The organism is Nonomuraea sp. IBHARD001, from assembly GCF_056106265.1.
Map to the genome: position 1 here is coordinate 7733741 of NZ_JBWBBW010000002.1, position 115343 is coordinate 7849083.

The 115343-nt window shown below is 69.4% G+C and carries 100 protein-coding genes (1 of these 100 cut by a window edge); 47 read left to right on the plus strand and 53 right to left on the minus strand.

Features of this window, described 5'->3' with window-relative positions; genetic code table 11:
- The 8 genes from ACTWNK_RS36760 to ACTWNK_RS36795 form a co-directional block, all read right to left on the minus strand.
- Positions 1-1935, minus strand: the 5' portion of a protein-coding gene (locus ACTWNK_RS36760; RefSeq protein WP_474309518.1) for a serine/threonine-protein kinase. The gene continues 492 nt to the left of window position 1, outside the view; only the first 1935 of its 2427 coding nucleotides appear in the window; its start codon is at positions 1933-1935; the stop codon falls past the left edge of the window.
- A gap of 130 nt (positions 1936-2065) precedes the next feature.
- On the minus strand, positions 2066-2578 hold the full coding sequence (locus ACTWNK_RS36765; RefSeq protein ID WP_474309519.1) for a YbaK/EbsC family protein: 513 nt from the start codon (positions 2576-2578) through the stop codon (positions 2066-2068).
- Between the two features lie 15 nt (positions 2579-2593).
- Positions 2594-4144: a flavin monoamine oxidase family protein gene (locus tag ACTWNK_RS36770; RefSeq protein ID WP_474309520.1), complete on the minus strand. Its 1551-nt coding sequence runs from the start codon at positions 4142-4144 to the stop codon at positions 2594-2596.
- Positions 4137-4979, minus strand: a complete 843-nt coding sequence (locus ACTWNK_RS36775) for a M55 family metallopeptidase (RefSeq protein WP_474309521.1) — start codon at positions 4977-4979, stop codon at positions 4137-4139. The genes ACTWNK_RS36770 and ACTWNK_RS36775 overlap by 8 nt, the downstream gene beginning before the upstream one ends.
- Positions 4976-6184, minus strand: coding sequence for a DUF6395 domain-containing protein (locus ACTWNK_RS36780; RefSeq protein WP_474309522.1), 1209 nt, complete (start codon positions 6182-6184; stop codon positions 4976-4978). The genes ACTWNK_RS36775 and ACTWNK_RS36780 overlap by 4 nt, the downstream gene beginning before the upstream one ends.
- A complete protein-coding gene (locus ACTWNK_RS36785; RefSeq protein ID WP_474309523.1) occupies positions 6181-6519 on the minus strand; it encodes a hypothetical protein in 339 nt (112 codons plus the stop codon). The genes ACTWNK_RS36780 and ACTWNK_RS36785 overlap by 4 nt, the downstream gene beginning before the upstream one ends.
- Positions 6520-6540: 21 nt before the next feature.
- Entirely contained in the window at positions 6541-7314 is a 774-nt protein-coding gene (locus ACTWNK_RS36790; protein ID WP_474309524.1) for an enoyl-CoA hydratase/isomerase family protein, read from the minus strand.
- A gap of 109 nt (positions 7315-7423) precedes the next feature.
- On the minus strand, positions 7424-9511 hold the full coding sequence (locus tag ACTWNK_RS36795) for a M14 family zinc carboxypeptidase (protein ID WP_474309525.1): 2088 nt from the start codon (positions 9509-9511) through the stop codon (positions 7424-7426).
- A 211-nt stretch (positions 9512-9722) separates the two neighbouring features.
- Between ACTWNK_RS36795 and ACTWNK_RS36800 the strand changes: the two genes are divergently transcribed.
- Positions 9723-11633 (plus strand): N-acetylmuramoyl-L-alanine amidase, encoded by a 1911-nt coding sequence (locus tag ACTWNK_RS36800; RefSeq protein ID WP_474309526.1) that lies wholly within the window; start codon positions 9723-9725, stop codon positions 11631-11633.
- A 43-nt stretch (positions 11634-11676) separates the two neighbouring features.
- On the opposite strand, the gene ACTWNK_RS36805 is transcribed toward ACTWNK_RS36800, so the two are convergent.
- The 3 genes from ACTWNK_RS36805 to glgP all read right to left on the minus strand — a co-directional run bounded on the left by ACTWNK_RS36805 (position 11677) and on the right by glgP (position 16734).
- A complete protein-coding gene (locus tag ACTWNK_RS36805; protein WP_474309527.1) occupies positions 11677-13185 on the minus strand; it encodes a glycoside hydrolase family 10-like protein in 1509 nt (502 codons plus the stop codon).
- A gap of 69 nt (positions 13186-13254) precedes the next feature.
- The gene (locus ACTWNK_RS36810) at positions 13255-14136 is read right to left on the minus strand and encodes a MurR/RpiR family transcriptional regulator (protein ID WP_474309528.1); all 882 of its coding nucleotides are present in this window, start codon (positions 14134-14136) and stop codon (positions 13255-13257) included.
- A gap of 15 nt (positions 14137-14151) precedes the next feature.
- Positions 14152-16734 carry an alpha-glucan family phosphorylase gene (gene glgP / locus ACTWNK_RS36815; RefSeq protein ID WP_474309529.1) on the minus strand — a complete coding sequence of 861 codons (2583 nt, stop codon included), beginning with the start codon at positions 16732-16734 and terminating at the stop codon, positions 14152-14154.
- A 158-nt stretch (positions 16735-16892) separates the two neighbouring features.
- Here glgP and ACTWNK_RS36820 point away from each other — a divergent pair, with 158 nt between their 5' ends.
- From ACTWNK_RS36820 to ACTWNK_RS36840, 5 genes are all read left to right on the plus strand, one after another.
- On the plus strand, positions 16893-18938 hold the full coding sequence (locus ACTWNK_RS36820; RefSeq protein WP_474309530.1) for an alpha-1,4-glucan--maltose-1-phosphate maltosyltransferase: 2046 nt from the start codon (positions 16893-16895) through the stop codon (positions 18936-18938).
- A gap of 31 nt (positions 18939-18969) precedes the next feature.
- Positions 18970-20667 carry a maltose alpha-D-glucosyltransferase gene (gene treS / locus ACTWNK_RS36825; RefSeq protein WP_474309531.1) on the plus strand — a complete coding sequence of 566 codons (1698 nt, stop codon included), beginning with the start codon at positions 18970-18972 and terminating at the stop codon, positions 20665-20667.
- A 3-nt stretch (positions 20668-20670) separates the two neighbouring features.
- A complete protein-coding gene (locus ACTWNK_RS36830; protein WP_474309532.1) occupies positions 20671-21996 on the plus strand; it encodes a maltokinase N-terminal cap-like domain-containing protein in 1326 nt (441 codons plus the stop codon).
- Between the two features lie 98 nt (positions 21997-22094).
- Positions 22095-22751 (plus strand): hypothetical protein, encoded by a 657-nt coding sequence (locus ACTWNK_RS36835; protein ID WP_474309533.1) that lies wholly within the window; start codon positions 22095-22097, stop codon positions 22749-22751.
- A gap of 1 nt (position 22752) precedes the next feature.
- Positions 22753-23919, plus strand: a complete 1167-nt coding sequence (locus tag ACTWNK_RS36840) for a copper amine oxidase (RefSeq protein ID WP_474309534.1) — start codon at positions 22753-22755, stop codon at positions 23917-23919.
- Positions 23920-23942: 23 nt separating this feature from the next.
- On the opposite strand, the gene ACTWNK_RS36845 is transcribed toward ACTWNK_RS36840, so the two are convergent.
- A complete protein-coding gene (locus tag ACTWNK_RS36845) occupies positions 23943-24629 on the minus strand; it encodes a DUF4328 domain-containing protein (protein WP_474309535.1) in 687 nt (228 codons plus the stop codon).
- Between the two features lie 171 nt (positions 24630-24800).
- Between ACTWNK_RS36845 and glgB the strand changes: the two genes are divergently transcribed.
- The 6 genes from glgB (at position 24801) to sppA (ending at position 35047) form a co-directional block, all read left to right on the plus strand.
- A complete protein-coding gene (gene glgB, locus ACTWNK_RS36850; RefSeq protein WP_474311102.1) occupies positions 24801-27065 on the plus strand; it encodes a 1,4-alpha-glucan branching protein GlgB in 2265 nt (754 codons plus the stop codon).
- 135 nt (positions 27066-27200) lie between these two features.
- Positions 27201-28493 carry a hypothetical protein gene (locus tag ACTWNK_RS36855; RefSeq protein ID WP_474309536.1) on the plus strand — a complete coding sequence of 431 codons (1293 nt, stop codon included), beginning with the start codon at positions 27201-27203 and terminating at the stop codon, positions 28491-28493.
- A 96-nt stretch (positions 28494-28589) separates the two neighbouring features.
- A complete protein-coding gene (locus tag ACTWNK_RS36860; RefSeq protein WP_474309537.1) occupies positions 28590-29561 on the plus strand; it encodes an FKBP-type peptidyl-prolyl cis-trans isomerase in 972 nt (323 codons plus the stop codon).
- Positions 29562-29694: 133 nt separating this feature from the next.
- Positions 29695-31338 carry a glycosyl hydrolase family 18 protein gene (locus tag ACTWNK_RS36865; RefSeq protein WP_474309538.1) on the plus strand — a complete coding sequence of 548 codons (1644 nt, stop codon included), beginning with the start codon at positions 29695-29697 and terminating at the stop codon, positions 31336-31338.
- A 177-nt stretch (positions 31339-31515) separates the two neighbouring features.
- Positions 31516-33306, plus strand: a complete 1791-nt coding sequence (locus tag ACTWNK_RS36870; protein WP_474309539.1) for a S8 family peptidase — start codon at positions 31516-31518, stop codon at positions 33304-33306.
- 43 nt (positions 33307-33349) lie between these two features.
- Entirely contained in the window at positions 33350-35047 is a 1698-nt protein-coding gene (gene sppA, locus ACTWNK_RS36875) for a signal peptide peptidase SppA (protein ID WP_474309540.1), read from the plus strand.
- A 227-nt stretch (positions 35048-35274) separates the two neighbouring features.
- Here sppA and ACTWNK_RS36880 read toward each other — a convergent pair whose 3' ends face one another.
- From ACTWNK_RS36880 to ACTWNK_RS36910, 7 genes are all read right to left on the minus strand, one after another.
- Positions 35275-36276, minus strand: coding sequence for an Ig-like domain-containing protein (locus ACTWNK_RS36880; protein WP_474309541.1), 1002 nt, complete (start codon positions 36274-36276; stop codon positions 35275-35277).
- A gap of 80 nt (positions 36277-36356) precedes the next feature.
- A complete protein-coding gene (locus ACTWNK_RS36885) occupies positions 36357-37745 on the minus strand; it encodes a sensor histidine kinase (protein WP_474309542.1) in 1389 nt (462 codons plus the stop codon).
- A 134-nt stretch (positions 37746-37879) separates the two neighbouring features.
- The gene (locus ACTWNK_RS36890; protein ID WP_474309543.1) at positions 37880-38359 is read right to left on the minus strand and encodes a flavin reductase family protein; all 480 of its coding nucleotides are present in this window, start codon (positions 38357-38359) and stop codon (positions 37880-37882) included.
- 116 nt (positions 38360-38475) lie between these two features.
- Complete coding sequence (locus ACTWNK_RS36895) at positions 38476-39396, minus strand: ABC transporter substrate-binding protein (RefSeq protein WP_474309544.1); 921 nt, start codon at positions 39394-39396, stop codon at positions 38476-38478.
- A 38-nt stretch (positions 39397-39434) separates the two neighbouring features.
- Positions 39435-40106 (minus strand): ABC transporter permease, encoded by a 672-nt coding sequence (locus tag ACTWNK_RS36900; RefSeq protein ID WP_474309545.1) that lies wholly within the window; start codon positions 40104-40106, stop codon positions 39435-39437.
- A complete protein-coding gene (locus ACTWNK_RS36905) occupies positions 40103-40777 on the minus strand; it encodes an ABC transporter permease (protein ID WP_474309546.1) in 675 nt (224 codons plus the stop codon). Before ACTWNK_RS36905 ends, ACTWNK_RS36900 begins: the two co-directional genes overlap by 4 nt.
- Entirely contained in the window at positions 40770-41843 is a 1074-nt protein-coding gene (locus ACTWNK_RS36910) for an ABC transporter ATP-binding protein (protein ID WP_474309547.1), read from the minus strand. The genes ACTWNK_RS36905 and ACTWNK_RS36910 overlap by 8 nt, the downstream gene beginning before the upstream one ends.
- A gap of 262 nt (positions 41844-42105) precedes the next feature.
- Here ACTWNK_RS36910 and ACTWNK_RS36915 point away from each other — a divergent pair, with 262 nt between their 5' ends.
- Entirely contained in the window at positions 42106-43761 is a 1656-nt protein-coding gene (locus tag ACTWNK_RS36915) for an RNA polymerase sigma factor (RefSeq protein WP_474309548.1), read from the plus strand.
- A 780-nt stretch (positions 43762-44541) separates the two neighbouring features.
- Here ACTWNK_RS36915 and ACTWNK_RS36920 read toward each other — a convergent pair.
- Positions 44542-44964, minus strand: a complete 423-nt coding sequence (locus tag ACTWNK_RS36920) for a hotdog family protein (protein WP_474309549.1) — start codon at positions 44962-44964, stop codon at positions 44542-44544.
- A gap of 1198 nt (positions 44965-46162) precedes the next feature.
- Here ACTWNK_RS36920 and ACTWNK_RS36925 point away from each other — a divergent pair.
- Together ACTWNK_RS36925 and ACTWNK_RS36930 are read left to right on the plus strand one after the other, a co-directional pair.
- Positions 46163-46756, plus strand: a complete 594-nt coding sequence (locus ACTWNK_RS36925; protein ID WP_474311104.1) for a TetR family transcriptional regulator — start codon at positions 46163-46165, stop codon at positions 46754-46756.
- Positions 46757-47311: 555 nt separating this feature from the next.
- On the plus strand, positions 47312-47992 hold the full coding sequence (locus ACTWNK_RS36930; protein ID WP_474309550.1) for a VOC family protein: 681 nt from the start codon (positions 47312-47314) through the stop codon (positions 47990-47992).
- An 846-nt stretch (positions 47993-48838) separates the two neighbouring features.
- On the opposite strand, the gene ACTWNK_RS36935 is transcribed toward ACTWNK_RS36930, so the two are convergent.
- Positions 48839-49732 (minus strand): IS982 family transposase, encoded by an 894-nt coding sequence (locus tag ACTWNK_RS36935; RefSeq protein ID WP_474309150.1) that lies wholly within the window; start codon positions 49730-49732, stop codon positions 48839-48841.
- Positions 49733-50191: 459 nt separating this feature from the next.
- Here ACTWNK_RS36935 and ACTWNK_RS36940 point away from each other — a divergent pair, with 459 nt between their 5' ends.
- On the plus strand, positions 50192-51160 hold the full coding sequence (locus ACTWNK_RS36940; protein WP_474309551.1) for an MBL fold metallo-hydrolase: 969 nt from the start codon (positions 50192-50194) through the stop codon (positions 51158-51160).
- Positions 51161-51169: 9 nt separating this feature from the next.
- On the plus strand, positions 51170-51841 hold the full coding sequence (locus ACTWNK_RS36945; protein WP_474309552.1) for a FadR/GntR family transcriptional regulator: 672 nt from the start codon (positions 51170-51172) through the stop codon (positions 51839-51841).
- A gap of 327 nt (positions 51842-52168) precedes the next feature.
- Here the strand turns inward: ACTWNK_RS36945 and ACTWNK_RS36950 are convergent, their stop codons facing one another.
- From ACTWNK_RS36950 to ACTWNK_RS36960, 3 genes are read right to left on the minus strand one after another with little or no spacing between them, the layout of a single operon-like run.
- The gene (locus ACTWNK_RS36950; protein ID WP_474309553.1) at positions 52169-52954 is read right to left on the minus strand and encodes a hypothetical protein; all 786 of its coding nucleotides are present in this window, start codon (positions 52952-52954) and stop codon (positions 52169-52171) included.
- Positions 52954-53316, minus strand: a complete 363-nt coding sequence (locus ACTWNK_RS36955; protein WP_474309554.1) for a PadR family transcriptional regulator — start codon at positions 53314-53316, stop codon at positions 52954-52956. The genes ACTWNK_RS36950 and ACTWNK_RS36955 overlap by 1 nt, the downstream gene beginning before the upstream one ends.
- 30 nt (positions 53317-53346) lie before the next feature.
- Positions 53347-54096 (minus strand): CPBP family intramembrane glutamic endopeptidase, encoded by a 750-nt coding sequence (locus tag ACTWNK_RS36960; protein ID WP_474309555.1) that lies wholly within the window; start codon positions 54094-54096, stop codon positions 53347-53349.
- 612 nt (positions 54097-54708) lie between these two features.
- On the opposite strand from ACTWNK_RS36960, the gene ACTWNK_RS36965 reads away from it, so the two are divergent.
- Positions 54709-55926 (plus strand): cytochrome P450, encoded by a 1218-nt coding sequence (locus ACTWNK_RS36965; RefSeq protein ID WP_474309556.1) that lies wholly within the window; start codon positions 54709-54711, stop codon positions 55924-55926.
- A 122-nt stretch (positions 55927-56048) separates the two neighbouring features.
- Here the strand turns inward: ACTWNK_RS36965 and ACTWNK_RS36970 are convergent, their stop codons facing one another.
- Together ACTWNK_RS36970 and ACTWNK_RS36975 are read right to left on the minus strand one after the other, a co-directional pair.
- Positions 56049-56696 (minus strand): DUF559 domain-containing protein, encoded by a 648-nt coding sequence (locus tag ACTWNK_RS36970; RefSeq protein ID WP_474309557.1) that lies wholly within the window; start codon positions 56694-56696, stop codon positions 56049-56051.
- A gap of 1940 nt (positions 56697-58636) precedes the next feature.
- Complete coding sequence (locus ACTWNK_RS36975; protein ID WP_474311105.1) at positions 58637-59665, minus strand: GDP-mannose 4,6-dehydratase; 1029 nt, start codon at positions 59663-59665, stop codon at positions 58637-58639.
- Positions 59666-59929: 264 nt separating this feature from the next.
- On the opposite strand from ACTWNK_RS36975, the gene ACTWNK_RS36980 reads away from it, so the two are divergent.
- From ACTWNK_RS36980 to ACTWNK_RS36995, 4 genes are all read left to right on the plus strand, one after another.
- Complete coding sequence (locus ACTWNK_RS36980) at positions 59930-61183, plus strand: glycosyltransferase family 4 protein (RefSeq protein ID WP_474309558.1); 1254 nt, start codon at positions 59930-59932, stop codon at positions 61181-61183.
- Entirely contained in the window at positions 61184-61900 is a 717-nt protein-coding gene (locus ACTWNK_RS36985) for a class I SAM-dependent methyltransferase (protein ID WP_474309559.1), read from the plus strand.
- Positions 61897-62931 (plus strand): prenyltransferase/squalene oxidase repeat-containing protein, encoded by a 1035-nt coding sequence (locus ACTWNK_RS36990; RefSeq protein ID WP_474309560.1) that lies wholly within the window; start codon positions 61897-61899, stop codon positions 62929-62931. Before ACTWNK_RS36985 ends, ACTWNK_RS36990 begins: the two co-directional genes overlap by 4 nt.
- A gap of 257 nt (positions 62932-63188) precedes the next feature.
- The gene (locus ACTWNK_RS36995) at positions 63189-64160 is read left to right on the plus strand and encodes a DUF1702 family protein (protein ID WP_474309561.1); all 972 of its coding nucleotides are present in this window, start codon (positions 63189-63191) and stop codon (positions 64158-64160) included.
- 2 nt (positions 64161-64162) lie between these two features.
- Here the strand turns inward: ACTWNK_RS36995 and ACTWNK_RS37000 are convergent, their stop codons facing one another.
- Positions 64163-64807, minus strand: coding sequence for a class I SAM-dependent methyltransferase (locus ACTWNK_RS37000; protein ID WP_474309562.1), 645 nt, complete (start codon positions 64805-64807; stop codon positions 64163-64165).
- A gap of 78 nt (positions 64808-64885) precedes the next feature.
- Between ACTWNK_RS37000 and ACTWNK_RS37005 the strand changes: the two genes are divergently transcribed.
- The 3 genes from ACTWNK_RS37005 to ACTWNK_RS37015 are packed head-to-tail and all read left to right on the plus strand — an operon-like array spanning position 64886 to position 66635.
- Positions 64886-65335, plus strand: a complete 450-nt coding sequence (locus ACTWNK_RS37005) for a pyridoxamine 5'-phosphate oxidase family protein (protein ID WP_474309563.1) — start codon at positions 64886-64888, stop codon at positions 65333-65335.
- Positions 65336-65351: 16 nt separating this feature from the next.
- A complete protein-coding gene (locus tag ACTWNK_RS37010) occupies positions 65352-65543 on the plus strand; it encodes a ferredoxin (protein ID WP_474309564.1) in 192 nt (63 codons plus the stop codon).
- Positions 65544-65549: 6 nt separating this feature from the next.
- On the plus strand, positions 65550-66635 hold the full coding sequence (locus ACTWNK_RS37015; RefSeq protein ID WP_474309565.1) for a Zn-dependent alcohol dehydrogenase: 1086 nt from the start codon (positions 65550-65552) through the stop codon (positions 66633-66635).
- A 97-nt stretch (positions 66636-66732) separates the two neighbouring features.
- Here the strand turns inward: ACTWNK_RS37015 and ACTWNK_RS37020 are convergent, their stop codons facing one another.
- Both ACTWNK_RS37020 and ACTWNK_RS37025 read right to left on the minus strand, forming a co-directional pair.
- Complete coding sequence (locus ACTWNK_RS37020; protein WP_474309566.1) at positions 66733-66933, minus strand: hypothetical protein; 201 nt, start codon at positions 66931-66933, stop codon at positions 66733-66735.
- Between the two features lie 28 nt (positions 66934-66961).
- Positions 66962-67972 carry a hypothetical protein gene (locus ACTWNK_RS37025; protein WP_474309567.1) on the minus strand — a complete coding sequence of 337 codons (1011 nt, stop codon included), beginning with the start codon at positions 67970-67972 and terminating at the stop codon, positions 66962-66964.
- Between the two features lie 217 nt (positions 67973-68189).
- Here ACTWNK_RS37025 and ACTWNK_RS37030 point away from each other — a divergent pair, with 217 nt between their 5' ends.
- Entirely contained in the window at positions 68190-68753 is a 564-nt protein-coding gene (locus ACTWNK_RS37030) for a hypothetical protein (protein ID WP_474309568.1), read from the plus strand.
- Here ACTWNK_RS37030 and ACTWNK_RS37035 read toward each other — a convergent pair.
- From ACTWNK_RS37035 to ACTWNK_RS37065, 7 genes are all read right to left on the minus strand, one after another.
- On the minus strand, positions 68742-69749 hold the full coding sequence (locus ACTWNK_RS37035) for a sugar phosphate isomerase/epimerase family protein (RefSeq protein ID WP_474309569.1): 1008 nt from the start codon (positions 69747-69749) through the stop codon (positions 68742-68744). The two genes, ACTWNK_RS37030 and ACTWNK_RS37035, sit on opposite strands and share 12 nt — an antisense overlap.
- Positions 69746-70888, minus strand: a complete 1143-nt coding sequence (locus ACTWNK_RS37040; protein ID WP_474309570.1) for a Gfo/Idh/MocA family protein — start codon at positions 70886-70888, stop codon at positions 69746-69748. The genes ACTWNK_RS37035 and ACTWNK_RS37040 overlap by 4 nt, the downstream gene beginning before the upstream one ends.
- Positions 70889-70899: 11 nt before the next feature.
- On the minus strand, positions 70900-71946 hold the full coding sequence (locus ACTWNK_RS37045) for a substrate-binding domain-containing protein (protein ID WP_474309571.1): 1047 nt from the start codon (positions 71944-71946) through the stop codon (positions 70900-70902).
- Complete coding sequence (locus ACTWNK_RS37050) at positions 71939-72874, minus strand: ABC transporter permease (RefSeq protein WP_474309572.1); 936 nt, start codon at positions 72872-72874, stop codon at positions 71939-71941. Before ACTWNK_RS37050 ends, ACTWNK_RS37045 begins: the two co-directional genes overlap by 8 nt.
- On the minus strand, positions 72871-74370 hold the full coding sequence (locus ACTWNK_RS37055) for a sugar ABC transporter ATP-binding protein (RefSeq protein WP_474309573.1): 1500 nt from the start codon (positions 74368-74370) through the stop codon (positions 72871-72873). The genes ACTWNK_RS37050 and ACTWNK_RS37055 overlap by 4 nt, the downstream gene beginning before the upstream one ends.
- 47 nt (positions 74371-74417) lie before the next feature.
- A complete protein-coding gene (locus ACTWNK_RS37060; protein WP_474309574.1) occupies positions 74418-75590 on the minus strand; it encodes an ROK family protein in 1173 nt (390 codons plus the stop codon).
- Positions 75591-75740: 150 nt separating this feature from the next.
- Entirely contained in the window at positions 75741-76613 is an 873-nt protein-coding gene (locus ACTWNK_RS37065) for an SDR family oxidoreductase (RefSeq protein ID WP_474309575.1), read from the minus strand.
- Positions 76614-76799: 186 nt separating this feature from the next.
- Between ACTWNK_RS37065 and ACTWNK_RS37070 the strand changes: the two genes are divergently transcribed.
- Positions 76800-77858: an NAD(P)H-dependent amine dehydrogenase family protein gene (locus tag ACTWNK_RS37070; protein ID WP_474309576.1), complete on the plus strand. Its 1059-nt coding sequence runs from the start codon at positions 76800-76802 to the stop codon at positions 77856-77858.
- A gap of 60 nt (positions 77859-77918) precedes the next feature.
- Here the strand turns inward: ACTWNK_RS37070 and ACTWNK_RS37075 are convergent, their stop codons facing one another.
- From ACTWNK_RS37075 to ACTWNK_RS37105, 7 genes are read right to left on the minus strand one after another with little or no spacing between them, the layout of a single operon-like run.
- Positions 77919-78422, minus strand: coding sequence for a flavin reductase family protein (locus ACTWNK_RS37075; protein WP_474309577.1), 504 nt, complete (start codon positions 78420-78422; stop codon positions 77919-77921).
- Complete coding sequence (locus ACTWNK_RS37080) at positions 78419-78946, minus strand: NADPH-dependent FMN reductase (protein WP_474309578.1); 528 nt, start codon at positions 78944-78946, stop codon at positions 78419-78421. Before ACTWNK_RS37080 ends, ACTWNK_RS37075 begins: the two co-directional genes overlap by 4 nt.
- Complete coding sequence (locus tag ACTWNK_RS37085; RefSeq protein ID WP_474309579.1) at positions 78939-79673, minus strand: ABC transporter ATP-binding protein; 735 nt, start codon at positions 79671-79673, stop codon at positions 78939-78941. The genes ACTWNK_RS37080 and ACTWNK_RS37085 overlap by 8 nt, the downstream gene beginning before the upstream one ends.
- A gap of 51 nt (positions 79674-79724) precedes the next feature.
- Positions 79725-80795 (minus strand): MBL fold metallo-hydrolase, encoded by a 1071-nt coding sequence (locus ACTWNK_RS37090; RefSeq protein WP_474309580.1) that lies wholly within the window; start codon positions 80793-80795, stop codon positions 79725-79727.
- A gap of 59 nt (positions 80796-80854) precedes the next feature.
- Complete coding sequence (locus ACTWNK_RS37095; protein WP_474309581.1) at positions 80855-82114, minus strand: MFS transporter; 1260 nt, start codon at positions 82112-82114, stop codon at positions 80855-80857.
- Positions 82111-82689 (minus strand): winged helix-turn-helix domain-containing protein, encoded by a 579-nt coding sequence (locus ACTWNK_RS37100; protein ID WP_474309582.1) that lies wholly within the window; start codon positions 82687-82689, stop codon positions 82111-82113. The genes ACTWNK_RS37095 and ACTWNK_RS37100 overlap by 4 nt, the downstream gene beginning before the upstream one ends.
- 49 nt (positions 82690-82738) lie before the next feature.
- Positions 82739-83152 carry a hypothetical protein gene (locus ACTWNK_RS37105; protein ID WP_474309583.1) on the minus strand — a complete coding sequence of 138 codons (414 nt, stop codon included), beginning with the start codon at positions 83150-83152 and terminating at the stop codon, positions 82739-82741.
- A gap of 59 nt (positions 83153-83211) precedes the next feature.
- Between ACTWNK_RS37105 and ACTWNK_RS37110 the strand changes: the two genes are divergently transcribed.
- Both ACTWNK_RS37110 and ACTWNK_RS37115 read left to right on the plus strand, forming a co-directional pair.
- Complete coding sequence (locus ACTWNK_RS37110; protein WP_474309584.1) at positions 83212-83862, plus strand: B3/B4 domain-containing protein; 651 nt, start codon at positions 83212-83214, stop codon at positions 83860-83862.
- Between the two features lie 205 nt (positions 83863-84067).
- Positions 84068-87730, plus strand: coding sequence for a multifunctional oxoglutarate decarboxylase/oxoglutarate dehydrogenase thiamine pyrophosphate-binding subunit/dihydrolipoyllysine-residue succinyltransferase subunit (locus ACTWNK_RS37115; protein WP_474309585.1), 3663 nt, complete (start codon positions 84068-84070; stop codon positions 87728-87730).
- 405 nt (positions 87731-88135) lie between these two features.
- Here the strand turns inward: ACTWNK_RS37115 and ACTWNK_RS37120 are convergent, their stop codons facing one another.
- Positions 88136-89017 carry a TIGR03620 family F420-dependent LLM class oxidoreductase gene (locus tag ACTWNK_RS37120; protein WP_474309586.1) on the minus strand — a complete coding sequence of 294 codons (882 nt, stop codon included), beginning with the start codon at positions 89015-89017 and terminating at the stop codon, positions 88136-88138.
- 32 nt (positions 89018-89049) lie between these two features.
- On the opposite strand from ACTWNK_RS37120, the gene ACTWNK_RS37125 reads away from it, so the two are divergent.
- The 3 genes from ACTWNK_RS37125 (at position 89050) to ACTWNK_RS37135 (ending at position 91217) form a co-directional block, all read left to right on the plus strand.
- Positions 89050-89418, plus strand: coding sequence for an ArsR/SmtB family transcription factor (locus ACTWNK_RS37125; protein WP_474309587.1), 369 nt, complete (start codon positions 89050-89052; stop codon positions 89416-89418).
- A 147-nt stretch (positions 89419-89565) separates the two neighbouring features.
- A complete protein-coding gene (locus ACTWNK_RS37130; RefSeq protein WP_474309588.1) occupies positions 89566-90669 on the plus strand; it encodes a helix-turn-helix domain-containing protein in 1104 nt (367 codons plus the stop codon).
- A complete protein-coding gene (locus tag ACTWNK_RS37135; RefSeq protein WP_474309589.1) occupies positions 90666-91217 on the plus strand; it encodes a PIN domain-containing protein in 552 nt (183 codons plus the stop codon). Before ACTWNK_RS37130 ends, ACTWNK_RS37135 begins: the two co-directional genes overlap by 4 nt.
- 104 nt (positions 91218-91321) lie before the next feature.
- On the opposite strand, the gene ACTWNK_RS37140 is transcribed toward ACTWNK_RS37135, so the two are convergent.
- Positions 91322-91501, minus strand: a complete 180-nt coding sequence (locus ACTWNK_RS37140) for a DUF6104 family protein (protein WP_474309590.1) — start codon at positions 91499-91501, stop codon at positions 91322-91324.
- 158 nt (positions 91502-91659) lie between these two features.
- Here ACTWNK_RS37140 and ACTWNK_RS37145 point away from each other — a divergent pair, with 158 nt between their 5' ends.
- From ACTWNK_RS37145 to ACTWNK_RS37155, 3 genes are read left to right on the plus strand one after another with little or no spacing between them, the layout of a single operon-like run.
- Positions 91660-92490, plus strand: coding sequence for a DUF4097 family beta strand repeat-containing protein (locus ACTWNK_RS37145; RefSeq protein ID WP_474309591.1), 831 nt, complete (start codon positions 91660-91662; stop codon positions 92488-92490).
- Positions 92487-93227 carry a PadR family transcriptional regulator gene (locus tag ACTWNK_RS37150; RefSeq protein ID WP_474309592.1) on the plus strand — a complete coding sequence of 247 codons (741 nt, stop codon included), beginning with the start codon at positions 92487-92489 and terminating at the stop codon, positions 93225-93227. Before ACTWNK_RS37145 ends, ACTWNK_RS37150 begins: the two co-directional genes overlap by 4 nt.
- Positions 93224-93355: a hypothetical protein gene (locus ACTWNK_RS37155; RefSeq protein WP_474309593.1), complete on the plus strand. Its 132-nt coding sequence runs from the start codon at positions 93224-93226 to the stop codon at positions 93353-93355. Before ACTWNK_RS37150 ends, ACTWNK_RS37155 begins: the two co-directional genes overlap by 4 nt.
- 9 nt (positions 93356-93364) lie before the next feature.
- On the opposite strand, the gene ACTWNK_RS37160 is transcribed toward ACTWNK_RS37155, so the two are convergent.
- Both ACTWNK_RS37160 and ACTWNK_RS37165 read right to left on the minus strand, forming a co-directional pair.
- On the minus strand, positions 93365-94321 hold the full coding sequence (locus tag ACTWNK_RS37160; RefSeq protein WP_474309594.1) for a zinc-binding dehydrogenase: 957 nt from the start codon (positions 94319-94321) through the stop codon (positions 93365-93367).
- 27 nt (positions 94322-94348) lie between these two features.
- On the minus strand, positions 94349-95248 hold the full coding sequence (locus ACTWNK_RS37165) for a hypothetical protein (protein ID WP_474309595.1): 900 nt from the start codon (positions 95246-95248) through the stop codon (positions 94349-94351).
- A 430-nt stretch (positions 95249-95678) separates the two neighbouring features.
- Between ACTWNK_RS37165 and ACTWNK_RS37170 the strand changes: the two genes are divergently transcribed.
- Positions 95679-96785: a trypsin-like serine peptidase gene (locus ACTWNK_RS37170; protein WP_474309596.1), complete on the plus strand. Its 1107-nt coding sequence runs from the start codon at positions 95679-95681 to the stop codon at positions 96783-96785.
- Between the two features lie 63 nt (positions 96786-96848).
- Here the strand turns inward: ACTWNK_RS37170 and ACTWNK_RS37175 are convergent, their stop codons facing one another.
- Positions 96849-97229 (minus strand): SSI family serine proteinase inhibitor, encoded by a 381-nt coding sequence (locus ACTWNK_RS37175; protein ID WP_474309597.1) that lies wholly within the window; start codon positions 97227-97229, stop codon positions 96849-96851.
- Between the two features lie 225 nt (positions 97230-97454).
- On the opposite strand from ACTWNK_RS37175, the gene ACTWNK_RS37180 reads away from it, so the two are divergent.
- From ACTWNK_RS37180 to ACTWNK_RS37200, 5 genes are all read left to right on the plus strand, one after another.
- Positions 97455-98543, plus strand: coding sequence for a trypsin-like serine peptidase (locus ACTWNK_RS37180; protein WP_474309598.1), 1089 nt, complete (start codon positions 97455-97457; stop codon positions 98541-98543).
- A 314-nt stretch (positions 98544-98857) separates the two neighbouring features.
- A complete protein-coding gene (locus ACTWNK_RS37185) occupies positions 98858-100012 on the plus strand; it encodes a trypsin-like serine peptidase (protein ID WP_474309599.1) in 1155 nt (384 codons plus the stop codon).
- Between the two features lie 404 nt (positions 100013-100416).
- The gene (locus ACTWNK_RS37190; RefSeq protein WP_474309600.1) at positions 100417-101976 is read left to right on the plus strand and encodes a trypsin-like serine peptidase; all 1560 of its coding nucleotides are present in this window, start codon (positions 100417-100419) and stop codon (positions 101974-101976) included.
- A gap of 423 nt (positions 101977-102399) precedes the next feature.
- A complete protein-coding gene (locus ACTWNK_RS37195; RefSeq protein WP_474309601.1) occupies positions 102400-103953 on the plus strand; it encodes a trypsin-like serine peptidase in 1554 nt (517 codons plus the stop codon).
- A gap of 469 nt (positions 103954-104422) precedes the next feature.
- On the plus strand, positions 104423-105979 hold the full coding sequence (locus ACTWNK_RS37200) for a trypsin-like serine peptidase (RefSeq protein WP_474309602.1): 1557 nt from the start codon (positions 104423-104425) through the stop codon (positions 105977-105979).
- Between the two features lie 98 nt (positions 105980-106077).
- Here the strand turns inward: ACTWNK_RS37200 and ACTWNK_RS37205 are convergent, their stop codons facing one another.
- Together ACTWNK_RS37205 and ACTWNK_RS37210 are read right to left on the minus strand one after the other, a co-directional pair.
- Entirely contained in the window at positions 106078-107436 is a 1359-nt protein-coding gene (locus tag ACTWNK_RS37205; RefSeq protein ID WP_474309603.1) for a hypothetical protein, read from the minus strand.
- Positions 107437-107597: 161 nt separating this feature from the next.
- Complete coding sequence (locus ACTWNK_RS37210) at positions 107598-108788, minus strand: NAD(P)-dependent malic enzyme (protein WP_474309604.1); 1191 nt, start codon at positions 108786-108788, stop codon at positions 107598-107600.
- Between the two features lie 157 nt (positions 108789-108945).
- Here ACTWNK_RS37210 and ACTWNK_RS37215 point away from each other — a divergent pair, with 157 nt between their 5' ends.
- A complete protein-coding gene (locus ACTWNK_RS37215) occupies positions 108946-109629 on the plus strand; it encodes a CGNR zinc finger domain-containing protein (RefSeq protein ID WP_474309605.1) in 684 nt (227 codons plus the stop codon).
- Here the strand turns inward: ACTWNK_RS37215 and ACTWNK_RS37220 are convergent.
- Entirely contained in the window at positions 109593-109892 is a 300-nt protein-coding gene (locus ACTWNK_RS37220) for a S24 family peptidase (protein ID WP_474309606.1), read from the minus strand. The genes ACTWNK_RS37215 and ACTWNK_RS37220 overlap by 37 nt on opposite strands.
- Before the next feature lie 94 nt (positions 109893-109986).
- On the opposite strand from ACTWNK_RS37220, the gene sodN reads away from it, so the two are divergent.
- The 3 genes from sodN to ACTWNK_RS37235 all read left to right on the plus strand — a co-directional run bounded on the left by sodN (position 109987) and on the right by ACTWNK_RS37235 (position 111755).
- Positions 109987-110388, plus strand: coding sequence for a superoxide dismutase, Ni (sodN, locus tag ACTWNK_RS37225; RefSeq protein ID WP_474309607.1), 402 nt, complete (start codon positions 109987-109989; stop codon positions 110386-110388).
- 144 nt (positions 110389-110532) lie between these two features.
- Positions 110533-110958, plus strand: coding sequence for an ATP-binding protein (locus ACTWNK_RS37230; protein ID WP_474309608.1), 426 nt, complete (start codon positions 110533-110535; stop codon positions 110956-110958).
- A 17-nt stretch (positions 110959-110975) separates the two neighbouring features.
- Positions 110976-111755, plus strand: a complete 780-nt coding sequence (locus ACTWNK_RS37235; protein WP_474309609.1) for an RNA polymerase sigma factor SigF — start codon at positions 110976-110978, stop codon at positions 111753-111755.
- A gap of 18 nt (positions 111756-111773) precedes the next feature.
- Here ACTWNK_RS37235 and ACTWNK_RS37240 read toward each other — a convergent pair whose 3' ends face one another.
- Positions 111774-112172: a hypothetical protein gene (locus tag ACTWNK_RS37240; RefSeq protein WP_474309610.1), complete on the minus strand. Its 399-nt coding sequence runs from the start codon at positions 112170-112172 to the stop codon at positions 111774-111776.
- Between the two features lie 45 nt (positions 112173-112217).
- Between ACTWNK_RS37240 and ACTWNK_RS37245 the strand changes: the two genes are divergently transcribed.
- Both ACTWNK_RS37245 and ACTWNK_RS37250 read left to right on the plus strand, forming a co-directional pair.
- A complete protein-coding gene (locus ACTWNK_RS37245; protein WP_474309611.1) occupies positions 112218-113165 on the plus strand; it encodes a diacylglycerol/lipid kinase family protein in 948 nt (315 codons plus the stop codon).
- 285 nt (positions 113166-113450) lie between these two features.
- Positions 113451-113705 carry a WhiB family transcriptional regulator gene (locus ACTWNK_RS37250; protein WP_358061859.1) on the plus strand — a complete coding sequence of 85 codons (255 nt, stop codon included), beginning with the start codon at positions 113451-113453 and terminating at the stop codon, positions 113703-113705.
- Positions 113706-113818: 113 nt separating this feature from the next.
- Here ACTWNK_RS37250 and ACTWNK_RS37255 read toward each other — a convergent pair whose 3' ends face one another.
- Positions 113819-115288: a sensor histidine kinase gene (locus tag ACTWNK_RS37255; RefSeq protein ID WP_474309612.1), complete on the minus strand. Its 1470-nt coding sequence runs from the start codon at positions 115286-115288 to the stop codon at positions 113819-113821.
- Between the last annotated feature and the right edge of the window lie 55 nt (positions 115289-115343).

Sequence of the window (115343 nt, forward strand, 5' to 3'; positions counted from 1 at the left end):
CGCCGGGATCGCGACCAGCGCCACCAGGAGCGGCGCGAGCACGGCCAGCCCCGTCATCGCCAGCAGCATCATCACCGACGCCACGCCGTATGCCTTGGACCGCTTGAGCGAGGCTCCGGCCGCCCACTGCGCCTGCGGCGAGGCGGGCGGCGTGTACGGGGCCGGTGGGGAGTAGCCCTGCGACGGCGGCGTGTACGGCTGCTGCTGGGGCGGGGTGAACTGCTGGGGGTAGCCCGCCTTCTCCTCGGGCCTGACGCGACGGGTGGGGATGTCGCCGTCGAGCTGGGTCGGCGGGTCGTCGAAGAGCTCGCCGCCCTGACGCCGCAGCGGCGGATGGCTCACCGCGCCGCCCGCCCGCTGGACGTGCGGCTGCTGCGGCGGCGGCCAGGCCTGGACGTTGTCCTGGCGCTGCTGCGGGCGCTGGGCGTAGGGGTCGGGCTCGCTGCGCATCTGTCGCAGCTCCTCCGGGCTCACCCGGCGCGTGGGCCAGGGGTCGCCCTCCTGCTCGTCGAGCAGCGAGACGAACTCCTTGCCCGGCTCACCGGGCCCCTGCGCGCCCTGCTGCTGAGGGCTTCCGGGCGTCCCCGCCGTGCCTGCGCCGTGCGCACCGGGCGCGTACGGGCCGGGTGGCGGCGACCCGTGCGGGAGCGAGCCGGGCGGAAGGGTGCCGGGCGGCACCGAACCGGGCGGGAGCGTTCCCTGCCCCGGAGTACGGGCGCCCGGCGCGTGGGCACCGGAACCCGGTGCATGCCCGCCGGAACCGGGCGACTGCGGCCCGGATCCCGGTATACCGGAAACGGGCCCACCGACACCGGCCCCACCGGCCACCTGAGCCCCGGAAGCCGGACCGGAAGCCTGCGACCCCGACACGTGCGACCCCGACACGTGCGAACCAGACACCGGAGCCCCGGGAACCTGGCCCCCAGGAACCTGCGACCCCGAAACCGCGGCCCCGGCCGCGAAAGCCCCGGACCCGTGCCCCTGCCCCCCACCCGCATGTCCCCCGGAAACCGGCGGACGCGTGGGCGGGATCGCCGGGGTCGGCACGTCGGCCGGGTCCACCACGCGAGGCGCGACACGCGCCCCGGACGAGGTGTCGCGGCGTGGCACCGTGGAGATCTCGTCGGGCACGTGCCCGCCCTTGCGCGGCAACATCCGGGCGGTCTGCTCGGCGAGTTCGGCCGCCTTGGGGCGCTTGGCGGGATTGCGCTGGAAGGCGGCCTTCAGCAAAGGCCGCAGCTCACGGGGGGCGGAGTCGACGTCCGCCTTGCCCGCCGTGATGTTGTAGAAGATCATCTCCAGCGTGCCCTTGCCGAAGGGCGGCTGCCCGCTCCCGGCGAACAGCAGTGTGCCCGCCCACGCGTGCACGTCGACCTCGGGCCCGGCCTCCTGCCCCTCGATGATCTCGGGAGCGAGGTAGCCGGGCGTGCCGATGAACATGCCGGTCTGGGTCAGCCGGGTGGCGTCGACGGCCTGGGCGATGCCGAAGTCGATCAGCACGGGCTCGCCGTCGAGGATGAGCACGTTGCCCGGCTTGAGGTCGCGGTGGATGACGCCGACCGAGTGCACGGCGGCCAGCGCCGAGGCGATGCCGTGGGCCAGCTTGAGCAGGCCGGGCAGCTCCAGGGGGCCGTCGTTCTTCACGATCTCGTCGAGCGGCCTTCCGGCCACGTAACGCGTCACGATGTAGGGCCGGTGCCCGGTCACGTCGGCGTCGACGACCTCGGCGATGTATTCGCTGCGGACGCGCCGCATCGTCTCGACCTCACGCGAAAGCCGCCGCCTGGCGACATCGTCGCCGGCGACCTCCGAACGCAGAACCTTGACCGCCACCTGCCGCCCTTGCGGGTCGGTGGCGAGGTGCACCACGCCCATTCCGCCCTCGCCGAGCCGCCGGAGCAGCCGGTAGGGGCCCAGTCGGTCGTCCTGATTCATGGCATGAAGCACCATACCGGCTTAAACTCCGCCCAGAGATGAACCATGAGGCCACATTCCCACTCGTACAACGTCCAGCGTGACGGCTTAGGTTCGCCAAACCGCGCAATGGATCGATCTCAAATCGGACTCAGTTCGCCAGTGTAAGGACCTCGGCCCGCTTCAACCCGGCCAGGGCGGCGCCGGGCAGCGCCAGCTTGGAGTGCCGCACCCCACTGCCGATCACGACCTTGGGATGGGCGGCGACGGCCGTGTCCACCAGGATCGGCCACTCGTCGGGCAGGCCCAGCGGGGTGATGCCGCCGTACTCCATGCCGGTCAGCGACACCGCGTCGTCCATCGGCGCGAAGCTGATCTTCCGGGCGTCCAGGTGCCTGCGGACGACGTTGTTCACATCGACCCGCATCGTGGCCAGCACCATGCACGCGGCGTAGCGCACCTCGCCGCCGCGCTTGGCCGCCACCACGACGCAGTTGGCCGAGGCGTCGAGCGACCAGCCGTACTTCTCGCAGAAGGCGGCCGTGTCGGCGAGCGTCGGGTCGATCTCGGCGGCCTCCGCGTCGCCGATCTCGGTGACGGCGGCGGCGACGGGGGCGGCCAGCAGGTCGAGCCGCTCGCTCGCCCGTGTCCAAAGGAGGGTCATGAAGGGGACCCTACGTCAGGCGCCGAGCACACGTTTGTGCAACGCCGTCACGGCGGCCCTGGCCGAGCCCAGCGCGCCCGCCTGCCAGGCGATCAGGTGGGTGAGCCAGTCCCCGGCGAAGTGCACACGCCCGGCCGGCCGCTGGAGCAGGGCGAACGCCTCGCCGTAGCTCTCCCAGCGCGCCCAGCCGCCCTGGATGTGCGGCTGGCGTTCCCAGGCGATCGAGACGTCGGACAGCACGCCGGTGCGGTACTTCTCGCCGTGGATCTTCTTGCCCTGGGTGAGCGCCCTGCGCCGCCTGTCCTCGGGGGTGAGCGCTCCGTAGAGTTCGGCGTGCTCCTCGGTGTTGTAGTAGCCGACGAGCAGGCCGCGTGCCGAGTGGTAGCCGTGCGATGGGTACCAGATGTGGGTGAGGTCGAGGTCGGTCTCGGTCACACCGCCGTAGATGCGGTCCTCGATCTCCCACCAGCGCCTGCCGTACTCCAGGCCGATCTTGCCGGCGGCGACGGGCACGGGGGTGCGCAGGGCGGCGGTGACGTCGGCGCCGAGGTTGTGCGGGATGCGGGCCATGAGGTGCGGCGGCAGGGTGGCGACGCAGTAGTCGGCCCGTTCGCCGCCGCCCGCCCAGTCGACGAGCACGCCGTCCGGGCCTGAAGTGATCTTCGTCACCCTGACGCCGGTCCTGATGCGGTCGGCGCCGACCCGGTCGGCGAGGGCGCGCACGATCGTGTCCATGCCGCCGACCGGCTGGAACATGGGCGTGGCCTGGTCGTAGCCGAAGTCGTTGGTGATCGCCCTGCCGGTGCCCGCCGCCAGCACCTCGCGCAGGGAGCCCGGCGGGCCGAGCTCGGCGCCCTCGCCGATGCCGGGATCGGCGGTGAACCCGCGCCGCCCCGACCCGTCGTAGTCGAGCTTGGGCCCCAGGTCGCCGAAGCGCCTGAGGAACTCCAGCAGCCGCTCGCGGTCGTCGGCGCTCAGCCTGCGGTCCAGGCTGCCCAGGTCGGTGGCCTTGGCCAGCAGTTCGGCGACATAGCCGTAGAGGTCGGCACGCGCGGTCCTGGCCCTGACGGTGCGGCCGCCGGTGTGGACGTAGGCGGCGGCGTTGTTGTTGACGAACGTCTCGATCGGCACGCCGAGCTCACGGCAGTAGTCCATCGTGATCATCCAGGGCGCGATGCGGCCGGGCCCGGCGTTGAAGTACACGCCGTCGCCGAAGGAGGCACGCTGGTCCGGCCCGTTGAGCTCGCGCACGGTGTCGCCGCCGCGCACGGTGAGGCTGCGCCCGCCGATCCGCTCACGCGCCTCGACGACCGTGCAGTCGTAGCCCGCCTTGCCCAGCTCGTAGGCGGCGGCCAGCCCGGCGACGCCCGCGCCGATCACGATCACCTTGGCCGAGCCGCGCCCCGTCAGTGCGAAGTCCGAGCGCGAGGGCGGCGTGTAGGCCTGCTCCTGCGAGGTGGGCGCGAGACCGAGCGCGCCCATGGCCGCGTACATCGCACCGGCGCCACCGGCCGCGCCGATCCCGACGAGCAGCCCCCTGCGCGTGAGCGCACCCGCCTCAGCCATAGGGCCCGCTGTCACAGCCGATCGAGCCGCCGATCGTGGCGAAGATCCCGAACATGCCCATGATCTGCGCGAAGTCGTCGGTCGTGAACTCGATCTCCCTGGCCCCGAGCGACTTCACCCCGGGAATGAGCGCACACCCCGCGGCGATGGCCGTGGAGTTCCACTCGATCCCCAGCGTGTACGGCGGCGCCATCGTGTACGGCTTGAAGTCGCGCAGCCGGTCCAGCGCCCTGGCCGCGCCCTCGCGCAGTCTGGCCTGGGCCACCGAAGGCGGCAGCAGTTCGGCCGAGAACTTGCCGATGCCCTTCTTGACCGCGACCGTCTCCACGTCGCCGAGCAGCTCCTTCGCCTCCTCGGTGACGGCCTGGTCCCCTGCGACCAGTGCGACCGGCACGCCGAGCGAACCCGCGTAGGCGGCCACGATCCTGGTCTCGCCGCAGACCTCGCCGTTCAGGTAGACGTTCTGGATCTCCTTGCCCATCCACGTGTGGTTGAGCACGCCGTGCGCCACGCCCGCCCTGGCGTGGTAGCCGACGAACAGGGCGGCTGCGTGCGAGGCGTCGAGGCCGTGGCCCATGCGCATCGGCTTGCCGGGGCCGCGGACGAGGGTGGCGCGGGGGTCGAGCAGGTCGATGCGGAGGTTCTTGGTCGAGCCGTGCGCGTCGTTGACCAGGACCGACCGCGCGACGCTGGCATAGGCGCCCTCGATGACGGCATTGGCGTCGCGCGTCATCAGCTCGCAGCCGCGTTCGTAGCCTCGGCCGCCCTGGTGCATCTCCTCCGGGTCGGTCAGCCCGGTCACGCCCTCCATGTCGACGGACAGGTAGATCTTCACGCGCCCCACTCCTCCACTCGCCGGGCCTGCCCGGCGTCCATCATTCCGACGTTCGCCGTCATGAAGGCGGCCACCTGGGGTCGCCATCGTTCGGGGATCTCCTCGATCGCCGGAGGGTAGCAACGCTCCAGCCAGGCGGTTGACTCCTCGCTCGCCTTGAGGAAGCCCGCGGCCTCGGCGAACAGCGTGTCCTCGATGCCGGGCACGCGGGCGCAGCCGTACTCGACCATCTCCTGGCCGCCGTAGGGCGGGGGCTCGCGCCACTTGCGGGCGACCGGCTTGTCCCTGGTGATCGGGGTGTCGAGCGGGCGGCGTTCGACGGCGGCCTGGATGAGCTCCTTGTACAGGCACTTGCCGCACGTGCGGCAGGGGCCGTCGACGCCGCGCAGGCACCAGCGCACCTGCCCGCGCAGCTCGGAGCCGAGCGCGAGACGCATCGTGACGGCCTCGCTGACCCCGCCGACCGGCAGCACGACGGGCACTCCGGCCGCGGCGAACAGCCGTCCCCATGCGCCGTGCGGGGCCCACATGGGGTTGTCGGGGGTGTACCTCAGCAGGTAGCGGTCGCCGCCGAGCCAGCGTGAGCCGAGCTCGTAGCCGAAGGCCAGCCCGCCCAGGTCCATCGAGTCGGCCAGCAGCAGGGCGCCCGCCGCGACCGCATGGTGCTCGGGATAGCCGGGCCTCGGCTCGGCCAGCGTGAACTCCAGGTCGGAGGCCACCGTGACCAGCTCACGCCCGGTCTGCTCGGCCAGCCTGGCCAGCACGTCGGCGCGGTAGTGCGGCCAGCGGTTGGGCACCCGCCGATGCGCCACGCGCCTGAAGTGCACGAACGGCGCCTCGGGAAAGATCGTCGCCGCCGCGACCGAGTCGGCGCCCCCGCTGTAGGAAACGGCCAGGGTACGGCCGGGCCGCCTCGGCTCGGCGCCGACGGGACCGGCCTCGATCCCCCAGCCGTCGTGCAGCGCCTGCGCCAGCTCGGCCGAGATCGCCCGGTCGAACACGACACGACGCCTGGTCCACGGCGCCACGACCGTCCAGGCGGCCACGGCCATGAGGTCGGGATGCGTCTCGGCGGGCGCACCGCCGATCACGCACGAGGTGGTGGCCAGCTTGACCGGATGGCCGTCGGCCGCACGCCCGGTGATCTCGTCGCCCGCGTCCAGCCTGAAGCTAAGCTCGCCCGGTCCGTCCCAGGTCACCCTCATGTACGGGCCGCTCTCAGCTCGTCGACGGCCTGCCAGAGGAGGACCTCGTTCTGCAGCACGCCGTCGAGCGCCTTGGCGGTCTCCTGGGCGAGGCGGTGGGTGTCGTCGAGCTTGGCACGGTCCTTGGCCGGGTCGGTGACGGGCAGGGCGGGCACCCTGGCCACGCGCAGCCGTTCCACCTCGCTCTGCAGGGCCACGACCTCACGCCTGAGCGTCTGGACCTCCCAGAGCGCGTCTTTGATGTCCTGGCGATGATCGGCGAGCGAGATGTAACGGGAGTCGAACCAGGAACGCACGGCCTTGCGAAGGCGAGCGGGGACCAGGGCGCGCATCATGACATGTCACGATAGTGGCACTCAGCGGCCGATGAACTTCGCCTTCGCCTTCTCGCTGAAGGCCGTCATCCCGATTCTGGCGTCCTCGGTGGCGAACATGCCGGAGAACTGCACGCGCTCGATCTCGAGGCCGGTCGCCAGGTCCACCTCGACACCCCGGTCGACGGCCTGCTTGGCGGCGCGCAGCGCGAGCGAGGCCGAACCGGTGAAGGTCGCGGCCCAGGTCAGCGCCGCCTGGTACACCTCGGCGTCGGGCACGACCCGGTCCACGAGCCCGATGGCCAGCGCCTCTGCCGCGTCCACGTGCCTGCCGCTGAAGATCAGATCCTTCGCCCTGGCCGTGCCGATCAGGCGTGGCAGCCGCTGGGTGCCTCCGGCGCCCGGGATCAGGCCGAGCAGCGCCTCCGGCTGGCCCAGCTTGGCGCTCTCACCCGCCACCCTGAAGTCGGCGCACAACGCCAGCTCGCACCCGCCGCCGAGCGCGAACCCGGTGACCGCGGCGATGACCGGCTTGCCGATCTCCGCCACGGCGGTGAAGCAGGCCTGCAGCGGGCCGGAGTGGCGGGACATGTCCGCATAGGACATGTCGTTCATCTCCTTGATGTCGACCCCGGCGGCGAACGCGCGCTCGCCGCCGTAGATCACCACGGCCCGCACGTCGGCGTCCGCGTCGACCGCTCTGGCCGCCTCGCCGATCTCGCGTTGCATCCGGCCGTTGAGCGCGTTGACCTTCGGCCGGTCCAGTCTGATGGTCGCGACCCGGTCGGCCACCTCGACCCGTACGAATTCACCCATGCGCCGACCTTATCCAGCCTCCGCGCCGCCGTGGGGTACCCGCGGTGCGAAGGGCGCCCGCCCGCCAGGGCACGGGCGGGCGCCTTCGCACGGTGATCGGCGGCTGCCGCTAGTCGTGGCGGCCCTTGTCGCGGTAGTCGGCCGCGACGCCGATCAGCGAGATCAGGCCCGATGAGTACTCCATCGCCTCCTGGTGACCTTCGGCGAAGTCGGGCTGGAACCCGACGCCCTGCCAGGTCTTCGTCTCGGCGTTCCAGATGTCGCCGCCGACCTCGAAGTCCCAGCCGAAGATGCCGTGGTCGTACCAGAGTTCGTCGGCGGAGTTGCCCGCGGCCGAGTACAGCACGTCGGTCACGGGACCGGTCTGCTGCGGCCAGGTGACGGTGCCGCGCTCGGCCGCGATGGCCTGCTCGATCGTCCTGGCCGAGCGCAGGAAGTAGGCCTCCTGCTCGGCGGTCGGCCTGGGCAGAGCCACCCGGCCCTCCAGCTTGTAGGCGCCGGGCGGCCACATGAAGTACCCGCCGTAGCTGTGCACGTTCATCGCGAACTTGATGTTGCGGAAGGTCTTGGCCAGCCAGATGACGTTACGGCTCTCCGGCTCGGAGTGCTCGGCGGCGCCCGCGTAGTTGCCGCTCTGGCAGTTGGCCGAGGCGCCGAAGTACCCGTCGAACAGCGAGCCGACCGCGTAGTTGCGGTTGATGTCGACGCCCCAGGTGTTGCGCAGTCCCGGGTCGGCCTGTGCGGCCGGGCAGTGGTTGGTCATGTTCTTCCGCTGCAGGGCGAAGTCGTAGAAGCTGTAGTTGGCCCCGTCGGGGTTGACGGTCGGCACGATGAAGATGTCCGTGCGCTCCAGCAGCCTGCGCGTCGCCGGGTCGCGCTTGTAGTTGCGCAGCAGCCGCTCGGCCGTCTCGATCGTGACCAGCGGCGTCACCCACTCACGCGCGTGCTCCTGCGAGTAGGCCAGCACGCCGGTGCGCGAGCCGTCCCTGTGCACGCCGACCCGCAGCGCCAGCACCTGCGCGGGCGCCCTGGACACGCTGGCGGGCGCCTGCAGGAAGTCGCTCAGCCTGGTCAGCGCGACCGCCGCCACCACCCCGGCCCCCGCGTCCCCCCGGTACGGCGTCGCCGTCACCAGGGAACCGGCCGCCGTGTTGATCGCCGCGACGACCTGCGCCGCCGTGCTGACCACCGCGCCCGAGGCGTCGGTGCCGAGGCTCACCGAGATCGTCGTGCCGTTCACCGTGGCGGCGAGCGCACGGCCGGGCGCACCGGGGTCGACGAGTTCGACGCCCAGGCCGTTGCCCCCGGCCGAGCCGTACGCCTTGGAGGTCACCACGACGGCCGCGCCGGGCGGTGCGCCGATCAGGGCCTGGGCGTGGCGGCGGTAGCCGTTGGTGAGGTTCGGCAGTTTGACGAGGTTGGCCAGCTTGGGGAACTCCTTGGCCAGGGCCTTGATGCGCTCGTTGAGCTGGGCCGGAGGCATGTACTGGCTGATGAAGTCCTTCTGGTAGCCGGGCACGTTGCGGTCGGGCCGCTCGCCGTCGGGCCACTCCTTGACCTTGGCCTTGGCCTGGCCGCCCGCAGCCGAGGTCACGGTGACCCAGCGGGGGCGTCCCTCGACCGGGACGGGCACGGCGAACTGGTGGCCGAGGTAGGCGCCCGCGTCGGTGTAGGGCACCATCGTGACCTGGCCGGAGGTGTTGCCGGCTCCTGTCCACGCGGCCGTGAGCGCGGCCGGGGCGCCCGCGCTGCTGGTCGCCTCGACCGACAGGAACGTGCCGCCGCGCGCCTTGAACCAGACCGCGCGCTCGACAACGATCTTGTCCTTGTCTGCCGCAGCCTTGTCGGCCGTGGCCTTGGCGTCCGGAGGCGCGCTCGCCGTCACCGGCTGCGCGGAGGCGGGCACGACGCCGAGTGCGGCGAGCGCCGCCAGTTGCGTCGGGGTGAGCACGGCGTCGACCTGGACACTGCCGTCGGCCTGCGGCCTGATCCTCTCGGTGAGGTCGGCGCCATCGGCGACCAGCTTGTCCAGGGTGGCCGCGTCGGGCACGGAGAGCGTGACGACGGAGGCGCTCTCGGGTGTCGGCGGCGCGCCCGGCACGGCCGCGGGGACCGCGGCGGGCGCACCGGGCGCGGTGGACAGGATCGTGGTGACGGCTACGGCGATGACAACGGCGGACGCACGTAAGCCACGCATCGGCTCCTCCTAGATCGACGTCTGGAGATCATTCAAAGCCGGGATGACAAATCGGGCAACAGGTTGTCAGGGGTGAGCTTTCACCAATCCGTGATACCGGCGCATTATGGATCACCCTGCCGATGAAGAAAGTCTTCGCATAGATCTCCACAGAGAAGGAAAATGTTGAGAGGCTGGCGGGCGTCCGCACCCCCAGTCAAGGAGCGTGTCCATGCGCCGAGTGCTGACGGCGTTCGCCGTCGTGTTGGCCGTCGCGACCCCAGCGCCGGCCCAGGCCGATCCAGGAGACAGACAGCAGGACTTCGCGCGGGCCGCCGAGGCCTACCGGGTCCCGCCGAGCGTGCTCATGGGCGTCTCCTATCTGCAGTCGCGCTGGGACGCCCACGCCGGAAGGCCCAGCACGTCGGCGGGCTTCGGCCCCATGCACCTCACCGACGCCGTGCCGTACCTGGACCTCGGCCTGCCCGGCGGCCACCACGAGGAGGACCCCAGGGGCGACGAGTCCAGGCCCGTGCCGACGCAGCAGGGCGGGACGGCGCCGGGCGCGGTGCCGGTGGGGCTGCGGACGCTGGAGCGTGCCGCCGAGCTCACGGGCAGCGACCGGCAGGAGTTGCGCACCGACCCGGCGGCCAACATCAGGGGCGGCGCCGCCCTGCTGGCCGACTACCAGAAGGCGCTCGGCGCGCCGCTGAGCGACGACCCCGCCCAGTGGTACGGCGCGGTGGCCAGGTACTCGGGAGCCACCGAGGCCGACGCCGCCAGGTTCTTCGCCGACGAGGTCTACGCCACGATCAGAGCGGGCGCCTCCCGCACGACCGACGACGGCGGCCGGGTGACGCTCACCGCGATCCCCGGTGTCGCCGGGATCGAGAGCCGGCTGGAGCGGCTCGGCCTGCGCGAGCGGCGCAGGGACGGCGTGGAGTGCCCGGCCTCGATCTCGTGCGAGTGGATACCGGCCACCCAGGCCGAACTGCCGGGCGGCGGCTACGGCAACTTCGACACCTCCGAGCGCCCGAGGAACCAGAAGGTCGACTACATCGTCGTGCACGACATGGAGGGCTACTTCCGCCCCTCCATCGACCTGGTGCTGAACCCGGCCAGGGCGGCGAGCTGGCACTACTCGGTGCGATCGGGCGACGGGCACATCGCCCAGCACATCAGGACCAAGGACGTCGGCTGGCACGCGGGCAACTGGTACGTCAACGCCAAGGCGATCGGCATCGAGCACGAGGGCTTCCTGGCCGAAGGCGGCGCCTGGTACACCGAGGCGATGTATCGCACCTCGGCCAAACTGGTGCGCTACCTGGCGCTCAAACACCTCGTCCCGCTGGACCGGGCGCACATCCTCGGCCACGACAACGTGCCGGGCACCCTGCCGTCCACCGTGCGCGGTATGCACGAGGACCCCGGGCCCTTCTGGGACTGGGCGCACTACTTCGACCTGCTGGGCGCGCCGCTGCGGGCGTTCGGCGGGCCGCACGCGGGGTCGGTGATGATCAGGCCGGACTTCGCCTCGAACCGGCCCTACTTCTACGGCTGCGACCGCGCCGCGCCCGAGGCCGCCTGCCCGCCGCTGAGCGCCTCGACCGTGTGGCTGCGCACCGAGCCGCGCGCCGACGCCCCGCTGGTCAAGGACCTCGGCAAACGCCCGAACGGCGACTCCCTCTACAGCGTCTACGACCACAGCGCCAGGGCGAGCACCGGCCAGAGATACGCCGTGGCCGGGCGGGAAGGCGACTGGACGGCCGTCTGGTACCTCGGCCAGAAGGCCTGGTTCCACAACCCGGCCGCCTCCCCCACGGCCGTGCCCTCGCTCGGCCTGGTCGTCACCCCGAAGCCCGGCCTCACCTCCGTGCCGGTGTACGGCAGGGCCTACCCGGAACGCGAGGCCTATCCCGAGGGCGTGCCGTACCAGGCGATCACGCCGCTGGACATGTACGTGTTCGCGGCCGGGCAGAAGTACACGCTGGGCGCGGTCCAGGCCGGTGAGTACTACCGGGCCACGAGCATCGACCCCTCGACCCACCAGGTCGTACGCGGCGGGCTCAGGTACTACCAGATCCAGTTCGGCCATCGCGTGATGTTCGTCAAGGCCGACGACGTCACGGTGTCGTTCGCCTGACCCCGGGCGGGGAGGGGCCGTGCGCACGGCCCCTCCCTCAAGGTCAGAACGCCTTGCGGCTCTGGCTCAGGCGGCTCTCCCTGTTGGCCGCGTCGACGGCGCTGACACGGTAGACGTCGCCCTTCTTGCCTTCGGGGTCGGTCCAGGTCACCAGGCGCCTGGCGACGGGCAGGGTGGCCACCAGCTCCTCGCCCCGGTACACCGCCAGCAGGCGGGGCAGCTCGCGCCCGGTCAGCACGGCGTGCAGTTCCACCCCGCCTCTGTCGCGATGGGCGTAGGCCAGGGCCGGGCGCTGCGGCTTGGGCCCGTTCGCGAGCCTGGGCAGCACGGGGACCAGTGCCGGACGCCGGTAGTGCTCGCCCGCCGCGGTCGAGATCGAGGCGACCCGGTCGGCCCGCACGTCGCCCGCGCTGAACCAGATGTCGCCGGTGATCTCGGGATGGGCCCGGTTGAGCGTGAGATGGCTGGACAGCTCGCCCGGCTGCTGCCACTGCGGCGCCTGGGCCGGGTCGCCCGCCTTGTAGGCGGCCTGCCCGATCCACAGCAGCACGTCGCTGCCCGAGGTCTGCTGCGACCACCACGGCACGAGCTTGCCGTAGTCGGCCGGGGGCTGGCCGATGTACCAGTACAGCTGCGGCGCGATGTAGTCCAGCCAGCCCTTCTTGATCCAGCCGCGCGTGTCGGCGTGCAGCGCGTCGTAGGACTGCGAGCCGTTGGTGTCGGAGCCCAGCGGGTCGGTGCCCTTGTTGCGCCAGATGCCCGAAGGGCTGATGCCCCAGGCGATCTCCGGCTTGACCGCGAGCACACGCTGCTGCATCTCCTTGACCATCTGGTCGACGTTGTCTCGCCGCCAGGCCGCCAGGTCGGGGAAGCCCGCCCCGTGCGCGGCGTAGGCGGCGCTGTCGTCGAAGGCCGTGGAGTTGGTCGGATAGAAGTAGTCGTCGAAGTGCAGGCCGTCGATGTCGTAACGCTTGATGGCGTCGATCATGGCGTCCTGGCAGAACACCCTGACCTCGGGGATGCCCGGGTTGTAGTAGAGCTTGCCGCCGAAGGCCACCAGCCAGTCGGGGTGCCTGCGGCCGGGGTGGTCGGGATGCAGCTTGGCCGGGTCCGGCTGCATGGAGACCCGGTAGGGGTTGAACCACGCGTGGAAGCCGAGCCCACGCCTGTGCGTCTCGGCGACCGCGAAACCGAGCGGGTCGTAGCCGGGGTCCTGGCCCTGCGTGCCGGTCAGGTACTGCGACCACGGCTCGTACGGCGAGGGCCAGAACGCGTCGGCGGTCGGCCTGATCTGCACGAAGACGGAGTTGAGCCTGCGCGCCTGCGCGAGGTCGAGCCAGGCGACGTACTCCGCCTTCTGCTCGGCCACACTGAGGCCGGGCTTCGACGGCCAGTTGATATTGAGAACCGACGCGATCCACATGCCGCGCATCTGACGCTGCGCGGTGGGGAGTGCGGACTCGGCCATGGCCGGGGACGTGCCCACGGCGCTAGGTACGGCGACCGCGGCTGCGGCGAGTCCGGTCAGGAAGGTGCGGCGGCCAACGTCCATGGAGGACCTCCTCGACGGGGGATATGGCGGCAATTGTTGCCGAAAAACCCGTCCAGGTGAAGATTTCTTTCACTTCCTTCTGGTGAACTCCTCCACGGCCTTGCGTGTGCGCTGCAGCGCCTCCTGCGAGGAGTCGAAGGTGCGCTGCGCCACGCCGACGAACACACAGTCGACGACCACGAGCTGACTGATCCGGCTGGCGAGCGCCCCCGGGCGGAACTCGGTCTCCCTGCCTGCGGAAATGAGCACGTGCTCGGCCAGTTCGGCCAGCCGCGAGCGCGGGTTGTTGGTGATCGCCACCGTCGTCGCGCCCGCCGCACCGGCCTGGCGCAGCGGCTCCAGCACGTCGGGCGTCTCCCCCGACGTGCTGACGCCGAGCGCCACGTCGCCGGGCTTCAGCAGCACGGCACTGGTCAGCGCGAGGTGGGCGTCGGGGAAGGAGTGGCTGGAGATGCCGATCCGCAGCAGCTTCTGCGCCATGTCGGTGGCGACGAGCCCGGAGGCACCGAGCCCGTAGACGTCGACGCGCCTGGCCTGGCTGATCGCCTCGACGACCAGGCCGAGCCGTTCGGAGGTGAGCTGGGCGACGGTGTCGTTGATCGCCTCCGACTCGGCCCTGGCCACCTTCTGGATGACCTCCGACAGGGGGTCGTCAGGCGCCAGGTCGCCCGGCACCAGCCGGTCCGGCTGGGCCGCGGCGGCGGCGAGCGCCAGGCGCAGCTGCGGGTAACCGGGGAAGCCGAGCAGCCGCGCGGTGCGGACGATCGTCGCTTCACTGGTCCCCGAGGCGGCTGACAGCTCGGTGATGGTGCTCCTCGCGACCGTCGCCGGGTCTTCGAGGATCAGGCGGGCCACGGTCTGGGCTGCCGGCGTCAGCGACGGCAGGACCCCTCGAACCGTGGCCACGAGAGTGTCGGCCCGGGGACCGTTCCTGTCGTCCACGATCCCCATTATGCGACCCGATATCTAGCGAAGTGTGCCGTTGGTCATACCTGCGGGCTCTTCGGGGACGACGACCAGTCCCAGTTCGGCGGGCGCCGTCATCAGCGGGTGGTACGGAACCACCCTGACCGTGTAGCCGAACGCGCCCGTGCGCTCCAGCGGCACCGAGCCCGCGAAGTGCGCCCTGCCGTCGTCGGCGCTGCCGACCAGGTCGAGGGTGAGGTAGGACGGGCTCAGCAACTCGTCGTGCTGGCCCACCCTGCCGTAGGCCGCCTGGACCCGCAGGTCGGCCGGGTCGAGCTCGCCCAGCGCGATCGTCGCCCGCACGTCCAGCGCCGCGCCCACCTCGGGCGTGTCGCCGATCCCCGACGCCTCCACGTGCTCCACCCGCACGCCCGGCCACGCCTTGGCCAGGCGCAGCTTCCAGGCGGCGAACGCCTTGGCCTGGGCGTGACCGCCCGCCGACAGCGCCCTGGCCGACTCGGCGGCGGGCGTGTAGAGGTCCATGACGTAGTCGCGCAACATCCGGCCCGCCAGCACCTTGGGGCCGAGCGAGGTCAGCGTGTGCCTGACCATCTCCAGCCAGCGCCTCGGCAGGCCGTCGGCCGCGCGGTCGTAGAAGCGGTCGGAGACCTCGTGCTCGATGAGGTCGTAGAGGGCTGCGGCCTCCAGCTCGTCACGCCGGTCGGGATCGGTGACGCCGTCGGCGGTGGGAATGGCCCAGCCGTTGGTGCCGTCGTACCACTCGTCCCACCAGCCGTCGCGGATCGACAGGTTGAGCCCGCCGTTGAGCGCGGCCTTCATCCCGGAGGTGCCGCACGCCTCCAGCGGGCGCAGCGGGTTGTTCATCCAGACGTCGCAGCCCTGGACCAGGAGCTGGCCGAGCGCCATGTCGTAGTCGGGCAGGAACACGATGCGGTGGCGCACGTCCTCGGCGTCGGCGAAGGCGACGATCTGCTGGATCAGCTTCTTGCCGCCCTCGTCGGCCGGGTGCGCCTTGCCCGCGATGACGATCTGCACGGGCTTGTCGGGGTCCAGCAGCAGGGCCTTGAGCCGGTCCTCGTCGCACAGCATGAGCGTGAGCCGCTTGTAGGACGGCACCCGCCTGGCGAAGCCGATCGTCAGCACGTCGGGGTCGAGCGCGTCCTCGACCCAGCCGAGCTCGGCCGCCGAGGCGCCCCTGTCCTGCCAGGCCTTGCGCAGCCGCACGCGGGCGGCCTCGACCAGGCGGCGGCGCAGCCTGCCCCTGATCGCCCAGACGTCGGTGTCCGGGATCTTGCGTACGTCGTCCCAGCCCTGCGCCTTCTCCACCAGCGAGGGCAGCTCGCGCCCGGCCAGCTCCATGATCTCGCGACCGACCCAGGTGGGCGCGTGCACGCCGTTGGTGATCGAGCCGATCGGGATCTCCTCCAGGCCGAAGCCGGGCCACAGCCGCTGGAACATCTCGCGGCTGACCCTGCCGTGCAGCTCGGACACGCCGTTGACGCGCTGGGCCAGGCGCATGCCCATCGCCGCCATGTTGAAGCGGGAGGGGTCCTCCTCGGCGCCCAGGGCCAGCACGCGCTCGACCGGCACGGTGGGCCAGGCGTTGTCGCCGCCGAAGTGCCGCTCGATCATCTCCCTGGGGAAGCGGTCGATGCCCGCGGGGACCGGCGTGTGGGTGGTGAAGACCGTGCCCGCCCTGACCGCCTCGATGGCCTCGTCGAACGACAGCCTGGCCTCGGTCAGCTCGCGGATGCGCTCGACGCCGAGAAAGCCCGCATGGCCCTCGTTGGTGTGGAAGACCTCGGGCTCGGCGTGGCCGGTGATGCGGCAGTACGCCCTGATCGCCCGGACGCCGCCGATGCCGAGCAGCAGTTCCTGCAGCAGTCTGTGGTCGCCGCCCCCGCCGTACAGGCGGTCGGTCACGTCGCGGGCGGCGGTGTCGTTGTCGGCCACGTCGGAGTCGAGCAGCAGCAGCGGCACCCTGCCGACCTGGGCCACCCAGATCTGGGCGTGCAGCGCACGCTGTTCGGGCAGGCTGATGCGCACCCGCACCGGCCTGCCGTCGGCCTCTTTGAGCAGGGTCAGCGGCAGGCCGCCAGGGTCGAGCGAGGGGTAGTGCTCCAGCTGCCAGCCCTCGGGCGAGAGCGACTGGGTGAAGTAGCCGTGGCGATAGAGCAGGCCGACGGCGAGGATCGGGACGCCGAGGTCGCTGGCCGCCTTGAGATGGTCGCCGGCCAGGATGCCGAGACCGCCCGAGTACTGCGGGAGCGCGGCGGCGATGCCGTACTCGGGTGAGAAGTAGGCGACGGCCGCGGCCGGCTCGGGCAGGGTCTGGTACCAGCGGGGCGCGGTCATGTAGTCGCGCAGATCGTCGGCCGCGTCGGCGAGGCGGCGCAGGAAGCGCCGATCGGCGGCCAGTTCACGCAGTCTGGCGGGGTCGACGGCGCCGAGAAGGGCCACGGGGTCGTGCCCCACCTGCTCCCAGATCACCGGGTCGACCTCGGCGAACAGGTCGAGTGTCTCGGGATGCCAGGACCATCGGAGGTTGTGTACGAGCTCGCCTAGTGCGGCCAGCTCCGCGGGAAGGACGGTGCGGACGGTGAACCTGCGAATGGCTCTCACGCCTTCCGACCTTAGCGCGTGGGCCGGAGTGCACCGCCTTTCCCCTGACGGGTATGAAGATGGACTATTGGGGCACCTCCCAGATGTGCCCGATGCCAGTTCTCTTGCCGAGCCGAGATCTGACGGCGCTCACCTGCCGTCCTGAACTTAGAGATGCGATGATCGGACGAATTCCTGTTTTCGATGTCCAGCCTGTCGTCGACTGCGGGCAGTGGCCCGCCAAAGCCGTGGCCGGGGAGAGTTTCGACATCACCGCCACCGTGTTCCGCGAAGGGCACGACGCCGTGGCCGCCGGAGTGGTGCTGACCGGCCCCGACGGGGTGCGCGGGCCGCTGCGGGCCATGCGCGAGCTCGGTCAGGGCACCGATCGCTGGGGGGTCACCGTCAGCCTGCCCGACGAGGGCGACTGGAGCTTCCGCGTCGAGGCGTGGAGCGATCCGCTCGGCACGTGGCTGCACGACGCGGAGATCAAGATCCCGCGCGGCATGGACGTGGACCTCATGTGCGAGGAGGGCGCCAGACTGTTCGAGCGTGCGGCCAAGGCCGTGCGCCCGGCCGACTGCGCCCATCTGGAACGGCGGGCCAAGGGCACGGTGTGCGGGCACAGGGCCGCCCTGCTCGGCGTCGCGGCCAAGCTGCGCGAGGAGGAGCTCGACCCCCGGGCCAGGCTCTCGATCGCCCAACTGCCCGAGACCCAGGCGCTGCTGGCCGCCCATCCCCTGCGCGACCTGCTGACCAGGGCCAAGGCCCAGCGCGTGCGGGTCGACAGGCGAAGGGCGCTGTTCGGCTCCTGGTACGAGTTCTTCCCCAGGTCCGAAGGCGCCGTCGTGGACGAGCACGGCGTCACCAGGTCGGGCACCTTCCAGACCTCGGCCGCCCGCCTGCCCGCCGTGTCGCGGATGGGCTTCGACGTCGTCTACCTGCCGCCGATCCATCCGATCGGCACCATGTTCCGCAAGGGCCGCAACAACACGCTCACCCCCGACGCGCACGACCCCGGCTCACCGTGGGCGATCGGCTCGGAGGACGGCGGGCACGACGCGGTGCATCCCGATCTCGGGACGATCGACGACTTCGACGCCTTCGTCGCCCGCGCCCGTGAGCTGGGCCTGGAGGTCGCCCTCGACTTCGCGCTGCAGTGCGCGCCCGACCACCCGTGGGTCAAGGAGCACCCCGAGTGGTTCCACATCCGCGCCGACGGCTCGATCGCCTACGCGGAGAACCCGCCGAAGAAGTACCAGGACATCTATCCGCTGAACTTCGACACCGACCCCGAGGGGCTCTACACCGAGATCCGCCGGGTGCTGCGGCACTGGATGGACCACGGCGTGCGCATCTTCCGCGTGGACAACCCGCACACCAAGCCGGTGAACTTCTGGGAACGGCTGCTGGCCGACATCCATGCGACCGATCCCGACGTGATCTTCCTGGCCGAGGCGTTCACCCGTCCGGCCATGATGTCCACCCTGGCGAAGATCGGCTATCACCAGTCGTACACGTATTACACGTGGAAGAACGGCAAGAGCGATGTCGAGTCGTATCTGCACGAGTTGTCGGCCGTCACCTCGGCGTTCCTGCGGCCGAACCTGTTCGTCAACACGCCCGACATCCTGCACGACTACCTTCAGCAGGGCGGTCTGCCCGCCTTCAGGATCAGGGCCGTGCTGGCCGCGATGGCGTCGCCGACGTGGGGGGTGTACGCGGGGTACGAACTTGGCGAGAACATTGCCGTTCGCCCTGGTAGCGAGGAATACCTTGATAGTGAGAAATATCAGTACAAGCCGCGTGACTGGGTGGCCGCCGAGCGCGAAGGGCGCAGTCTGGCGCCGTTCATCACCCAGCTGAATTTGTTCAGAAGAGCCCATCCCGCACTCCAGGAGTTGCGTAACCTACGGTTCCACAACGTCAGCCACCCGGACATGGTCTGTTTCTCCAAACGCCTGCCGGGCGCCTACGACGCCGCCACACGACGCCACGCACTCGGCGACGTCGTGGTGACGGTCGTCAATCTCGATCCACACCACACCCACGAGGCCACGGTCGAGCTCGATCTGCCCGCACTCGGTCTGGACTGGAATGCCGAGTTCGTCGTCGACGACGAACTCTCCGGCGAGTCCTACCGCTGGCGGCAGAGCAACTACGTGCGTCTCGACCCCCATATCCATCCGGCCCACATTCTCACCGTCAGGGCGGGACACCGGTAGGCAAGGCAGCTCACAGCGGGGAGTAGAAGCGGTGACCTCCACACCCATTCCGAACACCTTCGACGACGACAAGCCACGCGATCCGCACTGGTACAAGCGGGCTGTCTTCTACGAGGTGCTCATCCGTGGCTTCGCCGACTCCAACGGCGACGGCACAGGGGACATCAAGGGCCTGATCGGCAGGCTGGACTATCTCCAGTGGCTCGGCGTGGACTGCCTCTGGCTGCTCCCGCTGTATGAGTCGCCGCTGCGGGACGGCGGCTACGACATCGCCGACTTCATGAAGATCCTGCCCGACTTCGGGGACCTCGGGGACTTCGTCAAGCTGGTCGAGGAGGCACACAAACGCGGCATGCGCGTCATCGCCGACCTGGTGATGAACCACACCAGCGACCAGCACCCGTGGTTCCAGGCCTCACGTCACGACCCCGAGGGGCCGTTCGGCGACTTCTACGTCTGGCACGACACCGACGAGCGCTACCCGGACGCGCGGATCATCTTCGTCGACACCGAGACCTCCAACTGGTCCTACGACCCGGTGCGCGGGCAGTACTACTGGCATCGCTTCTTCCACCACCAGCCGGACCTCAACTACGAGAACCCGCAGGTGCAGGATGCGATGCTGGAGGTGCTGAGGTTCTGGCTCGACCTCGGCATCGACGGGTTCCGCATGGACGCCATCCCCTACCTGTTCGAGGAGGAGGGCACCAACTGCGAGAACCTGCCGCGCACCCACGCCTATCTCAAGCGGGTGCGCGCCGAGGTGGACCGGCTCTACCCGGACCGCGTGCTGCTGGCCGAGGCCAACCAGTGGCCCTCCGACGTGGTGCAGTACTTCGGCGAGCCGGTCGGCGGCGGCGACGAGTGCCACATGGCCTTCCACTTCCCGCTGATGCCGCGCATCTTCATGGCCGTGCGCAGGGAGTCGCGCTACCCGATCTCGGAGATCATGGCCCAGACGCCGAAGATCCCCGAGAACTGCCAGTGGGGCATCTTCCTGCGCAACCACGACGAGCTGACGCTGGAGATGGTCACCGACGAAGAGCGCGACTACATGTGGTCGGAGTACGCCAAGGACCCGAGGATGCGGGCCAATGTCGGCATCCGCCGCCGCCTGGCGCCCCTGCTGGAGAACGACCGCAACCAGATCGAGCTGTTCACCGCCCTGCTGCTGTCGCTGCCCGGCTCGCCGGTGCTCTACTACGGCGACGAGATCGGCATGGGCGACAACATCTGGCTCGGCGACCGCGACGGCGTGCGCACGCCGATGCAGTGGACGCCCGACCGCAACGCCGGGTTCTCCGAGTGCGACCCCGGCCGGCTCTACCTTCCGACGATCATGGACCCGATCTACGGCTACCAGGCGATCAATGTCGAGGCTCAGCAGAAGAACGCGGGCTCGCTCCTGCACTGGACCAGGCGCATGATCGAGATCCGCAAGCGCCATCCGGTGTTCGGCCTCGGCGAGTACATCGAGCTGAACTCCTCCAACCCGAGCGTGCTGGCCTTCGTCCGCGAGCTGGGCGACGATCGCATGCTCTGCGTCAACAACCTCTCGCGCTTCCCCCAGCCGGTGGAGCTGGACCTGCGCAGATTCGACGGAGTCGCCCCCGTGGAGACCATGGGCGGAGTGCCATTTCCGGCAATTGGCGAACTTCCGTATCTTTTGACGCTTCCTGGGCATGGGTTCTATTGGTTCACCCTCCCACCGCGCCCCCAGGAGGAGTAAGACGTGCTGGAAGAGCTCCTTGCCGTATGGATCGCCCACCAGCGCTGGTTCGGCGGCAAGGGGCGCCCGATCGACGAGTTGTCGATCGCGGCGGAGCTCCCCTTCGGCGCCCACGCCAGGCACCTGCTGCTGGCCGTACGCCAGAACGGCACGACCGATCTGTATCAACTCCTGCTCGGCTACCGGGCCGACCTGCCCGAGCGCCTCAAACACGCCTTCATCGGGATCCATGACGGCGCCCACGTCTACGACGCGGTGCACGACCCGGACCTGACGGGGCGCCTGCTCGAAACCATGACCCCGGCGCCCGGCGCCGTCCTGGACACCTCGCTGCGCAGCATGGTCCTGGGCGCCGAGCAGTCCAACACCTCCCTCGTGTACGGCGACGCCTACATCTGCAAGCTGTTTCGCCGTGTCGTGCCGGGGGTGAACCCCGAGGTGGAGATCGTCACCGCCCTGGCGGCGCGCGGCGCCCGGCACATCGCCGAGCCGTACGGGTGGATCTCGGCCGAGGTCCAGGGGCAGGAGACCACGCTCGCCTTCGCCCAGCGCTTCCTCGGCAATGCCAACGACGGCTGGGACCTGGCCCTGGCCTCGGTACGCGACCTGTTCGGCCGGCCGACCGTGCCGCGCTCGGACGCCCCTGAGCCCGCACCCGCCGAGCTCGCCTCGGCCGCCGGAGGCGACTTCGCCGCCGAGGCCAAACGGCTCGGTACGGCGACGGCCCACGTGCACAAGGAGCTGGCCTCGGCCTTCCCCTCGGGGGTGGTGGAGCCGCGCGAGGTCAAACGCATGCTGGAGGGGTTCAGGCGCAGGCTGGGCAGGGCGCTGGCCGAGGTGCCCGAGCTCGCGCCGCACGCGGCCGTGGCCGAGGCCGCCTTCCAGCGCGTGGAGGACATGCCGGGCGAGGTGCCCGTGCAGCGGGTGCACGGCGACTACCACCTCGGGCAGGTCATGCGCACGCCGACCGGCTGGGTGGTGCTCGACTTCGAGGGCGAGCCGGGCCAGCCGCTGGCCGAGCGCAGGGCGCCGTCATCGCCGCTGCGTGACGTGGCGGGCATGATGCGCTCGTTCGACTACGCGGCCGGGCACCTGCTGGCCGACCACGACGACACCGGCGAGCGCGCCGAGCTCGAACCCAGGGCCAGGGCGTGGGCCCGGCGCAACAAGGGCGCCTTCCTCGACGGGTACGCCGAGGGCGGCTGCCCGGTCAGCGAGCACGAGCAGGCCCTGCTGCGCGCCTTCGAGCTGGACAAGGCGATCTACGAGGTCGTCTACGAGGCCCGCAACCGCCCGGCCTGGCTGCCGATCCCGCTGGCGGCCTTCTGAGCCCCGCCTTTGCCCCCCGTCCGGCGCGTTGTACCACGATCACATGGCCGGAAGATTACTCTTCGCTTACAGAGATGAGCGAAGAGTAAGGAGAGCGGATGCGGCGAGGACCCGTGCTCGCGGTCGCGGCGGTGGGAGCCGTGGCCATGGCGGGCACGTTCATGTTGTGGTCGACAGCGAGGGAGGCGCCGAAAGCCGCGGGGACCGTCCAGGCCGCCCCGGCGCCCGGCGACCCGCTGACGGCCGAGGAGATCGACAGGGCCGGTGACATCGCCTCGGCGCCGCCCGCCGGCGAGTCGTCGAGCACGGCCGAGCTGCTCTACGTGGAACGCGACGACGACAAGGCGACCGAGGACACCCGCAGGGCCGAGGCCTACCTCTACGACTACACCACCGACGAGGTCGTGGTCAGGACCGTCGACCTGGCGGCGGGCAAGGTCGTGCAGGAGAGCAGGGGCAAGGGCGCGCAGCCGCCGCCGTCGAAGAAGGAGGAGCTGCGCGCGGGCGAACTCCTGCTCGCCGATCCCAAGCTCGGCAAGGGCGTGCGGGCCGAGTACGAGAAGGCGGCGGGCCGCGAGCTGAGGTCGGCCGCCGACCTGAACCTGCGCGGCCTCATCTACGCCGCCGAGAGCGGCCCCTGCCGTGAGCACCGTTGCGTGCGGCTGTTCGTCAGGCTGCCCGACGGCCGATTCCTCGACACCAGCCGTATCGTCCTCGACCTGTCCGCCAAGAAGGTCCACACCCTGGAGTGGTGACGTGTTCCTCCGCCTTGCCACGGCCGTGACCCTCGCGGCCGCCCCCCTCACCGTCCCCGCCGTCCTGCCCGCACCCGCCGCCGCCGTCGCCGCGCCCGCCAGGCCGTGCAGCTCGCCGTACCGCATCGACGAGACGCTGCCCAACGGAGCGCGATGGCAGATGTGCTGGGAGATGCGGACGATCGAGGGGCTGACCCTGACCAAGGTCGTCTACACGCCCAAGGACAATCCGTCGATCAGTGTGCTGCGCAGCACCGCGCTGGCGCAGATCCACGTGCCCTACGACAGCGGCGAGCCGCGCTACCACGACATCGGCTCGCTGGGCGGCGCCGTGCTCGCGCTGACCGAGGCCGACTGCCCCGGCGGCGAACGGCGCGGGCCGAACGTCTGCGTGACCACCAGGCCGCGCGGGCACGCCTATCTGAAGGACGGATTCGGCGATCCCGCCGAGTATCGGACGGCCCAGGGCAGGGAGCTCGTGGTGCTGGCCGCCTACCAGGTCGGCTGGTACACCTACGTCTCGGAGTGGGTCTTCGGCGACGACGGCTCGCTCACCCCGCGCGTGGGCGCGACCGGCTCGCTGGCCGGGACCACGACGGCGCCCAAGCACGGCTGGCCGATCGGCGTCGGCCGCACGCACTTCGAGGAGAGCCACAGCCACAACATCTTCTGGCGCCTCGACTTCGACATCCAGGGCAAGAAGAACGACGTCGTCGAGCAGTACGACTTCACCGGCTCGGGCACCAAGAAGCGCAACCTGGTGCGCACGGCGTTCGCCAGGGAGACCAAGGCGCTCAACAGCCCGATGCGCTGGTGGCGTGTGGTCGACTCCGAGGTGCGCAACGCCGACAGGCACCCGGTGTCCTGGGAGATCAACAACGCCGCCAGCAGCCGCTACCGAGGGCCCAAGAGCGAGAAGTTCACCCACTCCGACCTCTTCGTCACCCAGTACCGCGCCTGCGAGCGGCTGGCCACCTACAACTCGGCGCCCGGCTGCAAGGAGTCCGTCGACGCCTACGCGGGCAAGGAGAAGCTGAAGGACCCGGTGCTCTGGGTGAACGTCGGCTTCCACCACGTCGCCAGGGACGAGGACGCCGACCCGATGCCGGTGCACTGGCAGGGCTTCCACATCACCCCGCGTGACGTGACGGCCAAGAACCCCTACTGAGTACGGCGGAGCCCGGCGTGCGCTCACTCCTCGGTGGTGAGTGCGCGCCGCTCCTCCTGCATGGCGGTGATACGCCGTACGACCGCGACGGCGAGCACGCCCGCCACCGCACTGAGTGCGAACCCGCACAGATGGACGACGGCGAGCATGCGCGGTGACGCCGTCTCCTCCTCGACGTACACCGCCGAGACGAACATCGGTCCCCACTGGCTCAGCAGCCAGAACAGCCACCACCACGCCACCAGCCCGGTGCCCGGCTCGGTGCGGTAGTCGTCGACCCGATGCCCGGGCCTGGACCCGGCCAGGGCGTCCGCGACGATCTGCACGGGGAACCACAGGTTCACCACCGGGACGAACCACGAGCCGATCACCCAGCCGGCAGAGTGCCGCTGACGCGGGCGCGGAGTGATCACCTCGGCATTGGCCCTGGCCCGGTACAGCCATGCGATGAACCTGACGCCCGCGAGAATCAGCACGAGGCCCTGGGCGTACAAGGCCACCAGGTAGCCGCGCGGCGCGTCGGCGTCCGAATCCGTCAGGCCGGGCAACAGCACGCCGTACACCGCGACCACCGCCTCCAGGGCCAGCTCCAGCGCGATGAGAACGACGACGATCACGGCATGCCTGGCGATCGGCCTGACGACACCGGGAACGGACGGGCCCTCCAGGTGCATGAAGGAACCACCAAGGGAGTGCTCGGGCTGGGACATGGGGGTGCTGACTCCTGCGACAAAGATCACAAATGTAGGAGTGAGTATCTCCGATCTCCCACACCCTCGAAAGCGGATATCCAGGTCAGCTCACTTTTCACGCTATGAACCGTGATAGCGGACAGCCGATGGGTTGGAAGCGATATCTAGGGCAGGCTAGAGGACATGCCGATGCCTAACGAGCTCGACCGCCTGTCCGGCGGCGCACACCATGACCCGCATGCGATCCTCGGCGCGCACCCCGCGCAGGACGGCGTGACGTTCAGGGCGTTGCGCCCGATGGCCGAGCGGGTCACGGTCGTGATCGGCGACGACAGGCACACGTTGCGGCACGTGGCACACGGTGTGTTCGAGGTGACGGTGCCCGGCCTGGACAAGGTGCCCGACTACCACTACGAGATCGTGCACGGCGGGGCCGAGCCCTATGTGTTCAGGGACCCCTACCGGCATTGGCCCACGCTGGGCGAGGTGGACCTGCACCTCATCGGCGAGGGCAGGCACGAGCGGCTGTGGGAGGTGCTCGGCGCCAGGACACTGCGGCACGAGGAGAGCGAGGGCACCGCGTTCGCCGTGTGGGCGCCCAACGCCCGGGGCATCCGGGTGATCGGCGACTTCAACCACTGGGACGGCGTCGGCCATCCCATGCGCTCGCTCGGCAGGTCCGGCGTGTGGGAGCTGTTCGTGCCCGGCGTCGGAGACGGCGAGCGGTACAAGTACCAGGTGCTCGGCGCCGACGGCGTCTGGCGGGACAAGGCCGACCCGATGGCCAGGAGGACCGAGGTGCCGCCACTGACGGCCTCGATCGTCGAGCGTTCCGGCTACGCCTGGCGGGACGACGTCTGGATGGCCGAGCGCGCCGAACACCCCGCGCAGGCCGCTCCGATGAGCACCTACGAGGTGCACCTGGGGTCGTGGCGGCCCGGCCTGTCCTATCTGGAGCTGGCCGAGGAGCTCACCGCCTATGTGGTCGGGATGGGCTTCACGCACGTGGAGTTCATGCCGGTGGCCGAGCATCCCTTCGGCGGCTCGTGGGGGTACCAGGTGACCTCCTACTACGCGCCGACCTCGCGTTTCGGCACGCCGGACGAGTTCAGGCACCTGGTCGACCGGCTGCACGGGGCCGGGATCGGCGTGCTGCTCGACTGGGTGCCCGCGCACTTCCCCATGGACGAGTGGGCGCTGGCGCGCTTCGACGGCACGCCGCTCTACGAGCACGCGGACCCGGCACGCGGCGAGCATCCCGACTGGGGCACCTACGTCTTCGACTTCGGCCGCAGAGAGGTACGCAACTTCCTGGTGGCCAACGCGCTGTACTGGATGAAGGAGTTCCACGTCGACGGCCTGCGGGTGGACGCCGTCGCCTCGATGCTCTACCTGGACTACTCGCGCCGTGAGGGCGAGTGGACGCCCAACGTGCACGGCGGCAGGGAGAACCTCGACGCGGTGGAGTTCCTCAAGGAGATGAACGCCCTGTGCTACCGCGAGGCGCCGGGCATCTCCACCGTGGCCGAGGAGTCGACGGCATGGCCGGGGGTGTCGCGGCCGGTGCATCTGGGCGGGCTCGGCTTCGGCTTCAAGTGGAACATGGGCTGGATGCACGACACCCTCGCCTATCTCAAGCACGAGCCGGTCTTCAGGCAGTTCCACCATCACCAGGCGACGTTCTCCCTGATGTACGCCTATTCGGAGAACTTCGTCCTGCCGCTCTCCCACGACGAGGTCGTGCACGGCAAGGGCTCGCTGCTGGGCAAGATGCCCGGCGACGAGTGGGCGCGATTCGCCGGGCTGAGGGCGCTCTTCGCCTACATGTGGGCCCATCCCGGCAAGCAGCTGCTGTTCATGGGCGGGGAGTTCGGCCAGGGCTCGGAATGGTCGGAGGAGCGCGGCCTCGACTGGTGGGTGCTCGACTTCGACGGCCACAAGGGCGTGCAGCGCCTGGTACGCGACCTCAACCGCGTCTACCGCGACACCCCGGCCCTGTGGGAGCTCGACACCTCCCCCGACGGCTTCCGCTGGATCGACGCCGACGACGCGCAGGGCAACACCCTGTCGTTCCTGCGCCGGGCCGCCGACGGCTCGACCCTGGCCTGCGTGGTGAACTTCTCCGGCGCCCCGCACGAGGACTACCGCATCGGCCTGCCGTACGGCGGGCAGTGGCGTGAGGTGATCAATACCGACGCCTACGACTACGCCGGGAGCGGGGTGGGCAATCTCGGTGCGGTCGAGGCGGTGGCGCAGTCGTGGCACGGCCTGCCGTACTCGGCCCGGCTCCGGGTGCCGCCGCTGGGGGCGGTGTGGCTGAGCGGGCCGGCGCCGCTGGCCGAGGTCGACGTTCCGGCCGTGGAGCTGTCCACCTTGCTCGCCGAGGCGGACGTTCCCGTGCCGCCGCCGGTGATCGTGGCCTCGCCTGACGATCCGGTCGCCGAACCCGCCTGACCTGCGGGAACCAGTGAGACATTTTAGAGATCGCTGACAACAGGCGACGCTCCCTAGCACTCCTTTTCGGACATAGAGCAGATGTCCATTCATCGATGGACGATTCTCTCGAATTCAAGAAGGAGAACTTCCTCAATGCGAGGTCGTCATATTCTGGGGCGCTCTGCCGTCCTGACCGCCGCGACCGCGGCCGGTCTCCTCTTCGCCGTGGTGCCGTCGGCCAACGCCGAGAACGCGCCCGGCGAGCGCCGCGTCGACCCGACCGACGTCTCCAACTGGGGCACGGTCATGAAGGACGCCGGCTGTGTGCAGGCCAACTCGTGGATCGCCAGGGTCAAGGGCCTCGCGGGCGCGGTGAACACCGCCCTGTTCGAGGCGCACTTCCCCGAGACCGGTCAGGCCAAGTCGAGCGCGGGCGGCGACGGGATCATCAAGCTCGGCTTCCCGGTCAACATCCCGCTGGTGCCCAAGCTGGACTTCGGCCAGGCATCGGCGCTCTACAGCCGCTCGGTCGGCAACGCCACGCCGACCGACGACACCTTCACCAAGAACACGCCGCTGCCCTGCGGCGCGTACTCGGTCGCGGGCGGCGCCTCCTTCGACGTCGGCCTGCCCAGCCTCAACCCGCTGGACAACCTGCCGAGCCTGTCGAGCATCGGCGGCTCGATCAAGGACGGGCTGAGCAGCCTCAACCCGTTCGGCCGTGAGGCCGCGGCCGGGCTGGCCGACAGCTCGCCCTTCCGGGTGAAGGCCGAGGCCATCGAGGTCTCCGCGGTGTCCAAGCCCGGTCAGCCCGTCGCCTTCCGCGGCAAGTTCGGCAACCCGAGCGTCTCGGTGCTCGGCGTCAAGCTCAAGGTGCCCGCCGACTGGCCGACGAACTTCGGCATCGACCTGTCGAGCCCGATCGGCACGCTCGGCATCGCCACCACCAACGAGCAGGTCACCACCAACCCCGACGGCACCGGCACGCTGGACGCCAACAAGAACTACCGCTACGACCCCAACGCGGGCAGCGGCTACATCAACGCCGCCCACGCCAGCATCCTGGGCACCATGGCCGCCGACGTCACCGTCGGCCACGCGGCCGTCCTGAACACCACCCCCGTCAAGGGCAGCGGCACCGGTACGGGCACCGGGACCGGAACTGGCACGGGCACGGGGACCGGCACCGGAACTGGTACGGGCACCGGCACTGGTACAGGCACGGGCACGGGCACCGGCACCGGCACTGGTACAGGCACGGGCACGGGCACCGGCACCGGCACGCAGACCTGGACCTGGACGCTGACCGGTCCGGCGGGCGCCACGCCGCCCTCGCTGTGCGGCTGCTGCGGCGGCGGCTCGGTGAAGCCCGTGGTCGACCCGGCCCTGCCGCCGTGCGTGGTCGAGGAGCCCGACGTCGACGCGACCCCGTCGCGCAGGGGCTGAGTCATTCCGAGGGGCGCGGGCACGATCCCGCGCCCCTCACCCCGTCCACCTCCCTTCCACACCTGTCTTCATCACAGAACGAGCGAAACCAGAACGATGCGTCACCTCAGTCCCGTGCGCCCGGCGTGCGCCGCGCGCCATGTCCGTACCGCCCTGCTGTCCGTCCTCTCGCTGGTCCTCGTGCTGCCGACCGCCGGTTGCGCGCAGCGGGCCGCCCCGGCGTTCGCCGCACTGCCGATCGTCTCCGGGGAGTTCGGTGTCAAGCCCGCCGTACGCATCCCGGCGGGCAGGCCGGACCCCGAGCCCAAGGTCGAGGTGCTGCGCGAGGGCACCGGACCGGTCACCGAACGCGGCCAGGTCGTCATCACCCATGCCGAGATCCGCGTGTGGAACGGCAACCGCGCCTACCTCAACACCTACGACACGCTGCAGCCGACCACGGCGGTGCTCGACGGCGCCCACGTCTCGCAGACCTGGAGCGAGGCCCTGCTCGGCAGGCGCGCGGGCAGCCGTGTCCTGCTCGTCACGCCCGCGACGAAGGGCTTCGGCCCGTACGGCATGGCCCCGGCGGGCACCAATCCGGGCGACACCCTGGTGATCGTCTTCGACATCCTCGGCGGGTACCAGCCCTTCGCCAGGGTGGAGGCGCCGCCGTTCCCCGGTGACGCCAGGCTGCCCGCCGTCTCGGGAACGGTCCCGCTCGCCACCCGCTTCCCGCACCGCGGGCCCGAGCGTCTGACGGCCCAGGTGCTGCGCGCCGGATCGGGCGCCGTGGTACGCCCCGGAGCGACGGTCGTCGTGCAGTACGTCACCACGCCGTGGGGTGCGACCAAGCCGACCGACGCCTCCTACGCGCGGGGCGGGCCGACCGGGTTCATCCTTCGTCAGGAGAGCGCGCTGCCCGGCTGGGTGGAGGGACTGAGCGGCGTGCGGAGCGGCAGCCGGGTGGCGCTGGCCGTACCTGAGCGGCTGAGCAGGGGTTTCAGGGGAACATCGGGCGGCGTGCTGGCACCGAGACGGAGCGCGGCCTTCTATGTGGTCGACGTGCTCGACGTCCAAGGGCCTTAATGGCGACTTAAAGGGGACTTAACCAGGAGCCCGCCCGTTGACCGCGCGACGGAGCGCGATCTACGCTCCACCTAACTAATAGGAAACTTTCCTATTAGCACGGGGGTTGGTAAGAATCTGACCTGGAGCGTTCATGCGTCGACGACTAACCATTGGTTCCCTCATCGCCACATCGGCCCTTCTCATCGGTTTCGGCACGTCCGCCACGGCGGCCACGCCCACGACCGCGAGCTACACCGTGGACGCCAACTGGGGCTCCGGCTTCCAGGGCAGCGTCACGGTCAAGGCGGGTTCGAGCGCGATCAGCAGCTGGAAGGTCGAGTTCGACCTCCCGGCGGGTACCTCGATCAGCTCCGCATGGGACGCCACCATGACCAAGAGCGGCCAGCACTACACGTTCGACAACAAGGGCTGGAACGGCGCTCTGGCGGCGGGCGCGACGGTCAAGTTCGGCTTCATGGGTGCGCCCGGCGCCCCGGCCACGCTGACCAACTGCACGGTGAACGGCGCCTCCTGCGACGGCGGCAGCCAGCCGAGCCCCTCCCCCTCGGTGACGCCGACCGTCACCCCCACGCCCACGGTCACCCCGACCGTGACGCCCACGCCGACCGTCACCCCCACGGTCACCCCGACTCCGACCGTCACGCCGACGGGCAACGGCGGCAAGAAGATCGTCGGCTACTTCACCAACTGGGGCGTCTACGGCCGCAACTTCCACGTGAAGAACCTGGTCAGCAACGGCTCGGCGGCCAAGCTCACGCACATCCTCTACGCCTTCGGCAACGTCCAGGGCGGCCAGTGCACGATCTCCGACAGCTACGCCGACTACGACAAGGCCTACGGTGCGGCCGACAGCGTCGACGGCAAGGCCGACACCTGGGACACCGGCGCCCTGCGCGGCAACTTCGGCCAGCTCCGCAGGCTGAAGGCGATGTACCCCGGCCTCAAGGTGATCTTCTCCTTCGGCGGCTGGACCTACTCGGGCGGCTTCACGCAGGCGGCGGCCAACCCCACGGCGTTCGCCAACTCCTGCTACAACCTGGTCGAGGACCCGCGCTGGGCCGATGTGTTCGACGGCATCGACATCGACTGGGAGTACCCCAACGCCTGCGGCCTGACCTGTGACACCAGCGGTCGCGCCGCGTTCAAGAACCTCATGCAGGCGCTGCGTGCGAAGTTCGGCGCGAACAACCTGGTGACCGCGGCCATCACCGCCGACGGAACCTCGGGCGGCAAGATCGACGCCGCCGACTACGAGGGCGCCGCGCAGTACGTCGACTTCTACATGCCGATGACCTACGACTACTTCGGCGCCTGGAACAAGAACGGCCCGACCGCGCCGAACGCCCCGCTCACCTCCTACACCGGTATCCCGATCTCCGGCTACTACGGTGACGCGGCCATCCAGAACCTCAAGGGCAAGGGCATCCCGGCCGGCAAGCTGCTGCTCGGCATCGGCTTCTACGGCCGCGGCTGGACCGGCGTGACCCAGGCCGCGCCCGGCGGCACCGCGACCGGCGCCGCGCCCGGCACCTACGAGGCCGGCATCGAGGACTACAAGGTCCTCAAGACCAAGTGCCCGGCCACCGGCACCATCGCGGGCACGGCCTACGGCTACTGCAACGGCGAGTGGTGGGGCTTCGACACCCCCGCGACCATCGGCGGCAAGATGACCTACGCCAAGAACCAGAACCTGGCCGGCGCCTTCTTCTGGGAGACCAGCGGCGACACCACCAATGGCGAGCTGATCACCGCCATCCACAACGGGCTCAACTGACCCACACGACCGGTACGGCAGGCGGCTCAGTCGGGGAGTCGCCTGCCGTACCCGTTTTCCTGTGAATTCACAGCCCGCTCTGTGATCACCCGAAATATCGTCCTAAACTCCGAGATCAATCCCCTCGGAGGACGTGTGCGCGTACGACGACTGCTCGTCTGTTCGGTCCTGTTGGCCATGATCCCCTTCGGCCCCGCGTACGCCGATCCCGCCGAGCCGCCGTCGGCCAAGCTCGAACCCGGTCTCGCCGTCGGGCAGGGCGTGGTCCGGGCGATCGTCGAGGTCGCCGAGCCCGCGCAGGCCGCACCCGTCGCCACGGACGCCGAGGTGCCCGTGGTGCTCCAGGCCGACCGGCAGTCGTTCATCGTGGTGCAGGGCACCGCCGAAGAGCTGGCCGACCTCGCCGCCGACCCGCGCGTCACCTCCGTACGCAGGGACAGGGCCTACCCGCCGACGCTGACCGAGAGCCTCAAGGTGATCGGCGCCGACCGCGCGCACGCCGAAGGCCGCACCGGGAGCGGAGCCGTCGTCGCCGTGCTCGACACCGGCATCGACCGCGACCACCCCGCCTTCGCCGGCCGGATCGTCGACGAGGCCTGCTTCTCCGCGGCAGACCCGGGCGTCACCTCGCTGTGCCCGAACGGCCTGCCGACCCAGACCGGAGCCGGAGCGGCCGACGCCGAGACGCCCGCCTGCCTGCTCGACCAGGTCAACCTGTGCGAGCACGGCAGCCACGTCGCCGGGATCGTCGCGGGCGTGGCGCCGGGCGCCGGGATCGTCGCCGTCCAGGTGTTCAGCAGGGTCGACGACGCCGAGACCTGCTCGGGCGAGTCCTCGTGCCTGCTGGCGTTCGAGTCGTCGCTGCTGCTGGCGCTGGACCACGTCGCCTCGCTCACCGCGACCAGGCCGATCGTCGCCCTCAACCTCAGCCTCGGCGGCATGCCCTCGGAGGTCGCCTGCGACGACTCCGAGGAGGGCGCCGTGCTCAAGCCGAAGCTCGACGACCTGCTGGCCAGAGGCGTCGCCACCGTGGCCGCCGCGGGCAACGAATACGTGCAGGGCGCCTCCTATCCCGGCTGCGTCTCCACCGCCGTGACCGTCGGCGCCACCGGTGACGACGACGTGATCGCCGAATGGTCCAACAGCGGGCCGCTGCTCGATCTGTTCGCGCCCGGCGTCGACATCGAGTCCGCCATGCCCGGCGGCGGCACCGCCGTGCACAGCGGCACCTCGATGGCCGCACCGCATGTCGCCGGCGCCCTGGCCCTGCTGCGCTCGGCCCTGCCCGGCACACCGGTCGCCGGGCTGGTCGACCTGCTCAAGGCCAAGGGCAGGCCGATCGGGTACCAGGGGGTCAGCACGCCACGCCTGGACGTGCACGCCGCGCTGACCGGTGCCGAGCCGCAGCCCGGCGTGAGCGGTGCTCCGGCGCCGACGCCGTCGAGCGGTCCCTCGCCCGCGCCGCGGCAGCCGGACCAGCCGCAGGTGCCCGTACCGCTGCCCACGGTGACGATCACCGTCACGGTCACCGCGCCCGCCCCCGCCACCGCCGCCACGCCCGCCGTGTGCACCCGGGCGGCGAACGGCAGGCGCATGACGGCCGCCCAGTGGGCCGTGGAGATCACCCGGGGCAAGGGCGTCCTGTCCGACGCCACCCTGACCTGCTACCTGCGCCTGGCCCAGAAGGCGAGCAAGGTCTTCCCCGAGGTCGTCAAGGCGGGCACGCTCGGCACCGCGTACCGCGTGCTCAGGGCGCAGGACAAGAGCCCGCGTGCGAAGCTGGACAGCGCCCTGCTGACCGCCTGGCTGAACTGGGCGCACGGCGCGCTCTCCACCACGGCGAAGGGCGAGGGCGCAGCGACCGTGCGGGCGCTCCTCACCGACGCCGAGAACCGCAGGCTCAGCGCCAAGGCCACATCGGCCCAGCTCAAGGCCGCCGCCCAGCGCGTCGCCCGGAACACCGGCTGACCGGGACCGAACACCGGGAGGAGTCGTCGCTTAGGGTGGCAGCATGGACGCACCCAAGGCGATCTTCGAAACCGTCGACAGGTTCAGGCAGCGGCGCACGGCCCCGCTGGTGCTCGAACTCGATCTCACGGAGGGCCTGACGGAGGGCCCGCCCGCCGATCCGTTGTCCGCGGTGCTGTCCATGCGCAAGACGCGGCTGGCCGACGTGCTGTCCGGGCTCAAGCGGGCCAGGCAGGACTCCAGGGTCAAGGCGCTGATCGTGAAGATCGGCGGGCAGCCGATGGGCCTGGCGATGGTGCAGGAGCTGCGGCAGGCCGTGATCCAGTTCCGCGCGTCGGGCAAGCTCACGGTGGCGTTCGCCGAGACGTTCGGCGAGTTCGGCAACGGCACCGTGCCCTACTTCCTGGCCAGCGCCTTCGAACGCGTGTACCTCCAGCCGAGCGGCGACGTCGGGCTCACCGGCGTGGCCATCGAGCAGCGCTTCCTCAAGGACGCGCTCGGCAAGGTGGGCGTCGACTACCAGCTCGGCCAGCGCCACGAGTACAAGACCGCGGCCAACACCTTCACCCAGGACCACATGACCGAGGCGCACCGCGAGTCGATCGCCAGGATCGCCGAGTCGGTGACCGAGCAGGTCGTGGCCGGAATCGCCGACGGGCGCAGGCTCGACCCCGCCAAGGTGCGCGAGCTGATCGACGGCGGCCCCTTCATCGGCGCCGAGGCCGTCGAGGCCGGGCTCGTCGACAGGATGGCCTACCGCGACGAGGTGTACGAAGAGGTCAAGCAGGCCGCCGGGGCCGACTCGCACCTGCTGTTCGTCTCCCGCTACGCCAAGAGCCCCACCGCACGCAAGCTGCACGCGCCCGGCGCCGACAGTGTGGCGCTCGTGCACGGCTTCGGCCAGATCAGGCTCGGCCGCAGCGGTCGCAGCCCGCTCGGCGGAGGCGGCGCGATGGGCTCGGACACGATCAGCGCGGCCCTGCGCGCGGCCAGGCGCGACGAGCACGTCAAGGCCGTCGTGTTCCGCGTCGACTCCCCGGGCGGGTCCTACGTCGCCTCCGACACGGTGTGGCGCGAGGTCGTGCTGACCCGCAAGGTCAAGCCGGTCGTCGTCTCGATGGGCGACGTCGCCGCCTCGGGCGGGTACTTCGTCGCGATGGCCGCCGACGTCATCGTCGCCCAGCCCGGCACGCTGACCGGGTCGATCGGCGTGTTCGCCGGCAAGCCGGTGCTCACCGAGCTGCTGCACAAGATCGGCGTGAACTCCGAGCTGGTGGCCGAGGGGGCCAACGCCGGGATGTTCTCGCCGTCGCGGGCGTTCACCGAGGGCGAGTGGGTGCGGATCAACGCCTGGCTCGACCGGATCTACGATGACTTCGTGGGCAAGGTCGCCTCCGGCCGCAACCTCACCCGCGAACGCGCGCACGACCTGGCCAGAGGCCGCGTGTGGACCGGCGCCGACGCCCACGAGGGCGGTCTGGTCGACGAGCTCGGCGGTCTTGAGGACGCCCTGTCGATCGCCCGCAAGCGCGCGGGCCTGTCCGCGACCTCGCCCGTGCGCCTCTACCCGAAGCTCAACCCCTTGGAGCGCCTGCGCGGCGCCGACTCCAGCGAGGACAAGGCCGCGGCCCTGGCCCGCATCCGCCTGGAGTCCTGGGGCCCCCTGGCCCGCCTCGCCGCCGACCTCGGCCTGCCCGCCGCCGGCCCCCTCACCCTCCCCGGCTCCTGGCGCATCCGCTAGCAGCCGTCCCTTCACGCCCGGAGATCCTTGACGGCAGGCCTCCGCACACCCCGCCCAGGGGCGCCCCCTCCGCCCCTGCCCGGCGCCCCTGCGGCAGGACTCCGCCCCCGCCACCAACGCGGCCCGCACCGCCCCTCCCACGGACAGACACGGCGGCGGGCCGCCGCACCCGCGACGGCCCGCCCCCTCATGACGAATGACGAACGACGAACGACGGCACGACACCGTCAGGAGGGCGTCTCCTCCGGCGAGGGCACCTGCGGGCATTCGTGCACGGCGACGGCCACCCGGCCCTCCGTACAGGCGCCCTTCGCGTCGCAGGCCTTGACCGGGACGGAGTACACGCCCGTGGCGCTCGGCGTGCCCGACACGACGCCGTCCTTGCCGATGCTCACCCCGGCGGGCAGCGACTGCGGCTTGAGCACGGTGTAGGTGACCTTGTCGCCGTCGGGGTCCGTCGACCCGATCGTCCCGTTCAACGCCGACCCGACCGGACCGGACAGCACCAGGTCGGGCAGGGTCGGCGGCTGGTTGGCCGGCACGACGGGCTGCTCGGGCAGGGTCACGGTGAAGGTGACGCGGTCGAGGGTGACGGGGCAGCAGCGCACGACCTTCTGCACGTCGACGTCGAACACGGCCTCGGTGACCGTGCCGACGAGCTGCACCGAACCGCATCCGAAGCTACGGCCGTTGCGGTTGGCGTCGACGCAGCCGGGCTCCAGGTTGCCGTAGTCGGGCGCCTGGATCGCGGCCCCGCTGACCTCGATCTTGCTGTTGCCCGACAGGCGCTTGAGGGTGACGCCCGGCGTGGTGAGCCGCCAGCGCTGGCTGAACCAGGTGGCGGGCGTGCCGCCGTTGCCGCCGCCGAGGTCGGCCAGGTGCAGCACGGGATCGACGACCGGCTTGGAGAAGGTGAGACGCACCTTGCCCGAGCTGTTGACGACGTCGAGCGAGGCGACCTTGGCCGTCTTGTCCAGGCCCGGGGTGTACCAGGCGCTCTCGAAGCCGGGCCAGGACAGCGTCTCGCCGCCCTTGAGTGCGAACGAACCGTTGCGGCAGCCTTCGAGCTTCACGGTGAGCGTGACGTCCCCGGGCAGTGCCTGGGTGGCGTCGCAGGCGTTGACCTGCCAGGGCTCGGCCGAGGCCGCGAGAACCGGCGCCTGGGCCGCCAGCGGCACGGTCGTGGCGAAAGCGACGGCCAGGGCCAGTCGCTTGATATGTGCTTTCACGAATACTCCTCTTGGCGCCGCGTGCGCACGATGCGCCCGTCGGCGCGACGCCAAGATACGTACCCTCCCTGGTCCTACGACTACACAGCGCCCGACAGGGGTACGCGCAGCACGAACAGGGCGCCTCGTCCCGAGTCCTCGGCCCGCAGGGTGCCGCCGTGCCTGGTGGCGATCTCCCTGGCGATCGGCAGGCCCAGGCCGCTGCCGCCCGGGTCCCGCCTGCGGCCTTCGCCCAGGCGGGTGAAGCGCTGGAAGACGCGCTCCCTGTCCTCGGGCGCGAGCCCGGCCCCGTCGTCGCGTACTTCGAGCACGGCCTGCCCCGCCACGGCGTCGACACGCGTGCTGAGCCGTACGGCCGAGTCGGCGTGTCTGAGGGCGTTGTCCAGCAGGTTGACCAGGACGCGGGAGAGCTGCAGCCGGTCGCCCTCGACCGGCGCCTGGTCGGCCAGGCAGAGGGCGACGGCCTTGTCCGGGTGCCTGCGCTCGAGCTCCTCCATGACCAGGGTGGACAGGTCGACGGACTCGGGGGCGAGCTTCATACCGGCGTCCAGCCTGGCGACGGCGAGCAGGTCCTCGACGAGCACCTGCAGCCGGTCGGCGGACCTGTCGACCGACTCCAGCGCGGTGAGGGTTCCCGCGCACACGGCCTCGATGTCGACGAGCGAGCCGTCGGTCCCGGCCGTGGTCGTGGTCTCGGCCAGACCGTGCTTGGCGGCGGCGACCTCCGCAAGGGCCAGGTCTACCTCGGCGCGCAGGGCGGTGATCGGGCTGCGCAGTTCGTGCGAGGCGTCGGCGACGAAGCGCTGCTGCTGGCTCAGGGCGTCGTCCATACGATCCAGCGTCTGGTTGACCGCGGTGGCGAGGGCGTCGATCTCGTCGTCCTTGCCGGTGGTCGGCACCCGCCTGTGCACGTCGTTGGCGGTGATCTCGCGCAGCTCCGCCCTGATCGCGGCCACGGGCCGCAGCGCCTTCTTCACCAGCCACCAGCTCAGCAACATCACGGTCGCGACCCCGGCCAGCGCCGCCGCGCCCCGCAGCGCCGCACCCCTGGGGTCGGCGATCATCGGAGGCACCGGCTTGGCCACGTAGATCATCATGTCCGGACCGGTGACGCCCACCGTGGTGTGGTCGACGCCGTCCCACGTGGTGATGCCGTCCCAGCGCACGTCTCCGTAGAAGGGCTGCTCGCGGCTGATGGGCGGCCTGCCGTACAGGTCGGGGGTGCTGGCCAGGACGGTGCCGCCGTCGCTGACGACCTGGATGCTCTGGCCCGCGCCTCCGGCGAGGGGGTCGGGCAGGCCGACCTTGACCGCGAGCACGGCCATCCGGCGGGCGACGGTGGCGGCCTCGGCCTCGTCCGCGCTCATCGCGGCATGCCTGGCCTCGATCAGCAGGCCCACGTAAAGCAGGATGGCGATGGTTCCGGCGATCACTCCCGCGATGGCGCTACTGCGTGCTCGCAGGCTCATCGATCTCCCTTTCGCCGGACCGCGACTCCGAGAAAAGGAACGCGGCCCGAAGACCGCCAGATTCCGAACGTGGGCTATGTCACTTTACGTTTGCCCAGGTCAGGTGGTACGTCAGCGGCCTGGAGGGTGATTCGTCAGGCCATCGGCCGGTAGCGGCGGCGCAGTCGGATCAACGGCGCGGGCGCGGGGTCGACATGATCGACGGCGAGTACCCGGGCGAGGAACAGCATGTGGTCGCCGGCCGGGATCACCTGGGTGGTCTCGGCCTCGACGGCCGCCACGCCGCCCTCGACGATCAGCGCGCCGCTGTGCTCGCCCCTGTGGTGCGGGGTGCCCGCGACCAGGAGCCTGGCGCTCGGCCTGCCGGGCGTGGCGAACCTGCTGGCGACCGCCGCCTGCCCGGCCGACAGCAGGCTCGCCGCCCATCGGTCGCGGCGCAGCAGTACCTCGGTGAGGTAGGAGGAGGCGGTCAGGCTCACCAGGACGAGCGGCGGATCTGCCGATACGGACATCAGCGCCGACACGGTCGCGCCGAGATCGTCCCGGTCGTCACGCACGGTGATGACGGCCACTCCTGCCGCCAGATGGGCCATCGCCTCGGTGAACTCGGTCATGAACCCCATTGCATCACCCCCGCGCACCCGTGACACACGAAGGGAGGGGCTCCGCTCCCGCGAAACCCCTCCCCGCACGTGAACCACAGCAGGCCGTCGGCGGCCGGTTCAGGTGACTACAGCAGGCCGTTGGTGGTCAGCCATTCCTTGGCCACCGTGGCCGCGTCCTCCTTGTCGATGGCGACCTTCTTCATCATGCCGACCAGCGACTCGGTGGTGAGCTTGGCCGAGACCGCGTTGAGCGTGGTCCGGACCGAGTCGTCGGTGCCTGCCTTGTTGACCAGCGGCGTGATGTTCTGGGCGCCGAAGACGTTCTTCGGGTCGGTCAGCGACACCATGTCGTTGATGAGGATCTTGGGGTCGGTCGTGAAGACGTTCCCCGCCTGGATCGTTCCGTCCTTGATGGCGTCGGCGGTGGTGCCTCCGGTGGGCTTCCACTCCTTGAACACCAGGCCGTAGACGTCCTTGAACTGGGCCTCGCGCCGCTTCTTGAACTCCGGCGGGCCGCCGACGGCCCAGTCCTTCGAGACCTTGGCCAGGTCCTCGATGCTGACGAGGCTGTTCTTGGTGGCGGTCTCCTTGGTGACCGTCAGCGAGTCCTTGTCCTCGGCCGCGGAGGAGTCGAGGATCTCGACCTCGGCGGGCAGCGTGGACTTGAGCGCCGAGTTGATCTCGTCGGTCGTGGCCGCGGTGCTCTTCGGGTCGAGGAAGGACAGCAGCGCGCCGTTGTACTCGGGCAGCACGGTCAGGCCGCCGCTCTTGACCTGGTCGTAGACGACCTCACGGCTGCCGATGTTCGGCTTCTCCTCGACCGCGACACCCTTGGCCTCCAGGGCCTGGGCGTAGATCGAGCCGAGCAGAACGCTCTCAGGGAAGTCGAACGAGCCGACGATCGCCTTCCCCCCGGCAGCTGCGGACGTCCCAGCACTGCTGGGGGCAGCGCTCGTGGTGGCGAGCGGGTCGCCACTTCCACCACACGCGGATACGGCGAGTGCCGCCGTCAAAAGCATCGCGGCGGTGCCGAATATGCGTCGCATTCCAACTTTCCCTTCATTTACGGGGGGTAGAGGAGAGATTACCGGACCTTCAGTCGCTGGCTCACCCCCGGGGAGACCGTCACCCTTTGCGTGAGCGTGAACAGCAGCTGCACCGCCAGCGCGAAGAGCACAATGAGCACAGAACCCCCGACCACGCTGGGATAGTCCTTCGTGGCCAGGCCGTCGATGATGTATCTCCCGAGCCCGCCCAGCCCGACATAGGCGGCCACGGCGGCGGTCGCGACCACCTGCACGGCGGCCAGCCGCAGGCCCAGCAGGATCAGCGGCAGCGCGACGGGCACCAGCACCTTGCGCAGGACCTGACCGCCCCGCAGCCCCATGCCGTAGGCGGCGTCGCGCAGTTCCGGGTCGACGCCGCGGATGCCCTCGTAGGTGTTGACCAGGATCGGCGGCACCGCGAGCGCCACCAGCGGGATCAGCACGGGCCAGATCGACGCGGTGCCGAGCAGCAGCACGATCAGGACGAGCAGGCCGAGTGTGGGCAGCGCCCTGGCCAGGTTCGCCGAGACCACGACGACGAGCGCGCCCTTGCCGGTGTGCCCGATGAGCAGGCCGAGCGGTATCGCGATGAGCGCGGCCAGCACCAGCGCCGCCGACGAGAAGGCCAGGTGCTCGAGCAGCCTGGCCGGAATGCCTTCGGGCCCCGACCAGTTGGCCGGGTCGCCGAAGAAGTCGATCAGCCAGTTCACGCTGTCCTCCTCGCCCGTACCCAAGGCGTGAGCAGGCGCTGGGCGATGAGCACGATGGCGTCGGCGAGCAGGGCCAGGGCCACGATGAGCACGATGCCGACGACGGCCGGAGTGTAGAAGTCACGCTGGTAGGCGTCGGTGAACAGATTGCCGAGCCCGCCCTGCCCGATCAGCGCCCCCACGCTGACCAGGCTGATGCTCGACACCGCGACCACCCGCAGCCCAGCCAGTACGACCGGCACCGCGATCGGCAGTTCGACCTGGATCAGCCTGCGCAACGGTGTGAAGCCCATCGCGACGGCCGACTGGCGCACGTGGTCGGGCACCGAGGCCATGCCGTCCACGACGGCGGGCACCAGCACCGCGACCGCGTAGAAGGTCAGCGGGATGATCACCGTCGCCCTGGCCAGACCGGTGACCGGAAGCAGCATCATGAAGACCGGCAACGACGGCAGCGCGTACACGACGTTCATCAGACCGGTCGTCGGCTGGTACAGCCAGCGCCAGCGCACACACGCCAGGCCCAGCGGCAGGGCGACGAGCAGGCCGAGCACGATCGGCACCAGCGACATCACCACATGCGCTTCGAGCAGGTTGACGATGCTGTTGGCCCGGCCGGTGTCCCAATTTGTACCGATCCAGTCCCATTTGACCAGAGGCTGCTCATCCATCGGCAGCCACCGCCAGTGCCTCGTCGAGCGCCTCCCGCGTCGCCACCCCGGTCGCCCTGCCGCTCTCGTCCACGGCGACCGCGCATCCCGAAGGCGACAGCAGCGCCGCGTCGAGCGCCGCCCGCATGGAGTCGCGGCCCGGCGTGAACGTGCCGTAGGGCAGCGGGTCGTCATGGCGTTCGGGTGAGATCCAGCCGACCGGCTTGTCGTCGACGCCGACCACGAGCAGCCACGGCTCCTGCGGCCTGGCCGCGAACGCCCGGGCGGCCTCGTCCTCGCGCACGGTCAGGTCGGTGCGCAGCCGCAGGCCGTCCGAACGGATGAACGACAGCCGCCTGATCCCCCTGTCATGACCGAGGAACTCGCGTACGAAGTCGTCGGCCGGCGCCGAGAGCAGCGTCTTGGGATCAGCCAGCTGAGCCAGCTTGCCGCCGACACGCAGCACCGCGACCCGGTCGCCGAGCTTGATCGCCTCGTCGATGTCGTGGGTGACGAAGACGATCGTCTTGTTCAGCTCCGACTGCAGCCGCAGCAACTCCTCCTGCAGGCTGGTACGCACGATCGGGTCGACGGCACTGAACGGCTCGTCCATGAGCAGCACGGGCGGGTCGGCCGCAAGCGCCCTGGCCACGCCGACACGCTGCTGCTGGCCGCCCGACAGCTGGAAGGGATAGCGCTCGGCCAGCTTCAGGTCCAGGCCGACCCGCTCCAGCAGCTCCATGGCGCGCTCGCGTGCCTTCTTCCGGTCCCAGCCGAGCAGGTACGGGACGGTGGCGACATTGTCCACGATCTTGCGATGCGGGAACAGGCCCGCCTGCTGGATGACGTACCCGATGCCCCTGCGCAGGGTGGGCGGGTCGATGCCCTTGACGTCGACGCCGTCGAGCAGGATCTGCCCTTCGGAGGCGTCGATCATCCGATTGATCATCCGCAGTGACGTCGTCTTGCCGCACCCCGAAGGCCCGACGAACACGGTGATCTCACCGGTGGGCGCCTCCAGACTGAGGTGGTCCACCGCCACGGTGCCATCCGCGTAGCGTTTGGTGACGGAGTCGAATGTGATCACGCGCGACCTCTTGGTTTCCGGCAGCCGCGCGGCCCCCCTGCCACGACCGCCTCATGATCTCCTTTGGACAGACTACGGCGATCCTTCCAGGTCTGTCCCCCGGCCCCCACCTGAAACGCTTCAGTGGGTTTTCTAGCAAATGAGCCGTCAATAGTGCACTAAGTCCTCGTGACTTGGCATGATGGGCGACCACACCTACATCCAGAGCTTGACGCCGACCCCCATACCCTCCGCGTCCGCTTTCATCCAGAGGATCCGGCCCGTGACTCCTTCGCTCACCGATCAGCGGCCGCGTGGCGAGCTGATCTCGGAGCTCTACGACCGTCACGCCACCGGGCTGTTCGCCTACTGCGCGGACCAGCTCGGTGACTCCGGTTCCGCCGCCGACGCCCTGGTTGCCGTCCTCACCAGCGTGCCGTCCGTGGAGCCCCCGCGTGCCGCGCTCTACGCGCTCGCCCGCCGCGAGATCTACCGGCGTGACATCGTCTACGCCCCCCTTTCCGTCGACCCGCTCGTGGACCCGGTGACCGCACTGGTCGAACGCGTCCTGCGCGAGCTACGCCCGCACCAGCGTGAGGTGCTCATCCTCTCGGCCGTCGTCGGCCTGACCTTCGACGAGCTGGCCTGGGTACTCGAAGTCGCCGCCGACACCGCCGAGGAGCTCGCCTCCTCCGCCGCACACCGCTTCGCCCAGTCGCTGGCCGCCGCACTCACCGTGCCGGGCCCGAGGGTGGACGGCCCGACGGCCGAGGTTTTCGGCGCACTCGCCGTGGCCCCCATCCGCGACGTCCTCAGCCGCCTGCCCTGGCACCCGCCGCCCGGCGCGATCCGCGTCTTCGTCGCAGGCTCGGGTACGGCTCCCGAACCTCCTTCGCCGCGTAAGACGTCCCTTTTCGTCAAGCCGATGTGGCCTTCGCCGCCCACCTGGCCGCTTCCCCTGGCCCCCACCGACGACCCGGCGACCAGCACCGGGCTGTTCCCCACCGAGCTGCTCACCCCGCCCGACGCCGACCGCGTGAGCGACCTCGAGGCCACGACGGCGCCCATGCCGAAGCTGCGCGACTCGATCATCACGGCCCTTGCCGAGTCTGGGCGCTCGCCACAGGCTTTGTCGGGTTCTGCGCTTGCTGCGCCTGTGTTGTCGGCGCCTGTGCTTGATGTTCCTGCGCTTGATGCGTCTGTGCTTGATGAGGTCAAGCCGTATGTGGCCAAGAGGCCGCAGCTTTACGGGTCGTCGTCGTCGGGGCGGGCGGGTACGGCGCTGCCTAGGCGTAGGCGGGGCGAGCCTGGGGCGGTGGTCGGGGCGGGCGTCGAGGGTGAGGCGGTCGTAGGGGGCGAGGCGGTCCTCGGGGTCGAGGCGCCTGAGCTTGAGGTGCGTGACGTTGGGGCTGTCGGGGGTGAGGCTGCCGGGGTTGCCGCTGTCGAAGATCTTGCCGAGGTCACGCTGCCCGACATCGCACTTCCCGACTTCGGCGTCAGCCCTTTCCTAGCCCCTTCCCCTGACCTTGGCCTTGGCTCTGACCTTGGCCTTGGCTCTGGCCTTGGCTCTGACCTTGGTCTTGGTCTTGGTATCGATCAGGCTCCGGCCGGGCCGCCTGAGCCCGGCGACGTTCTCGTACATCCGGCGAGCCCGCCCGCCGGGCCGATCGGCGACGACCTGTTCACACCGCGTCCGGCTCCCTCACCCGTCTACCTCATGCCGGAGGCGCCACTACTGGAGCCGCTGAGCCTGGATGAGGACGAGGAGTCGCCCGAGCCCCTCCCACCCGTCCTACGCCGCAAGCGCACCAGAAAGCGCAGGCCGGTCAGAATCGGCGAGCACCACTACGACTGGGCATGGGAACTGGTCGGCTTCGCCATCTGCATCGCGATCGCCATGCTCGTCTTCTTCTCGGTTCCTATGATCGTTCACCCCTAGCCGGGCGCAGGCTGGTTGGCGGCACGCTGGGTGCGGTCGGCGGGGTGTTGGTTTCTTGGTCATCGGGTGCTGTGTAGGTCGCGGGCCTGGTTGACCGGGGGGTGGGCGTTTGGCGTGCCGTGTTGGCGACGCCGTTCATCGTGTGGGTGTGGGTGTCGCCGTTCATCGCCTCGCGCAGGTGTCGCCGCGTCGGCTGCGCTGCGCTCGTGGGTCGGGGCGATCTCCTTGCCGACGTCCTGAACGCGTCCTGGGATTGATGATCGGGCAGTCATGTCGATGTCGGTGGTGCTCGGGCCGACGACGATGGCACTCGGGCCCGCGTTCGTGGGGCTCGGGCAGGCGTTCGCGGGATTCAGGTTGGCATTGGCGGGAGTTGGCAGCGCCCGGGCTGACCTCGGCGACGCTCAAGCTGGCATTCGCGCGCAGCAGGCGTTTGCGGGGGTCGGCGGCGCTCGGGCTAACGTCAGCGACGCTCAAGGGGCACAGCGCGGGCGTTTGCGGCACCCAGGCCGACGTCGGCAGCGCTCAGGTCGACATCCATGGGCCTTGGCAAGCGTCGACGACGCTCGGGGGTGACGTTTGGCCGTACTCAGGTCGACGTTCGCGGGCCGTGCTCAGATCGACGTTCGCGGGCTTTGTAACAGTTGGCCGCACGCAAGCCCGGCGTTGGCGAACGCCACGTGCACTGCGTCGGCTGCCAGTCGGAGCTCCCGTCGGCCCGATCCGCTCGCTTGCTGAACTCGATGGCTCAGATGCCCGCAACGGCCGCGCGAGCGACGACTACGCGTCGACTCCCGGCGCAGGCAGCGCAAAGCGGACGGTACCCGTGACATGGTCCCCGAGGCTGACCCTGCCGCACACCTCGGCGGCGAAACGGCCTTCGGCATTGGCGACAACCACCCCGCTGAACACCAACACATCTCCGACATAAGCCGGTACGCCCAGCTTGACGTTGATCCCCTTGATCATCGCTTCGGGCCCCGCCCAATCAGTGACGTAGCGTTCGACCAGCCCCATCGTGGTCAGAATGCCGAGAAAGACCTCCCCTCCACCCTGCGCCTTCACCACCTCGTCGTCATGACGCCCGGCGGCGAACTCCACCGCGGCCAACGCCGTCACCCCCACCACAGTCGGCGTGAGCGAAATCGACAGAGCCGGAAGCGCCGAGCCGATCTCAACCTGCGCTTCGGTCAGCGTCCGCATCACATCTCCTGGGGGCGTACTGGGGCGTCGTCGGCTCGTCATCCGTCGTCTCGCGCAACTCCATACCGATACCCACAGCACTCACCACACAGTCCACGATGTGCCGACAATCCCCTCTCCCACGACGAACGACACCTTCCCCCAGACCCGACGAACGGAAGTGCACGACACAGCCACCCACCACCTCCCCCAGCGAAGCGAACGCCCCAAGTGCCACACCACCCCCAGCGAATGCCACAGCAGCCCACACCCATCACCCACTGGACACCGCTCCCACTCCCAGAAGAGCACGGTGTCACCACCGACCACAGCTTGCCCCACATACAGCTCCCGCCTCGACCTCCGCACACACAGACAGAAGCCGACACGCCTTCGCCAGCCAAGCCGAGACACGGGCGACACGGGCTACACCGGCGACACAGTCGCACGGGCAACACGGGTTGCACGCCTCGACCTGAAGGCGCTCGCCGCAACCTGGTCATCCTGCGGGCAACACGGTTCACGGGCAATGGGTTGCGCGGACTATACCGGTTGCATGGACCGCGCGGGTTACACGGACTGCACGGCTTGCATGGGTTACATGGGTTCGACATATCTACAGACCCGACATACCCGACATGTCGCGCACCTGAACACCTGGCGAACAAGTCGACCGTCAGGCCACACGGACCGCCCCGCATCTCCCCCGGGACAAAGCTCACGCGGCGTCCACCTTCTACCCGCGCCCACCCTCTAGCCGAATCCACTCCTAGGCCCGTCCACTCTCTAGCCGCGCACCCCCTCTGGCCGCGCCCCCCTCTGGCCGCGCCCACCCCCCGACCGCCCAGGGCAAAGAACACACCCAAGACGAAGAACGCACGCCCCCTCCCCTCAAACAACCACACCACCAACAAGCGCTCGGTCGCCAACGAACAAAACTAGAACAGATTCCAATCCCCACCTACCCCACCCCCAAGCCCGCAATTCTCAACGAGTCCAATAACGCCCGGAGACATGCGGCTATACGGTTTCTTTGTGACTCGCGAGTAACAATCCGTCGTATACGAAAATCAGATAACGTGTTCTTATGCGCACCACGCATGCGACGATCGCAGGGCCAGATTCCGGCGCCACACCTGCTGGAGCAGCGCCTTCCGCCGTCATGTCGTCCGGCCAGACCCCGCCGGTCGAGTCCCAGCCCACCACCCCCGAGGCCGCCATGGACAGCCACCCCGTCTCAGGGACAGGTGTCCGAACCAGAAGCCAAATCCAGCGCCGCAAGCGCATCGTTCAGGCCGCGGCGGCACTCGCCTCACGCGGCGGCGTCGAGGCGATGCAGATGCGCACGGTCGCCGAGCGCGCGGGCGTAGCCCTGGGCACGCTCTACCGCTACTTCCCCTCCAAGATGGATCTCGTGGTCGCCGTGGTCGGCGAGGAGATCGACCTGCTCGAAAGCAGCATCGAACGCCGTCCGCCCAGTGCGTCGACCGCCGCCGGACGCGCCGTCGACATCCTCATGCGCGCCACCCGAGGACTCATGCGTGAGCCCGAGCTCGCCGACGCCCTGATCCGCTCCCTGATCATGGCCGAGGTCGAGACCCCGTTCGGCGACCGCATGGCCGGCCTGCTCCTGCGCGTCGCAGGCGAAGGACTAAGCGCGGAACAGGCCACAGAGGAACAACTCGCCCTCACCGGCTCCCTGTCGAGCATCTGGGTACACGAACTCATGGAAATGCTCCGCGGCCGACGCACCTACGAGCAAATCCAACGCCGCATCGAAATCGCAGCCGACCGCCTGCTCTCCGACTTCTGAGCACCCATTCCCGCAGAACAACCCACACCTCCACCAGCGCCGGACGCCCACAACACGAGCCAAAACCGCTGGCGGCGAACTCGCCGTCAGCCAGCCAAAAGCCCGCCCCTGACGCCCCCCACGTGCACAACAGGACCCGGGCAGCGCCCGGCGCTCACGACAGCAGGCAACAGCACTGCACTCTCGCGACAGCCAGCACCGCACCGACGCCCCACAATCCACATTCACCACACCAGGTGACGAAACTCCACGCTCGCGACACCCCACGCCTGCACCCCGCCGCGCACAGTCCGGGCAGACACTCACCTGTCCGAGGATCTTCAGAGGACCTTCAGAGGTCTTCAAGAGCTCTCCCACACGACGAGCCGCAGCGCCACCACCGATCGCCACCCCACCCATCAGCCTGCGTGAACTCGCCACCCGCCTGGGCGCCCGCCATGTCCCGCCAAACACCCATGGCCCACGCTACGTACGCCGCACCCCGCGTCACGGCACCGCGCTATGTCCGCCTACGGGTTGACGCGGTGCCGTGACGCCCGCTGCGAGAATGCCGCCATGACTACCAGCCGCCGTCAGATATCCGAAGCCGTCACCCCGCTCGGGTGGCGGCTCGTGCTCACCGTCATCAGGACCACGGTCCCCGTGTCATCGCTCGCCCAGGCCGCAGGCCTGGCCACACGACTGAGCGATGCGGGAGCCGACCAGGGCGAGCTGTGGTTCGACGTACGCGACGACCGTCTGGTGATCACAGTGCGCTCGCCTTCCGGCGACAGGCCGGGCCTTGCGGGCATCGAGCTGGCCCAGCGCATATCGGCCGACGTGTCGGCGCTCGGCCTGCAGACCGTGCCCGACGCCGGCTCCAGGACCGTACAGGAGATCGAGCTAGCCATCGACGCGCTCGACATCCCGTCGATCAAGCCGTTCTGGAAGGCCGTCACAGGCTACGTGGACGTTCCGGACGAGCCCGCACTAGACGGCGCGATCGTCGATCCACTTGGACAGAGCCCGTTGATCTGGTTCCAGCAGATGGACGCGCCCAGGCCACAGCGCAACCGCATACACCTGGACATCTCCGTGCCACACGACGTCGCCACCGAACGCCTGGCCGCAACCATGGCCGCAGGCGGACGACTGCTCGACGACAGCGAAGCGCCCGCCTTCTGGGTGCTGGCCGACGCCGAAGGCAACGAGGCCTGCATCACGACCTGGCAGGGCAGGGACCAGTCCCCCGAATAAGTAGAACGCGTTACGTTAAAGGCGACCCGAACATCGCCCCGAGGGCACCCACAACCATTCCCTAGATCACCGAGGCCGACCGCACGCCGACCACCAAGAGAGGCAACGCCCCACCCACCAGGAAACAGCAACAGGTTCTCGCTAACACTCCCAAGAGTCTGACCGAGGGAGCAGGTATCGACCCGGCCGTCATCGAGCAGGCCTTCGCCTGAGCGCACTCCAGGAAGGCAAGTACGCGAGGGCGACACGCCTGGCTTCATTGCGGGCTCGCCAAACGAATGTGGGGTGACCGTACGCATATGGGATGACCATGCCCACCCCACAACGCGGCCCGTCGCGCCAGGCCGAACACCCGGCCGCGGCGCTGATCCGCACTGGCCGATCGAGGGAGGTTGCGACGTACGCGAGGCAGACAAGACAAGGCAGGGCAGGACAGGGCGTACGCGGGCAGGCAAGACAAGACAGGGCGTGCGCGGGCAGACGGCGCCTGCTCGGCCAATACAGTGCGCGCGGGGTCGCGGCAGCAAGGTCGCGGCAGCGGGGTCGCGGCATTGGCATGAACACCGCTCGATGACGACGCCGGCTTTCCCGCGAGCCGAGGCCGAGGCCCGACAACCGGCGGATCGACCTGCCCCACTACTCCACCCCCCGCCGAGCACACACCCGAACAAAGGGAGCCAGACAGGAAACAACTCAACCGATCCCGGGCGCGTTCGCAACAACTGACCACCCAGGCGTAGGTCGACAGGCGATCTAGACGAGATTGTCCCCGCACACACACCCGAGTCGGCAAGCCAGTCATCAATACCAAGGCCCGCCCCTAGACGCGTAAGTCCTTAGTCGGGGTCAGTGATCGTAGGCGATCAGCGATCGGGTGATGGGCTGGCCGGTTGCGCGGTTGTGCCAGATCGCGGTGGTCAGGGCGAGGATCCGCTGGGCTATGCGCACCGCGACGCCCGTTGGGGTGCGGGCGCCGTGCAGCTCGAGGTCAAGCTGGCTTTTGAGGGTGTGATGCACGGATTCGATGAGCTGGCGGATCGGCTTGAGCAGATGCTCGCCTGGGCGGGGTGCGCGGTTGCGGTGGGAGGGACGCAGCAGCCGCACGCCGCGGTCGGCGAGGTAGGTGTCCAGTTCGGCGGAGATGTAGCCCTTGTCGGCGATGATCAGCAGGCCGGGCCGGTCGGTGAGCAGGGCGGGATCGTGGTCGCAGACGGCCGTGAGCACCTGGCGTTCGTCGATGCCGGGGGTGGCCAGCGCCCAGGTGACGGGGAGTCCTGCGGGGGTGCAGACGAGGTGCAGGCGCAGCCCCCAGAACCAGCGGGCGTGGGAGCGGCAGTAGCCGTAGCCGGCCCAGCCGGCCAGCTCGGATCGCAGCGCGGTGGGGCGGGAACGGCCGCATTCGACCGGGGTGGAGTCGACGATCCATACGTCGTCGTGCCACAGGTCGGTGTCGGTGGCCAGGGCACGTATGGCATGTTTGAGCAGGGGCAGGGCTTTGTGCAGGCGCTTGTTGTAGCCGGATTGGCCGGGCAGGTACGGGAAGGCCCCGGGCAGGTGAGCGGGCACATAGCGCAGCCAGCGGGCTTGGGAGCGGACGCCGAGCAGGACCTGAGCCACGGCCAGGGTGAGTAGCTCGGCGTCGGTCAGCTTCGGCGGTCGTCCGAAGCGCGGGGATGTCTTCAGCCAGTCGTCGATCGCCACGTACAGTGCGGTGAGAAGGGTGTTGAGGTCTTTCGTCACACATCGATCCTCAACACCCTTCGCCATTCCCGCACTGGCATGGAAGCGACTTAGGACTTACTCGTCTAGCCCCCGCTCACTCCGGACCAGCACTCGACGAGAACGAGTTCCACACCACAGGCACCCGCTAACACGTCGCCCAAGCCGCCCCAGAGAGCACGCCAGCCGCACGACACCGCATGCCAGCCCCGCCCCACCCAGGCCACGCCCGTCCAGGCCAGACAGAACACCCGGACAAACGGCCCGCAAGCCCTCCCCGAGCAAGAATGATGAAATCACCCGGCCAGACCAGCCCAGCCCGACCCAGCACAGCAAGCAGGCTCCCCCCACCCAAGCAACAACAAACCGCCCACCCCCGACCCCCCACCCCCGCCGAACGGAGAGCACATGAGTGGCAGCCGCAGGGCCTACGCCGACCAGCGCCCCCAGGATCTCGGCGACGGCGTGTGGAGCGTTCCCGTGCCGATCCCGGGCAGCCCGCTCGGCTACACGCTCGTCTATGCCGTCGAGTCAACGGGCGGCCCGCTACTGGTCGACGCAGGCTGGAACCACCCCGACGCCTGGCAGGCCCTGACCAACGGCCTGCGTACGCTCGGCCTGGCGGTCGAGGAGGTGAAAGGGGTCGTCGTCACGCACTTCCACCCCGACCATGCGGGCCTCGCCGGACGCGTACGCGAGGCGTCGGGCGCCTGGATCGCCATGCACGAGGCCGATGCGGCCCTGGTCAAGCTCATGCACGGCTTGACCGCCGACGCGCACGGCGATGCCAGATCCGCCATGATGCGCAGGGCGGGCGCCCCGGCCGCCGAGATCGAGGAGGCCGTATCCGCAGGCCGCCCCGACCTGCCGGCCCAGCCCGACCGTGAGCTGCGCGACGGCGAACTCATCGACCCACAGGGCCGCGCACTACGTACGATCTGGACACCGGGCCACACACCCGGACACGTATGCCTGCACCTGGAGGACGCCGATCGCCTGTTCACCGGCGATCACCTGTTGCCCGGCATCACACCCCATATCGGCATCTACCCCTACGACAGGCAGGACCTGGATCCACTCCACGACTTCCTCGCCTCCCTCGATCGGGTGGCCGAACTGGGACAGCTCACTGCACTCCCAGCCCACGAGTGGATTTTTCACGACACAGCGGCACGGGCCGCCGAGATCAAGGAACACCACGAGGACAAACTGACCGCACTCAAAGACCTGCTGGCCGAGGCCGGTCACCCCCTGACGATCTGGGAGGTCGCCGCCCGTATGACCTGGAACAAGCCCTGGACCGATCTCCCACCGATGCTCCGAGGACTGGCGGCCGGCGAGGCTGCGGCACATCTGCGAGCACTTGAGGTTCGCCGTGAAATACGGAGGCTTGTAGAGGTCGATCTCGTACGCTTCCTGGCCTTAGACTCCAAGACATCCGATGTCTAGGGGGCACTCGTGGCGGTCACCGATGCTGCGATCGACAAGATCAAGCAGATGATCCTCTCCGGCGAACTGGCCCCGGGCGACCGCCTGCCCAAAGAGTCCGACCTGGCCGAACGCCTGGGCCTGTCCCGCAACTCCCTGCGCGAGGCCGTCAGAGGCCTGGCCCTGATCAACGTCCTGGACGTACGGCAGGGCGACGGCACGTATGTGACCAGCCTGGAACCCCGGCTACTGCTCGACACCATGTCCTTCGTACTCGACCTGCATCGCGACGAATCGCTCATCCAGTTCTTCGAGGTCAGACGCATTCTGGAGCCTGCCGCCACCGCGATGGCCGCCGAGGCGATGAGTGAGGCCGAGATCGAGGAGCTGCGCCAAGTCCTGGAGTCCCTGCCCGCCGACCCCACGGCGGAGGAACTCGTCGCCAATGATGTGCAGTTCCACATGCGGATCGCACAGGGGTCGGGCAACAGCGTGCTGTGCGCGTTCGTGGAAAGCCTGTCCGGTCCCACGACACGAGCACGCATCTGGCGCGGCCTCGCCCAGGAAGGCGCCCTCGACAAAACTCGCGAACAGCACACCGCCATCTACGAGGCCATCGCCGCCCGCCAGCCCGACGTGGCCCGAGCCTGGGCCACCGTCCACATCGCCGACGTGGAAGCCTGGCTCCGCAAGGCAATGTAAGAACCAATGCGCTCGCCCAGGCATGCCCCTCCCCGATCACGGTGAAGGGCAATCCGCTCGCCCAGGCGCGCCTCTCCAGCCAAGGCAAGAAGCAATCCTCTTGCTCAGACGTGCCCCTCCTTAGCCAAGGCGAGGAGCATTCCGCTCGCCCAAGCGCGCCGCCCAGCCAAGGCAAGAAGAAATCCCCTCGCCCAGGCGCGCCCCTCCCAGTCTCCGCTGAAGCTCAACGCCTCTCGCCGCCCCACCATCACCACCTACTTCCGACGGCACGACGTACCCAGCGGGCTCGCGGCAGTTGGCCAACCCCTCGAAGCACCACCGCGCACGTCAGGCGGCCCCGCCACCGCCACCGCCGTCATTGCGTCCCTCGCCCCGACGAGCGGCCCACCACAAGAACGCCATCAATGCCAAAGCACCCGCAGCCGCCCCCGTCAACATCCCCAGCACGGTCTCCAGCCAGTCCCCGCTCCCGACCTCGCCCGCCTCAGCCCCAAAGGCACGCTGCAACGGGCCCAACGCCACCGCGACGATGATCAGCAGCACAGCGACCAGTCCATAGAACTTCGGACTGAGAAACACACTGCGCTTCGGCTGCTCCGGCGGTGCGGTCAGCTCTGCGGCAGGGCCGAGCGTGGCGGATCTGGGACGCTTGAAGTACTCGAAACGTACCCATGTGCCGCAAGGCTCCCAGCCGTCCGGCTCAAGCCGATCCAGTACTCGTCGACGACCGCCCGGAGGGACGATCTCCCTGCGGTACTCCCACTGCTGGGCGGCCTCGGGGTCCCGCGTGCTGACGAACAGGCCGCGCCTGTCGACGCTCTGCACCTCCCACCCCTGCTCGCCGTACTCGTTGAGCAGCTTGACGTCGATGAAGATGTCGGCCGTCCAGCGCCAGGTACGGGCGTCACGCTCCGGCGCCTGCTGGGGCTGACCGGCTGGAGTCACGGCCGCGAGTTCCTCGGCGAACTCCTCGACCGGGCCGAACTCCTCCTCCGCCACGCCGCCGCTCTCGGCGAGATGCCCCGCGAGCTCGTCGATCGTCGCCCGTACCCGCTCATCCGCCATCCCGGCCGCCGCCAGCCGTACGGCGAGCTCCTCGAAATAGGCGGTCATCAGGCTTCTTCCTTCGTTTTCGTGGCCTTGTCGGCATGTCTTCCGAGGATGGTACGCACCGAATCGTGGAACTCGAGCCACAGTCCGCCCTGCTCGGCCAGGGTCTGTCGGCCTTCGGTGGTGAGGCGGTAGTAGCGGCGTCCCGGGCCGCGCTCGGTCACCCTGAACTCGGCCGACACCAGGCCGGCCTCTTCGAGCCGGTTGAGCACCGGGTAGAGCGTGCCGCCCTTGATCTGCCCGAGTCCGGCGTCGGCCAGGTCCTTGGCGATCTCGTAGCCGTAGTTCTCGCCTTCGGTCAGGCTGGCGAGGACCAGCAAGTCGAGTACTCCCTTGAGCCAACTCGCGCGTCGATCGCTCGTCATGTAGGAATCCTACTTAGCCCGTGGACCCAGCTACTCGGCATGGGCTGCTACATCCTTCTGCCGATCCTGGGTCGGCTCGGGGCGCTTCGACGGCGGCGTGAGCACCAGGCCACGCAGGTCGACCAGGATGTGCAGCACAATCGGCAGAAGCAGGCTGCCGGTCTTCAGGTACAGCGACGTCAGCGCGAACCCCAGCAGCGTCACGACGATCATGCCCCGCCACCCCTGGTAGAGGTGTCCCAGCACGAACACCGCCAGCGCCGCGAACGCCGCCACATCCTGACTCAACCCCAGCACCCCGGTGCCGACGCCGATCAGCAGCCCCCTGTAGACGATCTCCTCGGTCACGCCCGCGGTGACCGACATGCCCACGGCGTACCAGCGCTCGGCCTTCGTCCTGGGCATCAGCCCGCTCATCGCGGCCTGACCAGGGATCGGCTTGCCCTTCGCTGCCAGCACCCTGACCACGACGAGCCCCACCCCGAGGGCCACCATCATGCCCACGACCGTGCCCGCGACATCATCGAGCGGCTGATCGAACACCAGCCCGACATCGGCCAAGTCAAGATCCGGCTCGACGAGCACGACCCCCATCGCCACCGCCGCAAGCGCCCACAACTCAGCCATCCACCAGCTGAAAGCCCGCCGGTACGCCTTCGGATCGGCGTCGCGTACACGCCCAAGCTTGTCGTAGGCCCGCTTTCCGAGCAGCGGGCTGGCAACGGCCAGATATCCAACCAACACGACCAGCAGGCCGAGCGTCAGGGGGGAGAACTCCATCACAACCTCCGAAGCACTTGTACTACCTAAACCGTAAAGCAACCTAGTTAGGAATGCAACCTAGCTTGCGGCCACGCATATGTTGGATCGACAGTCGAGGTCGCGATCGGACATGCCCCGGGAGGGCGCACCAAAACAAGCGCTTGATTGATTCACGCGACACCACCTCAGTCGCGATACACCCGCTCCGCCCACTTCTCAGCCGGAGGCCGAACCCTCACAACCTGGTCACCAACACGCCAACCACCCGCCAATCCGGGCAAACACCAGCCAGACCCCACAACCGCTCCACATGATCACCGCCCAAACAGCAACCCGACCACTCCCCCAAGCACCAGCACCAGCACCAGCACCAGGAAAGCGTGAGCCCGTCTCGACCAGTCCGGAACAGTCAGCCCATTTCGACCTGCCAACCCCCTGGGCTGCTCGCACGGCGACATCCCATCCCTGCCCAGCCCACCAGATCCCGTACTCCACAAACCCTCGGCACCCGGAGCCCCAAGGGCCTGGAAGCCCGAAAGCAGTAGCCCTGGAGCACGCAGGGCCCAGCCCGAGATCACCAGCCGCCGCCAAAGCCTGACATCTGCTGAAGTTCGACATTTGAGGTGAGCTATGCCAGCCGACCAGACCGCGCAGGACGTTCATCACATCGACCTGGTGAACGAGGACGACTACGCCGCCTCCGGAGCTCCCCATGAGCAGCTCGCCTGGCTACGGGCCAACGACCCGGTGCATCGGCATCAGGGGGATCCCGAGTTCTGGGCGGTGACGAGGCACGAAGACGTCGTGTATGTGTCACGGCATTCCGAGCTTTTCTCCTCCTCTCGACGGTTGGCCCTGTTCAACGAGATGCCGGAGGAGCAACGCGTCGTCCAGCGCATGATGATGCTGAATCAGGATCCGCCCGAGCACACGCGCCGCCGTGCGCTCGTCAATCGCGGCTTCACTCCACGCCAGATCGGCGCTCTCGAATCTCACATTCGCGACATCTGCGACTCCCTCCTCGACGAGGCCCTCGCACGCGACGACATCGACTTCGTACGGGACATCGCCGCGCCGTTGCCGCTCTACGTCATCTGCGAACTGCTCGGCGCTCCTGTGTCCGATCGCGACATGATCTACAACTGGTCCAATCGCATGATCGGCGCCCAGGATCCGGACTACGCCTCCTCCGCCGAGGAGGGCAGCGCAGCCGCGATGGAGTTGTACTCCTACGCCAATCACCTGGCCGAACAGCGTCGCGCCGATCCCCGCGACGACATCGTCACCAAGCTCCTCCAGCCTGCCGAAGACGGGCAGACTCTCGACGAGAACGAGTTCGACCTGTTCGTCCTGCTGCTGGTCGTCGCCGGCAACGAGACCACACGCAACGCCGCCTCCGGTGGCATGCTCGCCCTCTTCGAACATCCCGACCAGTGGTCGCGCCTCGTGGCGAACCCGGGCCTCGCCCGTACGGCGGCCGACGAGATCGTGCGATGGGTCTCGCCCGTCAACCTCTTCCGCCGTACGGCGACGACCGATCTCGTACTCGGCGGTCGGCAGATTCGGGAGAACGACAAGGTCGTCGTCTTCTACTCCTCGGCCAACCGGGACACCTCCGTCTTCCAGAACGCCGACACGTTCGACATCGGCCGAGACCCCAACCCTCAGATCGGCTTCGGCGGTGGCGGCGCGCACTTCTGCCTGGGCAACCATTTGGCCAAGCTCGAACTACGCATCCTCTTCGAACAACTCGCCCAGCGCCTCCCCACCCTCCACCAGGCCGGTCCCGCCCGCCGCCTCCGTTCGAACTTCATCAATGGCATCAAGGAACTGCCCGTCGCCCTGTAGGACTTCATGTCCTCGAGGAGGGTGAGGGGCCGGACTTGCGCCTTCCGTTCCGAACCCGTGATCTCTTCTGAGCTCGAACCCGTGTCCGGCTGCTGGACGCCGCTTTCGTACCTTGTGCACGACTACGGTCTTCGGCGGCGTCGAGTGGCGCGGATACGGCGGAGGATGCGGGTGGTTTGGTGGGGGCCGGGTTGCCAGCCTCGTTCGATCAAGGCGTTGGCTATCTGTTCGATGAGCTGGGAGGTGTGGGCAGGGATGATCTCGCGGCTGACGACGATGATGCGCCAGCCGAGTTCGCGTAGCTCGGCTCGACGGCGGTCGTCTCGGGCTCGGTCGGCTTCGGAGGTGTGGTGGGCTCGGCCGTCGTACTCGACCGCCAGGAGGTACTCCTCCCAGGCCAGGTCCAGGTAGACGGCTCGGTCGGGCAGGTCGACGCGAAGCTGGGTCGATGGGCGTGGGAGGTGGGCCTCCAGCAGCAGGACCCTGAGGAGGCTTTCGCGAGGGGATCCGGCGCCTGGATCGGCCATGGCGATCGTCTGCTGAAGGTACGGCCGGCCGCTGGCTCTGAGGAGGAGGGCGTCGGCGGCTACACCTCGTTTGACGAACTGGTCGAGGATGATCACCGCCTGCGTCCTGGGCAGGGAGCTGACCACGTCGTATGCCGTGCGTTCGGGATTGGTCAGGCGGATTTGGCGGAACTCGGTCACGTCTGCCGGTGGGATCTTCGCGTCGTACGTGAGGCAGCCCGGGATCTCGGTGTCGCCCGGCATGGCGAGTTCTACCGGCCATTGGGCCTCGGGGAAGCCGTCTGGGAGGGCTTGGAGGCCCCATATTTGGGCGGCTGTCTGGCGGCATACGACGGCGGTGGCTGGGAGAAGGCTGAGGAAGAGGCGGGCGCGGTCGAGGAGAGGGGCTGGGGTGAAGGGCGTGAGGGTGGAGGGGTGGGCTGAAGGGAGTGTGGAAGTGCGGGTGGATGTGGATGTGGATGCAGGCGGGGGGAGGCGAGTGGGTGTGGGCGGAGGAAGGGAGGTGGGGGTGGGAATGACTTTTGGGGTGGACGTGGCGTCTGGGGTGGGAGTGGCCACAGGTGTTGGTGCGCGGGGGCTTGTAGGAGGTGGAGTGGGCGTGGAGGCAGGGGTGGGCGTGGAGGTCGTGGCGGGGAGTGGGGCGGTGGGGGCGGGGGGTGGGGTGGTGGGGTGCACGTCGTAAGAGTGCTGGTTGGGAGGGGCCGAGGACTGGGTGAACGGGGTTCTGTGGAAAGCGGAGCGTTGTCCACAGGCTCGGCACACCATCTCGCCTTGGCAGTGCACTTCGTCGTGTGAGTTCCTCGCCCTGTCGTCCCAATCGTGCTCTCGCAGCATCGGTGCGGGTGCGGGTGCGGGGTCTTTTGGTGGGTGGCCTTGTCGGGGGTGGGGGCGGTGGCATGCTGGGGGGTCGAGGAGTGTGTGGAGGTTTGTGGTGAGTGATGTTCGGCCTGCGGTTTGGCGTACGCCGCTCAGTGCGGAGGAGAAGGTACGCGGGGAGGCTGGCTTTGCTGGGCTTGTTACGCAGGAGTTGGCTGCGCATGGGCGGTTTCGGGTGAGTGCTGATACTCCGGAGATGGTGGAGTTGTTTCAAGGGGTGGCGCGGCGGGTTGGGGGCATGCTAGAGCGGCCGGTGGTCAGTTACTCCAACGGGAGGTATCTGGTGATCATGTTTGGGCCAGAGCCGGATGGGCCAGCCCTCGTTGGGCCTGAGCATGGCGTACCTGAGCGCGATGGGGCTGAGTGCGACGGGGCTGCCTGAGCGAGTAGAGCCGCCAGGAGAAGGGGTGCCTTGCGCCGGACTGTGCTGAGCTGGGCCAGTCGGGCAGGACCGGTGGGACTAGACAGGACCGGTGGGGCTGGGCCTGAAGGGCCAGGCCGGGCCGGAAGGGCCTGGTGGTAGGGCGGAAGGGCCTGGTAGGCCGAGCCTGCGTGCGCGCTCGGAGTACCAATAGGCCCTCAGAATGCTTGGCGGGAAGGGATGGCTACTCGGCAGAACGCCTGGCGACACGCGGTGGGTGCGCATTGGGGTGCGCGTTGGGTGTGCTCAGTGCGGCAGTGGGGTGCACGAGGTGGAGCACAAGATCTGCGCGTTGTTGTGGGCATGGGCATGTGTGGGTGAGTGGGTGAACGTGTAGGCATGTGTGGTTGAAGGTGTAGGCGGGCGGGCGGGTGTGTGTGTGGGTGAAGGTGCGGGTGTGGGCGTGGGTGTGGTGAACGTGCGGGTGTGGGCCTGTGGGGGTGGGTGAACGTGCAGGTGCGGGCGTGGAGGTGGGGGTGGTGAACGGGTGGGCGTGTAGGCATGTGAGCGTGCGTGTGGGTGTGGGGCGTAGGCAGGGGCGGCTCAACCTGTTGAGGCAGTGAGAGCGTCGGGCGGAATGCGGAATGCGGTGGGTGTTCACCCAGCGGCGAGTTTGCGCAGTCCACGTCGAGCCCAGTCCGCAGCGAACTCGGCCAGAAGGAACCGCTCCCAAAAGGGAACTCAGCCCCCAGGAAGCACAATTCGAAGAATACACATCCCGAAGGAAACACATCCCGAAGAAAACGCACTGCACCCGAGCAGACCGCCAGCACAGCCTTCCCACACCCCCAAACGCCCAAACACAAAGCCCAACACCCAAACACAAAGCCCAACAACACAAAGCCCAAAACCCAAACACCCAACCCCCCAACAAAAACCCAAGCCCCTAAGGCCAAGACGACTCCACCTCCACATCCCCCCCGTCCGACAGCAACCGAATGTCCGACTCCACCATCATCCCCACCAGCTCCTCGAACGGCACAGTGGGCTCCCACCCCAGCTGCACCCGGGCCTTCTTGGGATCGGCACACAAAAGATCCACCTCAGCCGGCCGATGCAGACTCTGATCGCAAACGACATACCGCTCCCAATCCAGCCCGGCCGCGAGAAACGCCGCCTCCACCAACTCCCGCACCGACTGAGTACGCCCGGTGCCGATGACATAGTCCTCGGCGGAAGAGGCCCCGAGCATCAGATGCATCGCCCGGACATAGTCTCCCGCGTACCCCCAGTCGCGTCTCGCCTCCAGGTTTCCGAGTTTGAGTTCGGTGGCGAGGCCGAGTTTGATGCGGGCGACGCCGAGTGACACCTTGCGGGTGACGAATTCGGCGCCGCGGCGGGGGGACTCGTGGTTGAACAGGATGCCGGAGACGGCGAACATGCCGTAGGACTCGCGGTAGTTCTGGGTCAGGAAGTGGCCGTAGGCCTTGGCGACGCCGTACGGGGAGCGGGGGTGGAAGGAGGTGAGTTCGTTCTGGGGGGTTTCGCTGACCTGGCCGAACATCTCCGACGACGAGGCCTGGTAGAAGCGGATCTGCCCGGCGCCGGACGCGGTGCGTGAGGAGGAGATGCCGGAGCACACGCGGATGGCTTCCAGCATGCGCAGGACGCCCATGCCGGTGACCTCGGCGGTGAGTTCGGCCTGCTCCCACGACATGGGGACGAAGGAGATGGCGCCCAGGTTGTAGACCTCGTCGGGCTGGACGCGTTCGACGGCCGAGATGAGGGAGCCCTGGTCGAGCAGGTCGCCTCGGGCGATCTGGACGTCGGCCAGGAGTTTGCGCATGCGCGACAGCCTCGGGTTGGCCTGTCCTCTGGCCAGGCCCCAGACCTCGTAGCCTTGGGCGAGCAGGTACTCCGCCAGATAGGAACCGTCCTGCCCGGTGATGCCGGTGATCAGCGCGCGCCTGGCCAACGGGTCCTCCAACAATCTCTGTCCGTCTGTTCGGACGGGAATGTACCGCGACGGCCCAAGGGAAGCACCAGAGCGGGTAGAACGTGTTCCACCGAACGGCGCTCGGTTAAGGTAACGTCGCAGTTCGCACGGCGTGAAGCCCTGAGTAGGAACAATTCCACATTAAACGCGGGCTACCTACCCAATGGTAAGGTTCGCAGACTAAGGTCAACTTCACGGTACACGCCGCTCTCGGCGTGCCCACCGGCGGAGAAAGGGGTGTCCGTGGACGACTCTCTGCGGATCGCGCTGCTGTCCTACCGCAGCAAGCCGACCTGCGGTGGGCAGGGCGTCTACCTCCGCCACCTCAGCAGGGAGCTGGTCGCGCTCGGCCACCACGTCGAGGTGTTCTCCGGCCAGCCCTACCCGGAGCTGGACGAGGGCGTGGTGCTCACCAAGGTGCCGAGCCTCGACCTCTACCGCGACGAGGATCCGTTCAGGACGCCGAAGCTCGGCGAGTACCGCGACTGGATCGACGTGCTCGAGGTCGCCACCATGTGGACGGCCGGGTTCCCCGAGCCGCTGACCTTCACCCTGCGGGCGCTGCGCGAGCTGAGGAAGCGCGTGGGCGACTTCGACGTCGTCCAGGACAACCAGACGCTCGGGTACGGCCTGCTCGGCATCCAGAAGCTCTTCCCCGTCGTCGGGACCATCCACCACCCGATCAGCGTCGACCGCAGGATCGAGCTCAAGGCGGCCAAGGGCGCCAAGAAGCTGAGCATGCGCAGGTGGTACGGCTTCGTCAGGATGCAGGCCAAGGTCGCGCCCAGGCTGAGCCCGATCCTGACCGTCAGCGAGTCCTCGCTGGCCGACATCCACCGCGACTTCAACGTGCCGCAGGCCAACATGCGGCTGATCCCGCTGGGCGTCGACACGCGTTACTTCCACCCGCGCCCGCACCTGGCGCGCCGCAAGGGCTCGATCGTGGCCGTGGCCAGTGCGGACTCGCCGATGAAGGGCGTGGCGACGCTGCTGCGCGCGGTGGCCAAGCTCGCCACCGAACGCGATGTGAACCTCACCGTCGTCAGCAGGCCGACGCCTGGCGGGCCGACGGAGAAGCTGGTGCAGGAGCTCAGCCTCCAGGACCGGGTCAGATTCGTGCACGGCATCTCGGACGACGAACTCGGCGAGCTGATCGCCACCTCGGAGATCTCCGTCGTGCCCTCGCTGTACGAAGGCTTCTCGCTGCCCGCGGTCGAGCACATGGCCTGCGCCACGCCGCTGGTCGCCTCGCGTACGGGCGCGCTGCCCGAGGTCGTGGGCGACGCCGCCGTCCAGGTCGCGCCCGGCGACCCCGAGGAGCTCGCCGCGGTCCTGCGCAGACTGCACGACTCGCCCGAAGAGCGCGAGCGGGTGGGCCGGGCCGGATACGACAGGGTCATGGAGCGCTACACCTGGCATGTCGTCGCCAAGCGCACCGTCGAGGCCTACCGCGAGGCCATCAGGGACCGAGCCACCAAGAACAGAGGAGCCAGCTAAGTGCTGACCGTCGACTTCGCCCGGCTGCCCGTCGGGCCCGGCGTCCGCGTGCTCGACCTCGGCTGCGGCGGCGGCAGGCACGCCTTCGAGGTGCTGCGCAGAGGCGCCGACGTGGTCGCGTTCGACATGGACCAGGCCGAGCTGGACAACGTGGCGAGCATGTTCGTCGCCATGGACAAGGCGGGCGAGGTCCCGGTCGGCGCAACGGGCGAGACGGTCACGGGCGACGCGCTCGCCATGCCGTTCGAGGACGGCGGTTTCGACCGGGTGATCGCCGCCGAGGTCCTTGAGCACATCCCCGACGACATGGCCGCGATGCGCGAGATCTTCAGGGTGCTCAAGCCGGGCGGCACCGCCGCGATCACCGTGCCGAGCTTCCTGCCCGAGCGCATCTGCTGGGCGCTCGACGAGGCCTACCACACCGCGCCCGGCGGGCACGTGCGCATCTACACGCTGGCCGAGCTGAGCGCCAAGCTCAAGTCGACCGGCTTCGAGATCGGCCCGCACCACCACGCGCACGGCCTGCACGCGCCGTACTGGTGGATCAAGTGCGCGGTCGGCGTCAACAACGACGACCACCCGCTGGCGAAGGCGTATCACGAGATTCTGGTGTGGGACATCATGAAGCGTCCCGCCGCCACCCGTATCGCCGAGTCGCTGCTCAATCCGTTGATCGGCAAGAGCGTCGTGCTGTATGTCAGGAAGCCCGAAGCGTGATCGGCCGCGCGCAGGTCGCCAGGACCGCCGCGAGCATCGCCGCGTTGCAGGACGAGAGCGGCGGCATCCCGTGGCCCGAGGGGCACGTCGACGCGTGGAACCATGTCGAGTGCCTGATGGCAATGGCGGTGGCGGGACTGCGCGAGCCGGTCGTCAGGGGCTACGCATGGCTGGCCGCCCATCAGCGCGAGGACGGCTCGTGGCCGATGAAGCTGGTCGACGGTGTGGCGAGCGAGCGCAACGGCGAGTCCAACCACGCCGCCTACGTCGCGGTCGGCGTGTGGCACGACCTGCTGATCACCGGCGACGACGACTACGCGCGCACACTGTGGCCGATGGTCAAGCGGGCGCTGGACTACGTGGCGGGGCTGCAGACGGCACGCGGTGAGATCGTCTGGGAACGTGACGCAAGGGGCAGGCCGTCGGACTACGCGCTGCTGACCGGGTGCGCCTCCATCCACCAGGGGCTGCGCTCGGGCGTGCTGCTGGCCGAGCGGCTCGGCGACTCCCAGCCGCACTGGGAGCTCGCGGCCGACCGGCTGGCCCATGTGCTCAACGCCCATCCCGAGGCGTTCGCCGACAAGAGCCGCTTCTCGATGGACTGGTACTACCCGATCCTCGGCGGCGCGGTGCGGGGCGAGGACGCCAAGCGCCGTATCGAGGAGGAGTGGGACACCTTCGTGGTGCCCGGCCTCGGCATCAGATGCGTGTCGGACCAGCCGTGGGTGACGGGCGCCGAGTCGTGCGAGCTGGTCCTGGCGCTGGACGCCGTCGGCCAGCGCGAACGCGCCGAGCGGGTGTTCGCCGACATGCAGCACCTGCGTCACGACGACGGCTCGTACTGGACCGGCTGGCAGTTCGTCAACCGCAAGCACTTCCCGCACGAGCGCTCGGGCTACACCGCCGCCGCCGTGGTCCTGGCCGCCGACGCCCTCTACGGCCTCACCCCGGCCTCCGGCCTGTTCAGGGACGCCGCCGCCGGAGCCGCCCCCGCCCACCCCTCCTGCGGCTGCGCCACCCTCCACACCTGACCGCAAAAGTACGGCAGGCCCTCCCCGGCTCCCCCGCAGTCCGCCGCCCCCGCCCGCCCGCTCGACGCCCCTCGTGCGCGTCACACCCCGCCGCCACGTCGCCCCCGGCAACATGATCGCAAGTCGTTTTGCGGCTTCTTTGCCGGGCCACACGGAGTGCCGTCCCGGGAAAGCCCCCACTCCATCACTAGTTTCGTGACTGGTCGTTACGAGGCGTCTTCGGGGGAAGAGTGGGCGACACGGGCACAATCGCGTTCTTGGACCGCGTCACAACCGAGCCTTCGCTCCCCCGGCCCCAAGGGCTCTCACGCCTGCTCGCACTCGACCCCACCCAGCCGGGCCCTCACACCCGGACGCTCGACGCCCAGAGGTTCGGGCACCGAGCGGCCAGGGCCGTACTGGAGAACGCCGAACGCGCCTTCGTCTTCGGGTACAACGCGGCGCTCGGTGGCGACCTCGACGCGATCGACGACATCCCGGCCGCCCGGCGCGCCTTCGCCTACGAGGGCGCGGCTGGCGCCTGCGCACTCCTCGACCTGCTCACCCTGAACCGGGGGCGGCGCCTTCGTGAGCTGCTGACCGGCCCCGCACGTCGGCATGACCATGCCGTGCACCTGGGGGCGGGCCGTGCCCCCTTCCGGCTGCCCGGCCACGGGCCGGACCCGCTGCTGCGCTGGCTCGCGCTCGACGGCCACGGCTACCAGCGCGCCCTGGCGGCGGCCGGTCGCCCCGCAGGTCGCCAGGCCGGTCGGCATCGCGGCCCGGGTGCGGCGACACTGGCCCACCGATCGGTGTACGACCAGGGCTTCGGCCGTATGGTCTGGCTGCACGAGTGCGCCTCGCCCGAGGACGTCGCCGTGCGCGTGTCGCAGTACCCGACCGGCCGCAGGGCCGATCTGTGGAGCGGCGTCGGCTTCGCGGCCACGCATGTGGGAGGCGCGGACGCCGACGAGCTCGGCAGGCTGGTGACCTACGCCTCCTCCGACGGGTACCGGCCCTTCCTCGCCCTGGGAAGCGCGCTGGCGTCGGCGGCCAGGATGCGGTCGGGCGTGGTCCCCGGGCACACGGCCGAGGCGGCTCCGCTGCTGGCCGGAGCCGAGGTGGACGAGGCCGCCTCGTGGCCCGATGCCGCACGGATCGCCGTGGGGCGCGACCCGCACACCCTGGCCGACTTCCACGCCTGGCGTGCGGGTGTGCGCAGGCAATGGTCGGCGCGCGCGAGGGCCTGACCTCACACGCCGGGCGCGATGCGCTCCAGCACGCGCAGCGACCCTTCGGCGCCGACCTCCTTGAACGCCCCCGAGGCGAGCGCCCGCAGATAGACCCGGTACGGCGCCTGCCCGCCGTCGGCCGGGTCGGGGTAGATGTCGTGGAAGACGAGGGCGCCTCCGACCATGACGTGCGGCGCCCAGCCCTCGTAGTCGCGCGTGACCGGGTCGTCGGAGTGGCCGCCGTCGACGAAGAGCATGGCGAGCGGCGTGCGCCAGAGGCTCGCGACCTGCTCGGACCTGCCCACGACGGCGATGACCTCGTCCTCGAGCCCGGCCGAGGCGATCGTGGCGCGGAAGACGGGCAGCGAGTCCATCCGGCCGGATCTCTCGTCGACGAGCGTGGGGTCGTGGTGCTCCCAGCCGGGCTGGATCTCCTCGCTGCCTCTGTGGTGATCGACGGTGAGCACGACCGAGCCGGTGTGCCTGGCGGCGGCGCCGAGGTAGATCGCGGACTTGCCGCAGTAGCTGCCGATCTCGCAGATCGGGCCGAGAGCCCCGTAGGCGCAGGCGGTGCGGAACAGTGCCAGGCCCTCGGCCGAGGGCATGAACCCCTTGGCGTTCTCGGCGGCGGCGCGCAGGTCGGAGGGCATGTTCGGTGCGGTCATAGGCGTGCACTCTAATCGAACCGAACAACATTCCAGCGAGCCCTTGCCCGCCATACCGCACCCTGTTCTACTGGGCTCGTGAGTCAGCGTGCCCGCATCGCGATGTCAGACGGCGAGATCACCGCCTTCGTCGAGCAGGCGCGCAAGCTCCAGCTCGCGACCGTCAACCCGGACGGCACACCGCACCTGGTGACCATGTTCTACGGCCTGCGGGAGGGTCGCCTCGCGTTCTGGACCTACGAGAAGGCGCAGAAGGCGAGGAACCTCGCACGCGACCCCAGGGTGAGCTGCCTGGTCGAGACCGGCGACGACTACGCCGAACTGCGCGGCGTGCTGATCTACGGCGTCGCCGAGCCCGTGCGCGACCCCGCGGGAGTGGCCGGGATCGGCTTGGCGGTCGCCCGGCGCATGACCCCCGACGTGCCCGGCGACCTGCTGCGGCCGTATGTCGAGCAGACCGGCAGGAAACGCATCGCCTACGTCGTCGAGCCCACGAAAGTGGTCTCATGGGATCACCGCAAACTGTGACGCGAGGAGGCCGGCGATGAAGGTCAAGGTCGACTATCTGGTCTGCGAGGCCAACGCGGTCTGCATGGGGCTCGCGCCCGAGGTCTTCGACGTCGACGACGACGACCAGCTGCACCTGCTGCTGCCCGAGCCGCCCCCCGAGCTGACGGACCGCGTGCGCCACGCGGTGCGCTCGTGCCCCAAAGCCGCCCTCTCCCTGGAGGAGTAACCCCCGATGCGCGCTGCCCTTCTGCATGCCGTAGGCGACGACAAGCTCGACATCCGAGACGACTTCCTGCTCACCGACGTCGGCGCCACGGACGTGCGGATCAGGATCAGGGCGAGCGGCGTGTGCCACTCCGACCTGTCGGTGATCAGCGGCGTGCTGCCGATGCCCCTGCCCGTCGTACCCGGTCACGAGGCGGCGGGCGAGGTCGTCGAGGTCGGCTCGCACGTCACCTCCGTCCAGCCCGGCGACCACGTCATCGTGAACTGGACGCCCTCGTGCGGGCGCTGCCACAACTGCGTCGCGGGCCAGCCCTACCTCTGCATGCACTACGTGATGGAGAGCTTCGCCCTGGCCAGGTTCCGCTACGGCGGCGGCACGCCCGCGTTCGGCATGGCGGGGTGCGGCACGTGGGCCGAGGAGATCGTCGTGCCGTGGCAGGGCGCGGTCAAGGTCGACCAGGACGTGCCGTTCGAGGTGGCGGCGCTGATCGGATGCGGGATCGCGACGGGCGTCGGAGCCGTGCTGAACACCGCCCGGGTACGGCCGGGCTCGACGGTGGCCGTCGTCGGGGCGGGCGGCATCGGTCTGGCGATCATCCAGGGCGCGCGGATCTCCGGTGCGACGACGATCCTGGCGATCGACCCGCTGGAGTCCAAGCACGCCCTGGCCAGGAAGGTGGGCGCCACCCACACCGTCACACCCGACCAGCTCAAGGACGCCGTCGCCACGCTGACCGGCGGCAAGGGCTTCGACCACGGCTTCGAGGCGGTGGGCAGGTCGGCGGCCATCATGACCGCGTGGCAGGCCACCCGCAGAGGCGGCGACGTCGTCGTGGTCGGCGCGGGCGCGATCGACGACCTGGTCCCGCTGTCGGCGTTCAACCTGCTGTTCGAGGGCAAGAACCTGCTCTCGTCCCTGTACGGCGAGTCGGACGTGCGCAGGGACTTCCCCTTCCTGGCCGGGCTGTACAAGGCGGGCAGGCTCGACCTGGAGTCGATGATCAGCGCCCGGATCAGGCTGGGCGACCTCAACGACGCCGTCGAGGCGCTGCGCTCGGGCCAGGCACTACGCCAGATCGTCGTCTTCGACTGACCGGCGCCGGAGGCCCGAGCTCAGGGAGGCGGGCATGCGCCCACCATGGATCGCCCCGCTGCTCGCCGTGGCCGTGCTGGCGGCCCTCACCGCGGCCTCATCGGCCCACGTCGTGCCCTGGCCGGGCTCCGACCGGGCGCTGCGCGGCGAACTGCTGGCCATGCTCGCCCTCGACCAGTCCGTGCGCACCGGCAGGCCGCTGCCGGGCGACACGCGCACGCCGCAGGAGCTGTTCGACGCCTGGGACCGCGTGGACGCCGCCCATGCCGAGCGCATGACGCAGATCCTCGACGCGCACGGCTGGCCGGGCTCGGCACCCTGCGCGACTACCTGCTGGAGATGGAAGCCGACGCCGAGGCCGACCCACTGCCAGGCGAGAGCCCCTCCTGAGCGCAGCGGCCGCGCGTGCGCACCGCGTAGGACCTGGCGGCCACCGCGAGCGCGAGCCCCAGCCCGGCGAAGGCCATCCCGCCGAACGCCACCATCCACGTCAGCCCGGCCCGCGTGCCGAACGGCGGCGCCGGGGCCAGGGGCTCCCCCACCCCGAGCGCGTTCAGCGGCGCGAACACCAGCAGGAACATCCCGTAGAGCGCCAGTGTGAGCGCGGTCAGCACGGCCGGGACCAACGGCAGCAGCCTGGGCACCCGCCGCCCGGCCAGCAGCGGCGTCGGCCGCGGGAAGACCTGCCCCCAGCGGTACATCAGCCCGAGCAGCAGGAACACCCCGAGCAACGCGGCCAGCACGGTCACATCGACCCCGCACCCGGCCAGCGCCGCCGCCACCCCTTCGGACTCGGCCTCCACCTGACGCGCCCACGCCCGTCCCGAGACGCCGAGCGCGTCGCCGCCCAGTGTCCACACGGTCTTGACCCCGGCCCACGGCAGCAGGCCGCACATCAGCGCATAGACGACCACCTGGGTGCGGGCGGTGGCCGCCGACGCCTCGGGCCGGACCAGCGGCCCCCGCCCGGCGACCCGGTGCCCGGCTCCGCACCGCGGGCAGCGCCCCCGCCACAGCCGCCACTCGGCGACGGCCGCGCGCAGCAGCAGTCCCGCGCCCACCGCGCAGGCCGCCCCCTGGAGGGTCTCGGCCGCCCCGCCGCCACCTGTCGTCAGCGCCACGACATGCAGCGGCAGCCAGGCCGTGCCCGCGCCGAACACGACGGCCAGGGCGCCACAGGCGAGGGCGAGGCCCGCATGCCCCAGGACGCGGGCCCCGGCCGCCCCGGTCAGAGCGGCCGCCACCGCGGCGACGAGCCACACCGGCGACGGCGACGACACCACCCACAGCACGCAGAAGGCCGCACTCCACACCAGGAGCGCCCGCGCACCGACCATGGAGACCTCCACCTTCCGCGCGGTCGTCGCCCATCCGTACCAGCGCCGCACACCGGCAACGAAGACCTCCGGCTCATCGCACGAGACAGCCTGACCAGGCAAGACTCGCCGTCCGGCGCACCCGGCCGCCTCCCCCGGCGGAGCCAGGCCGCTCACCCGCCGGAGGGAGAACGTCCGGGTATGGTGGTGGGCCGCCGGGCGCACTACGGTGATCGCCATGTTCGAGATGCGGCCCGCGACCGTCGAGGATCGCCAGGCCATCGCCGACCTGGTCCACGCCCGCGCCGACTGGATGCGGGAGCGCTCGATGCCCGGCTGGGACGGCTGGCACGCCTCGGCCGACGGCCTGGCCGTACAGGCTGGTGATCCCGCCTGCCCGCTGTGGGTGATGGCGCGGGCGGGCTTCGGCGTGGTGGGGGTGACGAGCCTGCACGACGAGAGCGCGCCGCTGCTCTGGCCGGACGAGGAGGAGCGCGAGCAGCCCGCCGTCTTCATGGCCACGACCGTCACCGACCCCGCGCACCGCGCGCTGCGCCCCGGCTGCCTCATCGCCTGGTGGACCCTCGACCACGCGGCCAGACTGGGCCGCTCCTGGGTACGGCGGGGCGTGGGGCCCTACCCGGGGCTGATCGCCTACTACCGAGACGTCCAGGGGTGGACGGTCGTGCGCACGATCGAGCACCGGGGAGCGGTCGCCCACGCCCTGGCCAGACCGGCCGAGCCGCAGCCGCATCTGGCCGCGCTCGGCATGTCGACGGGCGAGCGGCGCTCAGTCGGCTGAGAAGGCCGCGTCGAAGGCCGCCGCCGGAGGCGTGATGGCGTTGAGCCCGCGGATGTGGGCCAGGGCCTCGGGCGCGCCGTCGAGGCGGTCCATGCCCGCGTCCTCCCACTCGATGGAGATCGGCCCGGCGTAGCCGATGGAGTTGAGCGCGCGGAAGCAGTCCTCCCACGGCACGTCGCCCCGGCCGGTCGAGACGAAGTCCCAGCCGCGCCGCAGATCGGCCCACGGCAGGTGCGACGACAGCCGTCCCCTGCGCCCGTCGCCGACCCGGACGCGCGTGTCCTTGCAGTCGACGTGGTAGATCCGGTCGGCGAAGTCGAGGATGAAGCCCACCGGGTCGATGTCCTGCCAGACCATGTGCGAGGGGTCCCAGTTCAGGCCGAACGCGGGTCTGCGGCCGATCGCCTCCAGCGCCCTGTGGGTGGTGACGTAGTCGTAGGCGATCTCGCTGGGATGCACCTCGTGCGCGAACCTGACGCCGACCTCGTCGAACACGTCGAGGATGGGGTTCCACCTGTCGGCGAAGTCCTGGTACCCGGCCTCGACCATGGAGGCGGGCACCGGGGGGAACATCGCCACCGTGTGCCAGATCGACGAGCCGGTGAAGCCCACGACGGTGTCCACGCCCAGCAGGGCGGCGGCTCTGGCGGTGTTCTTCATCTCCTCGGCCGCGGCCCGCCGTACCCTCTCGGGGTCGCCGTTGCCCCATACGCGGGGCGGCAGGATGGCCTGGTGCCTGGCGTCGATCGGGTGGTCGCACACGGCCTGGCCCGCCAGGTGGTTGGACACCGCCCAGACCTTCAGGCCGTGCTTGTCGAGCTGGGCGCGTTTGGCGGTGACGTAGGAGGGGTCGCTCACCGCCTGGGAGACGTCGAAGTGGTCGCCCCAGCAGGCGATCTCCAGGCCGTCGTAGCCCCATGCGGCCGCCAGGCGGCACACCTCGTCGAACGGCAGGTCGGCCCATTGGCCGGTGAACAGTGTGACGGGTCTGGTCATGACGCCTCCACCTCGGTGTAGCGGCTGCCGTCAGCCGCGCTCTGCTCCACGGCCGCCAGCACCCGCTGCACGCGCAGCCCGTCGGCGAAGGACGGCGTCGGGTCGACCTGCTCGGCGATGGCCGTCAGGAAGTCCTTCACCTCGTGGGTGAAGGTGTGCTCGTACCCCAGACCGTGGCCGGGCGGCCACCACGCGCCGACGTAGGGGTGGGAGGGCTCGGTGACCAGGATGCGGCGAAAGCCCGCGTCGGGTTCGTCCTGGTCGTGGAACCACAGCTCGTTCATCGCCTCGAAGTCGAAGGCCAGGCTGCCGCGCGAGCCGTTGACCTCGATGCGCAGGGCGTTCTTGCGGCCGGTGGCGAACCTGCTGGCCTCGAAGCTGGCCAGCGCGCCGCCCGACATCCTGCCGATGAACAGCGCGGCGTCGTCGACGCTCACCTCGCCGGTGCCCTCGCCTTCGGGCAACGGGCGGCGGGTGACGAACGTCTCGGTCAGCGCCGAGACGCCCGCGACCCGCTGGCCGGTGATGTGCTCGGCGGTGTCGATGATGTGCGCGCCGATGTCGCCGAGCGCGCCCGAGCCCGCCTTGTCCCGGCGCAGCCGCCACACCAGGGGGAAGGCCGGGTCGATGATCCAGTCCTGGAGGTATAGCGCCCTGACGTGCCTGATCTCGCCCAGGCGGCCCGCCGCGACCAGCCGTCTGGCCAGGGCGACGGCGGGCACCCTGCGGTAGTTGAAGGCGACCATGCTGCGCACGCCCCTGGCCGCCGCCGACCGGGCGGCCGACGCCATCGCCTCGGCCTCGGCGACCGTGTTGGCCAGCGGTTTCTCGCACAGGACGTGCTTTCCGGCCGCGAGCGCCGCGACGGCGATCTCGGCGTGGGAGTCGCCAGGCGTGCAGATGTCTACGATCTGGACGTCCTCGCGGGCGACGAGGTCGCGCCAGTCGTTCTCGACGGCGGCCCAGCCGAGCCGGGCCGCGGCCTGCGCCGTCCGCTCCTTCGACCGGCCGGACAGCGCCGCCATCACGGGCCGCACCGGCAGGTCGAAGAAGGCTCCCGCACTGCGCCAGGCCTGGGAGTGCACACGCCCCATGAAGGCGTAGCCCACCATGCCGACGCCGACGGTGGTGTCAGACATTCAGCCCCCGATCATGATTCGAAGCCGAGCGGCAGGTACCTCTCGGCGTTCTCCCTGGTGATGGTCTCGGATGCGAGGGTGATCGACTGGGGCACTTGGTTCTCCACCAGATCGCTCATGCCCTTTCCCTGGGCGACGAGCCTGGCCAGCTTGATCGCCGATGAGGCCATCGTGGGGCTGTAGGTGACGGTCGCCTCCAGCACCGAGCCGCCGGACTGGATCTCGCGCATCGCGTTGGCCGAGCCCGCGCCGCCGACCATGAAGAACTCGTCGCGCCCCGACTCCTTGATCGCGGCCAGGACGCCCACGCCCTGGTCGTCGTCGTGGTTCCACAGGGCGTCGATCTTCTTGTGCGCCTGGAGCAGGTTGGCCGCCACCTTGTTGCCCGTCTCGACGGTGAACTGGGCGTCCTGCTTGGCGGTCACCGCGAAGCCGTAGGTCTTGAGCGCGTCGGCGAACCCGGCGCTGCGGTCCTGGGTCAGCGGCAGGGTGGCGATGCCCTGGATCTCGACGATCACCGGGTTCGCCACGCCCTTGTCCTTGAGCTTCCTGCCGATGTAGTGCCCGGCCGCGACGCCCATGCCGTAGTTGTCGCCGCCGATCCAGGTGCGGTAGGCGAGCTTGTCGGGGAAGATCCGGTCCAGGTTGATCACCGGGATGCCCGCCTGGGTGGCCTGCAGGGCGATCTGGTTGAGCTGCCTGCCGTCGTTGGGCAGGATCACCAGCGCGCTGACCTTGGCCGCGATGAGCGACTCCACGGCCGAGATCTGCGTGTTGATGTCGTTGGTCGGCTCGACCGGCCTGAACTCCACGTCGGCGTACTGCCCGGCCGCGGCCTCGGCGTTCTTGGCGATGGCGGCGATCCAGCCGTGGTCGGCCGCGGGGGCCGAGAAGCCGATCACCACCTTGTCGCCCGGCTGGTCGTTGCCCGATGCGGCGGGCGCCGCCGACGGTGCGGGCGCGCTCGGCTCGGCCTGTGGCTGGTTGCTGGTGCAGGCCGAGACCAAGAGCACGGCGCCCCCTGCGAGGAAGCCTCTGCGCGCGACTCTTTCACTCATGGTGCTTTCTCCTTTGGAGCAGGACGGCGACGACGATGATCAGGCCTTTGGCGATCAGCTGATCGCTGGTGTTGAGACCGTTGAGGATGAACAGATTGGTGATCAGCGTGAAGATCACCAGACCGAGGATCGAACCGGCGATCGTGCCCCGCCCGCCGGTCAGCAGCGTCCCGCCGATGATCACGGCGGCGATGGCGTCGAGCTCGTACAGGTCGCCGTGCGTGGAGGAGCCGGTCGTGGTCCTGGCCATGATGAGCACGGCGGCGATGCCGCAGCACAGGCCGGAGATCCCGTACAGGATCATGGTGTGCCTGCGGACGTCGATCCCGGCGAGCCTGGCCGCCTCCGGATTGCCGCCGACCGCGTAGGTACGCCTGCCGAACGTGGTGCGGTTCAGCACCAGCCAGCCCAGCACGACGACCACGGCGAAGACGTAGACCAGCAACGGCACCCCGAGCAGCCGTGTGGTCGACAGCTCCACGATCGCCTCGTTGCCCTGCTGGACCAGCTGGGTACGCCGGTCGGACATGCGTTGCGCGAGTCCCCTGGCCGCCACCAGCATCGCCAGCGTCGCGATGAAGGCGACCATCCGCCCGTAGGCCACCAGGAACCCGTTGACCAGCCCGGCCCCGACCCCGACCAGCACCGCGCACACGACCATGACGAACGGCCCGAACGCCTGCGTGGCCAGCGTCGTGGCCCACACCGAGGCCAGGGCCATGACCGCCCCGACCGACAGATCGATGCCGCCGCCGATGATGACGAACGTCATGCCGACCGTGATCACGCCGATCGTCGAGGCCAGCGACAACACGCTCACCAGGTTCGATCCCGTGGCGAACGACTCGGGCACGGTCACCAGCCCGACCACGACCAGCAGCGCCAGCGCGACCACCAGCCCGGCATGCCGCAACCCCGCGACCCTCACGCCGCCCCGCCTTCCATGATCATGTCCAGTACGGCATGCTCGTCCAGCTCCTGGGCGGCGCCCTCGTGGATGACCCGCCCCTCCCTGACCACCAGCACGCGATCGGCGAGACCGAGCACCTCGGGCACCTCGCTGGAGACCAGCAGCACGCCGATGCCGTCGTCGGCCAGCCGTCTGATCACGGCGTAGAGCTCGGCCCGCGCGCCGACGTCCACTCCCCTGGTCGGCTCGTCGAGCAGCAGCAGCCTGCGCCCGTCGGCCAGCCAGCGGGCCAGCACCGCCTTCTGCTGGTTGCCGCCCGACAGCGTCCTGATCGGCCGGTCCGGGTCGGGCGGGCGGATGCCCAGCATCGCGGCCAGGCGGACGGCCGCCGCGCGCTCCTTCGAGCGGTCGAGCCAGCCGAACCTGGCGTAGCCGCCGATCGAGCCGAGTGTGATGTTGGCCGTGACGCTCTGGTCGAGCAGCAGGGCCTGGGCCTTGCGTTCCTCGGGCGCCAGGCCCATGCCGCGCCGTACCGCGGTCGTGGTGCCGCCGCGCCGGGGCAGCGGGCGACCGGCCAGCAGCACGCGGCCGGTCGCCCTGCGGGCGCCGTAGATCGATTCGAGGATCTCCGAACGCCCGGAGCCGACCAGCCCGGCCAGGCCGACGATCTCGCCCGCCCGCACGCCGAACGACACGCCCTCGAACACACCGGGCAGCGTGAGGTCCTCCACGCGCAGCACCTCGGGACCTGGCGGCACGCCGGGGCGCGGCGGGAAGACGTACTCGACGTCGCGGCCCGTCATCAGCGACACGACCGCCTGGGTCGGGGTGTCGCGGGCGGGCAGTCCCACGGCCACCGTCCTGCCGTCCTTCAGCACCGTCACCCGGTCGCCGATCTCGCGTATCTCCGCGAGGCGGTGGGAGATGTAGACGACCGCGACGCCCTGGGAGGTCAGCTCCCTGATGACGCGGAAGAGGTTGGCGACCTCGTCGTGGGCCAGCGCGGCCGAAGGCTCGTCCATGACGATCAGCCGGGCGTCGTGCGACAGCGCCCTGGCCATGCTGACGATCTGCTGGGCGGCCGGGGACAGGCGTCCGGTCTCGGCCGTCGGCCTGATCTCGGCGTGACCGAGTCTGGCCAGCACCTCGCGTGCGGCCCGGTTGAGCGCCGAGCGCCTGACGAAGCCGAGCCTGGCGGGTTCGTGGCCGAGGAAGACGTTCTCCGCCACGCTCAGGCCGGCCACCAGGTCGAGCTCCTGGTAGATGGTGGCCAGGCCGAGCCTGATGGCATGCAGGGGGCCGCCGTGCCGTACGGGGGCGCCGTTGAAGGTGATCGTGCCCTCGTCCGGGCGGTGCACGCCGGCCAGGACCTTGATCAGGGTGGATTTGCCCGCGCCGTTCTGGCCGAGCAGGCAGTGCACCTCGCCGGAGGCGACCGTGAGGTCGACGCCGTCGAGCGCGCGTACTCCTGGGAACTGTTTGACCACGCCCCGCATGGTCAGCAGGTCGGTCATGGGTGCCTCCGTGGGGGGTCGCAGGCGGTGGATCGGTGGATCGGTGGCTACACGGTGGAGGGCAGGAGGCGGTTGATGTTGTCGGGCGCCAGGTAGTGCTCGACGGCGAGGATCGCGGCGCCGCAGGCCGCGGCGTCGCTGCCCATGCGGCTCGGCACGATGGCGAGGTGGTGGGTGGCCAGCGGCGGCGACCTGCGGTAGACGGCCTCGCGCACACCCGCGAGCAGGTGCTCGTGCACGGTGGCGAGCGCGCCGCCGATGACGACGACATCGGGGTTGAAGAAGTTGACCAGCCCGGCGAGCACCTCGCCGATGAGCCTGCCCGCCTGTCTGACCAGCCGCAGCGCCTGGGTGTTGCCCGCCTGGACGAGGGCTGCGACGTCGCTGCCCGACTCGGCGGGGAAGCCGAGTTCGCTCAGCCGCGCGGCCAGGGCGGCGCCGCCCGCGACGGCTTCGAGGCAGGCGGTGTTGCCGCAGCCGCACACCGTCTCGTCGTGCCCGCCGACCCTGATGTGGCCGATGTCGCCCGCCGCGCCCCTGGCGCCCCGGTGCAGCACGCCCTGGGAGACGACGCCGCAGCCGATGCCGGTGCCGACCTTGACGAACAGCAGGTGGCCGGTCCCGGCGTAGGCGTTGCGGTGCTCGCCCAGCGCCATCACATTGACGTCGTTGTCGACCAGTACGGCGGCGCCGTGGCGCTCGGCGAAGAAGGCCGCGATGGGATGGTCGTTCCAGCCCGGCATGATCGGCGGATGGCTCGGCCTGCCCGTGGCGTGCTCGACCGGTCCGGGCACCCCGACGCCGATCGCCCGCAGCGCCGCGGCCGGTCGGCCCGCCTGGTCGAGGAGTTCGGCGATACGCCTGTCGACGTGCTCCAGCACGGTCCGCGGCCCTTCGGCGATGAGCAGCCGGTCCTCGCACCCGGCCAGTGTGCTTCCGGCGACGTCCATGAGCGTGATGCGGCAGTGGGTGGCGCCGAGGTCGACGCCCGCGACCGTGTGCTCGGCGGTGCGCAGCCTGAGCAGCCGCGGCGGCCTGCCGCTCCTGGACGTGCCGCCGTCGACCTCCTCGACCAGGCCGCCCTCGATCAGCGTGTCGACCCTCCGGCCCACGGTCGACCTGGCCAGCCCGGTGAGCCTGGCCAGGTCGGTGCGCGTGGTGGCGGATCCGGCGCTGATGAGCGACAGGACCTCGCCCGGCGAGCCGAAGACGGGGGTCATGCGGCCGACGATAAGAGCGTACTTACGCGGAAATCAAGGGAATCAGAACGATAATCTGCATGACTTTCGTTGATGATCGGCGTAAGTGCGGCGATCAGGGCATGCGAAAGGGCGCCGATCGGTCGACCGGCGCCCTGGTTGGCCTGACTGCTAGAGCATGCCCTTCAACGAGTCCTGCGAGGTCAGCACGTACGGCGTCTCGGTCATGACGGCGTCCCAGTTGGCCGCGATGTCCTCGGGCGAGATGTCCTCGCCCTTCCAGCCCGGCCCCTCGGCCACGAACACCCTGGCCACCTTGCCGCCGCCGACGCTGAACACCTCGCCGGTCACCGGCACCTCCTCGTGCGCCAGATAGGCCACGAGCGCGCTGACCCGCTCGGCGGTGAACCTGGCCTCGAACTCGGCGGGCAGCAACTCCTCCGTCATCCGCGTCCAGGCGATCGGCGCGATGGCATTGGCCTTGATATTGGCCCGAGCCCCCTCGATGCCGATCGTCTTGGTCAGCCCGACCAGCCCCATCTTGGCCGCCGAGTAGTTGGCCTGCCCGAAGTTGCCGAACAGCCCCGAAGGCGAGGAGGTGTTGACGATACGCCCGTACCCCTGCTCCTTCATGTGCCCGAACGCCGCCTGACTGACCAGATAGGCCCCCCTGACATGGACGGCGAGCACGGCGTCGAACTCCTCGACGGTCATCTTGCCGAACGACCTGTCACGCAGGATGCCCGCGTTGTTGACGACGACGTCGACCCGCCCGAACGCCTCGATCGCCGCACGCACGACGGCCCCGGCGCCTTCGGGCGTGGCCACGTTGTCGGCGTTGGCCACGGCCTGGCCGCCGTTCTTCGTGATCAGGTCGACCACCTCGGCCGCCGGGCCCGCCGAGGCTCCCGATCCGTCGAGGGCGCCGCCGAGGTCGTTGACGACCACCTGCGCGCCGCGCTCGGCCAGCAGCAGGGCGTGCGATCGGCCCAGGCCGTGCCCGGCGCCGGTCACGACGGCGACCTTCCCGTCGAAGCGAAGCATCGAACCTCCCAGTCAGAACATCCTTCTAGCGTGCTCACCATATCCGTTGCCCCACGGGCAGACCATCGCGTCCGGGGCACAGCGCGACGATCGTTTTCTGCTAGAGTTCTGGACCCGCACGGGCGAGGGTCATCGGTGACACCCCTCCTGCACGGCCCCGCTCCCCCACCGGGCTGGAGGCTTCGCATGCCCTTGCAGCCGCCCCTTCGCGTGGTCCAGTGGGCCACGGGCGCTGTCGGCCGATACTCCCTGCGCAGCCTGCTCGGCCGCTCGGAGTTCGAGCTGGCCGGAGTGCTGGTCTACGACCCCGACAAGGTCGGCAGGGACGCCGGTGAGCTGGTCGGCGAGCCCGCCTGCGGCATCGTGTGCACCGACGACGTCGAGGCCGTGCTGGCGCTCGACGCCGACTGTGTCGTGCACACCCCGCTGCCCGGCTGGTACTTCGGCCACGACCACACCGCCGACGTCGAGACGATCTGCGCCCTGCTCGCCTCCGGCAAGAACGTCGTCACCACGACCGGGTTCGTCTACCCGCGCTCCTACGGCCCCGGCGTCGTCGAACGCCTGGAGGCGGCCTGCGCGGCGGGCGGCTCCTCCGTGCACGGCACCGGCGTCAACCCCGGGTTCATGAGCGACCACCTGCCGCTCGCGCTGACCGGGCTGTCGAGCCGGGTCGACCACATCTACGTGCGCGAGTCTTCCGACTTCAGCGGGCATCCCTCACGTCAGATCGTGGTCGACATGGTGGGCTTCACGCGCTCGCCCAAGGACTACGCCGCCGCCGTGCGGCCCTACCGCTCCTTCCAGCGCGCGCTCTTCGCCGAGAGCGTGTTACTGGTGGCCGACGCGCTCGGCGTGCACCTCGACGAGGTCGAGGAGAGCGACGAGTTCGAACTGGCCACCGAGGAGTTCGAGATCGCGGCCGGCCTGGTCCGCAAGGACACGGTGTGCGCCTCCCGCTGGGTGTTCTCGGGCCTGGTCAGAGGGCGGCCGTTCATGACGATCGAGTGCGTGTACAAGGCCGACGCCACCAGGGTCGGCCGCTGGTCCGATCCCGGCTTCGCCATCCACATCGAGGGGCAGCCGCAGGTGGCGATCACGGTGGACGAGGTGTCCAACGGCCTGGCCGCCGCCGCCGCGCGTGCGGTCAACGCCGTGCCCGCGCTGTGCGCCGCGCCGCCGGGCATCCGCACGCTGCTCGACCTTCCGCTCACCACCGGAAAAGGAACGGTCCGGCTGGCCTGACGCCGTGCGGAGCGAGGGACCCGGCGCCGCTACGTCGCCGGGTCCCTCGTGTGAACCCCCTCACCCGTGAGGCTGGAACCTGCCGAAACGTCCCTGGTGGTAGAGCAGTGGGCGTGAGGTGGGCCCGGTCGAGGTCTCCCGAACCAGACCGACCACCAGCACGTGGTCGCCGATGTCGACCGTCGAGTGCGGCACGCAGATCAGATGCGCGCACGCGTCGTCCAGCAGGGGCGCGCCCATCGGGCCGGTCCGCCAGCGCGTCGGCGCGGCGAAGCGGTCGATGCCCTTGCGGGCGAAGCGCGAGGCCAGGTCGGCCTGGTCGCCCGCGAGCACGTTGACAGCGAAGTGGTCGGCCAGGCGTAACCACGGCCAGGTGCTGGAGGAGCGGTCGACGTAGAAGGAGACGAGCGGCGGGCTGAGACTCACCGAGGAGAACGACGTCGCCGTCAGGCCGACGGGCACGCCTTCGGCGGTCGCGGTGATCACCACGACGCCCGCCGCGTGCAGGCCGAGTACCTTGCGGAACCTGTCGGCGTCGATGGACACGTCGTCTGCGATCGTCAACTCAGTGCTCCTTCCCTGAGCGAGGTCCCTGAGATCTGCGGCGTCACCAGGTCGGCCCAGCGTGCGATCGACTCCGCGCCCGGCAGTTCCGACTCCAGCAGAGCCAGGCCCGGGGTGGGGACGAACGCACCGAGTTCGACCAGCAGCGGCCGGAAGTGCACCTCGACGGCGAGGCTGTGCTTGGCGTCGCCCATCACCAGGATCGGCAACGCCGCCGCCCCCTTCAGCGCGCCGGAGGGCAGCTTGTCGAGGAAGGCCTTGAGCAGGCCGGTGTAGGTCGCCTTGTAGGTGGGGCTGGCCAGGACCACGACGGAGGCGGTGGAGACCAGTTCGAGTGCGATCTCGAGACCGGCGTTGGCGCCGGGGACGAGCAGGGTGGAGCTGAGCGCGGACAGGTCGACGATCTCCCTGGCGCCGTCGTGGCCGAGCCGTGCCGCCACGGCGTCGGTGGCCGCGACGGCGGCTGCGAGCGTCCTGGATCCGGCCCGGGGGTTGCCCACCACGGTGACGATGCCTTCAGCCAACGTGAACAGCCTCCTCGGTCAGCAGGGCCGCGATCCGCGCGCCGTGCCGTTTGTACGCGTGCTGGGGGTCTGGGCCGATCTCGATCAGGGCCCGCATCTCGCCGCCCGCGAGGACGGCGACGCGCTGACCCAGCCGGGCGGCCTCTTGGGGGTCGGTGGTGGTGAACACGACGGTGACGCCTGCGCGCCGCCACACGCCGCGCAGGTGTGCGCACAGCCGGATCCGGCTGTCACGGTCGAGCCCGGCGAACGGGTCGTCCATGAGCAGGACCCTGGGCCCGAAGGCGAGGCTTCTGGCCAGGGCCACCCTGTGCCTGATCGTCAAGGACAGCTCGTCCGGCTCACGCAGGTCCACGCCTTCGAGGCCGACGAGGTCGAGGTAGTACCTGGCCAGTTCGGGCCGCTCCATCCTGGGCACGCCTCTGGCCTCCAACGCGAATTCGACATTGGCCAGCGCGGTACGCCAGGGAAAGAGCGAGTATTGGTGGAAGACGACACCGCTGTCGAGGCCGGGCGCGGCGATCGGCTCGCCGTCGACCAGGATCTCTCCGGCGGTCGGGCCGGTCAGCCCGGTGAGCAGGTCGAGAAGCGTCGACTTGCCGCAGCCGCTCGCCCCGACCACCGCGAGCAGCTCTCCCGCCTCGATACACAGATCGAGGTGGCGGAGGGCGACGTGTGCTCCGTGGTGCTTGGCGACGCTGCTGAGGTCGAGTCGGGCGCCTGTCATGCACTCGACGCTATGTCGCCTTCATCCCTAAGTCAATATTTCCTACTGGATTTACATGAAATACCAGAGCGTGGGCGTTCCGGCCACCGAACGCAGCCGTCCGCGAGCCTCCAACCAGGCCAGATGCGCGAGCGTCTCGTTGTTGGCCGCCCTGCGCATGAAGGGCGGGATCGTCTCCCACGGACGCGACCAGGTGAGCTGAGTGGCGACGTCCCAGCACGAGACGCCCGGATGCGCGGCCACCACGTCCACGATCTCCTCCAGCCTGTCGTCGTGGTGGGCCAGCACATGGTCGATGCGCTCGGCCAGATCCAGGAAGCGGTACTCGTGGGCGGGCAGCACCTCCCGCACGCCGAGATCGAAACCGAGCTTGCGCACGGCGGCCAGCGAGTCGAGGTAGTCGGCCAGCGGGTTCGGCCCCGACTGCGGATGCACCGCGACGATCGGCGTGATCTTGGCGAGCACGTGGTCGCCCGAGAACAGCACGCGCCTGCCCGGCTCGACGAAGCACAGGTGACCGGGCGAGTGGCCTGGCGTCCAGATCGCCCGCAGGTCCCATCCCGGCAGGTCGATGCGCTCGCCGTCCTCGATCAGCCGGTCCGGCCTGGCCATCGTCACGTAGTGCCTGATCATCATCGAGGCGCCCGCCAGCTCGTCCAGCGTGAGCTGCGGCACGCCCGACTCCACCAGGACCGCCTTCTCCTTGTCGATCAGCGACTGGATCGCGTCCTCGTCGTAGCGGTCGTGCAGCAGCGCCGCGTCCGCCGGGTGCAGGCCGACCCAGGCGCCCGACTCCTGCCTGATGCGTCCGGCCAGGCCGTAGTGGTCGGGGTGGATGTGCGTGACCAGGACGGCCTTGACGTCGCCCATCGTGTACCCCGCGACGGCCAGGCCGTCGACCAGCGCCTGGTAGGCCTCGTCGGTGTTCCATCCGGCGTCGACGATCGCCACGCCCGCCGGGAGTTCGAGCGCGTAGACCAGGACGTACCTGAGCGGATTGATCGGGATCGGGACCGGGATCGACCACAGCCCCGGCCTGACCCGCTCCACGGGCGGGATCGTCCCGCCGAGCCACGCGTCGCGCTGCGCCGCATTCGCCGGTGTCACCATGAACTTCGCCATGGCCACGATTGTGCCCTCTGGACCGAATCATGTTCTAGCAGGGGTGGCCTGCGGGTTTCTCAGGCGGGTACGGCCCGCGCCTGGTCGGGGGCCGTACGGCCGGACGGCATGCGGGCGAACAGTGCCGCCGAGGCCAGCACGACCCCCGCCGCCAGCCACCAGGCCAGGCCCAGCCCGGCGCCGGTCGCGACCAGGCCCAGGCCGAGATTGGCCAGCCCGCCGCCCGCCTGCCCGGAGAGCGACTCGGTCGAGCCGACCGTCGTGCGCTGCTCGGCTCCGACCCTTCCGTGCAGCATCTCGGCGCACAGCACGCCCGACACCGCCAGGCCCGCGAACATCACGGCGTAGGCCAGGCCCGCCGCCACCATGCCCGCCACGCCGCTCATCGCCACCGACGCGGCCAGCGCGCCCAGCGCGAGCGCCGTCGTCAGCGTGCCCGCGACCGCGCCGCGTACCGAGGAGCCCGTGGCCCTGGCCACGCCCGGCGCCAGCGCGCTGCCCGCCGCGCTGGCCGCGAAGCCGATCGCCGCGACCACGCCGTAGACCGCGCTGCCCGACTCGGGTGTGCCGGTGAGCTGGGCCAGCCTGCCGGGCGTGAGCAGTTCGACCGAGACCAGCGCGACCCCGACGGCCGCCGCGAGGAGCATCAACCGGCGCAGCACGCCGTCGCCCGCCGACAGCCGCACGCCCGCGACCACCGTCGCGGGCACATCGCGCAGCACCTCGCGCAGGCCGAGACGGGGATGCGGCGGCTCGGGCAGCGCCACCAGCACCACCACGAACCCCACGGCCGAGGCGCACGCGGCCACCAGCGGCGGATAGACCAGCCCGCCCGGCACCAGCAGCGGGATCGCACCACCGGCCAGCACGCCGACGCACAACGCCAGCGAGCTCATCGCATGCCCTCGGGCCAGACCCGGCTTGAGATCGGCATCGGGACCTTCGAGCGCGTGCAGCGTGTCGACGTACCAGGCGTCGGCGGGTCCGCTGTAGAGGGCCCTGGCCACCCCCTTGAGCACGGCGCTGAGCACGAACACCCCCATCGTGGTCGCGAACGCCAGCAGCACCAGCCCGCCGACCAGGAACAGCGAGGAGGCGGCCAGCACGACCCTGCGCCCGAGCACGTCGGCCAGGCCGCTCGTCGGCAGTTCGAGCACCACGACCACCAGGCCGTACACCGCGACGATCACGCCGACCTGGGCCAGCGTCATCCCGCGCCAGCTCATCAGCAGCACCATCGACGAGACCATCAGGCCCGGCGGCAGCCAGGTGAGGAAGCTGACCAGCGTGTAGCGCCGGCGCGCCGAAAGCGGGGTCACGACGGCTCCCCCTCCGCGGCCTCGCGCGCACGCGGGTAGGCCACCAGGCCCAGGTGCACCTGCTCGACGCCGTCCGCCTCGCCGTGCCTGGCCTCCAGCTCGCCGAGCAGCGCGTCGACGCGGTCCCAGAACTCGCGCAGTCCGGCGGGCGGCAGCCGTACCACGTAGTCGCTCATGCCTGCCGTGTCGCGCCAGGGGGCGGGCCAGGCCGCGTCGTCGTAGGTCTCCACCGAGCGGATGATCGACTCCAGCTGGCGCAGGCGCATGACGGCGATGGCCTCGCGGCCCTCCGGGGTGGCGGCCATCTGCTCGTTGCCCCATGAGGTGAGGCGGTGCAGGGCGCGCCAGCGGCGTTCCCTGGCGTCGCGCCGGTCGGGGTCCTCGCCGATGAAGCCGTACTTGGCCAGCTCGCGCAGGTGGTAGCTGGTCGAGCCGGAGCTCTCGCCGACCTTGCGGCCGAGCTCGCTGGCCGTGGCGGGGCCGTCTGCGCGCAGCAGGCCGAGGAGCCTGACCCGCAGGGGGTGCGAGACCGCCTTCAGGACGCGCGGATCGGTGATCCGGTATGCCTCTTCCATACCGGCACCCTAAGACCGCAAAGACTTTTTTGCAAATAGAATTTTGCGATCACCCGGCGGCGGCCACGATCACCATGAAGAGGATGAACACCACGACGAGCAGCAACATCCCCAGCGCCACCGCATTGAGCGCGATGGCCAGCGCCAGCCCGTTCCACGGCTGCGGCGCGGGCCCGAGCGCCCCCCGCGAATACCCCCACACCGGCGCCCGGTACTCCACCTCCAGCGCCCTGCCCGGCTCCAGCCAGATCTCCAGGTCGGCCGGCCCGATCTGCGCGGGCAGGAAGTAGGGCAGATGCACATGCATGTGATAGCGGCCCGGCATCACCGGGATGACGTTGCGGCCCCACTGCACGAGCATGGGATGGCCGTTCAGGAACATCTTCGGAGTGATCATGGCGAGCATGAACGCGGCCCAGTGCCGCTTCACGTCCAGGACCAGGTGAGCCTGCGGAGGGTGCATGAGGGGTGTTCCTCTCCATCGATCACGGACCGGGCCTGACATTCTCGTAGGCTTGTCCAATGCTCGACGACATCCAGGTTGATCCCGCCGTCCTCGCCCTGCGCCCCGACTTCGCGGTGCTCGTCATCGAGGCGCACGGCCTGCGGGGCGCGCCCACCGACGACCGCTCACGGGCCTGGCTGGCCGAGGCCGAGGCCGCAGCGGCCGAGCCGCGCACCGACAGGATCGACGCCTGGAAGGACGCCTACCGCGCCTTCGGCGCCAAGCCGCAGCGCACCAGGCCCTCGGTCGACGCGCTCACCCGCCGCCTGCCGCTGCCCGAGATCAACCTGGTCGTCGACGCCTACAACTCCATCAGCGTCAAGCACGCGCTGCCCATCGGCGGCGAGGACCTCGACCACTACCGGGGCCCGGCCCGCCTGGTCAGGGCGCAGGGCGACGAGCAGTCCGACGAGGCGCTCGGCGAGCCCGAGATCGGCGAGGTCGTCTGGCGCGACGACATCGGCGTCACCTGCCGCCGCTGGAACTGGCGTCAGTGCGTGCGCACCCGGCTGACCGAGGAGACGGTCAACGCGCTGTTCCTGCTGGAGCGCCTCGAACCGCTGACGTACGCGGAGCTGGAGCTCGCCGGTCAGGAGCTCGTCGCCCTGCTGCGTGAGATCAGCCCGGACGTCGAGATCAGGACACGACTGGTCGGTCCGGGGAACTGACGGGCAGGCCACGGTGTTGATACCAAAGAGTGACAATGACTGCATCACCTGAATGGGCTAGGCGGGGGTGACCACTTTGGACGGTCCTGAGAGGATCAGGCCAGGTGGTCTCGTCCGACCGGCGCATGTGGCCAGTACAGGCGAGTAGCCTTAGACACTGTTCTCTATCATCAACGCCGATCTGCGGAAGAGGGCGATTTCCGCCGTGTCGTCAGAGTCGTCGCCGGCAAACCCGCTGGCAAGCTTTGGTCAGAACGAGTGGCTTGTCGACGAGCTGTACCAGAAATACCTCCAGGACCCCGAGTCGGTAGACAAGGCCTGGTGGAATTTCTTCGCTGACTACAACCCCGACTATGGACCGGGCCGTACCCCGGCCAAGGAGGCGGCGAACGGCACAGCGACCGCGCCCGCCCCCACTCCCGCTCCCCCCACCAAGAAGGCGGCAACCCCGCCCGCACCTCCCGTGGAGAAGAAGCCCGTGGTGTCGACCCCGGTGCCTGCCGGTGCCGAAGAGGTCAAGCTCCGCGGCGCCGCCGCGCGCACGGCCCTCAACATGGAGGCGTCGCTCGCGGTACCCACCGCCACCAGCGTTCGCGCCATTCCGGCCAAGCTCTTGATCGACAACCGGATCGTCATCAACAACCACCTGTCGCGCGGTCGCGGCGGCAAGGTGTCCTTCACGCACCTCATCGGCTACGCCGTGGTCAGGGCGCTGAAGGCGATGCCGGAGATGAACTTCTCCTACGCCGAGGTCGACGGCAAGCCGACCCTGGTCAAGCCCGAGCACGTGGGGCTGGGCCTGGCGATCGACGTGCAGAAGAGCAACGGCGAGCGCCAGCTCCTCGTCCCGTCCATCAAGGGCGCCGAGGAGATGGACTTCCGCCAGTTCTGGATGGCCTACGAAGAGGTCGTGCGCAAGGCCCGCTCGGGCAAGCTCGGCGTCGACGACTTCACCGGCACCTCGATCTCGCTGACCAACCCCGGCACGATCGGCACCGTGCACTCGGTGCCGCGCCTCATGCCGGGCCAGGGCACGATCATCGGCGTCGGCGCGATGGAGTACCCGGCCGAGTACCAGGGCGCGTCCACCGAGACGCTGTCCAGGCTGGCCGTCTCCAAGGTCATGACGCTGACCAGCACCTATGACCACCGGATCATCCAGGGCGCCCAGTCGGGCGACTTCCTGCGTCAGATCCACCGGTTGCTGCTGGGCGAGGACGGCTTCTACGACGAGATCTTCGAAGCCCTCCGCATCCCCTACGAGCCGGTGCGCTGGGTCCAGGACATCTCCGCCACCCACGACGACGACGTCGCCAAGTCGGCGCGTGTCATCGAGCTCATCCACGCCTATCGGGTGCGTGGCCACCTCATGGCCGAGACCGACCCGCTGGAGTACAAGCAGCGCAAGCACCCCGACCTCGACATCCAGTCGCACGGCCTGACGCTGTGGGACCTGGAGCGCGAGTTCGCCACCGGTGGATTCGGCGGCCTGCCGCTGATGAAGCTGCGCGAGATCCTCGGCGTCCTGCGCGACTCGTACTGCCGCACGATCGGCATCGAGTACATGCACATCCAGAACCCCGAGGAGCGGGCCTGGATCCAGGCCCGGGTGGAGAAGCCGCACGCCAAGCCCGACCGCGAGGAGCAGCTGCACGTCCTGGCCAGGCTCAACACCGCCGAGGCCTTCGAGACGTTCCTGCAGACCAAGTACGTCGGCCAGAAGCGCTTCTCGCTCGAAGGCGGCGAATCGCTGATCCCGCTGCTGGACTCGGTGATCGGCGCGGCGGCCTGTGACAACCTCGACGAGGTCGTCATCGGCATGGCGCACCGCGGCAGGCTCAACGTGCTGGCCAACATCGTGGGCAAGTCCTACGGCCAGATCTTCGGCGAGTTCGAGGGCAACATCGACCCGCGCACCGCGCACGGCTCCGGTGACGTCAAGTACCACCTCGGCGCCACCGGCGACTTCACCGCGCACGGCGGCAAGACGATCAGCGCGTCGGTCGTGGCCAACCCCTCCCACCTCGAAGCCGTCGACCCGGTGCTCGAAGGCGTGGTCAGGGCCAAGCAGGACCTGCTGGAGCGCGGCGAGGAGGGCTTCTCCGTCCTTCCCGTCCTCGTGCACGGCGACGCGGCCTTCGCCGGCCAGGGCGTCGTGGCCGAGACGCTCAACCTGTCGCAGCTGCGCGGCTACCGCACCGGCGGCTCGGTGCACATCGTGGTCAACAACCAGGTCGGCTTCACCACCTCGCCCGCCTCCTCCCGCTCGTCGGTCTACGCGACCGACGTGGCGCGGATGATCCAGGCGCCGATCTTCCACGTCAACGGCGACGACCCCGAGGCCGTCGTCCGCGTGGGCAAGCTGGCCTACGAGTACCGCAGGACGTTCCGCAAGGACGTCGTCATCGACATGATCTGCTACCGACGCCGGGGCCACAACGAGACCGACAACCCCGGCTTCACCCAGCCGCTCATGTACGACCTCATCGACGCCAAGCGCTCGACCCGCAAGCTCTACACCGAGGCCCTCATCGGCCGTGGCGACATCACGGTGGACGAGGCCGAGCAGGCGCTGCGCGACTACCAGCAGAAGCTGGAGCGGGCCTTCACCGAGACCCGCGAGGCTACGAAGAAGCCGCTGGAGCCCGGCGCCATGGTGGTGCCCGAGCGCGGCGAGGTCGTCAAGTGGTCGCACGCCGACACGTCCACGGCCATCTCGGACGAGGCGCTCAAGCGGATCGTCGACACGCAGCTCAACCTGCCTGACGGCTTCACCATCCATCCCCGTCTCGCGCCGGTCATCCAGCGCAGGGGGCAGATGGTCGAGTCCGACACCATCGACTGGGGCATGGGCGAGACACTGGCCTTCGGCTCGATCCTCATCGACGGGCGTCCCGTGCGCCTCGTCGGCCAGGACTCGCGCCGGGGCACGTTCACCCAGCGCCACGCCGTACTCGTCGACAGGGTCACCGGCGAGGAGCACACCCCGCTGAAGACCTTCAACGAGGGCACCACGAAGTTCTACGTCTACGACTCGCTGCTCAGCGAGTTCGCGGCCATGGGCTTCGAGTACGGCTACAGCGTGGTCAGGCCGGACGCCCTGGTGGCCTGGGAGGCGCAGTTCGGCGACTTCGCCAACGGCGCTCAGTCGATCATCGACGAGTTCATCTCGTCGGGCGAGCAGAAGTGGGGCCAGCGCAACTCGCTCGTCCTGCTGCTGCCGCACGGCTACGAGGGCCAGGGGCCCGACCACAGCTCGGCCCGCATCGAGCGGTTCCTGCAGCTGTGCGCGCTGGACAACATGACCGTCGCCCAGCCGTCGACCCCGGCGAACTACTTCCACCTGCTGCGCTGGCAGGTGCTGTCGGACCGTCGCAGGCCGCTGATCGTCTTCACGCCGAAGTCGCTGCTGCGTAACAAGGCGGCGGCCTCGGCCTCCGCCGACTTCACGCACGGCCACTTCCAGCCGGTCATCGGCGACGCCAAGGTCGACCCCGCCAAGGTCACCAAGGTCGTGCTGTCGTCGGGCAAGGTGTACTACGACCTGCTCAACGGCAGGGAGAAGCTCGGCAAGGCGGAGACCACGGCCCTGGTCAGGGTCGAACGGCTCTACCCGTTCCCGAAGGACGAGCTCCTGGCCGAGCTCGGGCGCTACGGGTCCGACGTCGAGCTGGTCTGGGCCCAGGACGAGCCGGTCAACATGGGCCCGTGGCCCTTCCTGACCCTCAAGATGGCCGAGATCCCCGACCTCCTCGGCGGCCGCCGCCTCTCCCGCGTCTCCCGCGCCGCCAACAGCTCCCCCGCCGTCGGCTCCCACGCGGCGCACGAGGCCGAACTCGAAGACATGCTCCAACAACTCTTCGGCTGACGCCGTTCCCCTGAGGGCCCATTGGCTGGGCCTTCAGGGGGTGTTCCCACCGAAAGGCCCTCGGCTCGCACTGCTTGCCGGGAGCTTGTCGCATGCTTGGGGGCGGTGCGTTTGGGTGGGGCTGGGTGGGGGCGTTTGGGCGTGAGGAGGGGGTGTGTCGTGGCTGGTTCTTGCTCGGTGGTGTTGGGCGAGCTTCGTCCTGCGGGGCGGTCGATCGGCCGACGCACGAGCTGTGCATAGCGGGATATGTCCGGACCGGCGTCGCGGCACGCCGGGCTGAACGGTCCAGGCCGGGCGAAGCCGCCCCCCGCCCACGCCAAGCCAGCCCGGACACCCCAGACCAGGCGAACGCCGAGGCACCCCCAGAGCGGCCCCCGTACAGGAGAAGATCGCCCCGGATGGGGCTCAGGACAGTGCGTTGAGGTGGCCCGCGAGGTCGGTGTACTGGGTGAGGACGGTCTTCAGTTCGGCAGGGCCGGGCTCCGCCAGCGGATGGACGGCGACGTGGTCGGCGCCCGCGGCGAGGTGAGCCTGGACGCGGGTGGCGACGGTTTCGGGGCTGCCCCACGCGACCAGGGCGTCGACGAGCTGGTCGCTGCCGCCGTCGGCGAGATCGGCAGGAGTGAAGCCCAGGTCGTGCAGGCTGTTCACATAGTTGGGCAGGCGCAGATAGTACGACATGTGCTCACGAGCCAAGGCGCGAGCCCGTACGGGATCGGTCTCGACGATCACGGCCTGCTCGGGTACCAGGAGGCGGTCGGGGCCGAGGATGCCGCGAGCCCTGGCGGTGTGCTCGACGGGTACGAAGTAGCTGTGCGCCCCGGCAGCCCGATCCCTGGACAGCTCCAGCATCTTCGACCGCAACGCGGCCAGCACAACCGGCACCCCCTCGGCCCCGGCCGCCTCGTCAAGGGCGTCGAGGTAGGCACGCATCGCGGCAAGCGGCTTGGCGTAGGTATGGCCACGGGCCGAGACCAGCGTGTGATGGCTCACGCCGAGCCCGAGCGCGAACCTGCCGGGAAAGGCCTCACCGAGCGTGGCGACGGCCGCCGCGGTCGCCGAGGCGTCGCGGCCCCAGATGCTGGCGATCCCGGTGCCGATCGTGATCCTACTGCCGGCCTCAAGCAGGAGCGCCGCATTGGTGAACGGCTCTCGGGTGCCGGGAGCCTCGTTGACCCAGAGGGTCGCATAGCCGAGCGCCTCGATCTCCTTGACCGCCTCCCGTGCCTGGGCGAGCGGAGCCTTGCTGAACAGCTGGTGCCATGCGCCGACACGTCCGAGGTCCATGAGGGTCCCATCAGGTAGAGTGTTCGATCGAGATGGAACACTACAACAGTGTTCGACCGTCGTCGAACACCTCACGCGCTCGCGGCCTCACCCATGCCTCCCCGCTGGAGGTGTCACTGCAGGCCGCACTGGACGCGCTGGCCGATCCGATGCGCCGCAGAATCATCCGCGAGCTGGCCGAGGTCCCCGACTGGACCCGCGCCTGCGGCACGTTCAACGACCTGCCGGTCGCCAAGTCGACCCTGAGCCACCACTTCTCCGTCCTGCGCAACGTCGGCCTCCTCGAACAGCGCGACGAGGGCCCCCGCCGCCTCAACCGCCTGCGCCGCGCCGAGTTCGACACCCGCTTCCCCGGCCTCCTCACCTTGGTCATCGCCGAGCCCCTCCCCGAAGCCCCCTGAAGCCCCTACCCCCTCCAGGCGAAGCCCGAATGCAGTCCGACACCCAACCGAATCGCGGTATTTGGCGGGTGATTGCGATGAAACGGCAAGTCAACCGTTACTCGCAAAGCGTTGTGAGCCCTCAGAGGGCGTGCGATTATCGCACCCATGACCAAGTCGCTTGACTGGGCTGAGATCGGCGAGCGAGTCCGCGAGTCGCGCTTGGCCATGGGGCTGTCCCAGCCGCAGTTGGCCGAGCGGGTCGGGCTGGACCGCACGATGATCAGCAAGATCGAGGCGGGCACGAGACGCCTCGACGCGCTGGAGCTCATGCGACTGGCCACCGTGCTGTCGCTCCCGCTCGGACATTTCCTCAGCACCCCGCCCGCCGTGATGTCGCACCGTACTCCCCTTGCGGAGGACACCACCACCGACAGCGGCAGGGACGCCTACCGGGTGGACACCGTGCTCGCCGGATGGTTGCGCGACCTCGCACAGCTCATCGGCCTGGGCGTGCTGGAGCCGCCGACCAGGCTGGCCTACCCTGGCCGGGTCGACGGGCCGGCCGCGGCGGTCAGAGCGGCCCAATGGCTGCGGACGGAGCTGAAGCTGTACAGCGAGCCGATCGAGTCTCTCGCGGAGTTGTGCCAGCGGTGCGGCCAGTTCATCCTGGTGACACAGCTGGCGGGCGACGGGGCCTCGGCGATCGACGGCGATGTGGCCGCGGCCGTGGTGAGCATCGACGGCGAACCCGGGCGCAGGCGCGCGACGGCCGCACACGAGCTCGGCCACCTGATACTCGGCGACGAGTACTCCACCGACCTCAGCGTGCACGCCTCACGAGCCGAACGCGAGGCTGCGGTGCAGGCGTTCGCCGCCGAGCTGCTGCTGCCCGTCCAGTGCGTGCGCGCCGCCGCCGCGGCCGAGCCCGCGAAGCCGAAGAGGGCCGTTCTGGTCACCCTGGCCGCGCGCTACCGGACCTCGTGGAGCCTCGCGATCAGGCAGGCCCGCACCGCCGATCTGATCACCAAGGCGGAGGAGCGAGCGCTCGCCGCCAGGGCGCCGACCCACGCGGAGTTCAGGGACGCCCTCGGCTGGACGCCGCAGCCGGACCTCGACTCGATCCGCGTGCCGCCGATGGTCGCCCACGCCGTCATGCAGGCGTACCGAAACTCGAAGATCACCGGCGACCGGGCGCTGGAGCTCATGCACGGCCAGCTCGACAACGCCTGCGAGCTACCTCCCCTATCGGAGGACGACCAGACGCCGTGACATCCCCTCCCCCGCCGTGCGACCCGCTTCCCCCGCTGGTGGCCGACACCACCGTCCTGCACCATTTCGCCCTCGCCGATCGCATCGACGTCCTGGGCACGTGGGTGACCACGATGGCGACGACCAGCGTCGTCGGTGACGAGATCGGCAGGCATCTGCCGAAGTACCCGTCGCTGCGCTCGCTGGCGGAGCTGGAGTGGCTCAGCGTGCTCACGCTGGACACCGATGCCGAGCTCATCGCCTTCTACGACTGGTCGCAGGTGCTCGGAGCCGGTGAGCACCACCTGGGCGAGGCGAGTGTGTTCGCCGCGGCCCAGGTGCGCTCCATGGTCGCGCTGACCGACGACCGCGACGCGACGAGGGTGGGCCGAGCCCGGGGCCTGGAGGTCCACGGCACGATCTGGCTGCTCACCCGGCTGCATCTCATGCAGAAGATGACCAAGGTCGAGATGTGTGGCCTGGTCGACGCGCTCCACGAGAGCGGGCTGAGGCTGCCCTGCACCGGCAGCCAGCTCCCCGCATGGGCCGAGGCACGCGGCCTGCTGTGAACCCAGCTGGCCTACCTGCGCCTACCCCAGCTGTGAACCCAACCGGCCCACCTGCGCCTACCCCTGTCTCTGCCCCCAAGCGATCTACCCGCGCCTACCCGCGTCTACTCGTCGTCATCGTCGTCCAAGCGGGCGAGCCAGGTGGCGAGGCGTTCGACGGGGGTCTCGAACTCGGGGTTCAGGTCGACGAACTCGCGCAGGCGTTCGGCCAGCCACATCACGCTGACCTCCTCCCCGCCCCTGCGTTCGACGAGTTCCTCGATGCCCCTGTCGGTGAAGTACATCTCCTGCTTCCTCGTCGTCGTCGGCGGCCGTCCGGGCTCAACTCTAGCGACGCACGCGACACCCCGAAGAATCCCAGCCGCAAAACGCGATACATCTTGAGTTTTCGTCATACGCGACATATCGTGTTCACTGTCGGACAAGATGAAGGGCTGGACCCATGCCTCAATGGATCATCGAGAGGCCCGAGCAGCTGACGTTCGGGGCGGTGCGCGAGCTGGACGTGCGGATCGTCGACGGACGCCTCGCCGTACTGGCCAGCGAAGGCCCCGCCACCCTCGAAGTGACCGAGGTCGACGGCACCGAGCTGATCGTCACCCTCGACGAGGAGGACGGCACGCTGACCGTCGCCTACAAGGATCTCACCTGGGACGGCCTGCTGGGCTGGCTCAAGCCGAGCAAGCGCAGAGCCGCACTGACGATCACCGTGCCCAAGGACTGCTCGGTCAACGCCGGTGTCGTCTCGGCCTCCGCCGTCGTGGCCGGGTTCGAGCACCGTACCCACGTCAAGAGCGTCTCGGGCGAGATCGTCCTGGACGGTGTGAGCGGCGACGTCCACGCCGAGACCGTGTCGGGACCGGTCGAGAGCCGGGCGATGACCGGCGACCTCAACTTCAAGAGCGTGTCGGGCGAGCTCACCGTCGCACACGGCACGCCGCGCCGGCTCAAGGCCAACACCGTGTCCGGCGCCATCACCGCCGACCTCCACCTCCCGCCGACCGCGCACGTCACCGTCCGCACGGTCTCGGGCGCGGTGCTCGTACGCCTGCCGGGCACGGCCGACACCGACGTCACGGCGCGCACGACGGCGGGCAGGCTGGCCAGCGGGTTCGACGAGCTGCGCCCGGTCAGCAAACCGGGCTCGCGGACACTGTCCGGCAGACTCGGCGGCGGCATGGCCTCGCTGAGCCTGACCTCGCTGTCGTCGGACATCACAGTGCTCAAGGGCGGGACAAGCGGCAGCAACGGCGACAAGGGAGCCACGATATGAGTCCGGTGTTCGGGCACGGGCGGCTTCGCCTGTACCTTCTCAAGCTCCTGGAGGAGAGCCCCCGCCACGGCTACGAGGTGATCAGGCTGCTGCAGGACAGGTTCCTCGGCGTCTACTCGCCCTCTCCCGGCACCATCTACCCGCGTCTGGCCCGGCTGGAGGAGGAGGGCCTGGTCACCCACGAGGTGATCGACGGCAAGAAGGTCTTCTCGCTCACCGACGAAGGCCGCGAGGAGCTCAACGGCAGGCTCGACGAGCTGGCCGACCTGGAGCAGGAGATCTCCGAGTCCGTCCGCGACATCGCCCGCGAGGTCAAGGAGGACGTGCGCGAGACGGTCAGGTCGCTGCGCGAGGAGCTGACCCAGATGGCCAGGGACGTCAAGCCGAGCGCCTCACGCGACGACTGGCGGCGCCTGCGCGAGCAGCAGAAGGCCGAGGTCCAGCGGATCAAGGACGAGCAGCGGCGCCAGTGGCAGGACAGCGCCAAGCGCTGGCAGGACCAGGGCGAGCGGATCACCCAGCAGTGGCGTGGCATCTGGGAGGAGATCTGGAGCGACCTCGGCGGCGCCTCGAAGGGCCAGGCCCAGTACGACGCCGAGCTCGGCGACATGCTCGCCGACTTCGTCGCGCAGATCAGGCAGGAGGCCTCGGCCGCCACCCTGACCCAGGAGATCGTCGAGGAGTGCCGCACCGCACTCGACGAGGCCGCCGCCCGGATACGCGACCACCTGCGATGATCGCCATGTACGGCTTCCGCCAGCCGCTGCTGCGGCTCCTGCCGCCCCAGCACGCCGACCCCCCGAAGAAGCCACAGGCCGACGACGACGACCACGCCGCCAAGCGCCCCGCGCTGCTTCCGGCCTGACGCCCTCCCCTACGCCAGGAAGACGACCTTCCCGAACAGCTCACCCGCCGCCATCGCCTCGAACCCGTCATGCGCCTCCCGCAGCGGCACGGTCCTGTCGATCACCGGTCGCACCCCGGTCTGTTCGAGGAACACCGCCAGCCTGGCCAGCTGGTCGCGCGTCCCCATCGTCGAGCCGATCACCGACAGCTGCAGGAAGAAGACACGGTTCAGATCGGCAGGCGGCACCGCGCCACTGGTCGCCCCGGACACGACGATCCGCCCGCCGGGACGCAGGGCCTTGAGCGAGTGGTCCCAGGTGGCCTGGCCGACGGTCTCCATCACGGCGTCGACGCGTTCGGGCAGCCGTGCGCCGGGCTCGAACACCAGGTCGGCGCCCAGGTCGAGCGCCTGCTGCCGCTTGGCCTCCGTACGGGAGGTGGCCCAGACGCGGAAGCCGCCCGCCCTGCCGAGTGCGATCAGCGCGGTGGCGACGCCGCCCCCGGCGCCCTGGACGAGCACGGTCGAGCCCGGCTGCAACCCGGCCTTGTCGAACAGCATGCGATAGGCGGTCAGCCAGGCGGTGGGCAGGCAGGCCGCCTCCTCGAACGACAGGGCGGCCGGCTTGGGCACCAGGTTGCGGCGTGGCACCGCGACCCGCTCGGCGAACGTGCCGTCGTGCTGCTCCGACAGCAGCGTGCGTCTCGGGTCGAGCGTCTCGTCCGGCCCGGAGCCGATCACCGCGTGCACGATGACCTCGTTGCCGTCCTCGTCGAGCCCGGCGGCGTCGCAGCCGAGCACGATGGGCAGCCGGTCCTGGCGGATGCCCACGCCCTTGAGCGTCCAGAGGTCGTGGTGGTTGAGCGCGGTCGCCCTGACGGTGACCGTCGTCCAGCCTTCGGGCGTCCGCGGCTCGGGCCGCTCGCCCAGGGTCAGTCCGTCGAGCGGTCGGTCGGCATCGGTGCGTGTGGCGGTAACGGCGAACATGGCCGCACCCTACGCCCCGCCCCCGCCTCACTTGTCGTCAGGCAGCATCCGTACCTCGACGCCGCGCATCACCGAGGCCACATAACGCTCACCGCCGGACGCCGCGACGTACACGCCGCCCGAGCACGTGCCCCGGCTGAAGCGCCCTCTGCCGCCGATGACCGACGGCATCCGGCTGAGCTGTTCGCACCGGGGGGTGGGCACCAGGGCGACCATCGGCCCAGCGCCGCCGCCGAACCACAGCTGCGGCCCCACCGGATCACCGGCGATCACCTCTCCGGGTTCGGCGAACCTGATCGGCCGATCGGCGCGCAGCACGAGGTACCCGTCGCGGGTCACCCGGCCGCTGATCGCCTCGGCCCACGCCATGCGCTGGTCGAAGGTCAGCCTGTCGCCCCGGTCGTGCAGCGCCAGCCGCCAGCTGCCGAACTCGAACAGCAGCACCTGCCCCGCCCCGCCCGGCCCCGGCTGACGCGGCCAGAGGGTGACGTTTCCGGTCATGCTGCGGATCGGCGCGCCGCCCTTGGAGATCTCGACCTCGCCCCCGTACGGCGCGACGAGCTGCCGGAAGCGCCGGAAGTCGCCGTCGAGCCAGCCGCCGACGAACGGCCTGATCCCCAGGCTGTTGAGCTGCGTCTCCGGCGGATAGCGCACCTCGGCCCGCCGCCCGTCCGGGAACGTCACCCTGATCACCTCGTCGTCCTCGACCGGCGTCGTCTCCGGATAGACGGCGTTGGGCGTCGTGGTGACGGTGACCAGCGAGGACAGCCCCGCCGTCGTGGGCGCGGGCACAGGTTCGGGCTCGGGCGTCCTGCTGTTCAGCAGCGAGATCACGGGTACGGCCAGCAACACGGCCAGCACCGCCACCCCGATCCACCGGCGGCGGCCAGAGGCTCCCGCCTCGATGACGTCAAAGCGATCGCCCACGACGGTCCTTGCTCGAAGTGACTTCGCCTCCAGTGTGGGACCGATGCGGTCCGATTTCGCGCGCACGCAGGTCACGAATTCAGCACACGGTGTCACCGAACCGCGACGTACGCCGGGATCGACCCGCCCCGGGGCCGGTGTTATTCCATGGGCATTTCCCGCGTCCCATGATTGAAGTGTCGCGTGTGACGCCGTGGAATGATGGGATCAGTGATATTCAATCCAGGCCTCTACCTGCGGGAATACCATTCTTGAATACATGCTGTATTGGCATATTAATAACGGAATGGAACCGGCCGAGACTTTTTCGCGTCGTTTCCTGGTCGGCGTACTCCGCGGCTGAGTAACGTTCCCCTCGTTTTCCTGGCCCACCGGGGCACAAGCACCCCGCTCTGGGCCGCCGAGAACTTGGAAGGAGCGCAACACAGTGATGTCCCGAGCACAGCGCCTCACGATCCCCCTCGCCGGCCTCCTCATGGTCGCCGGTGCGATCGGCGCCACCAGCGGCGCCGCGGGCGCCACCGCACCCAGCGACGTGGTGGCCCACACCACGAGCACCTCCGCACAGGCCGCGACCGAGTTCTGGAACCCGTCCCGCATGCGGGCGGCCCACGACATCAACGAGGACCTCGACGTCACCGCCAGGAGCGGCAAGGCCATCAAGGCCGTTCCCGACGGGCCCGCCGGATCGGTCCCCCCGATCGGCGAGGAGAAGGCCAAGCCCACGCAGAGCAAGCACGTCAACCTCCCCAACACCGTCGGAAGGGTGTTCTTCACCCTCCCGGGCGCCAACCCGAACGACGCGCGCAGCTGGAAGTACTGCTCCGCGTCCTCGGTGCAGGGCAAGTACCGCAACCTCGTGGCGACGTCGGCGCACTGCGTCTACGACGTGAAGAACAACACCTTCTACGACAACTGGGTCTTCATCCCGTCGTACTGGGACGGCAACCAGGCGTGGGAGGGCAAGGCGCCCTACGGCATCTACGCGGCCAAGACCTTCAACGCGCACGACGACTTCGTCGTCAAGGAGGACTACGACTTCGACTACGCCTTCGTCAACGTGCACTCCGGCGTGAAGGTGAAGTGGGAGAAGGTCGACGGGCAGTGGCGGCCGGTCGTCACCAATGTCGGCAGGCTCGGTGACAACGTCGGCGGCCAGGGCTTCACCTGGAACCGCAGCACCAAGGCGAAAGTCTTCTCCTTCGGCTACCCGGCAGGCTCGCACCCCGACGGCGACAAGCCCTACACCGGCCGCACGATGAAGTGGTGCTACGGCACGACGGCTCCCATGCCGCCGGCGCCGAAGTACAACCTGCAGGAGCACGTCGGCTTCAAGTGCGCCTTCACCGCCGGAGCCAGCGGCGGCCCGCTGCTCTACAACTACAAGAACGCCTCCCGCACCGGCTACCTGATCGGCGTCAACAGCGTCGCCTGGGACACCGACGGGAACGACCGTTACGACCACATCAGCACGCCGTACTTCAACAGCGACACCTACAAGGTGTACAAGGCCGCGGCCAACAAGTGGACCAAGTGACCCGCTGACGGACGCAGCACCGAGGCCCCGGCCGCACCGGCCGGGGCCTTCCCGCGGTCGGGCTCAGAAGTCGAAGACCGGTCCGGCCGCCACCAGCGCGGCGCACCTGTTGCCGAAGGTCTCCTCGTAGGAGATGAACCGATCGCCCCAGATCCCGGTCGCGCCGACCGTGACCGGGTCGTACTGCAGCGTGCAGTACATCCCCGCGACCGGCTCGATGCTGTCGGGCTCGCCGCCCACCCGGTCGAGCGCCGCGCAGGCCTGCTCGCTCCTGGGATGCGTGGAGCCGTGAGCCACCCCGCACACCAGCAGCGCGTGCCTGTCCCCCGAGGTCAGCACCATGACTTTCGTCTCCCCCTGGTACGGCTCGGCCCGATGCGGCGGGGCGGCCGCGGCCGTGCCTGACAGGATGGCTAGAACTCCGAGACCGGCGAGCAGGCGCATGACAGCACCCTCCCGCAGCCGATGACCTGCGACAACGACCGACACGGCAGGCGGGCGGCGGGGCTGCGGGAAGTTGTCGGTGCCGCCCCCTAGCATTGCCGCCTGGCCTTCTTCACGTCACCCTTACGGAGTGCCTGGTCAGATAACAATCCTGGAATGGCGCTCCCATAGAGTCGGACGATCTGGAAAAATCACCCCTTACGACTGCAGGAAGGCACACACATCATGTCCCCCCGGGCACGCAGGCTCACCACCGCACTCCTGTGCGGCCTGCTGATGCTGCCCTTGTTCGCGGGGACGCCGGCCCGGGCGGGCGTCGGCGAGGTCGTCACCACGCCGCTGGCCAAGACCGACGCCGAGATGAAGCGCGTCGCGGAGTATTGGAAGCCCGAGCGGCTCAAGAAGGCCGACAACTACAGCCCGGCCACGCCCAACTCCAGGAAGAGCCAGCCCACCTCCAGCGCCTCGCCCAGCGCGGGCGGCTCGGTGTCGCTGCCGCTGACCACCACCAGGCGCACCGCCGCCGCCAAGGACGTCGACCCGGTCGCCCCCGCGAAGGGCGGCCCCGGCCGTACTCATGGGAAGGTCTTCTTCCGCTTCGGCGACAAGGAGTTCTGGTGCTCGGCCACCGCGGTCGCGGGCAAGCACGGCAATGTCGTCTCCACCGCGGGCCACTGCGCCTACGACGTGCGCCAGATGAAGCCGGCCGAGTATTGGATCTTCGTACCCAATCCCAGCGCCACGGGTGACCCCGCCCCCGACGGCATCTATGTGGGCTCGACGCTCAACCTGCACCTCGACTGGGCGGCCAAGGGCGACTACGACTTCGACTACGCCTTCGTCTCGGTGCACAAGGGCTTCCGATGGGTGGCGCAGAAGGACGGCGGCCTGAGCATGGTCGAGACCGGCCGCCTGGTCGACGTCGTCGGCGGCCAGGGCCTTTCGGTCAGCCGTAAGACCGGCAACCAGATCATCGCCTTCGGCTACCCGGCAGGCTCCCAGCCCGACGGCACCCACCCGTTCGACGGCCGCACCCTGCGCTCCTGCTCCGGCACGACCAAGCGCACGATCAACCCCGCCTACCAGCTGGAGTACGGCGTACAGTTCCCCAACTGCGACTTCAGCTCGGGGGCGAGCGGCGGCCCCTGGCTGATCGACTACAGCCCGTCCAAGAGCCTCGGCTATCTCAACGGCGTCAACAGCCTGACCTGGAACCGCGATGCGCAGGGCCGCTTCGACGCGGTCTCCTCGCCCTACTTCCTCGGCTCCACCTACGACGTCTACGCCGCCGCGGCGGGCCAGGCCACTTCCTGAGCGTTGGCTGTGTGCCCGACACACCAGGCCTCGATTTTGTGGTCCAGATCACAGCAATCCAGGTAAACCTGGCGGGCCTCTCGCGCGAGTCTCTTGATCGTCAAGCCGCGATCAGCACAGACGTGCCCCCGGGCGGGTCGCCAGCTTGATCTCGAACAGATCACGAAGGTCCGCTTCGCCGTGTACCCAGGGCTTCGCGGCACCTGATGCGGTTCTCATGGCCGCGGCCGTTTCGGTAGGTTCCCAAGCTGTCCGCTTGCTGACATAAGAACGCAGAAGGCGTAACACGTCAGCGCAAGGAGCATGGAGTTACCTTGAAGCGCATCTTCCTCCCGGCCGGCGGCGCCGTGCTGGTCACCGGCCTGCTGGCCGCCGGTCTCACGGGCTCGGCCCAGGCCACGGCCGACGTCTCCTCCGACCCCCTGGCGACCAGCAACTCGCAGGTCTCCTCCGTCCTGTCGTTCTGGGCGAAGTCGAACTTCGCGGCTCTCAAGGCCGCGACCGCCTACTACTGGGACGACAAGGAAGTCAAGAAGCTCGTCTCCAAGGGCGGCTACTCGGCCGACTCCAGCCCCAAGCTGGTTCCGCCGATCTCGCCGAGCACCCCTTCGAGCAGCGGCCAGAACGTCAACCTGCCCAAGACCATCGGCAAGGTGTTCTTCCGCGTCGGCAACGAGGTCCGCTGGTGCTCGGCCACCTCGATCCAGTCCAACTACAAGAACCTGGTCGCCACCGCCGGCCACTGCGTCTACGACGTGGACGGCAACAGCGACGTCCTGGACAACTGGATCTTCGTCCCGGCCTACTACCAGGGCAAGTCGCCGTTCGGCATCTACGTCGGCAAGCAGGCGTTCACGCACTACGACTTCGACGTCTACGAGGACTACGACCGCGACTACGCGTTCGTCACCGTCTACAACGGCGTGAAGTTCGAGGTCAAGAACGTCAACGAGAAGGAGTACCGGGAGTTCTACGGTCCCAAGTGGCACTCCGGCGGCTACAAGATCCTCCTCGCCACCGACGCCGGTCGCCTCGGTGACGTCGTCGGCGGCCAGGGCGTGGCGTTCAACCAGCCCACCGGCAAGTTCGTGCGCACGTTCGGCTACCCGGCCGCGCCGCACCCCGACGGCAACAAGCCCTACAGCGGCGTGACGCCGAAGTGGTGCTACGGCAAGACCTCGGCCAAGGTCGTCGGCTCGCCCGCCAAGAAGATCGAGGAGCACGTCGCGCTGAAGTGCCCGGTGACCCCCGGCTACGACGGCGGCCCGTGGCTGCTGAACTACAGCAACGCCAAGCGCCTCGGCTACGTCAACGGCGTGACGAGCACGTTCGCCGACCAGGACGGCAACGACCGCGTGGACTACATCTCCTCGCCGTACTTCGACGGTGAGACCGCCTCGGTCTACAACGCCGCGAAGAACGTCGCCTCCGGCCGCATCGTCGGCCCGAAGGGCGAGCTGCTCAAGTAGTCGCCCGCAGGACGAATCAAGGGGCTCGGCGATCCGCCGGGCCCCTTCTTTCATGCCTGAACGATCTACCAAGAAGCAAATTAGACGTAGCGGATCCTGATTCGGTGCCATCCGATGAATGTGATCTGCGTCACTGATCGCCGATTACAGGGCGCGACCCGCCCTTCACGACCCTCCGGCGGCCCGCGCGACAACCCCCGCCCTTGCAGGGGAAACGGAGCCTTCCGATTACCGCCCGCATTTATCTCTGACTGATAACAGAAAGGTCACGCGACTCGGGGCTTCCTGGGAGGTAGCTGGCAAGGCTTCTACCTGCGGAGATCACAAGGGTATGTTCCTTGCTATCCCTTTACTGACGCATGGGGCGCATGATGCGACCCACGACAGAGCAAGGAGCTACACCCTTGAAGCGCATCCTCCTCCCCGCCGGTGGCGCTGTCCTCGCCACCGGTCTTCTCGCCGCCGGACTCGCCGGAGCTGCCCAGGCCAGCAGCGACGTCGCGACCGACCCGCTGGCGAAGAACACCGCCCAGGCTCAGTCCGTCGCCCAGTTCTGGACCGCCGCGAACGGCGCCGCCCTCAAGGCCGCCACGCAGGTCGACTACTGGGACAACAAGGACGTCGCCAAGCTGCAGAGCAAGGGCGGCTACACCCCCGACGGCAAGCCGTCCCTCGTCGCCCCCATCGGCGCCGAGAAGAAAACGACGAGCGTCGTCAAGAACGTCAACCTGCCCAAGACCATCGGCAAGGTGTTCTTCGAGAACGCCAAGGGCGAGAAGAAGTGGTGCTCGGCCACTTCCATCCAGTCCAACTACAAGAACCTGGTCGCCACCGCCGGTCACTGTGTCTACGACACCGCCAGCAACGCGGCCACGCTCGACAAGTGGGTCTTCGTCCCCGGCTACTACCAGGGCAAGGCGCCGTACGGCATCTACGTCGGCAAGCAGGCGTTCACGCACTACGACTTCGACGTCTACGAGGACTACGACCGCGACTACGCGTTCGTGACGGTCTACAACGGCATCAAGCCGGCCGCCTCCAAGGTCGTCAAGAAGGAAGAGTTCGACAAGTTCGTCGGCCCGAAGTCCATCAAGACGCTGAACATCACGGCCGCGGAGTACGAGAAGTGCAAGGGCCCGGCCAACGCGCCCGAGACCTCCGACTGCTACTCCAAGACCACCAAGACCGACGAGGTGGGCAGCCCGGCCTCCAAGGAGACCGTGCTCACCGGCCTTGAGGTCGACCGGGCCAAGTACCTCGCCTCCCCCGAGGCCAAGGTCGACGCCGCTCCCAGCCGCCCGGACTTCCAGCCTGCGAACTACACGCAGAAGGAGAAGCGTCAGGACACCTTCGCCACCAAGGCGGAGTACGACGCCTACACCGGTCCCGGCTTCAAGTTCGTCGACGCCGGCGGCAACTACATCGTCGAGAAGTACTTCCTCAACGTGTGGGTGAAGAAGGACGTCACCACGATCACCTACCACCGCGACGAGTACACGATCGAGCTGTCCTCGGACGCCGGTCGTCTCGGTGACGCCGTCGGCGGCCAGGGCTTCGCCTGGAACCAGAAGACGGGCCTGCCGGTCTTCACCTTCGGCTACCCGGCGGCGCCGCACCCCGACGGCCACAAGAACTACACCGGCGTCACGCCGAAGTGGTGCTACGGCAAGACCACGGCCAAGACGGTCGGCTCGGCCGCCAAGAAGATCGAGGAGCACATCGCGCTCAAGTGCGCGATGACCGAGGGCGCCAACGGCGCTCCGTGGCTCATCAAGTACAGCAACGCCAAGCGTCTCGGCTACGTGAACGGTGTCACCAGCACCTTCAACGACCAGGACGGCAACAACCGCGTGGACTACCTGTCCTCCCCGTACTTCGACGGTGAGACCGCCGCGGTCTACAACGCCGCCAGGAACGTGTGGTCGGGCAAGATCGTCGACGCTTCCGGCAACCTGTACAAGTAACACCGCCGCACCGGGTCACGACTGACTGTTGGGACTCGCGCGACACCTGAGGGGCCTGGCTACCGCCGGGCCCCTCAGTCATGTGCGGGGCCCTTGGACGCAGCGGAGCGCCATACGGTGCCATTTGCGGGATGTGATCTGCATCACATGAGGACGGATGGAACCTTCCAGACCGACTCTCGGACCACCCCAGTCACACTAACAACATCCTTATGTTGATCTGGGCAAACACACTTTCCCCAGCGTCCGGGGCGTACGCCCCGAGAAGCCCTCTAAACATCACGAAAAAGTCACGCCGCTTCAGGGTCATCTTTTCCCCCCAAACCAGCTTCCAGTTTTCAAGATCAAGACTGTATGTTCCTCGCATCCCTTTACTGACGAATGGGGCGCAAGAGGCGCCTCACGACAGCGCAAGGAGTTACCTTGAAGCGCATCCTCCTCTCCGCCGGTGGCGCCGTTCTGGCCACCGGTCTCCTGGCTGCCGGCCTGGCCGGTTCTGCTCAGGCCGCTGGCGACGTCGCCTCGGACCCCATGGCCAAGAACACCGCTGAGGCCGAGTCGGTCGCGCAGTTCTGGACCAAGTCGAACGCCGCTGCCCTCAAGGCCGCGACCGCGTACTACTGGGACTCCAAGGACGTCAAGAAGCTCGTCTCCAAGGGCGGCTACTCGGCCGACGCCAAGCCCTCCTTCGTCGCGCCCATCGGCGAGGAGAAGAAGGCCGCGACCAAGGCCCCCACGAACATCAACCTGCCGAAGTCCATCGGCAAGGTCTTCTTCGTGGACGCCAAGGGCGACTACAAGTGGTGCTCCGCGACCTCGATCCAGGGTAACTACAAGAACCTGGTCGCGACCGCCGGTCACTGTGTCTACGACATCGACGGCAACAAGGACGTCCTCGACAAGTGGGCCTTCGTCCCCGGTTACTACCAGGGCAAGACCCCGTGGGGCATCTACGTCGGCAAGCAGGCGTTCACGCACTACGACTTCGACGTCTACGAGGACTTCGACCGCGACTACGCGTTCGTCACCGTTTACAACGGCATCCACTACGGCGGCGAGAAGGTTGTCACCGCCGACGAGTACGACAAGTGGGTTGGTCCGAAGTACGTCAAGACCATCTCGCTGACCGAGGCCGAGTACAACGTGTGCCGCGGCCCGCTCAACGCCCCCGAGACGCCCAACTGCTACTCGAACGTTGAGAAGGTCGTCGAGGTCGGCAGCCCGGCTCACCCCGACACCGTCCTCCGGACGACCGAGGTCGACCGCGCCAAGTACCTCGCGGCGCCCGACGCCACCGACGCTGCCCCCAACTACCCGGGTGTGCAGCCGGCGAACTACAGCAAGGCCTGGAAGTGGCAGAAGGTCTTCGCGACGAAGTCCGACTACGACGCCTACTCCGGCCCGGGCTTCAAGTTCGTCGACGCCGGTGGCAACTACCGCGTTGAGGTCTACCGCCTCTGGGTGTGGGTCAAGAAGACGCACGTCAAGACCTACCACCGTGACGTCTTCACCATCGAGCTGTCCAAGGACGCTGGTCGCCTCGGTGACAACGTCGGCGGCCAGGGTGTGGCCTTCAACCAGCCCACCGGCAAGTACGTCCGCACGTTCGGCTACCCCTCCGCTCCCCACCCGGACGGAAGCAAGCCCTACTCCGGCGTCACGCCCAAGTGGTGCTACGGCAAGACCTCGGCCAAGACGGTCGGCTCGGCTGCCAAGAAGATCGAAGAGCACATCGCCCTGAAGTGCCCCGTGACCTCCGGTTACGACGGTGGCCCGTGGCTGCTCAAGTACAGCAACGCCAAGCGTCTCGGCTACGTGAACGGTGTCACCAGCACCTTCAACGACCAGGACGGCAACGACCGCGTCGACTACATCTCCTCGCCGTACTTCGACGGTGAGACCGCGGCCGTCTACAACGCCGCGAAGAACCTGTGGTCCGGCAAGATCGTCGGCCCGAACGGCGAGCTGTACAAGTAAGACCCCCTTGAACTGAGGGTCCAAACCTCACCTTCAAGAAACCGAAGGGCCTGGCCTCTGCCAGGCCCTTCGGCCGTTCCAGGCCCGGCCGTCCATCGGTCGGGCCTTTCGGTTTTGGCGCGTTCTAAAGGCATCCTTCGACGCACGAGGCCGTCGGACGGTGCCATGAATCTTATGTGATCTGCGTCACACGTAAGTGAACAGGGACTGTCTTGCCCGACTCTCGGGCCACCTGCCCCACATGCACACCATGTATTTGTTGATCAGCACAAATACGGTTTGAGACCCCTCCGGGCGACTTCCGCCGCACAGCACTCCCAAACATCACGAAAGCATCACGGCGCTTGAGGCGGCTTCTTTCGCGTCAAAGCGGGTTCCAGTACTCAAGATCAAGACTGTATGTTTCCTGACATCCCTTTACTGACGGTTGTGGCGCAAGAGGCGCCGCACGACAGCGCAAGGAGTCACCTTGAAGCGCATCCTCCTCCCCGCCAGCGGCGTCATTCTGGCCACTGGCCTGCTGGCTGCCGGTCTCGCCGGTTCGGCTCAGGCCGCCGGCGACGTCGCCACCGACCCGCTCGCCAAGAACACCGCCGAGGCCGAGTCGGTCGCGCAGTTCTGGACCAAGTCGAACGCCGCCGCCCTCAAGGCCGCCACGGCGTACTACTGGGACGCCAAGGACGTCAAGAAGCTCGTCTCCAAGGGCGGGTATAGCGCCGACGCCAAACCCTCCTTCGTCGCCCCCATCGGCGAGGAGAAGAAGGCCGCGACCAAGGCTCCCGCGAACATCAACCTGCCGAAGTCCATCGGCAAGGTCTTCTTCGTGGACGCCAAGGGCGACTACAAGTGGTGCTCGGCGACCTCGATCCAGGGCGCTTACAAGAACCTGGTCGCGACCGCCGGTCACTGTGTCTACGACATCGACGGCAACAAGGACGTCCTCGACAAGTGGGCCTTCGTCCCCGGTTACTACCAGGGCAAGACCCCGTGGGGCATCTACGTCGGCAAGCAGGCGTTCACGCACTACGACTTCGACGTCTACGAGGACTTCGACCGCGACTACGCGTTCGTCACCGTTTACAACGGCATCCACTACGGCGGCGAGAAGGCGGTCTCCAAGGCCGACTTCGACAAGTGGGTCGGTCCGAAGTACGTCAAGACCGTGAACATCACGGCCGCCGAGTACGAGAAGTGCAAGGGCCCGGTCAACGCGCCCGAGACCTCTGACTGCTACTCGAAGCCCGTCAAGACCACCGACGTCGCCAGCCCGGACGCCAAGGGCACCGTGCTGACCGAGCTCGAGGTCGACCGGGCCAAGTACATCGCCTCCCCCGAGGCGAAGGGTGACGCCGCTCCCTCCAAGGAAGGCGTGCAGCCCGCGAACTACACCCAGAAGGAGAAGCGTCAGTACACCTTCGCCACCAAGGCGGAGTACGACGCTTACACCGGTCCGGGCTTCAAGTTCGTGGACGCCGGTGGCAACTACATCGTCGAGAAGTACTTCCTCAACCTCTGGGTGAAGGACTCCGAGACGATCTCCTACCACCGTGACCTGTACCTGATCGAGCTGTCCAAGGACGCTGGTCGCCTCGGTGACAACGTCGGCGGCCAGGGTGTGGCCTTCAACCAGCCCACCGGCAAGTACGTCCGCACGTTCGGCTACCCCTCCGCTCCCCACCCGGACGGAAGCAAGCCCTACTCCGGCGTCACGCCCAAGTGGTGCTACGGCAAGACCTCGGCCAAGACGGTCGGCTCGGCCGCCAAGAAGATCGAAGAGCACATCGCCCTGAAGTGCCCCGTGACCTCCGGTTACGACGGTGGCCCGTGGCTGCTCAAGTACAGCAACGCCAAGCGTCTCGGCTACGTGAACGGTGTCACCAGCACCTTCAACGACCAGGACGGCAACGACCGCGTCGACTACATCTCCTCGCCGTACTTCGACGGTGAGACCGCGGCCGTCTACAACGCCGCGAAGAACCTGTGGTCCGGCAAGATCGTCGGCCCGAACGGCGAGCTGTACAAGTAAGACCCCCTTGAACTGAGGGTCCAAACCTCACCTTCAAGAAACCGAAGGGCCTGGCCTCTGCCAGGCCCTTCGGCCGTTCTCCGGGACTTCCCCGCGCCCTACACCTCCGACAGCTCCCTGGTGCGCTCACGCAGCGCCAGGACGGCGGGCTCGCCCGCATACGGCTCGAAGCGCAGGCGCAGGTCGCTCGCGTAGGAGCGACTGCGGACCGACTGCAGATCGGCCGCCAGGGCCAGGGCGGCCTCCGCAGTCGTGCACGCCTCCTCGACCTCGCCCGTCTGCAGCAGCCCGGCCGCCAGCAGCGAGAGGTTGAACATCCGCCCGCGCACGAACCTGCCGTCCATCTGCAGCGACCTGCGTGCCTGGGTCACCGCCCTGGCCCCGTCGCCCAGGTCCCGGTAGCAGTGCGCGAACTTGGCCGCGAGGTAGGCCTCGTCGAAGTAGCCGAGCCAGGCGGGCTCGTCGTCCACCTTGCGCCTGGCGAAGGCGCTCTCCGCCGCGCCGATCGCCCCCGCGCACGCCTCGGCGTCCCCCAGGCCCGCATGGGCGTGCCCCTCCAGGACGTGGCACGAGGCGAGCAGGGTGAAGACGCCCGAGCGGCGGGCCGACAGCTGCGCGGCGCGGGCCAGGTCGAGGGCGTGGGCCGGCTGGCCCATGTAGATGGCCTGGTGGCTCATCCCGGCGAGGATCTCGCCGCCGAGCGCGTGGTCGCCCGCGCCTCTGGCCAGGCGCAGCGCCTGGATGAGGTAGCGCTGGGCCAGGCCGTGCTGTTCGAGGTCGTAGGCCATCCATCCGGCCAGGCGGGTCAGCTCGGCCGCGGCCGAGGCGAGCTCCCTGCCCGCGGCCTCGCCGTAGGAGCCGTCGCGCAGCAGCGGGGTGACCGCGGTGTCGAGGTACTTCACGACGGCCGAGCGCACCCGCCCGCCGCCGAACCTGTTGTCGAGCTCGCCGAACGAGCGGGTGACCTCGTGGATGGCGGCGATGTCGGCCATGCCGACCCTGCGTCCGCCGCTGCCCGTCGGGCGCCCCTCGGGGGGCAGGGTGAGCCAGCGCACGGCCCCCGCCGACCCTGCTCCGATCGCGAATGTCGAGTCGATGAGGAACCTGCGCCTCTCCACGTCCGCACGCCACAGCGCTGTCACTGTCGCGACCCCCTCCTGCCAGGTGTGATTGAACTCCTGTCCAAGGTGGAGGGGTGTGGTGACGGTGGGCATGCCGAAGTCCTCGGCACTGACGGGCCGGCCGAGACGCAGCGAGAAGATCTCGCTGAGCAGGCCGGGTACGGGATCCCTCGGCCGCTGACCACCGATCCAGCGCAGGACGGAACTGTGGTCGTACTTCAGGCCTGATGCGCCTCTGGCGGAGCCGAGGTCGTTGAGTCGCCTGGCCAGTCCCTTGTGGGAGAAGCCCGCCTGGCGGATGAGCTCCAGCAGTAATCGATTCGGCTCGCGTTCCATCGCTCTCCTATCGGCAGGAGTCCGCGGGGAGACGCAGCCCCCGACAAAGTCACGGAGAGCTCTTGTTATAGCACGCTGAGTGTGTGATTTTGGGGCTTCCGCAAAGAACGGGTACAGCCCGGGGCGGGGTACGGGCAAGCCGCACCTCGCCCCGGAACGATCTAAATGCGGGCGACTCCGTCAGCCCTCGCGGCCGCGGCGACGGCGGCGACGACAGCAGGCGCCACACGCTCGTCGAACGGGCTCGGGATGACGTAGTCGGCGGCCAGGTCGTCGCCGACGACGGCGGCGAGCGCGTCGGCCGCCGCGATCTTCATATTCTCGGTGATCGCGGTGGCCCTGACATCGAAGGCGCCTCGGAAGACGCCGGGGAAGGCCAGCACATTGTTGATCTGGTTGGGGAAGTCGGAGCGCCCTGTGGCCACGACCCTGGCGTACTTGGCCGCGATCGAGGGGTGCACCTCGGGAGTGGGGTTGGACAGCGCGAACACGATGGAGTCGGGGGCCATCGTGGCGATCGCCGCCTCGGAGACGGTGGAGCCTGACAGGCCGATGAAGACGTCGGCTCCGGCCAGCGCCTCCTCGGTCGAGCCCTTGAGCATGCCCCTGTTGGTCTCGCGGGCCAGCGCCTGCTTGACCGGGTTGAGGCCCTCGCGGCCCTCGTGGACCATGCCCTTGGAGTCGGAGACCGCGATGTCGCCGATTCCGGCGTTCATCAGGAAGCGGGTGACCGCGACCCCCGAGGCTCCGGCGCCCGCCACGACGGCCCGCAGGTCGCCGAGCGTGCGCCCGGTGAGCCTGGCGGCGTTGCGCAGCGCGGCGAGCACCACGATGGCGGTGCCGTGCTGGTCGTCGTGGAAGACGGGGATGTCGAGCATCTCCCGCAGCCGGTCCTCGACCTCGAAGCAGCGCGGGGCGCTGATGTCTTCCAGGTTGATGCCGCCGAAGGAGGGCGCCAGCCGCACGACGGTGTCGACGATCTCGTCGACGTCGGTGGTGGCGATGCAGATCGGGACGGAGTCGACCCCGCCGAACTGCTTGAACAGCAGCGACTTACCCTCCATGACGGGCATGGCCGCGGCGGGCCCGATGTCACCGAGGCCGAGGACGGCGGTGCCGTCCGAGACCACGGCCACGACATTGGAGACCCAGGTGTAGTCGTTGACGAGCTCGGGAGTTTCGGCGATCGCACTGCACACGCGGGCGACGCCCGGGGTGTAGGCGAGCGCCAGATCATCGGCGTTGCGGACGGGGACCGTTGAGCGGGTTTCCAGCTTGCCACCGCGATGCAGGGCGAAGGCCGGATCCAGGTCGAGGGATTCGAGTGAGACCGAGGTTGGCGTGACAGCCACAGAGACCCCTGTAGTTCAGACGGACGGAAGACAACCATCGACTGCCGTGCTACGAGAGGCCTGGCTTCGGTAGCCGCCAGGTTCCCCTCGCGAGCTTGGATGCCTCATGAGGGGGTACGGGGGTCACCCGTCGCTCGATTGTGCCACATGGTGAGACGTGCTCCATGGTCCAGGCTTACCCGCATTGCGGGCCGCGCGCAGCCGGTCCCGAACATCTCGGGGTACGAAATGTCCGCGACGTCGGTTCGGCCACCTGTGCACCCCCTACCGCGCGTTCTCCTGGCGCCCTCGCCGTCCCGGGCGTGTAATACTCGAAGGTCCGCATCGTCTCTTACAGGCCGCGATGGATCTCACCTCATACGCAGAGCTCGCCGTGCTCCTGGTCAACAGCACGGGCCAGCAGGACCTGCACGTCGCCCTGCCCCTGCTCGGGCCCGCCGACCTCGATCGGCTGCTGGCCCTGGGCGTGGAGCTCGCCTCGGTGTTCGCCGACGCGGACCGCGGCGACGAGCAGGCCGTGGTCGACCGGCTCAACGCCCTGCTGGTGCGTCATCCGGTGCATCCGCAGATCTCCGGGCACGACGGCGAGGCCTGGCACCTGCACCTGACCGAGACCGGCGGCAACGCCGAGGACTATGCCGCCAGGGCCGTCATGGGGCTGGCCAGCATCGTCACCGGGCTCGGGCCCGACCGGCTCGGCCTGTGCCAGGGCTCGCCCTGCCGCCGCGCCTTCCTCGACACCTCCTCCAACCGCTCGCGCCGCTACTGCTCCGAGCGGTGCGCCAGCCGGGCCAACGTCGCGGCCTACCGGGCCAGGCGCCGTCTGGCCGGAGGCCAGTAGCGCAGCACCACACGTCCGACGATCTCCTCGACCGGGCCGAAGTCCCAGCTGTCGCGCCTGCCCGGCGCACGCTGGTTGTCGCTCTCCAGCCACCAGCCGCCGTCCTCGTGCCAGGCGGCCCGCTTGACGATGAGCGTGCCCGCCTCGGGCAGCCTGGCCACGACCAGGTCGCCGGGCCGCACCCTGGCGCCTCGCCGTACCCAGAGGTGGTCGCCCGGGAGCAGGGCGGGGGTCATCGAATCGCCCTCGACACGTACCCTCACGGGCCGAACCCCCTCCGTCATCGGCGTTTGCACACGAGTAAGGTCGGCACTAGGACCTAGAACTGACATCCAAGCATCACGGAAGGAATCTCTGATGCTCGCACGACTGCTGCGACCCAGGCATGTCGCATCCGCTCACTGCGACCTGCCCTGCGGCGTCTACGACCCGGCTCAGGCGCGGATCGAGGCCGACTCGGTCAAGGCCATCATGGAGAAGTACGCCGCGAACGAGGACCCGGTCTTCCGCGCCCGTGCGCTGTCGATCAAGGAGGAGCGGGCCGAGCTGGTCAAGCACCACCTGTGGGTGCTGTGGACCGACTACTTCAAGCCGCCGCACCTGGAGACCTACCCGCAGCTGCACCAGCTGTTCTGGGACGCCACGAAGCTGGCGGGCGCCGCGGGGGCCAAGGGCACGGTCGACGTGGCCAAGGCCGACGACCTGCTCGCCAAGATCGATGAAATCTCCAAGATCTTCTGGGAGACCAAGGCCGCCTAAGGCCTGATCATGGCCCCGCGCCCTCCGGCTCAGCCCGGCGCGGGGCCATTTTCGTTGCTTGGCGAGTCTCAGTCGGCCAACAGTCGCTCTAGGGTTGTAAGTTGCAGTCAGCGTCATCTGCGTGCCGGACTCGCTAGGAGGATCGTGACCGAGGAAACCGAGACCCGTGCGGAGGGCATGGCGGGCATCCGTGACGTGGTGAGCGTCAGGCTGCCGGCCGCCAGTGCCTATCTGTCCGTGCTTCGTACGGCAACAGCGGGGCTCGCCGCACGGCTGGACTTCACCCTCGACGAGATCGAGGACCTGCGGATCGCCGTCGACGAGGCGTGCGCCATGCTGCTCAGCGCCGCCGTGCCCGGCACCGACCTGACGGCCGAGTTCGAGCTCACTGGCCAGGAGATGCAGGTCAGGGTGGAAGTCGCCACCGTTGGCAGTTCAGCTCCCAAACGTGATGACTTCGCCTGGATGGTGCTCACCGCACTGGCCGACGACGTCGACGCCGTGACCGACTCCCCCGACCGTATGGCGATCGTCCTGCGCAAGCGCCGAGGCGCGGCGAGGCCGGCGTGACGGAAAGGACTGGAGCCATGGCCGCCAGCGACAGCGGTGTGCCCGACAGGGTCCGCGCCCGCATGCTCTTCGCCGAGCTGGCCGAGCTGGCCCCCGACGAGCCGCGCCGCCAGCGCATCAGGGACGAGCTCGTCGAGCTGCACCTGCCGCTCGTCGAGTACCTCGCGCGCCGCTTCCGCAACCGCGGTGAGTGGCTGGACGACCTGACCCAGGTCGCCACCATCGGCCTGATCAAGTCGATCGACCGGTTCGACCTGGCCCGTGGCGTCGAGTTCTCCACCTATGCGACACCGACCATCGTCGGCGAGATCAAGCGCCACTTCCGCGACAAGGGGTGGGCGGTGCGCGTGCCGCGCCGCCTGCAGGAGCTGAAGCTGTCGCTGACCAAGGCGATAAGCGAGCTGTCGCAGCGTGAGGGCCGGGCGCCGACGGTGGCCGAGCTCGCCGCCTTCCTCAAGATGACCGAGGAAGAGGTGCTCGAGGGCCTGGAGTCGGCCAACGCCTACTCCACCGTCTCGCTCGACGCGCCCGACTCCGGCGACGACGACGCGCCCGCCGTGTCCGACTCGCTCGGCATCGTGGACGAGTCGCTGGAAGGGGTGGAGTATCGGGAGTCGCTCAAGCCCCTGCTGGAGCGGCTGCCGCCCAGGGAGAAGCGCATCCTGTTGCTGAGGTTCTTCGGCAACATGACCCAGTCGCAGATCGCCACCGAGCTCGGCATCTCCCAGATGCACGTCTCCAGGCTGCTGGCCCGCACGCTCGCGCAGCTGCGCGAGGGCCTGACCGCCGACGACTGATCCGGCCGACGACCGACCTCAGGCTCCCGCGCCGGTGGCGTCCTCTCCGTAGAGCGCCTGCGTCGTCGCGGGGGCCAGCAGGGTGACCAGCCCGGTCAGCGCCACCGCGAGCAGCGGGATGCCCAGGTCGAGCCGGTCGGACTCGAACAGGGTGTAGACGATGGGCAGGGCGAAGATCTGGGTGAGCACGCCCGGCGCCCGGCCCCAGCGCTCGGCCCGCAGCAGCCCGCCGTACGCGACCCAGATCAGGCCCGCGCCGACCAGCAGGCCGAATGCGCCCACCGCCGCCGCGACCGTGACCTCCTTGGCCTGGCCGGTCAGCAGGCCGATCGCCACATAGCCGCCGAGCCCCACCGCGACCACCCCTTCGAGGGCGACGACGACGGCGGCGAGCTTCAGGGTCAGAGGGCGTGTCACAAGGGCACACCCTACCTCGCCGTTTGACCGAATACGCTGGCGAGTATGCGTGCCATGCTCCTGGTCAACCCGAAGGCGACGACGACCAATCGCCGTACCCGAGACGTCATGATCAGGGCGCTCGGCGCCGCCGTCGACCTCACGGTCGAGGAGACCGGATACCGGGGTCACGCCGCCAAGCTGGCCGGCTCCGCCCGCGCGCGGGGCTTCGACATCGTGGCCGTGCTCGGCGGCGACGGCACGGTCAACGAGACGGCCAACGGCCTGCTGAACGCCGACGACCACGGCACGCGGGCCGACGACCGACCGGCGCTGCTGGTGATACCCGGAGGCAGCGCCAATGTCTTCGCCCGTGCGCTCGGCCTGCCCAACGACCCGGTCGAGGCGATGGGCGCGGTGCTGGAGGCGCTGGCCGCCGACCGCAGGAGAACCGTCGGCCTGGGCCAGGCCCTGTGGGAGGGCGAGAGCCGCTATTTCACCTTCTGCTCGGGCATGGGCTACGACGCCGAGGTGATCCGCGCGGTCGAGGGCCTGCGCGGCGCCGGACGCAAGGCGACTCCCGCCCGCTATGTGGCCACGGCGCTGAAGCACTACCTGGCGACCGACAAGCGCCAGGCGGCGATGACGCTGAGCGGGCCGGGCATCCCACCGGCGGGCCATCTGTTCATGGCGATCGTGTCCAACACCTCACCGTGGACGTACGTGGGCTCGCGGCCGGTTCATCCGACGCCGTGGGCGAGCTTCGAGACGGGCCTCGACCTGCTGGGCCTGACCCGGATCGGGCCGAGCACGATGATCCCGGTGATCAGTCAGATCCTGGAGCGGCGCGACACCCTGCCGAAGGGCAGGCGGCTGGTGCAACTGCACGACGAGGCGGAGTTCACCCTGACGGCCGCCCGGCCTGTCGCCTTTCAGCTGGATGGCGACTACCTGGGGGAACGTGAGTCGGTTACGTTCCGGTCTATCCCGAACGCGTTACAAGTTCTGGTCTAGGCGGTTACATTCGGTCATTGTGTGACGCATCCGACATCCATAACCGTCAAAACTTCCCACCAAACCCCTTGCGTGTGCTCAGGGTCGCTGACAATCTCAACATTGACGTCGGAACGTAGGACCTTTCACCCCTCGAAGGCCCCGACCGGCGCCGCAGCCCCGATCCGGATCCCCAACCAGGGTTCGGCTCAAGGTTCGCTCAAGTTAGTGAAAGTCTTCACAAAGCAGTTCCGACCGCACGCATTGCACACCGAGCCGCTGGCTCGCCGACGAAGGAGTGGACGCATGGACTGGCGCCACCGAGCTGCCTGCCGTGACGTGGACCCCGAGCTGTTCTTCCCGATCGGCAACACGGGCCCGGCCCTGATGCAGATCGAAGAGGCGAAGCAGGTCTGCCGTCAGTGCCCGGCGACCGAAGCCTGCCTGAAGTGGGCCCTCGAGTCCGGCCAGGACGCCGGCGTATGGGGTGGCCTCAGCGAGGACGAGCGTCGCGCTCTCAAGCGTCGCACCGCCCGCGCCCGCGCCCGCGCGAACGTCTGAACCCGCACTCCCCCCTCCCCGACCGCGGACCTCGCGCCCAGGGAAGGACACCGTCCACGATCACGCGTCTGCGTCGACCACGGAACACATCCGTGACCGGCGCAGGTGCTTGATCAGACAGAGGGTAGCGGAATCGAGAGAGTGACCTCGGTGCCGCCTCCCTCGCGCGGCTCGACGGCCAGCCGGCCCGACAGCTCGCCCACCACGAGGGTCTTGACGATCTGCAGCCCCAGGCTGGTGGAATTGTCCAGGTCGAAGCCCTCCGGCAGACCGCGCCCGTCGTCGGAGACGACCACCGTCAGCCGCTCGGGGCCGGGCACCACCCTGACCTGAAGCCGCTTGGGCCTGCCGTGCTGCAGGGCGTTCTGCAGCAGCTCGGTCAGCGTCATGGCCAGCGGCGTGGCGATGGCCGAAGGCAGCACGCCGAACGCGCCGACCCGGCGCGGCGTCACGCCCGCCTCCGGCGCCGACACCTCACCCGCCATCGCGATGACCCGGTCGGCGACGTCGTCGAAGTCGACGAACTCCTCCGGCGCCATCGACAGCGTCTCGTGCACGATCGCGATCGAGCCGACCCTGCGCACCGCCTCCTCCAGCGCCTCACGGCCCTCCGGCACCTGCAGCCTGCGCGCCTGCAGCCGCAGCAGGGCCGCGACCGTCTGCAGGTTGTTCTTCACGCGGTGGTGGATCTCGCGGATCGTGGCGTCCTTGGTCATCAGCTCGCGCTCGCGCCTGCGCAGCTCGGTCACATCCCTGATCAGGACGAGCGCCCCGATCCGGCCGCCGCCCACGATCAGCGGAATGGCCCTGAGCTGCACGATCGTGCCGCCGGACTCGACCTCGGTCTCCTTGGCCGCACGGCCGCTCGCCACGATCATCAGGTCTTCGTTGATCGGCTCGTCGGAGTAGCACAGCGTGGCCGTCACCCGGCCGAGCTCGGCGCCCACCAGGTCGGCGTTCAGGCCGAGCCTGCGGTAGGCCGACAGCGCGTTGGGCGAGGCGTAGGTGACCCTGCCCGCCCGGTCCAGGCGCAGCAGGCCGTCGCCCACGCGCGGCGACCTGACCAGGATCGGCTCGTCGCCCGAGAAGGGGAAGCGGCCTTCGGCCACCATCTGGGCCAGGTCGGAGGCGCTCTGCAGGTAGGTCAGCTCCAGGCGCGAGGGCGTGCGGGCCGACGACAGATTGGTCGAGCGCTGGATGACGCCGAGGAAGCGGCCTTCGCCGTCCGGCATGGCACGCCGTACCGGGATGGTCTCCTCGCGTACGGGGACGCCGCTGGACCAGTCGGGGTCGCCCTCGCGGCAGATGCGGCGCTCGTTCCAGGCCGTGTCGATGAGGGGGCGTTCGCCCTTGCTTGCCATCGTTCCGACGATGTCGTCGTGGTAGACGGTGGGGCCGGTCGTCGGGCGCATCTGGGAGACGGCGATCCAGCCGGTGCCGTCGACGCGCGGTGTCCACAGGATGAGATCGGCGAACGACAGGTCGGCCAGGAGCTGCCAGTCGGAGACCAGGGCGTGCAGCCAGTCCACATCGGCTTCGTCGAGCGCGGTGTGACGGTACGCGAGGTCGCTGAGTGTCGGCACGAGTGCATCATGCGTGGTTTTGGCCCTAACAACCAACTCGCCCCGCGCGAGCGCG

Bases quoted from the DNA above. Each gene is read 5' to 3' on its own strand.
- ACTWNK_RS36765 (WP_474309519.1), bottom strand. From the start codon at position 2,578: ATGACCCTCCTTTGGACACGGGCGAGCGAGCGGCTCGACCTGCTGGCC.
- ACTWNK_RS36770 (WP_474309520.1), bottom strand. From the start codon at position 4,144: ATGGCTGAGGCGGGTGCGCTCACGCGCAGGGGGCTGCTCGTCGGGATC.
- ACTWNK_RS36780 (WP_474309522.1), bottom strand. From the start codon at position 6,184: ATGAGGGTGACCTGGGACGGACCGGGCGAGCTTAGCTTCAGGCTGGAC.
- ACTWNK_RS36785 (WP_474309523.1), bottom strand. From the start codon at position 6,519: ATGATGCGCGCCCTGGTCCCCGCTCGCCTTCGCAAGGCCGTGCGTTCC.
- ACTWNK_RS36790 (WP_474309524.1), bottom strand. From the start codon at position 7,314: ATGGGTGAATTCGTACGGGTCGAGGTGGCCGACCGGGTCGCGACCATC.
- ACTWNK_RS36795 (WP_474309525.1), bottom strand. From the start codon at position 9,511: ATGCGTGGCTTACGTGCGTCCGCCGTTGTCATCGCCGTAGCCGTCACC.
- ACTWNK_RS36800 (WP_474309526.1), top strand. From the start codon at position 9,723: ATGCGCCGAGTGCTGACGGCGTTCGCCGTCGTGTTGGCCGTCGCGACC.
- ACTWNK_RS36805 (WP_474309527.1), bottom strand. From the start codon at position 13,185: ATGGACGTTGGCCGCCGCACCTTCCTGACCGGACTCGCCGCAGCCGCG.
- ACTWNK_RS36810 (WP_474309528.1), bottom strand. From the start codon at position 14,136: ATGGGGATCGTGGACGACAGGAACGGTCCCCGGGCCGACACTCTCGTG.
- ACTWNK_RS36820 (WP_474309530.1), top strand. From the start codon at position 16,893: ATGATCGGACGAATTCCTGTTTTCGATGTCCAGCCTGTCGTCGACTGC.
- ACTWNK_RS36835 (WP_474309533.1), top strand. From the start codon at position 22,095: ATGCGGCGAGGACCCGTGCTCGCGGTCGCGGCGGTGGGAGCCGTGGCC.
- ACTWNK_RS36845 (WP_474309535.1), bottom strand. From the start codon at position 24,629: ATGTCCCAGCCCGAGCACTCCCTTGGTGGTTCCTTCATGCACCTGGAG.
- glgB (WP_474311102.1), top strand. From the start codon at position 24,801: ATGCCTAACGAGCTCGACCGCCTGTCCGGCGGCGCACACCATGACCCG.
- ACTWNK_RS36855 (WP_474309536.1), top strand. From the start codon at position 27,201: ATGCGAGGTCGTCATATTCTGGGGCGCTCTGCCGTCCTGACCGCCGCG.
- ACTWNK_RS36860 (WP_474309537.1), top strand. From the start codon at position 28,590: ATGCGTCACCTCAGTCCCGTGCGCCCGGCGTGCGCCGCGCGCCATGTC.
- ACTWNK_RS36865 (WP_474309538.1), top strand. From the start codon at position 29,695: ATGCGTCGACGACTAACCATTGGTTCCCTCATCGCCACATCGGCCCTT.
- ACTWNK_RS36870 (WP_474309539.1), top strand. From the start codon at position 31,516: ATGATCCCCTTCGGCCCCGCGTACGCCGATCCCGCCGAGCCGCCGTCG.
- sppA (WP_474309540.1), top strand. From the start codon at position 33,350: ATGGACGCACCCAAGGCGATCTTCGAAACCGTCGACAGGTTCAGGCAG.
- ACTWNK_RS36885 (WP_474309542.1), bottom strand. From the start codon at position 37,745: ATGAGCCTGCGAGCACGCAGTAGCGCCATCGCGGGAGTGATCGCCGGA.
- ACTWNK_RS36890 (WP_474309543.1), bottom strand. From the start codon at position 38,359: ATGACCGAGTTCACCGAGGCGATGGCCCATCTGGCGGCAGGAGTGGCC.
- ACTWNK_RS36895 (WP_474309544.1), bottom strand. From the start codon at position 39,396: ATGCGACGCATATTCGGCACCGCCGCGATGCTTTTGACGGCGGCACTC.
- ACTWNK_RS36905 (WP_474309546.1), bottom strand. From the start codon at position 40,777: ATGGATGAGCAGCCTCTGGTCAAATGGGACTGGATCGGTACAAATTGG.
- ACTWNK_RS36920 (WP_474309549.1), bottom strand. From the start codon at position 44,964: ATGCGGACGCTGACCGAAGCGCAGGTTGAGATCGGCTCGGCGCTTCCG.
- ACTWNK_RS36925 (WP_474311104.1), top strand. From the start codon at position 46,163: ATGGACAGCCACCCCGTCTCAGGGACAGGTGTCCGAACCAGAAGCCAA.
- ACTWNK_RS36930 (WP_474309550.1), top strand. From the start codon at position 47,312: ATGACTACCAGCCGCCGTCAGATATCCGAAGCCGTCACCCCGCTCGGG.
- ACTWNK_RS36950 (WP_474309553.1), bottom strand. From the start codon at position 52,954: ATGACCGCCTATTTCGAGGAGCTCGCCGTACGGCTGGCGGCGGCCGGG.
- ACTWNK_RS36955 (WP_474309554.1), bottom strand. From the start codon at position 53,316: ATGACGAGCGATCGACGCGCGAGTTGGCTCAAGGGAGTACTCGACTTG.
- ACTWNK_RS36960 (WP_474309555.1), bottom strand. From the start codon at position 54,096: ATGGAGTTCTCCCCCCTGACGCTCGGCCTGCTGGTCGTGTTGGTTGGA.
- ACTWNK_RS36965 (WP_474309556.1), top strand. From the start codon at position 54,709: ATGCCAGCCGACCAGACCGCGCAGGACGTTCATCACATCGACCTGGTG.
- ACTWNK_RS36970 (WP_474309557.1), bottom strand. From the start codon at position 56,696: ATGCCGGGCGACACCGAGATCCCGGGCTGCCTCACGTACGACGCGAAG.
- ACTWNK_RS37000 (WP_474309562.1), bottom strand. From the start codon at position 64,807: ATGACCGCACCGAACATGCCCTCCGACCTGCGCGCCGCCGCCGAGAAC.
- ACTWNK_RS37010 (WP_474309564.1), top strand. From the start codon at position 65,352: ATGAAGGTCAAGGTCGACTATCTGGTCTGCGAGGCCAACGCGGTCTGC.
- ACTWNK_RS37015 (WP_474309565.1), top strand. From the start codon at position 65,550: ATGCGCGCTGCCCTTCTGCATGCCGTAGGCGACGACAAGCTCGACATC.
- ACTWNK_RS37025 (WP_474309567.1), bottom strand. From the start codon at position 67,972: ATGGTCGGTGCGCGGGCGCTCCTGGTGTGGAGTGCGGCCTTCTGCGTG.
- ACTWNK_RS37030 (WP_474309568.1), top strand. From the start codon at position 68,190: ATGTTCGAGATGCGGCCCGCGACCGTCGAGGATCGCCAGGCCATCGCC.
- ACTWNK_RS37035 (WP_474309569.1), bottom strand. From the start codon at position 69,749: ATGACCAGACCCGTCACACTGTTCACCGGCCAATGGGCCGACCTGCCG.
- ACTWNK_RS37040 (WP_474309570.1), bottom strand. From the start codon at position 70,888: ATGTCTGACACCACCGTCGGCGTCGGCATGGTGGGCTACGCCTTCATG.
- ACTWNK_RS37045 (WP_474309571.1), bottom strand. From the start codon at position 71,946: ATGAGTGAAAGAGTCGCGCGCAGAGGCTTCCTCGCAGGGGGCGCCGTG.
- ACTWNK_RS37055 (WP_474309573.1), bottom strand. From the start codon at position 74,370: ATGACCGACCTGCTGACCATGCGGGGCGTGGTCAAACAGTTCCCAGGA.
- ACTWNK_RS37060 (WP_474309574.1), bottom strand. From the start codon at position 75,590: ATGACCCCCGTCTTCGGCTCGCCGGGCGAGGTCCTGTCGCTCATCAGC.
- ACTWNK_RS37065 (WP_474309575.1), bottom strand. From the start codon at position 76,613: ATGCTTCGCTTCGACGGGAAGGTCGCCGTCGTGACCGGCGCCGGGCAC.
- ACTWNK_RS37070 (WP_474309576.1), top strand. From the start codon at position 76,800: ATGCCCTTGCAGCCGCCCCTTCGCGTGGTCCAGTGGGCCACGGGCGCT.
- ACTWNK_RS37085 (WP_474309579.1), bottom strand. From the start codon at position 79,673: ATGACAGGCGCCCGACTCGACCTCAGCAGCGTCGCCAAGCACCACGGA.
- ACTWNK_RS37090 (WP_474309580.1), bottom strand. From the start codon at position 80,795: ATGGCGAAGTTCATGGTGACACCGGCGAATGCGGCGCAGCGCGACGCG.
- ACTWNK_RS37100 (WP_474309582.1), bottom strand. From the start codon at position 82,689: ATGGAAGAGGCATACCGGATCACCGATCCGCGCGTCCTGAAGGCGGTC.
- ACTWNK_RS37105 (WP_474309583.1), bottom strand. From the start codon at position 83,152: ATGCACCCTCCGCAGGCTCACCTGGTCCTGGACGTGAAGCGGCACTGG.
- ACTWNK_RS37110 (WP_474309584.1), top strand. From the start codon at position 83,212: ATGCTCGACGACATCCAGGTTGATCCCGCCGTCCTCGCCCTGCGCCCC.
- ACTWNK_RS37120 (WP_474309586.1), bottom strand. From the start codon at position 89,017: ATGGACCTCGGACGTGTCGGCGCATGGCACCAGCTGTTCAGCAAGGCT.
- ACTWNK_RS37125 (WP_474309587.1), top strand. From the start codon at position 89,050: ATGGAACACTACAACAGTGTTCGACCGTCGTCGAACACCTCACGCGCT.
- ACTWNK_RS37130 (WP_474309588.1), top strand. From the start codon at position 89,566: ATGACCAAGTCGCTTGACTGGGCTGAGATCGGCGAGCGAGTCCGCGAG.
- ACTWNK_RS37140 (WP_474309590.1), bottom strand. From the start codon at position 91,501: ATGTACTTCACCGACAGGGGCATCGAGGAACTCGTCGAACGCAGGGGC.
- ACTWNK_RS37145 (WP_474309591.1), top strand. From the start codon at position 91,660: ATGCCTCAATGGATCATCGAGAGGCCCGAGCAGCTGACGTTCGGGGCG.
- ACTWNK_RS37150 (WP_474309592.1), top strand. From the start codon at position 92,487: ATGAGTCCGGTGTTCGGGCACGGGCGGCTTCGCCTGTACCTTCTCAAG.
- ACTWNK_RS37155 (WP_474309593.1), top strand. From the start codon at position 93,224: ATGATCGCCATGTACGGCTTCCGCCAGCCGCTGCTGCGGCTCCTGCCG.
- ACTWNK_RS37160 (WP_474309594.1), bottom strand. From the start codon at position 94,321: ATGTTCGCCGTTACCGCCACACGCACCGATGCCGACCGACCGCTCGAC.
- ACTWNK_RS37170 (WP_474309596.1), top strand. From the start codon at position 95,679: ATGTCCCGAGCACAGCGCCTCACGATCCCCCTCGCCGGCCTCCTCATG.
- ACTWNK_RS37175 (WP_474309597.1), bottom strand. From the start codon at position 97,229: ATGCGCCTGCTCGCCGGTCTCGGAGTTCTAGCCATCCTGTCAGGCACG.
- ACTWNK_RS37180 (WP_474309598.1), top strand. From the start codon at position 97,455: ATGTCCCCCCGGGCACGCAGGCTCACCACCGCACTCCTGTGCGGCCTG.
- ACTWNK_RS37205 (WP_474309603.1), bottom strand. From the start codon at position 107,436: ATGGAACGCGAGCCGAATCGATTACTGCTGGAGCTCATCCGCCAGGCG.
- sodN (WP_474309607.1), top strand. From the start codon at position 109,987: ATGCTCGCACGACTGCTGCGACCCAGGCATGTCGCATCCGCTCACTGC.
- ACTWNK_RS37235 (WP_474309609.1), top strand. From the start codon at position 110,976: ATGGCCGCCAGCGACAGCGGTGTGCCCGACAGGGTCCGCGCCCGCATG.
- ACTWNK_RS37245 (WP_474309611.1), top strand. From the start codon at position 112,218: ATGCGTGCCATGCTCCTGGTCAACCCGAAGGCGACGACGACCAATCGC.
- ACTWNK_RS37250 (WP_358061859.1), top strand. From the start codon at position 113,451: ATGGACTGGCGCCACCGAGCTGCCTGCCGTGACGTGGACCCCGAGCTG.